104 protein-coding genes, 2 tRNA genes and 1 pseudogene (1 of these 107 cut by a window edge) are annotated in these 114,610 nt (G+C 63.1%); 58 read left to right on the forward strand and 49 right to left on the reverse strand.

Features of this window, described 5'->3' with window-relative positions; all coding sequences use genetic code 11:
* Positions 1–293: transposase (locus DL899_RS07895; RefSeq protein WP_204355272.1), on the forward strand; the 293-nt coding region annotated here is incomplete at its 5' end.
* Between the two features lie 197 nt (positions 294–490).
* On the opposite strand, the gene DL899_RS07900 is transcribed toward DL899_RS07895, so the two are convergent.
* The 7 genes from DL899_RS07900 to DL899_RS07930 all read right to left on the reverse strand — a co-directional run bounded on the left by DL899_RS07900 (position 491) and on the right by DL899_RS07930 (position 8,911).
* Positions 491–1,657, reverse strand: coding sequence for an acyl-CoA dehydrogenase family protein (locus DL899_RS07900; RefSeq protein ID WP_111733607.1), 1,167 nt, complete (start codon positions 1,655–1,657; stop codon positions 491–493).
* 2 nt (positions 1,658–1,659) lie between these two features.
* The gene (locus tag DL899_RS07905; protein WP_239494642.1) at positions 1,660–3,657 is read right to left on the reverse strand and encodes an acetyl/propionyl/methylcrotonyl-CoA carboxylase subunit alpha; all 1,998 of its coding nucleotides are present in this window, start codon (positions 3,655–3,657) and stop codon (positions 1,660–1,662) included.
* A complete protein-coding gene (locus tag DL899_RS07910; RefSeq protein ID WP_111733611.1) occupies positions 3,654–4,448 on the reverse strand; it encodes a crotonase/enoyl-CoA hydratase family protein in 795 nt (264 codons plus the stop codon). The genes DL899_RS07905 and DL899_RS07910 overlap by 4 nt, the downstream gene beginning before the upstream one ends.
* A gap of 10 nt (positions 4,449–4,458) precedes the next feature.
* Entirely contained in the window at positions 4,459–6,057 is a 1,599-nt protein-coding gene (locus DL899_RS07915; protein ID WP_111733613.1) for an acyl-CoA carboxylase subunit beta, read from the reverse strand.
* A gap of 3 nt (positions 6,058–6,060) precedes the next feature.
* A complete protein-coding gene (locus DL899_RS07920; protein ID WP_111733615.1) occupies positions 6,061–6,690 on the reverse strand; it encodes a TetR/AcrR family transcriptional regulator in 630 nt (209 codons plus the stop codon).
* Positions 6,691–6,871: 181 nt separating this feature from the next.
* On the reverse strand, positions 6,872–7,702 hold the full coding sequence (locus DL899_RS07925; RefSeq protein ID WP_111733617.1) for an SDR family NAD(P)-dependent oxidoreductase: 831 nt from the start codon (positions 7,700–7,702) through the stop codon (positions 6,872–6,874).
* Between the two features lie 24 nt (positions 7,703–7,726).
* Positions 7,727–8,911, reverse strand: a complete 1,185-nt coding sequence (locus DL899_RS07930; protein ID WP_111733619.1) for a lipid-transfer protein — start codon at positions 8,909–8,911, stop codon at positions 7,727–7,729.
* 31 nt (positions 8,912–8,942) lie between these two features.
* Here DL899_RS07930 and DL899_RS07935 point away from each other — a divergent pair, with 31 nt between their 5' ends.
* Positions 8,943–9,809, forward strand: a complete 867-nt coding sequence (locus tag DL899_RS07935; RefSeq protein ID WP_338049649.1) for an acyltransferase — start codon at positions 8,943–8,945, stop codon at positions 9,807–9,809.
* Between the two features lie 54 nt (positions 9,810–9,863).
* Here DL899_RS07935 and DL899_RS07940 read toward each other — a convergent pair whose 3' ends face one another.
* The 5 genes from DL899_RS07940 to DL899_RS07960 are packed head-to-tail and all read right to left on the reverse strand — an operon-like array spanning position 9,864 to position 16,168.
* Positions 9,864–11,471 carry an acyl-CoA carboxylase subunit beta gene (locus DL899_RS07940; protein ID WP_111733623.1) on the reverse strand — a complete coding sequence of 536 codons (1,608 nt, stop codon included), beginning with the start codon at positions 11,469–11,471 and terminating at the stop codon, positions 9,864–9,866.
* 3 nt (positions 11,472–11,474) lie between these two features.
* The gene (locus DL899_RS07945) at positions 11,475–11,978 is read right to left on the reverse strand and encodes an acyl-CoA carboxylase biotin carboxyl carrier protein subunit (protein WP_239494643.1); all 504 of its coding nucleotides are present in this window, start codon (positions 11,976–11,978) and stop codon (positions 11,475–11,477) included.
* On the reverse strand, positions 11,978–13,447 hold the full coding sequence (locus DL899_RS07950) for an acetyl-CoA carboxylase biotin carboxylase subunit (RefSeq protein ID WP_111733626.1): 1,470 nt from the start codon (positions 13,445–13,447) through the stop codon (positions 11,978–11,980). The genes DL899_RS07945 and DL899_RS07950 overlap by 1 nt, the downstream gene beginning before the upstream one ends.
* A gap of 12 nt (positions 13,448–13,459) precedes the next feature.
* Positions 13,460–15,259: an acyclic terpene utilization AtuA family protein gene (locus DL899_RS07955; protein ID WP_111733628.1), complete on the reverse strand. Its 1,800-nt coding sequence runs from the start codon at positions 15,257–15,259 to the stop codon at positions 13,460–13,462.
* Positions 15,260–15,280: 21 nt separating this feature from the next.
* A complete protein-coding gene (locus DL899_RS07960) occupies positions 15,281–16,168 on the reverse strand; it encodes an enoyl-CoA hydratase/isomerase family protein (RefSeq protein ID WP_239494644.1) in 888 nt (295 codons plus the stop codon).
* Between the two features lie 35 nt (positions 16,169–16,203).
* Between DL899_RS07960 and DL899_RS07965 the strand changes: the two genes are divergently transcribed.
* From DL899_RS07965 to DL899_RS07990, 6 genes are read left to right on the forward strand one after another with little or no spacing between them, the layout of a single operon-like run.
* The gene (locus DL899_RS07965; protein WP_111733632.1) at positions 16,204–17,418 is read left to right on the forward strand and encodes an acyl-CoA dehydrogenase family protein; all 1,215 of its coding nucleotides are present in this window, start codon (positions 16,204–16,206) and stop codon (positions 17,416–17,418) included.
* Positions 17,419–17,432: 14 nt separating this feature from the next.
* The gene (locus tag DL899_RS07970; protein WP_111733868.1) at positions 17,433–18,632 is read left to right on the forward strand and encodes an acyl-CoA dehydrogenase family protein; all 1,200 of its coding nucleotides are present in this window, start codon (positions 17,433–17,435) and stop codon (positions 18,630–18,632) included.
* A gap of 10 nt (positions 18,633–18,642) precedes the next feature.
* Positions 18,643–19,497, forward strand: coding sequence for an SDR family NAD(P)-dependent oxidoreductase (locus tag DL899_RS07975; RefSeq protein WP_111733634.1), 855 nt, complete (start codon positions 18,643–18,645; stop codon positions 19,495–19,497).
* Positions 19,490–20,293 (forward strand): enoyl-CoA hydratase-related protein, encoded by an 804-nt coding sequence (locus tag DL899_RS07980; RefSeq protein ID WP_111733636.1) that lies wholly within the window; start codon positions 19,490–19,492, stop codon positions 20,291–20,293. The genes DL899_RS07975 and DL899_RS07980 overlap by 8 nt, the downstream gene beginning before the upstream one ends.
* 12 nt (positions 20,294–20,305) lie before the next feature.
* Positions 20,306–20,788, forward strand: a complete 483-nt coding sequence (locus tag DL899_RS07985) for a PaaI family thioesterase (protein WP_111733638.1) — start codon at positions 20,306–20,308, stop codon at positions 20,786–20,788.
* On the forward strand, positions 20,788–21,189 hold the full coding sequence (locus DL899_RS07990; protein ID WP_111733640.1) for a PaaI family thioesterase: 402 nt from the start codon (positions 20,788–20,790) through the stop codon (positions 21,187–21,189). Before DL899_RS07985 ends, DL899_RS07990 begins: the two co-directional genes overlap by 1 nt.
* Before the next feature lie 18 nt (positions 21,190–21,207).
* Here DL899_RS07990 and DL899_RS07995 read toward each other — a convergent pair whose 3' ends face one another.
* The gene (locus DL899_RS07995) at positions 21,208–22,566 is read right to left on the reverse strand and encodes a TetR/AcrR family transcriptional regulator (protein ID WP_239494645.1); all 1,359 of its coding nucleotides are present in this window, start codon (positions 22,564–22,566) and stop codon (positions 21,208–21,210) included.
* A 103-nt stretch (positions 22,567–22,669) separates the two neighbouring features.
* Between DL899_RS07995 and DL899_RS08000 the strand changes: the two genes are divergently transcribed.
* The 5 genes from DL899_RS08000 to DL899_RS08020 all read left to right on the forward strand — a co-directional run bounded on the left by DL899_RS08000 (position 22,670) and on the right by DL899_RS08020 (position 27,516).
* Complete coding sequence (locus DL899_RS08000; RefSeq protein ID WP_111733643.1) at positions 22,670–23,431, forward strand: glucose 1-dehydrogenase; 762 nt, start codon at positions 22,670–22,672, stop codon at positions 23,429–23,431.
* Between the two features lie 113 nt (positions 23,432–23,544).
* Complete coding sequence (locus tag DL899_RS08005) at positions 23,545–25,482, forward strand: AMP-binding protein (protein WP_111733646.1); 1,938 nt, start codon at positions 23,545–23,547, stop codon at positions 25,480–25,482.
* Positions 25,479–26,333: an SDR family oxidoreductase gene (locus DL899_RS08010; protein ID WP_111733648.1), complete on the forward strand. Its 855-nt coding sequence runs from the start codon at positions 25,479–25,481 to the stop codon at positions 26,331–26,333. The genes DL899_RS08005 and DL899_RS08010 overlap by 4 nt, the downstream gene beginning before the upstream one ends.
* Positions 26,317–27,051, forward strand: coding sequence for a helix-turn-helix domain-containing protein (locus tag DL899_RS08015; RefSeq protein ID WP_111733650.1), 735 nt, complete (start codon positions 26,317–26,319; stop codon positions 27,049–27,051). The genes DL899_RS08010 and DL899_RS08015 overlap by 17 nt, the downstream gene beginning before the upstream one ends.
* Positions 27,052–27,060: 9 nt before the next feature.
* The gene (locus DL899_RS08020; protein ID WP_111733652.1) at positions 27,061–27,516 is read left to right on the forward strand and encodes a PaaI family thioesterase; all 456 of its coding nucleotides are present in this window, start codon (positions 27,061–27,063) and stop codon (positions 27,514–27,516) included.
* A gap of 106 nt (positions 27,517–27,622) precedes the next feature.
* On the opposite strand, the gene DL899_RS08025 is transcribed toward DL899_RS08020, so the two are convergent.
* On the reverse strand, positions 27,623–28,198 hold the full coding sequence (locus DL899_RS08025; protein ID WP_111733654.1) for a flavodoxin family protein: 576 nt from the start codon (positions 28,196–28,198) through the stop codon (positions 27,623–27,625).
* A gap of 72 nt (positions 28,199–28,270) precedes the next feature.
* Here DL899_RS08025 and DL899_RS19355 point away from each other — a divergent pair, with 72 nt between their 5' ends.
* Positions 28,271–28,759, forward strand: coding sequence for a hypothetical protein (locus DL899_RS19355; RefSeq protein WP_162685528.1), 489 nt, complete (start codon positions 28,271–28,273; stop codon positions 28,757–28,759).
* 106 nt (positions 28,760–28,865) lie between these two features.
* Here the strand turns inward: DL899_RS19355 and DL899_RS08035 are convergent, their stop codons facing one another.
* Positions 28,866–30,899, reverse strand: coding sequence for an FAD-dependent oxidoreductase (locus DL899_RS08035; protein WP_204355273.1), 2,034 nt, complete (start codon positions 30,897–30,899; stop codon positions 28,866–28,868).
* Positions 30,900–30,994: 95 nt separating this feature from the next.
* On the opposite strand from DL899_RS08035, the gene DL899_RS08040 reads away from it, so the two are divergent.
* From DL899_RS08040 to DL899_RS08085, 10 genes are read left to right on the forward strand one after another with little or no spacing between them, the layout of a single operon-like run.
* Positions 30,995–32,176 carry an acyl-CoA dehydrogenase family protein gene (locus DL899_RS08040; protein WP_111733658.1) on the forward strand — a complete coding sequence of 394 codons (1,182 nt, stop codon included), beginning with the start codon at positions 30,995–30,997 and terminating at the stop codon, positions 32,174–32,176.
* Complete coding sequence (locus DL899_RS08045) at positions 32,173–32,952, forward strand: enoyl-CoA hydratase/isomerase family protein (protein WP_111733660.1); 780 nt, start codon at positions 32,173–32,175, stop codon at positions 32,950–32,952. Before DL899_RS08040 ends, DL899_RS08045 begins: the two co-directional genes overlap by 4 nt.
* Before the next feature lie 9 nt (positions 32,953–32,961).
* On the forward strand, positions 32,962–34,122 hold the full coding sequence (locus tag DL899_RS08050) for an acyl-CoA dehydrogenase family protein (RefSeq protein WP_111733662.1): 1,161 nt from the start codon (positions 32,962–32,964) through the stop codon (positions 34,120–34,122).
* Positions 34,123–34,149: 27 nt separating this feature from the next.
* Positions 34,150–35,541: a phenylacetate--CoA ligase family protein gene (locus DL899_RS08055; protein ID WP_111733872.1), complete on the forward strand. Its 1,392-nt coding sequence runs from the start codon at positions 34,150–34,152 to the stop codon at positions 35,539–35,541.
* Positions 35,538–37,145 (forward strand): acyl-CoA carboxylase subunit beta, encoded by a 1,608-nt coding sequence (locus DL899_RS08060; RefSeq protein WP_111733664.1) that lies wholly within the window; start codon positions 35,538–35,540, stop codon positions 37,143–37,145. The genes DL899_RS08055 and DL899_RS08060 overlap by 4 nt, the downstream gene beginning before the upstream one ends.
* Positions 37,146–37,155: 10 nt before the next feature.
* Positions 37,156–39,162, forward strand: a complete 2,007-nt coding sequence (locus DL899_RS08065; RefSeq protein WP_111733665.1) for an acetyl/propionyl/methylcrotonyl-CoA carboxylase subunit alpha — start codon at positions 37,156–37,158, stop codon at positions 39,160–39,162.
* A 4-nt stretch (positions 39,163–39,166) separates the two neighbouring features.
* Positions 39,167–40,126 (forward strand): hydroxymethylglutaryl-CoA lyase, encoded by a 960-nt coding sequence (locus tag DL899_RS08070; protein ID WP_111733668.1) that lies wholly within the window; start codon positions 39,167–39,169, stop codon positions 40,124–40,126.
* 12 nt (positions 40,127–40,138) lie between these two features.
* On the forward strand, positions 40,139–41,053 hold the full coding sequence (locus DL899_RS08075) for an SDR family NAD(P)-dependent oxidoreductase (protein ID WP_111733874.1): 915 nt from the start codon (positions 40,139–40,141) through the stop codon (positions 41,051–41,053).
* Positions 41,053–41,847, forward strand: coding sequence for a citryl-CoA lyase (locus tag DL899_RS08080; protein ID WP_111733670.1), 795 nt, complete (start codon positions 41,053–41,055; stop codon positions 41,845–41,847). The genes DL899_RS08075 and DL899_RS08080 overlap by 1 nt, the downstream gene beginning before the upstream one ends.
* 3 nt (positions 41,848–41,850) lie before the next feature.
* A complete protein-coding gene (locus DL899_RS08085; RefSeq protein WP_111733672.1) occupies positions 41,851–43,014 on the forward strand; it encodes an acyl-CoA dehydrogenase family protein in 1,164 nt (387 codons plus the stop codon).
* Between the two features lie 483 nt (positions 43,015–43,497).
* Here DL899_RS08085 and rpoD read toward each other — a convergent pair whose 3' ends face one another.
* From rpoD to DL899_RS08125, 8 genes are all read right to left on the reverse strand, one after another.
* Positions 43,498–45,510 (reverse strand): RNA polymerase sigma factor RpoD, encoded by a 2,013-nt coding sequence (gene rpoD, locus DL899_RS08090; protein WP_111733674.1) that lies wholly within the window; start codon positions 45,508–45,510, stop codon positions 43,498–43,500.
* 109 nt (positions 45,511–45,619) lie between these two features.
* A complete protein-coding gene (gene dnaG / locus DL899_RS08095; RefSeq protein ID WP_111733676.1) occupies positions 45,620–47,593 on the reverse strand; it encodes a DNA primase in 1,974 nt (657 codons plus the stop codon).
* A gap of 39 nt (positions 47,594–47,632) precedes the next feature.
* A complete protein-coding gene (locus DL899_RS08100) occupies positions 47,633–47,977 on the reverse strand; it encodes a hypothetical protein (protein WP_162685529.1) in 345 nt (114 codons plus the stop codon).
* A gap of 12 nt (positions 47,978–47,989) precedes the next feature.
* Complete coding sequence (locus tag DL899_RS08105) at positions 47,990–48,565, reverse strand: sarcosine oxidase subunit gamma (protein WP_111733680.1); 576 nt, start codon at positions 48,563–48,565, stop codon at positions 47,990–47,992.
* A complete protein-coding gene (locus tag DL899_RS08110) occupies positions 48,558–51,488 on the reverse strand; it encodes a sarcosine oxidase subunit alpha family protein (protein ID WP_111733682.1) in 2,931 nt (976 codons plus the stop codon). Before DL899_RS08110 ends, DL899_RS08105 begins: the two co-directional genes overlap by 8 nt.
* Positions 51,485–51,757: a sarcosine oxidase subunit delta gene (locus tag DL899_RS08115; RefSeq protein ID WP_111733684.1), complete on the reverse strand. Its 273-nt coding sequence runs from the start codon at positions 51,755–51,757 to the stop codon at positions 51,485–51,487. Before DL899_RS08115 ends, DL899_RS08110 begins: the two co-directional genes overlap by 4 nt.
* A gap of 72 nt (positions 51,758–51,829) precedes the next feature.
* Entirely contained in the window at positions 51,830–53,083 is a 1,254-nt protein-coding gene (locus DL899_RS08120; RefSeq protein WP_111733686.1) for a sarcosine oxidase subunit beta family protein, read from the reverse strand.
* Positions 53,084–53,218: 135 nt separating this feature from the next.
* Positions 53,219–54,652, reverse strand: a complete 1,434-nt coding sequence (locus DL899_RS08125) for a Glu/Leu/Phe/Val family dehydrogenase (protein WP_111733688.1) — start codon at positions 54,650–54,652, stop codon at positions 53,219–53,221.
* 390 nt (positions 54,653–55,042) lie between these two features.
* Here DL899_RS08125 and DL899_RS08130 point away from each other — a divergent pair, with 390 nt between their 5' ends.
* From DL899_RS08130 to DL899_RS08140, 3 genes are read left to right on the forward strand one after another with little or no spacing between them, the layout of a single operon-like run.
* On the forward strand, positions 55,043–56,734 hold the full coding sequence (locus DL899_RS08130) for a TadE/TadG family type IV pilus assembly protein (protein WP_111733690.1): 1,692 nt from the start codon (positions 55,043–55,045) through the stop codon (positions 56,732–56,734).
* Entirely contained in the window at positions 56,731–57,267 is a 537-nt protein-coding gene (locus DL899_RS08135) for a TadE/TadG family type IV pilus assembly protein (RefSeq protein ID WP_111733691.1), read from the forward strand. The genes DL899_RS08130 and DL899_RS08135 overlap by 4 nt, the downstream gene beginning before the upstream one ends.
* A gap of 1 nt (position 57,268) precedes the next feature.
* On the forward strand, positions 57,269–57,838 hold the full coding sequence (locus DL899_RS08140) for a TadE/TadG family type IV pilus assembly protein (protein WP_111733693.1): 570 nt from the start codon (positions 57,269–57,271) through the stop codon (positions 57,836–57,838).
* Here the strand turns inward: DL899_RS08140 and DL899_RS08145 are convergent.
* On the reverse strand, positions 57,833–58,333 hold the full coding sequence (locus DL899_RS08145; RefSeq protein WP_111733695.1) for a hypothetical protein: 501 nt from the start codon (positions 58,331–58,333) through the stop codon (positions 57,833–57,835). The genes DL899_RS08140 and DL899_RS08145 overlap by 6 nt on opposite strands.
* Positions 58,334–58,428: 95 nt before the next feature.
* Entirely contained in the window at positions 58,429–59,016 is a 588-nt protein-coding gene (locus DL899_RS08150; protein ID WP_111733698.1) for a TetR/AcrR family transcriptional regulator, read from the reverse strand.
* 101 nt (positions 59,017–59,117) lie between these two features.
* Here DL899_RS08150 and DL899_RS08155 point away from each other — a divergent pair, with 101 nt between their 5' ends.
* The 5 genes from DL899_RS08155 to DL899_RS08175 all read left to right on the forward strand — a co-directional run bounded on the left by DL899_RS08155 (position 59,118) and on the right by DL899_RS08175 (position 63,888).
* Positions 59,118–59,453 carry a hypothetical protein gene (locus DL899_RS08155; protein ID WP_111733700.1) on the forward strand — a complete coding sequence of 112 codons (336 nt, stop codon included), beginning with the start codon at positions 59,118–59,120 and terminating at the stop codon, positions 59,451–59,453.
* A gap of 127 nt (positions 59,454–59,580) precedes the next feature.
* A complete protein-coding gene (locus DL899_RS08160; protein WP_111733702.1) occupies positions 59,581–60,867 on the forward strand; it encodes a homoserine dehydrogenase in 1,287 nt (428 codons plus the stop codon).
* A 102-nt stretch (positions 60,868–60,969) separates the two neighbouring features.
* Positions 60,970–61,935: a class II fructose-bisphosphatase gene (gene glpX, locus DL899_RS08165; RefSeq protein WP_111733704.1), complete on the forward strand. Its 966-nt coding sequence runs from the start codon at positions 60,970–60,972 to the stop codon at positions 61,933–61,935.
* Positions 61,932–63,677 carry a single-stranded-DNA-specific exonuclease RecJ gene (gene recJ / locus DL899_RS08170; RefSeq protein ID WP_111733706.1) on the forward strand — a complete coding sequence of 582 codons (1,746 nt, stop codon included), beginning with the start codon at positions 61,932–61,934 and terminating at the stop codon, positions 63,675–63,677. The genes glpX and recJ overlap by 4 nt, the downstream gene beginning before the upstream one ends.
* A gap of 136 nt (positions 63,678–63,813) precedes the next feature.
* Positions 63,814–63,888, forward strand: a tRNA-Glu gene (locus tag DL899_RS08175).
* Positions 63,889–64,093: 205 nt separating this feature from the next.
* Here the strand turns inward: DL899_RS08175 and DL899_RS08180 are convergent.
* Genes DL899_RS08180 through DL899_RS08190 form a run of 3 tightly spaced genes read right to left on the reverse strand, consistent with a single transcriptional unit; the run spans position 64,094 to position 67,621 of the window.
* A complete protein-coding gene (locus DL899_RS08180) occupies positions 64,094–64,672 on the reverse strand; it encodes a hypothetical protein (RefSeq protein WP_111733708.1) in 579 nt (192 codons plus the stop codon).
* A complete protein-coding gene (locus tag DL899_RS08185; protein WP_111733710.1) occupies positions 64,656–66,674 on the reverse strand; it encodes a glycosyltransferase in 2,019 nt (672 codons plus the stop codon). The genes DL899_RS08180 and DL899_RS08185 overlap by 17 nt, the downstream gene beginning before the upstream one ends.
* Positions 66,674–67,621 (reverse strand): HlyD family secretion protein, encoded by a 948-nt coding sequence (locus DL899_RS08190; RefSeq protein ID WP_162685530.1) that lies wholly within the window; start codon positions 67,619–67,621, stop codon positions 66,674–66,676. Before DL899_RS08190 ends, DL899_RS08185 begins: the two co-directional genes overlap by 1 nt.
* Positions 67,622–68,058: 437 nt before the next feature.
* Between DL899_RS08190 and DL899_RS08195 the strand changes: the two genes are divergently transcribed.
* Entirely contained in the window at positions 68,059–69,153 is a 1,095-nt protein-coding gene (locus DL899_RS08195) for a cache domain-containing protein (RefSeq protein WP_111733714.1), read from the forward strand.
* 111 nt (positions 69,154–69,264) lie between these two features.
* Here the strand turns inward: DL899_RS08195 and DL899_RS19360 are convergent, their stop codons facing one another.
* The 4 genes from DL899_RS19360 to DL899_RS08210 all read right to left on the reverse strand — a co-directional run bounded on the left by DL899_RS19360 (position 69,265) and on the right by DL899_RS08210 (position 71,905).
* Complete coding sequence (locus DL899_RS19360; protein ID WP_162685527.1) at positions 69,265–69,429, reverse strand: hypothetical protein; 165 nt, start codon at positions 69,427–69,429, stop codon at positions 69,265–69,267.
* On the reverse strand, positions 69,426–70,559 hold the full coding sequence (locus DL899_RS08200) for a YeeE/YedE thiosulfate transporter family protein (RefSeq protein ID WP_111733716.1): 1,134 nt from the start codon (positions 70,557–70,559) through the stop codon (positions 69,426–69,428). Before DL899_RS08200 ends, DL899_RS19360 begins: the two co-directional genes overlap by 4 nt.
* Positions 70,559–71,491, reverse strand: coding sequence for a sulfurtransferase (locus tag DL899_RS08205; protein WP_111733718.1), 933 nt, complete (start codon positions 71,489–71,491; stop codon positions 70,559–70,561). Before DL899_RS08205 ends, DL899_RS08200 begins: the two co-directional genes overlap by 1 nt.
* Before the next feature lie 195 nt (positions 71,492–71,686).
* Positions 71,687–71,905 (reverse strand): hypothetical protein, encoded by a 219-nt coding sequence (locus DL899_RS08210; RefSeq protein ID WP_111733720.1) that lies wholly within the window; start codon positions 71,903–71,905, stop codon positions 71,687–71,689.
* A 336-nt stretch (positions 71,906–72,241) separates the two neighbouring features.
* Between DL899_RS08210 and DL899_RS08215 the strand changes: the two genes are divergently transcribed.
* The 12 genes from DL899_RS08215 (at position 72,242) to phoB (ending at position 84,717) form a co-directional block, all read left to right on the forward strand.
* A complete protein-coding gene (locus DL899_RS08215) occupies positions 72,242–72,880 on the forward strand; it encodes a helix-turn-helix domain-containing protein (protein WP_204355281.1) in 639 nt (212 codons plus the stop codon).
* A 115-nt stretch (positions 72,881–72,995) separates the two neighbouring features.
* Positions 72,996–73,889, forward strand: coding sequence for a class II glutamine amidotransferase (locus tag DL899_RS08220; RefSeq protein ID WP_111733722.1), 894 nt, complete (start codon positions 72,996–72,998; stop codon positions 73,887–73,889).
* Position 73,890: 1 nt separating this feature from the next.
* Positions 73,891–74,568: a GXGXG domain-containing protein gene (locus tag DL899_RS08225; protein ID WP_111733724.1), complete on the forward strand. Its 678-nt coding sequence runs from the start codon at positions 73,891–73,893 to the stop codon at positions 74,566–74,568.
* Between the two features lie 11 nt (positions 74,569–74,579).
* A complete protein-coding gene (locus DL899_RS08230) occupies positions 74,580–75,923 on the forward strand; it encodes an FMN-binding glutamate synthase family protein (protein ID WP_111733726.1) in 1,344 nt (447 codons plus the stop codon).
* A gap of 47 nt (positions 75,924–75,970) precedes the next feature.
* The gene (gene glnT / locus DL899_RS08235) at positions 75,971–77,299 is read left to right on the forward strand and encodes a type III glutamate--ammonia ligase (protein ID WP_111733728.1); all 1,329 of its coding nucleotides are present in this window, start codon (positions 75,971–75,973) and stop codon (positions 77,297–77,299) included.
* Positions 77,300–77,531: 232 nt separating this feature from the next.
* A complete protein-coding gene (locus tag DL899_RS08240) occupies positions 77,532–78,551 on the forward strand; it encodes an ATP-binding protein (protein ID WP_111733730.1) in 1,020 nt (339 codons plus the stop codon).
* 121 nt (positions 78,552–78,672) lie between these two features.
* Positions 78,673–79,710 (forward strand): substrate-binding domain-containing protein, encoded by a 1,038-nt coding sequence (locus tag DL899_RS08245; protein ID WP_111733732.1) that lies wholly within the window; start codon positions 78,673–78,675, stop codon positions 79,708–79,710.
* Between the two features lie 76 nt (positions 79,711–79,786).
* Positions 79,787–81,163 (forward strand): phosphate ABC transporter permease subunit PstC, encoded by a 1,377-nt coding sequence (pstC, locus tag DL899_RS08250; protein ID WP_111733734.1) that lies wholly within the window; start codon positions 79,787–79,789, stop codon positions 81,161–81,163.
* 10 nt (positions 81,164–81,173) lie between these two features.
* Positions 81,174–82,469, forward strand: a complete 1,296-nt coding sequence (pstA, locus tag DL899_RS08255; protein WP_111733736.1) for a phosphate ABC transporter permease PstA — start codon at positions 81,174–81,176, stop codon at positions 82,467–82,469.
* Between the two features lie 24 nt (positions 82,470–82,493).
* On the forward strand, positions 82,494–83,291 hold the full coding sequence (pstB, locus tag DL899_RS08260) for a phosphate ABC transporter ATP-binding protein PstB (RefSeq protein WP_111733738.1): 798 nt from the start codon (positions 82,494–82,496) through the stop codon (positions 83,289–83,291).
* 9 nt (positions 83,292–83,300) lie between these two features.
* On the forward strand, positions 83,301–84,017 hold the full coding sequence (gene phoU, locus DL899_RS08265) for a phosphate signaling complex protein PhoU (RefSeq protein WP_111733740.1): 717 nt from the start codon (positions 83,301–83,303) through the stop codon (positions 84,015–84,017).
* Positions 84,018–84,024: 7 nt separating this feature from the next.
* Positions 84,025–84,717, forward strand: a complete 693-nt coding sequence (phoB, locus tag DL899_RS08270; RefSeq protein WP_111733741.1) for a phosphate regulon transcriptional regulator PhoB — start codon at positions 84,025–84,027, stop codon at positions 84,715–84,717.
* 232 nt (positions 84,718–84,949) lie between these two features.
* Here the strand turns inward: phoB and DL899_RS19605 are convergent, their stop codons facing one another.
* Together DL899_RS19605 and DL899_RS08280 are read right to left on the reverse strand one after the other, a co-directional pair.
* The gene (locus tag DL899_RS19605; protein ID WP_204355274.1) at positions 84,950–86,584 is read right to left on the reverse strand and encodes a YecA family protein; all 1,635 of its coding nucleotides are present in this window, start codon (positions 86,582–86,584) and stop codon (positions 84,950–84,952) included.
* Positions 86,585–86,775: 191 nt separating this feature from the next.
* Positions 86,776–87,768 (reverse strand): zinc ABC transporter substrate-binding protein, encoded by a 993-nt coding sequence (locus DL899_RS08280; RefSeq protein ID WP_111733743.1) that lies wholly within the window; start codon positions 87,766–87,768, stop codon positions 86,776–86,778.
* 131 nt (positions 87,769–87,899) lie between these two features.
* On the opposite strand from DL899_RS08280, the gene DL899_RS08285 reads away from it, so the two are divergent.
* Genes DL899_RS08285 through DL899_RS08295 form a run of 3 tightly spaced genes read left to right on the forward strand, consistent with a single transcriptional unit; the run spans position 87,900 to position 89,918 of the window.
* Complete coding sequence (locus DL899_RS08285; RefSeq protein ID WP_111733745.1) at positions 87,900–88,370, forward strand: Fur family transcriptional regulator; 471 nt, start codon at positions 87,900–87,902, stop codon at positions 88,368–88,370.
* Positions 88,367–89,131 (forward strand): ATP-binding cassette domain-containing protein, encoded by a 765-nt coding sequence (locus tag DL899_RS08290; protein ID WP_111733747.1) that lies wholly within the window; start codon positions 88,367–88,369, stop codon positions 89,129–89,131. Before DL899_RS08285 ends, DL899_RS08290 begins: the two co-directional genes overlap by 4 nt.
* Positions 89,118–89,918, forward strand: a complete 801-nt coding sequence (locus tag DL899_RS08295; protein ID WP_111733878.1) for a metal ABC transporter permease — start codon at positions 89,118–89,120, stop codon at positions 89,916–89,918. The genes DL899_RS08290 and DL899_RS08295 overlap by 14 nt, the downstream gene beginning before the upstream one ends.
* 9 nt (positions 89,919–89,927) lie before the next feature.
* Here DL899_RS08295 and DL899_RS08300 read toward each other — a convergent pair whose 3' ends face one another.
* Positions 89,928–90,581: a hypothetical protein gene (locus DL899_RS08300; RefSeq protein WP_162685531.1), complete on the reverse strand. Its 654-nt coding sequence runs from the start codon at positions 90,579–90,581 to the stop codon at positions 89,928–89,930.
* A gap of 208 nt (positions 90,582–90,789) precedes the next feature.
* Between DL899_RS08300 and DL899_RS08305 the strand changes: the two genes are divergently transcribed.
* On the forward strand, positions 90,790–93,207 hold the full coding sequence (locus tag DL899_RS08305) for a GcvT family protein (protein ID WP_111733750.1): 2,418 nt from the start codon (positions 90,790–90,792) through the stop codon (positions 93,205–93,207).
* Positions 93,208–93,265: 58 nt separating this feature from the next.
* Positions 93,266–93,877 carry a nucleotidyltransferase family protein gene (locus tag DL899_RS08310; RefSeq protein ID WP_111733752.1) on the forward strand — a complete coding sequence of 204 codons (612 nt, stop codon included), beginning with the start codon at positions 93,266–93,268 and terminating at the stop codon, positions 93,875–93,877.
* Positions 93,878–93,992: 115 nt separating this feature from the next.
* On the opposite strand, the gene DL899_RS08315 is transcribed toward DL899_RS08310, so the two are convergent.
* Positions 93,993–94,685: a Hint domain-containing protein gene (locus DL899_RS08315; protein WP_239494646.1), complete on the reverse strand. Its 693-nt coding sequence runs from the start codon at positions 94,683–94,685 to the stop codon at positions 93,993–93,995.
* Between the two features lie 917 nt (positions 94,686–95,602).
* On the opposite strand from DL899_RS08315, the gene DL899_RS08320 reads away from it, so the two are divergent.
* Positions 95,603–95,986 carry an Arm DNA-binding domain-containing protein gene (locus DL899_RS08320; RefSeq protein WP_338049650.1) on the forward strand — a complete coding sequence of 128 codons (384 nt, stop codon included), beginning with the start codon at positions 95,603–95,605 and terminating at the stop codon, positions 95,984–95,986.
* A gap of 7 nt (positions 95,987–95,993) precedes the next feature.
* Positions 95,994–96,176 carry a hypothetical protein gene (locus DL899_RS20160; RefSeq protein WP_338049651.1) on the forward strand — a complete coding sequence of 61 codons (183 nt, stop codon included), beginning with the start codon at positions 95,994–95,996 and terminating at the stop codon, positions 96,174–96,176.
* A 55-nt stretch (positions 96,177–96,231) separates the two neighbouring features.
* Here the strand turns inward: DL899_RS20160 and DL899_RS08325 are convergent, their stop codons facing one another.
* The 7 genes from DL899_RS08325 to DL899_RS20075 form a co-directional block, all read right to left on the reverse strand.
* On the reverse strand, positions 96,232–97,653 hold the full coding sequence (locus tag DL899_RS08325; protein WP_162685532.1) for a hypothetical protein: 1,422 nt from the start codon (positions 97,651–97,653) through the stop codon (positions 96,232–96,234).
* Between the two features lie 101 nt (positions 97,654–97,754).
* The gene (locus tag DL899_RS08330) at positions 97,755–98,210 is read right to left on the reverse strand and encodes a hypothetical protein (RefSeq protein ID WP_162685533.1); all 456 of its coding nucleotides are present in this window, start codon (positions 98,208–98,210) and stop codon (positions 97,755–97,757) included.
* Between the two features lie 99 nt (positions 98,211–98,309).
* On the reverse strand, positions 98,310–99,878 hold the full coding sequence (locus DL899_RS08335) for a hypothetical protein (RefSeq protein ID WP_111733757.1): 1,569 nt from the start codon (positions 99,876–99,878) through the stop codon (positions 98,310–98,312).
* A gap of 173 nt (positions 99,879–100,051) precedes the next feature.
* A complete protein-coding gene (locus DL899_RS19365; RefSeq protein ID WP_162685534.1) occupies positions 100,052–100,249 on the reverse strand; it encodes a hypothetical protein in 198 nt (65 codons plus the stop codon).
* A 263-nt stretch (positions 100,250–100,512) separates the two neighbouring features.
* Positions 100,513–101,712, reverse strand: coding sequence for an ankyrin repeat domain-containing protein (locus DL899_RS08340; protein WP_162685537.1), 1,200 nt, complete (start codon positions 101,710–101,712; stop codon positions 100,513–100,515).
* 300 nt (positions 101,713–102,012) lie between these two features.
* The gene (locus DL899_RS19610) at positions 102,013–103,140 is read right to left on the reverse strand and encodes a helix-turn-helix transcriptional regulator (RefSeq protein WP_204355276.1); all 1,128 of its coding nucleotides are present in this window, start codon (positions 103,138–103,140) and stop codon (positions 102,013–102,015) included.
* A gap of 267 nt (positions 103,141–103,407) precedes the next feature.
* On the reverse strand, positions 103,408–103,536 hold the full coding sequence (locus tag DL899_RS20075) for a hypothetical protein (RefSeq protein WP_275426789.1): 129 nt from the start codon (positions 103,534–103,536) through the stop codon (positions 103,408–103,410).
* A 169-nt stretch (positions 103,537–103,705) separates the two neighbouring features.
* Here DL899_RS20075 and DL899_RS08350 point away from each other — a divergent pair.
* Positions 103,706–104,026, forward strand: a pseudogene (locus DL899_RS08350) (integrase core domain-containing protein); the annotation flags it as partial.
* Positions 104,027–104,100: 74 nt separating this feature from the next.
* Here the strand turns inward: DL899_RS08350 and DL899_RS08355 are convergent.
* Positions 104,101–104,186 (reverse strand) — tRNA-Leu (locus tag DL899_RS08355).
* 139 nt (positions 104,187–104,325) lie between these two features.
* Between DL899_RS08355 and DL899_RS08360 the strand changes: the two genes are divergently transcribed.
* Both DL899_RS08360 and DL899_RS08365 read left to right on the forward strand, forming a co-directional pair.
* Complete coding sequence (locus DL899_RS08360) at positions 104,326–104,904, forward strand: YqaA family protein (protein WP_111733884.1); 579 nt, start codon at positions 104,326–104,328, stop codon at positions 104,902–104,904.
* Positions 104,901–105,368, forward strand: a complete 468-nt coding sequence (locus DL899_RS08365; RefSeq protein WP_111733761.1) for a disulfide bond formation protein B — start codon at positions 104,901–104,903, stop codon at positions 105,366–105,368. The genes DL899_RS08360 and DL899_RS08365 overlap by 4 nt, the downstream gene beginning before the upstream one ends.
* Positions 105,369–105,383: 15 nt before the next feature.
* Here the strand turns inward: DL899_RS08365 and DL899_RS08370 are convergent, their stop codons facing one another.
* Entirely contained in the window at positions 105,384–105,812 is a 429-nt protein-coding gene (locus tag DL899_RS08370) for an Lrp/AsnC family transcriptional regulator (RefSeq protein WP_111733763.1), read from the reverse strand.
* A 121-nt stretch (positions 105,813–105,933) separates the two neighbouring features.
* Here DL899_RS08370 and rocF point away from each other — a divergent pair, with 121 nt between their 5' ends.
* Together rocF and DL899_RS08380 are read left to right on the forward strand one after the other, a co-directional pair.
* Positions 105,934–106,881 (forward strand): arginase, encoded by a 948-nt coding sequence (rocF, locus tag DL899_RS08375; protein ID WP_111733765.1) that lies wholly within the window; start codon positions 105,934–105,936, stop codon positions 106,879–106,881.
* Positions 106,878–107,933: an ornithine cyclodeaminase gene (locus tag DL899_RS08380; protein ID WP_111733766.1), complete on the forward strand. Its 1,056-nt coding sequence runs from the start codon at positions 106,878–106,880 to the stop codon at positions 107,931–107,933. The genes rocF and DL899_RS08380 overlap by 4 nt, the downstream gene beginning before the upstream one ends.
* Before the next feature lie 40 nt (positions 107,934–107,973).
* On the opposite strand, the gene DL899_RS08385 is transcribed toward DL899_RS08380, so the two are convergent.
* Positions 107,974–108,909 carry a glycosyltransferase gene (locus DL899_RS08385; protein WP_162685535.1) on the reverse strand — a complete coding sequence of 312 codons (936 nt, stop codon included), beginning with the start codon at positions 108,907–108,909 and terminating at the stop codon, positions 107,974–107,976.
* A 334-nt stretch (positions 108,910–109,243) separates the two neighbouring features.
* Here DL899_RS08385 and DL899_RS08390 point away from each other — a divergent pair, with 334 nt between their 5' ends.
* Complete coding sequence (locus DL899_RS08390) at positions 109,244–109,960, forward strand: sulfotransferase family 2 domain-containing protein (protein ID WP_111733770.1); 717 nt, start codon at positions 109,244–109,246, stop codon at positions 109,958–109,960.
* A 4-nt stretch (positions 109,961–109,964) separates the two neighbouring features.
* On the opposite strand, the gene DL899_RS08395 is transcribed toward DL899_RS08390, so the two are convergent.
* The 3 genes from DL899_RS08395 to DL899_RS08405 all read right to left on the reverse strand — a co-directional run.
* A complete protein-coding gene (locus tag DL899_RS08395) occupies positions 109,965–110,723 on the reverse strand; it encodes a glycosyltransferase family 2 protein (protein ID WP_111733772.1) in 759 nt (252 codons plus the stop codon).
* A gap of 359 nt (positions 110,724–111,082) precedes the next feature.
* Complete coding sequence (locus DL899_RS08400) at positions 111,083–111,685, reverse strand: hypothetical protein (protein WP_162685536.1); 603 nt, start codon at positions 111,683–111,685, stop codon at positions 111,083–111,085.
* Between the two features lie 13 nt (positions 111,686–111,698).
* Positions 111,699–114,610, reverse strand: partial view of a vitamin B12-dependent ribonucleotide reductase gene (locus DL899_RS08405; protein WP_111733776.1) — the 3' portion only. It continues 757 nt past the right edge of the window; the window shows 2,912 of its 3,669 coding nt (coding positions 758–3,669); its start codon lies beyond the right edge, outside the window; its stop codon occupies positions 111,699–111,701.

Here is a 114,610-nt window from a genome sequence, read left to right on the forward strand (position 1 = left end):
CGGTCATGCCGTCCGAGGCCGAGCATGACGTACTGGCCTACATGGCCTTCGACGAGAGCCTGCGCTCGAAGCTGCACAGCACCAACCCGCTCGAGCGCGTCAACAAGGAGGTCAAGCGGCGCACCAATGTGGTCGGGATCTTCCCCAATCGCGAGGCCGCCATCTGGCTGGTCGGCGCGCTCATGCTGGAGCAGAACGACGAATGGGCCGTCTCGCGCCGTTACACGCCAGTGGAAAAGCTGACCGCCATGTGCAACGATACCGATGCGGCGACGATGATCGCCGCGCAGTGAACGAGCAACACCAGCTATGAAGAAGCAGGTGGACCCCAGTTCCTACACCACTCATCGGGGCACTACCCCGAAGAACTGTGCCGACGAGAATTACCGGCAAACCTTCGGGTCAGTCTTGCGATTGATCGCCGTTGCGTCGTTTCATGTTCACGTGGCCGCCCCGTTGTTCAGCCGATCGTTGGTTTTTGGCTGATGGTTCACATACGTTTCGCGACCTCTTCCAGCATGACCTCGCTGGCGCCGCCGCCAATGGCCTGCACGCGGGCGTCGCGCGACATCCGTTCAACAGGTGTTTCGCGCATATAGCCCATGCCACCGTGGAACTGCACACAGTCATAAAGCACCGAATTCACCAGCTCGCCGCAATATGCCTTGACCATCGAGACCTCTTTTACGCAATCGTGGCCCGCAGCATCCAGCCTTGCGGCATGATAGACAAGCTGGCGACCTGCCTCGATCCGGGTCTGGCAATCGGCGAGGCGCTGGCGGATCGCCTGTTTGTCCCACAAAACACCGCCAAAGGCCTTGCGCTGCTTGACATAGTCCAGGGTCATGTCCAGTGCAGTTTGCGCCTCGGCGCAGGCCATCGCACCCAGAACAATGCGCTCGTTCTGGAAGTTCTTCATGACCGAGTAGAAGCCCTTGTTGACCTCGCCCAGTATGTTTTCCGCCGGGACGCGGACATCCTCGAAAATCAGTTCAGCGGTATCCGAGCACAGCCAGCCGGTCTTGTTCAGCGCCCGACCGACCGAGAAGCCCGGCGTGCCCTTTTCGACCGTGAACATGGTGATCCCGCGCGAGCCCTTGGCATCGGGATTGGTCTTGGCGCCGACGAAATAGATATCGCCATGCACGCCGTTGGTGATGAACATCTTGGTGCCGTTCAGCACCCAGTCGGACCCGTCCTGCACGGCACGGGTGCGCATGCCGGCAACGTCCGATCCGGCACCCGGTTCGGTCACTGCAACGGCGGCTATCTTTTCGCCCGAGGTGATCGAGGGCATCCAGCGCGCCTTCTGTTCCGGGCTGCCCGCGTTTTCAAGGTGCGGCGAGGCCATGTCGGTATGCACCAGCACCGTGGCCGAGAAACCGCCAAAGGTGGACCGCCCGACCTCTTCGGCCAGAACCACGCTGGACATCACATCCAGCCCCGCGCCGCCATATTCCTCGTCATAGCGCATGCCCAGCACGCCCAGATCGCCCATACGGCGCAGCACGTCGCGGGGCACCATGCCCTCCTCTTCCCATGCGTCGGCCTTGGCCGTCACCTCGGTTTCGATGAACCGGCGCAACTGGTCACGGATCATGTCGAGGTCTTCGTTGAACGGCCCAGTGGCCGCGGCAGTGGTGTCCTGTCTGGTCATGTCTATTCCTCCGGGTCGAGTTTGACGAGTGGGGCGTGTCCGGCGACCGTATCGCCCGGAGCACAATAGATTTCCGTTACCACGCCCGCGACCGGCGCGGGCAGGCTTTGCAGCAGTTTCATGGCTTCCAGCACCACCAGCGTGTCCCCGGCGGCGACGGTATCGCCGGGGGCGACGCGCACCTCGGCAACGGCGCCCGGCATGGGGGCCGACAACAGGTCAGCGCCGCCAGATCCGCCGGCGGCCCGGGTAAGGTGTTGATCTTCCAGAGTGCACAGGTCCGTCACGATCATCCCGGCAGAGGTCTGCAAATGCACCCTCCAATGATTGCCGGCGCGCTCGACATGCGCGATGCGCGAGAACGGAATGCCGTCGATACGTCCGCTCAGATGACCGCCGGTCAGGGCGGTGGTCTCGGCTGTGATGGTCTGACCGTCCGGCAGAACGGCGGCAAGCACTGCCGGGGCGCCGGATATGCGGATCGGTTCATCCTCGGATGTGGTCCAGTACGATGCCGTGCCGGGCCGTCCCGCAGGGGCGGTAAGCCGCCATGACCCAAGGCTTTCCCAAGGCGATGCGCCCGCCGGGGCGAGATGCAGATGGAGCACCATGGCGGCAAGGGCCATGTCGCCGGCGTCGGGCGTCGGTTGCGTCCAGCCATCGGGGAACATTTCAGGCAATCCCGAGGTGTGGTGCCGGAACGCCTGAAAGTCCGCATGCGTCAGCAGCGCCCGCTGATAGGACAGGTTCAGGCCGACGCCACCAACGGCGAAGCCATCAATCGCGGCAACCGCCTGACGGATCGCCCCGGCCCGGTCCGGCGCATGGACGATCAGCTTTGCCAACATGGAATCGTAATGGTGGCCGACGACCGACCCCGCCGCGACGCCGCTATCCAGCCGCACGCCTGCTGGCGGTGCCCAAAGGGTTATCTGGCCGGTTTCGGGGCGGAAATTTTCCGCCGGGTTCTCGGCGGCGATGCGGATCTCGATGGCGTGTCCGTCGAACTGCACATCGGTTTGCGCGAACGACAGCGCCTCGCCCCGGCCAATGCGCAACTGCCATTCGACCAGGTCGATCCCGGTGATGGCCTCGGTCACGGGGTGTTCAACCTGCAGGCGGGTGTTCATTTCGAGAAAGTAGTATTCGCCGCGCGCCGGGTCGTAGAGGTATTCCACCGTCCCCAACGAGCGATAGCCGATGGATTGGGCCAGCCGTACCGCCGCCGACAGCATGTCATCGCGCATGGCGTCGGGCAGATCGGCGGCGGGGGCCTCTTCGATCAGCTTCTGGTGGTTGCGCTGGAGCGAACAGTCGCGGTCGCCCAGATGCAGCACGGTGCCGTGGGTGTCGCCCAGCACCTGCACCTCTACGTGACGGGCACGGGGTGCGTAGCGTTCAAGGAACACAGCAGGATCGCCGAACGCGCCCTGCGCCTCGGCGCGGGCGGATGCAATCGCCTCGGGCGCGTCGGCCAGATCGGTGACAAGGCGCATCCCGCGCCCGCCGCCACCGGCGCTGGCCTTGACCAGGAAAGGCGTGCCAAGCGTCCGTGCCTCGTCCAGCAGTCGGGCATCGGACTGATCTTCGCCACGATAGCCGGGCAAGACGGGTACGCCCGCGGCCTCGGCTGCGGCCTTGGCCTCGATTTTTGACCCCATCATTGCGATGGCGTCGGCCTCGGGCCCGATGAACACAAGGCCCGCCGCCTCGACCGCAGCGGCGAAACCGGCGTTTTCGGACAGGAAACCATAGCCGGGATGCACCGCGCCGGCGCCGGTCGCGCGGGCGGCGTCCAGAATGGCGTCGATGTTGAGATAGCTTTCCGAGGGCGCGGCACCGCCGATGCAGACGGCGTGATCGGCCTCGGCCACAAAGGGCGCGTCGCGGTCGGCCTCGGAAAAGACCGCCACACTTTCCAGCCCCAGCTTGCGGCAACCGCGCTGGATACGCCGGGCGATTTCGCCACGGTTGGCGATCAGGACACGGGTGAAGCTCATTTCACCCGCCATGACGGAATGCTCTTGTTGAGGAAGCTGTTGATGCCTTCGATGCCTTCCCTGGTTTCCCATGCGTCGGCCAGTCGGTCGGCGGTGTAGATCATGTTGGTTTCCAGATCATGGGCCGCCACATAGGCAATCAGCGCCTTGGTGTCGGCCACCGCGCCGGGCGCGGCCTGAAGGTGAGCGTGGACGACACGCTCGACCGCTTGGTCCAGTTCGTCCGAAGCGACGACCTCGGTCAAGAGACCGATCCGTTCAGCCCGTGCGCTGTCGAACAGCGCCCCCGACAGCATGGTTTCGCGCGAATGCACCTTGCCAATGCGGGCCACGACGTAAGGCGAGATATTGGCCGGTAACAGGCCCAGCTTCACCTCGGTCAGGCCAAAGCGGGACCCTTCGGCGCCAATCGTGTAGTCGCAGACCGATATCATGCCGACCCCCCCGCCATAGGCCGGGCCGTTGATCCGCCCGATCAGCGGCTTGGGCAGAGAATCGAGGCGCCGCAGCAAGTGCGCCAGAGTAGCGCTTTGTTCGACCCGTTCGGCGCGGGACTTGTCGACGTTGGAGGAGAACCAGTTGAAATCACCCCCTGCGCAAAAACTCTTGCCGTTGCCGGTCAGGACCACGATGCGCACTTTGTCATCGGCGGCCAGTTTTTCGGCCGCATCCGAAAGCTCGGCGATCAGCGTGCCGTTCAGGGCATTGTGTTTGTCCGGCCGGTTCAGGGTTACGGTGGCAACACCGCGCGCGTCGGTCTCGACCAGGATGGTTTCGTAAGTCGTCGTCATATCTAGGGCCTCACATTCTGAATACGGGCGTGTGGCGCTCTGCCTCGGGCACCGAAGAGACAATAGCCAGGCACAGGCCGAGAATATCTCGGGTCTGGCCGGGGTCGATCAGCCCGTCATCCCAGAGCCGCGAAGTGGCGTAATAGGGATCGGACTGTTCGCCGTACTGGGCGCGCACCTGCGCCTCGATCTGCGCCAGGTCGGCGTCCAGCCTGGCAGGCTCGCCGCCCTTCTGGCGGCGCAGTTCCAGCATCACATTGGTGGCGATGTCGGCGGACATGGTGGCCAATTCTGCGGTTGGCCAGGCAAAGAGAAAATTCGGAGCGAAACCGCGCCCGCACATGCCATAGTTGCCCGCCCCGTAAGAGCCCCCCAGCAAAACCGACAGGCGCGGCACCTTGGCCACCGACATCGCATAGACCAGCTTGGCGCTGTCCTTGGCGATGCCGCCGCGCTCGGCTTCGGTGCCGACCATGAAGCCCGATATGTTGTGCAGGAACAAAAGCGGGATGTTCCTCTGATCGCACATCGAGACGAACTGCGCCCCCTTCAACGAGCTGTCGGAAAGAAGCGCGCCGTTATTGGCCAGGACACCCACGCGATAGCCATGGATGCGTGCCGTACCGCAGACCAGCGTTTCGCCCCAGCCGGGCTTGAATTCGCGGAATTCGCCGGCGTCGATCATGCGCAGCAAAACCTCGCGCATGTCATATGGTTCCTTGCGGTCGGCGCTGATGACGCCAAGCAACTCGGACGGATCATGCGCGGGCGGCGCGGGGGCTGCGTCGGGCTGCATCGGGCGCGATTGGCCAAGCTCGGCCACGATGTCGCGCATCAGAGCGAGCGCATGGTATTCGTCCTCGGCCAGGTGGTCGCATACACCGGAGACGCGCGCGTGCATTTCGGCGCCACCCAGCGTTTCGCCATCGACCTCTTCGTTGATAGCAACCTTGACGATCGAGGGTCCGCCCAGATGGATACGTGCGTTACCGCGCACCATGATGACCTCGTCCGACAGCGCGGGAATATAGGCCCCGCCCGCTGTGCAGCCGCCGAACACGGCTGATATCTGAGGCAACCCGCTGGCCGACATGTTGGTCTGGCGATAGAAGGAATTGCCGAAATGGCGGGCGTCGGGAAAGACCCGGTCCTGTTCCGGCAGATAGGCCCCGCCGCAATCCACCAGATACAAGCAGGGCAGCCGGTTTTCGGCCGCGATTTCCTGGGCGCGGATGTGTTTTTGCACCGTCTCGTGGTAGAAGGATCCACCCTTTACCGTGGCATCATTGGCGATCACCACACAGGGCAGCCCATGGACGATGCCGATGCCGGTCACGATCCCGGATCCAGGAACCTCGCCCCCATATTGGCCATAAGCCGCGAGCGACGACAGTTCAAGAAACGAGGTGCCCGGGTCCACCAGCAGGTCGATCCGTTCGCGGACCAATAGCTTGCCGCGCTTGCGGTGGCGTTCAACCATATCGGGGCGTCCGCCCGACGTCGCCTCGGCAATCCGCGCGCGCAGGGTCTCGACGCGTTCGCTTTGCGCCGCGTGGTTGCGGGCGTAGGTCTCGGATGCGGTCAGTACCGCTGATTTAAGACGAGCCATGGATCAGGTATCCTGTCTTTCAAGTATTCCGTCGAGAAACACATCGGCATAGGTGCGCGACAGCGCCTCGACGCTGCCCCGGTCCGGATCGAACCAATCGAGCGTCGCGTTCAGCGCGCCGATCAACATCAGGCGCAGGCGGCGGATGTCCACGTCGCGCTTCAATGCGCCGTCGTCCTGAAGCCGGGACAACAGAGCGTCCCATTCGGCCTCATAAGCGCGGCGTGTGGGCAGGTTGGCATCTTTGACGGATTGCGGCACTTGCCCGAAAATACGCACATTGGCGGAGGTGTAATCGCTGACGTCAAGAAGCGCGCGCAGATGCGCCCCGATCGCGGCGCGCAAGGTCGCTTCGGGGCTGGTGCCTTCCGGCAACTCGGAAACCGCCTGGCGCATGCTCTCGTGAACGACTTGAATGCCGGCATCCAAGACGGCCGCAACGATTTCGTCCTTGGAGCCGAAATGGTAATATATGCTGCCCGCCTTGATCCCTGCTGTCTCGGCGATTTTTCTCAGCGACACCGACCCATAGCCTTGTTCGCGAAAGAGCCGCGCCGCGACGTTCAGCACGCCGTCACGCCCGACCGCGTTGCGCCGCGCCTCGCTGACCTTTCCCGCCGTGTCATCCGCCATGGAATCTCTTTTCAGTATGCTGCCTAACTAACACTTGGTAGGTGCATGGCGACAATGAGTCAACCGTTCCAAACGTGTTCGATAGAATTTTTTGGCAAATGCCATCCGGGCAATCATCATACGGCCGCGCGGAAAGGCGCGTGCCTGCCAAGGCCCGACTACAGGACCCTGGCAGGCGATCCTAGATCACGAAGCCGCCGCCGCAAATGACGTGCTGGCCCGAGATGAAGTTCGACTCAGGCGCACAGAACAGATAGACCGCGCCCGCCGCCTCTTCCGGTGTGCCGACCCGGCCCAACGGAATCATGCGTTCCATCTGGGACAGAAGATCGGGGTTCACGCCGACCTTGATCTCTTTTTCCTCGACCTTGATCGTGCTGTCACCATCGGCGCTGCCCTCGGTCAGGCGGGTGCGGATCGGACCGAAGGCCACCGCATTGACGTTGACCTTGTAGCGGCCCCATTCCTTGGCCATTGTCCGGGTGACCCCCAGGATACCGGCCTTGGCGGCGGAATAGTTGATCTGGCCGGCATTGCCGCCGGTGCCCGCAATGGACGAAATGTTCACCACCTTGCGGAATATCTCTTGCCCGGCTGCGGCTTCTTCCTTGGCCTTGGCGCTGATCACCGGCTGGGCCGCGCGCAGTATCTTGAAGGGCGCGGTCATGTGGACGTCGATGATCGCCTGCCACTGCTCGTCCGTCATCTTCTGAACGACGCTGTCCCAGGTATAGCCGGCGTTGTTCACGATGATGTCCAGCCCGCCAAAGCTGTCGACGCCCGTTTTGATGAACCGCTCGGCAAAACCGTCTTCGGTCACACTGCCGGCGCAGACCACCGCTTCGCCGCCGGCGGCGCGGATTGCCTCGGCGGTTTCATTGGCCGGGTCGGCATCCAGATCGTTGATCACCAGCCGGGCCCCTTCCGAGGCCAGCTTGAGCGCGATTTCACGTCCGATGCCCCGGCCGGAACCGGATACCAGCGCCACGCGCCCGTCGAGTTTGTCAGTCATGCTCTGTCCTTCCGAAGGGCGCTGTCAGGCTTTTTCATAAAGCGTGGTCACACAGGCCCCGCCGAGGCCCAGATTATGCTGGAGCGCCAGACGCGCACCGTCGACCTGGCGCGCATCGGCCTGGCCGCGGAGTTGCTGAACAAGCTCGAAGCACTGCGCGAGGCCGGTCGCCCCAAGCGGATGACCCTTGGACAACAGACCGCCCGACGGGTTGGTCACGTATTTGCCGCCATAGGTGTTGTCGCCATCGTCAACGAACTTTGCCGCATCGCCGCGTGCGCATAGACCCAGCGCCTCGTAAGTGATCAGCTCGTTATGGGCAAAACAATCGTGCAGTTCGACCACGTCGACGTCGTCCGGCCCGATGCCCGCAGCCTCGTAGACCTGATCGGCAGCGCGTTTGGCCATCGAAAAGCCGACAACCTCGCGCATGTCATGCGCATTAAAGGTTTCCGGCCCGTCCGTTGTCATGGCCTGCGCCGAAATCCGGACTGAACCGTCAAGGCCGTGCTTGTCGGCAAACGCTTTGGAACAGACGATCGCCGCCGCCGCGCCGCAGGTCGGCGGACAGGCCATCAGCTTGGTCATGACGCCGGGCCAGATGACTTGCGCCGCCATGACATCTTCGGGCGTTACTTCTTGCCGGAAAAGGGCCACCGGGTTTTTGGCCGCATGCCGGCTGGACTTGGCGCGGATCTTGGCAAAGGTTTCCAGCGGTGTGCCGAACTCCTCCATATGTGCCTTGCCGGCGCCGCCGAAATACCGAAGCGCCAGCGGGATTTCCGAATTGCCCACCAGATCGTCGGTTTCATCGTCGAATGCCGCAAACGGGCTGACCCGATCCTTATACATCGCACCGATTGCGCCGGGCTGCATCTGTTCGAACCCAAGCGCCAGAGCGCAGTCCACCGCGCCGCTTTCGACGGCCTGGCGCGCCAGGAACAGGGCGGACGACCCGGTCGAGCAGTTGTTGTTCACGTTCACAACCGGGATACCGGTCATGCCGACATGGTACAGGGCCCGCTGGCCGCAGGTGCTGTCGCCGTAGACATACCCCACATAGGCTTGCTGGACCTTGTCATAATCCAGCCCCGCGTCCGCCAGGGCGGAACGGGTGGCCGTCGTGGCCATTACATCATAGCTTTCGGATTTTCCCGGCTTCTGGAACGGGATCATCCCGACGCCGACGACACAGGCTTTGTCTTTCATTTCTGTCTCTCTCAGGTTTGAGCCGGACGCCATGAGTCGAACGCCACTGGATTTTCTACCAATTGTTAGAATTTACATCCCGCCACAAGGCACTGTCAACAACGACACGGCGCGGCGATGCTTGCCGATATTTCTAACATATGTTTGGATAAAGACGCCGCGCGACCTGAAATGGCAGCACATTTACGGCCTGCGGGACTGGCGTGAATTGACGTGGCGGCTGTTGAGCATCGGACGCCTGATTTCGGCATCGAGAGATGTCCAGCCTATGAAAGGAAGAAACAGAGTGGCCAATTGCTATGAATTCAAGGGATTTATTCCCGTTATTCCCGAGGGAACATTCGTTCACCCTCAGGCTGTGCTGATCGGAAATGTCATACTCGGTCAGGGGTGCTATATCGGACCCGGAGCAAGCCTGCGGGGCGATTTCGGCAGGATCGTGATTGGCGACGGGGCCAATGTTCAGGACAATTGCATCATCCATTCCTTTCCCGGCCGTGATGCGGTGGTCGAAACCGACGGTCATATCGGGCATGGCGCAATTCTGCATGGGTGCACTGTCGGCCGGAATGCGCTGGTCGGGATGAATGCGGTCATCATGGACGGCGTTGAGTTGGGTGCGGAATCAATCGTCGGCGCGCAGGCCTTTGTGCGGGGCGAAACGGTAATTCCGCCGCGTTCGATGGTGGTCGGTGCGCCGGCAAAGGTAATCCGCGAGGTCACCGAAAAGGAAGTTGCGTGGAAGACCCGCGGAACGGCGGAATATCAACAACTGGCGCGCGACTGCCTGGCCGGACTGAGACCCGTCGAACCTCTGAAAGCGGTCGAGGCCGACCGGCCCGAGATGGCGACCTCTGATGTCGGGTCGATACAAGAGGCGCGACAGAAGACGAGCTGATGCGCTGCTTACTCGGGCTCCGGACACCAGAGCGGCGCGCCGGAGCCTAAACCGTCACAGTCGGAAGATACCGTAGTGCGGATCTTCGATCGGGGCATTCAGAGACGCGGAAATCGACATGCCAAGTGCATTGCGCGTATCCACCGGATCAAGGATGCCGTCGTCCCACATTTCCGAGGTCGAGGTATAGGCTTCGACGTCGCGCCGGAATTTCTCCAGCACCGGTTCCCGGATCGCGGCGATTTCCTCTTCGCTCAGTTCCTTGCCCTCGCGTTCAAGCTGCCGGATCTTGACGTCGGCCATGGTGTTGGCGGCCTGATCCGCCCCCATAACGCCGATTTCGGCCTGTGGCCACATGAACAGCGTGCGCGCATCCCAGGCCCGTCCGCACATGCCGTAATTGCCCGCCCCGTACGAGGCATTGGCGATCACGGTGAACTTTGGCACGACTGATCCGCCCTGCGCCATCAGCATCTTTGCGCCGTCCTTGGCAATGCCGCGTTCTTCGTATTCGCGCCCCACCATGTAGCCGGTGATGTTCTGGAAAAAGACCAGCGGCGTGCGGTTCTGGTTGCACAGCTGCATGAAATGCGCGGCCTTGAGAGAACTGTCGTTGAACAGCACCCCGTTGTTGGCAAGGATGCCAACCTTGTAACCCCAGATATGGGCAAAACCGCAGATCATCGTGGTGCCGTAATCGGGTTGGTATTCGTGAAAGCGTGATCCGTCCACGATCCGCGCCAGAACCTCGCGCATGTCGAACTGGGTCTTCCGATCCTTGGGGATGATCCCATAAAGCTCTTTGGGGTCGTAGTAGGGTTCCTCAAAGGCGGCGGTTTCGATGATCGTTTTCGGCGTGCGCTTCCACTGGCTGACAATCTCGCGTGCCAGCGAAAAGGCGTGCTGTTCGGTAGCGGCGCGATAATCGCCGGTGCCCGAGACCGAGGTGTGCATGACCGCCCCGCCCAGTTCCTGAACGCCGACCTCTTCGCCGGTGGCCGCCTTGACCAGCGGCGGACCGCCAAGGAAAATGGCCCCGGTGCCTTCGATGATGATGTTGTAGTCGCTCAGCGTCGGTACATAGGCACCGCCCGCCGTGCAGTGCCCACCGACGATGGCGACCTGCGGGATGTTGGCCTGGCTCAGCTTGACCTGATTGCGAAAGACCCGCCCACCCAGATAGCGGTCGGGAAAGACGCCGTGCTGCAGCGGCAGAAAGCCGCCGGCGCTGTCACAGATGTGGATGACCGGCAGGCGGTTTTCCAGCGCGACATCCAGAAGCCGCACGATCTTTTTCACGGTATGCGGATACCAGGCGCCGCCCTTGACGCTGGCGTCATTGGCGTGAATGGCGACCTCGCGGCCCTGTACGATGCCGATACCGGTCACCACGGCGGCGCCGGGCACCGCGCCGTCATATTCGCGGCAGGCGGCCAGGGTGGAAAACTCCAGGAACGGCGTGCCGGGGTCCAGCAGCAGTTCCAGCCGTTCGCGCACACCCAGTTTGTTCTGCCGGGCCAGGCGGTCGATGTCGCGTTGCGGGCGCTCGAAACGCGCCGCGTGCTGACGGGCGTGAAACTCTTTCAGCCGCTCGGTCATGGCCGCATGATTGGCCTTGAAGTCGGGGGCGTTGGTGTCGATCTGGCTTTCGATCCGGCGCATTGCTCAGTCCTCCTCCGGAGCCAGCTGGGCGAGCGTGGCCTTCAGCCCGAAACTGTCACCTGCGGCAAATGGAATTTCGGCGACCACCCCGTCGCGCAGCGCGGTCAGGCTGGTTTCGAGTTTCATGCTTTCAATGACAAGCAACGGCTGGCCTTCCTTGACATGATCGCCGGGCCTGGCGTTCACGGACACGACCACCCCCGGCATCGGCGCGACGATGCGGTCATCGGCGGCGGCGCCATCGCTTCCGGCCAGACGCTCGGCGGGATCGACCCGCCCGATCGCATAAGTCCGGCCATTCATATGCACGAAGGTGGCATCGGGTCCGACGGCCAGACGCACATCCTGCACACGCCCCCGCGCCCGCAGCACATGGCCACCCGGCACCCCGGTGGGGTCCAACCGGCAGGGCACCGCGCCATCATCTGTGTTCAGCATGAAATGGCTGCCGTCATGGGACAGCCAGCATTCGGTCTCTTCGCCGTCGATCTGAAATATCCGCCGCATCAGTTTCTCCACCCGCCCATTTTGCGGTGCATCTGGGGTATTTGCATCACGTCGCGCACCAGCCGTTCGTCCGACAGGGCCGCGACCGCCATCAGCAGGTCGGTCACATCCTCGCCCGGTGCGGTCAGCGCATCGGCCTGCTCGGCCAGAAATCCGGTCGAGACATCGCCCGAAGCAAAATCGGGATGCGCAAGGATCGCGTCCAGATAGCCGGTGTTGGTCGTCACCCCGAGGACCACATAATTCTGCACCGCCTGACGCGCGCGGGCGATGGCCCCTGCCCTGTCCGGTCCGTGCACGATCAGCTTGGACAGCATCGGGTCGAAATCGGTCGTCACCTTGCCGCCGTCCAGAATGCCGCTGTCCACACGCACGCCCTCGCCCTGCGGCTCATCCAGCAGCAGGATATCCCCGATCGCGGGGCGGAAATCTTCGGTTGCGTCCTCGGCGCAGATACGCAGTTCGATCGAATGACCGATCTGCGGAATGTCTGCCTGGGCGGCGCTCAGTCCCTCGCCCGCCGCGACGCGCAGTTGCTCGGCGACAAGGTCGAAGCCGGTCACCATCTCGGTCACCGGGTGTTCAACCTGAATCCGGGTGTTCATTTCCAGGAAATAAAAGGCGCCGTCCTGAGCATAGATGAACTCGACCGTCCCGGCACCGCGATAGTTGACGGCGCGGGCAATCCCGGCGGCGGTTTCGCAGATGTCCAGACGTTGCTGGGGCGAGAGCGCCGGAGACGGCGTTTCTTCGATGATCTTCTGGAACCGGCGCTGGATCGAACATTCCCGTTCCCAGAAATGGACCACATTGCCCTGCCCGTCCCCCATCACCTGCACCTCGATATGGCGCGGACGCTCGATATAACGTTCAACAAAAAGCCGACCGTCACCGAAATAACGCTCGCCCTCGCGGCGTGCGGTCTCGATCTCGGTCTCCAGTGCGCTGTCTTCGCGCACAACGCGCATCCCCTTGCCGCCGCCGCCCGCCGATGGCTTGATCAGCAGCGGATAGCCAACAGCGTGGGACCGTTCGACAAAGGTCGCGGGGTCGTCATCCTCGATGGCCGAAGGCGCAACCGGAAAGCCGCGCTCCTCGACAAAGGCGCGGGCGCGGATCTTGTCGCCCATCAGGTCGATGACCTCGGATGTGGGGCCGACAAAGGTCACACCGGCCTTGTCCAGCGCGGCCACAAAGCCCGCGTTTTCCGACAGAAAGCCATAACCCGGATGCACCGCATCCGCGCCGATCCGCTTTGCCGCCTCGACGATCTGCGGGATGTCGAGATAGGCGGCAACGGGCGTGGGCCCCTCGATGGTCACAACCTCGTCGGCAATCAGATGGGCCGGCCCCTCCTGCTCGGACGTATGCCGCAAAACGGCGGTCGCGAGCCCGCGCGCCCTGGCGGTGCGCAAGACCCGCGCCGCAATCTCACCCCGGTTAGCGACCAGCAGTTTCGAAATGGTCATGAAATTGTCCTCTCAGCCCGGGTCCGAGGCGTTCAGCCCCTCGCGCGCCGCCAGATCGGCCGGCACCGGAATTTCAATGTCGAGCAGCATCTGCGCAAAGCCCTTGCCCTGCGGGTCGATGCGGACCGAGGCGATGCCGCCGCCGCCCAGCGATTCATGCAGCAGGAAGTTCAGGGAATGGGTTCCGGGCAGGTCAAAGCGTTCGACCGCGCCTTCGCACAGATGGGCGAAATAGGCCTTCACCGTCTGCTCAGTCAGGGCCGACCGGATATAAGGCAGGTAGTCGGGCTTGCGCGCCAGAATGCCGATATTGGCGATGTCACCCTTGTCGCCAGAGCGCCCCCAGGCCAGGTCGACCAGCCGCACCTTGACCGCGTCGGCCCCGGCCTCGCGGCTTTCCACCGGTGGCGCGGCGGGCGGATCGAGCCGCACCGCCTCATTGGCGATGGTGAGGGGCACATCCTTGCCGTCGACCTCGACCGCGACAGGGGTCTTGGCCTTGTCCTGCAGAAAGGAAAAGAGGCGGACCACCGGCTGCACCTTGGGCCGCCCGGCAAAGAACCCGGTCAGGCCCTGCGCGGTGGAAATAGCCATGGGCGCGATCTCTCCGGCGAAGATGTTCAGCGCGCCCCGGTCGTCATGCACCGCACCGATCTTGAGCACCACCTCGCGGGTCCGGGCGCGGGCGTTGGCGCCATAGGCGGCTTCGGCGCCCAGCACCTCGACGCTGACCTGTCGAAAGTCGGCAAGGTTGCGGTTGCGGAAAATCCGGCGGCAGCGGGTCAGGATCGCATCGGCGACGCGCTCGGCCTTGGCCGGCGCGTCGATGGCGGCCAGCGTCAGCGTGGTGATTGCGCGCCAGCCGTCGGCATGGGTCGCCGAAACCTTGTAGCTGTCGGTGCGCCCCAGGCCCTTGCCGCCCTTTACCAGCACCCGATCCGGGCCGACCTGTTCCAGCGTGACCCCGGACCAGTCGCAGATCACGTCCGGCAGCAGATAGGCGCGCGGATCGCCGATCTCGTAAAGCATCTGTTCACCGACCGAGCCGGGCACAACCAGCCCGCCGGTGTCGGGCGTCTTGGTGATGACAAAGCTGCCATCCTCGGAGACTTCGACGATGGGCATACCCATGTTGTCCCAGCCCGGGACGTCCTGCCAGTCGGTAAAGTTGCCACCCGTTCCCTGCGGGCCGCATTCGATCAGGTGGCCCGCCAGAGACCCCTGGCTGAGCTTGTCCCAATCGTCATCGCCCCATCCGAATTCGTGCATCAGGGGGCCAAGCGCCACAGCGCTGTCGGCGCAGCGCCCGGTGATCACGATCTCGGCCCCGGCATCCAGCGCCGTGGCGATGGGGCGGGCGCCCAGATAGGCGTTCATGCTCCAGATATCGTCCGGAAAACCGACGCCGGAGAACATTTCCGCCTGGCCGCTGGCGCGAATAGCGTCGGCCTGCGCCGACAGATCGTCGCCCAGCACGACACCGATGGACAGGTCGATCCCGGCCAAGGCGGCCGCCTTGGCAAGAGCATCGCGGCAGCCGCGCGGGTTTACGCCGCCGGCATTGGCCACAACCTTGATCCCCTTGGCCTTGATGTCCTCCAACCAGGGCACCAGCGCCTTGACGAAATCCGGCGCAAAGCCCGCGTCAGGCGTCTTGGCGCGCGCGCGCGCCATCAGTGACATCGTCACCTCGGCCAGATAATCGAACACCAGATAGTCGATCTCGCCCCTGGACACCAATTGACCGACGGCTTCGGGCGTATCGCCCCAGAAACCGGAGGCGCATCCAATGCGCAGTTTTCGATCTGTCATAGTCTTCTCCTCCCCGGTTTATCAGCGGCCCGTCCATTCAGGTTTGCGTTTTGCCATGAAGGCGGCAAAGCCCTCTCGTGCGTCTTCTGTCTGCGCAACCCGGGGCAAAAGTATTTCTGCAAACCGCATTTGCTGCGGATAGGTCATGTCCTCCATCGCGTGGCAGGCGTATTTTCCCAGCCGGATGGCACTTGGCGACTGCGCGGCAATTTGCGCGACCAGTTCCGCGACCTTGTCGTCAAGCCGCGCAATATCATCTGTCACATAGTTGACCAGATCATAGCGCAAGGCTTCGTCAGCCGTCAGCGGAACGCCGGTGATGAACATCTCCATCAGCCTCCGCCGGGGCAGCACGCGCATCATTGGCGGAATAATGGTCATGGGAAACAGACCCACCTTTACCTCCGGCGTGCCGATTTTGGCGTGATCCGCCATCACCGCCAGATCGCAGGCACAGATGATGCCCGCGCCCGCCCCCACGGCCACACCGTTGACGCGGGCGATGGTCGGCTTTCGGCAGGCCTGTATCGTATCGAACAGCTTTCCGGCAAAATGTTCCGGATCAGCCGGGTCCTGAACAAACGGGCCACCGTCTGCCCCCGCCTTGAGATCGCCGCCGGCGCAGAAAGCTTGCTCGCCTGCGCCTGTAAACACGATCACCCGGCACTCGGGGTCGGCCTCGGCCACCTGGATTGCGGCCATGACACCCTGTGCCACGTCGCGGTTCAGGGCATTGAGCCTGTCGGGACGGCATATCGTAATGCGCGTTTCATGCCCCCGCGCCTGCGACTGTACGACGTTCTCGACCATCTCCAAGACCTCCCCGCATCGGCTTTGCCTTGCTTGCAACGCCAGGTCGCGAAAAGCTTGCCTTGATCTATTTTCTAACATGTGTTTGATTTTGGTCAACACTACAGATCACATTCTGTTCGGGAGGATTAGTGATGACCAGCCAGAACGAACCTGACACGGCCGCCTTGGAGGCCATCAGGGCCAATTACTCGTTGACCGATGAGCAGCGTCAGATCGTCGATCATGTGGATCGGGTGTCGCGCGAGGTGCTGCACCCGCTGCAGGCGCGCATGGATGCAGAAGACTGGTGGCCCGACGATTTATTCAAACAAATGGGCGAGCTGGGCCTTTTGGGCATCACCGCGCCCGAGGAGCTGGGCGGCTCGGGGCAGAACGAATTCACCCAGGCGCTGGTGTCCGAAGTGATCTCGAAATGGAACCCGGCGGTGGGCCTGTCGCACGGGGCGCATGACAATTTGTGTCTGAACAACCTGCTGCGCAACGGCTCGGAAGAACAGGTTAAGAAATACGTGCCGGGCCTGTGTTCCGGTGACCTGGTCGGGGCACTGGGGCTGACCGAACCCGGCGCGGGGTCGGATGCGCTTGGGTCGATGGCCACCACCGCGCGCCGCGATGGCGACGACTACGTCATCAACGGTTCAAAAATCTACATCACCAATGGCCCGATCGCCGATGTGATCCTGCTCTACGCAAAGACAGACAAATCCAAAGGCGCCAAGGGCATTTCAGCCTTTATCATCGAAACCGACAATCCCGGTTTCAAGGTGGCGCAGAAGCTGGACAAGATGGGCTTTCGCGGCTCGCCCACTGGCGAACTGGTGTTCGAAGATTGCCGGGTGCCGGCCTCGGCCATGTTGGGCGCCGAAAACAGCGGCGTTTCGGTGGTGATGAGCGGCCTGGATCTGGAACGCGCGATGGTCGCCTCGGTCTGCGTCGGCATGGCCGACCGCGCGCTGGAGCTGGGTCTGGAATACGCCAAGATCCGCGAACAGTTCGGCAAACCGATCGCAAGTTTTCAGATGGTACAGTCAAAACTGGCCGAGATCTACACCGAGGTCGAAACCGCACGCGCCTTTAGTTATCGCGCGCTGGCCGCCTGTGTCGGCCTGCCCAAGGGCGCCGGGGGCCGCGGTGAGATCCACAAGCTGACGGCGGCGGCCTGCCTTTATGCGGGCGAGGCGTTCAACAAGGCCGTGACCGAGGCCTGCCACATTCACGGCGGATCCGGCTACATGCAGGACACCGAGATCAACCGGTTGTTCCGCGCCAACAAGCTGTTGGAGATCGGCGCGGGCACCAGCGAAGTCCGCAAGATCATCATCGCCGAAGAACTGCTGCGCGCCTGAGGGAGGACGTGACCATGAACAAGCAACTGCGTAACGACATCGACCTTCCGACACATTTCATGACGGATGAACAACAGGCGCTGGCCGATCAGGCCGGCAAGTTCTTCATGTCCGAGTTTCACCATCTGAACGCGGAAATGGACGACACCGATGACCTGCCGTCTTCGGTCTTTCCCAAGCTGGGCGAGATGGGCTATCTGGGCCTGAACGTGCCGCCGGAATTCGGCGGTGCCGGGCTGGATTTCACCTCGGCCTGCATCATCACCGAAGAGCTGTCGCGCGCCTCTGCCGCGATTGGCCTGACCCACGTGGCGCATGACAACCTGTGCGTCAACAACATCTACCGCAACGCCAATGACGATCTGCGCCGGAAGTATCTGCCGGGGCTTTGCGATGGCACGTTGATCGGCGCATTGGGTCTGACCGAACCCGGCGCGGGGTCCGATGCGCTCGGCTCGATGCGGACCACGGCGAAAAAGGACGGCGACGACTACATCCTGAACGGCGCCAAGATCTATATCACCAACGGTCCGATTGCCGACCTGGTGCTGGTCTACGCCAAGACCTCGCCCGAAAAGGGGGCCAAGGGCATTTCCGCCTTTATCGTGGAAACCGACACGCCCGGTTTCAAGGTGGCGCAGAAGCTCAACAAGATGGGCTTTCGCGGCTCGCCGACGGGCGAGCTGGTGTTCGAGGATTGCCGGGTGCCGGCCAGGAACATGGTCGGCAAGCTGGATGGCGGCGTTGCGGTGACGATGTCGGGGCTGGACCTTGAGCGCGCCATCGTCTGTTTCAATGCCCTGGGCATCGCGCAGCGGGCGCTGGATATTTCAGTCGACTACGCCAAGACCCGCCAGCAATTCGGCAAACCGATCGCCAGTTTTCAGATGGTGCAGGCGATGCTGGCCGACATGTACACGCGGATCGAGGCGGCGCGCAGCCTGTCCCTGAAAACCGTCGCCATGTGCGAGGGTCTGGAAGAGGGCGAAGGCGGACGCGGCGAAATTCACAAATTGACGGCGGCGGCGATATTCAAGGCTGCCGAGGTAACGTCATTCGTGCTGGACAAGGCCGTGCAGATCCACGGTGGTTCAGGCTACATGCGCGATACGGAGGTGAACCGGCTTTACCGGACTGGTCGCGTTCTCGAGGTTGGCGCAGGCACTCAGGAAGTGCGCAAGCTGATCATCTCGGGAGAACTTCTGAAAGACTGAAAGGAAAGACATGAGCAATCAAAATACTCGGCGTTACGCCTCTGATCTCATGGCGGGCCAAGTGGCTCTGGTCACCGGTTCCGGGTCGGGAATGGGCCGGGCCACCGCGCTTGAGATGGCCTCTTGCGGGGCCAAACTGGCGCTGTTTGCGCGCCGCGAAGAGCCGCTGGAAGAAACTGCCGAAATGATCCGCGCGGCGGGCGGCGAGGCATTCGTCGTGCCCGGCGATACCCGCGACGAAGACAGTATCGAAACCGCGATGGGGCGCATCAAGGACCATTATGGGCAGCTTGACGTTCTGGTGAACAATGCAGGCGGTCAGTATATTGCCGCTGCCCGCGACATTACCAACAAGGGCTTCGAGGCGGTCATTCGCAACAACCTGATCGGGTCCTGGCAAATGACCCGCGCGGCGGCAGATCATTTCATGTACGACAACGGCGGTTCCATCGTCTTTGTCACCGCAATTTCGGCGCGTACCGCGTTGACCGGCTTTACCCATACCGTGGCCGCCCGTGCAGGGGTGACCGGCATGATGAAGACGCTGGCCGCCGAATGGGGTGAATATGGCATCCGTTTGAACTGTGTCGCACCGGGAACGATCAAGACCGAGGCGCTCGGTCGTTATCCCATTCCACCGGAACGGTGGAAGCAGCTGAACCGCTCGGTCCTGAACCGCATGGGCGCGGCAGAGGACATCGCCGGCACGATTATTTTCCTCGCGTCCAAGCTGGGAGGCTTTATCACCGGCGAAGACATTTATATAGATGGAGGCGAAACTCTACACATGGGCCATGATGCCCGTGACATGATCAATCCCGAATTGTTCGAAAAGCGAGAACGAGGAGATGGAAAAAATGAGTGATCCGCTCGTCCGTCTGGATATCAAGGACCGCATCGCCACAGTTACGCTGAACGATCCGGAACGCCGCAATCCAATCACCGGCAATGCTATGATCAACTCCCTGCTTGACACATTCACGCAGGTGCAGGCTGATCCGGAGATCAGCGTCATGATCCTGACAGGCGCCGACCCGGCGTTTTGCGCCGGCGGCGACATAAAGGAGATGCACGACCCCGAAAGCATCTTCCGCAAAGAGCCGCTTGCGGCGGCGCAAAGCTATGTCGACGGGGTACAGCGCCTGCCGCTGGCGCTTTACAACATGGACATACCGACAATCGCGGCGGTCAATGGTGCGGCGGTCGGCGCAGGATGCGATCTGACAATGATGTGCGACATGCGCATCGCCTCGGAAAAGGCGAAGTTCGGCGAGGTGTTCCTGAACCTCGGCATCATTCCCGGCGATGCGGGCAGCTGGTTCATGTTGCGTCGCCTGGGTCATCAGAAGGCCGCCGACCTGACCTTCTCGGGACGCATGGTCGAGGCCGACGAGGCGCTGGAACTTGGGATGGTGCTTGAAGTCGTGTCTCACGACAAGCTGATGGAACGGGCGCGCGAACGCGCCGCAGTCATTGCCTCGAAACCACCGCGCGCGGTGCGCGTCGCCAAGCGTCTGATGCGTAATGCCGAGCGAATGGACCTGCCGGATTTCCTGAATTCCGCGGCGGCCTATCAGGCTCTGATGCATCAGACCGAAGACCACCACGAGGCGGTCTCTGCGTTCATCGAGAAACGAAAGCCCAACTTTACGGGGCGCTGAAGGAAAGAACGCATGGCAGAAATCACCAAACAGAAGATGGAGCAGATCGCGCAGATATGGAATGCGCGCGGCGACGGTCTGATTACCCACATGGCGCTCGATATCGAAGATGTATCGAACGAAGGCGTTCAGGTCCGGATGCCGTTCAATCCGGACTTCTGCGTCGACAGCGATCAAACCCTGCTTCATGGTGGCATCCTCACCGCCCTTCTGGACAGTGTTTTTGGCCTTGCAAACTTTGTATCCATCGAAGGCGTCAGCGCCATGGTGACCCTTGACCTCAGAGTTGACTATCTGCGCGCGGCGCGCTCCCGCTCGGATGTGATTGTTCGGGCGCATTGCTTTCGGAAAACCCGCCATATTGCCTTTAATGCAGGCAGCATCTGGTTCGATGGCCATGAGGACGCGGAAATCGCCCGTGGAACCGCCTCGTTTGCATTGACGCGCGGCGACGCCGACCTGTTTGAAGTGATGACAGAAGGAAAAGCCTCGTGATGGACTTGCAAACCGTCAATGCCAACGTATCACGGGTGCCGTTTTTCCGATTTCTCAACTTTGAGGTCCAGAGCCTGGACAGCCTCCATGCCGAGGCAGAGATGACCTTTGAAACACGCCTTATCGGAAACCCGGTCATGGTGCTTTACCATGGCGGCATAATCGCAAGCTTCATGGAAGCCACGGCCGCCATCGCGGTCCACCCTGAATTTGCGGAAGTCCCGGCCAAGCCGATCAATCTTACCGTGGATTATCTCAGACCTGCCACGAAAGGCCCCCTGTTTGCCCGCGCAAATGTTACCCGCAAGGGAAAGCGGATCGCGAGCGTCAGTGTGATTTCCTGGCAAACAACCCGGGAAAAACCTGTAGCGGAAGGGCTGTATCACTTCCTTTTGGTTTGATCGCGGCGGTGGCTGCGATCAGCGAGCCCCTTTTCGTTCGCCGCAAGTGGCATTCTCTCTGTCGCAAATCCCTTCAAGAAGCAGTTTGACAAGCATTTCGGAGAACTCAGGCAGGGAAAGGTTCCCATCTATTCCTGCCCTGCTGGGATCAAACCATTCCACCGTCCAGTTCAAGGCTCCCAACATCACCTGACGCAGGGGGACGATCTTGATATCCGACCTGATGGCACCGTCTTTCTGCGCTTCTTTGAGGACTCTGTCCCAGAGTTTTCCATAGTCATGCCGGATCTTGCCGTGTCTTTGCCTGAAGTGGTTGGGCAGCATCCCATAGCTTCTGATGTTTGCAGACGTAAAATCGCTTGCCTCGAAAAGATATTGCAGATGCGTCCAGATCACAGTCGCTATCCTGGTCTGATGATCATATGGCGCTTGAAATTCCTGCACGGCAGCGCGGACACCCGATAACAGGTCGCTCAACCCGGCGTTCAGAACCTCGTCCACGATCTCTTCTTTGGACTTGAAATGGTAATAGACGCTGCCGGCCTTCATATCCGCTTCTTCCGCGATCTGCCTGAGCGTGGTCGCCTTGTAGCCATTGTCCCTAAGCGTGCGCGCCGCGGCCCGCAGGATTTCGGCGCGGGTTTTTTCAGCCTTGCCGGTGGATTCAGGGACTTTGACGGAAACGGCGATGCTTGTCTTCAGGCCTTCCATATCAACCCTGCGATACGAACACATGCCGTTGAGAATCAGGTTGCTCATGCGTTCTGCGAGCACATGCACCGGATACCGATCCACATCATACCATTCTACCGTCCAGTTCATGGCACTCAATACGAACTGGCGGATCGCAGTCACGGAAATGTCGCTTCTCAGGTGGCCGGCACGTTTCGCGTCTGTCAGAAAACTGTTCCAGACCTCTGCATAGGACGCACGCAACTCACGGTGCGGGGCGCGTGCTTCATCCGTCAACATCGGATAGTTCCGGATATTGGCCGAGGTGAAATCGCTTGCGGTCAACAGAAAGGTCAGGTGCGTTTCGATGAGCACGGCGAAGGTATCGCGGAACTTTTTTGAACTGCCCTTCGTCGACCGGACAATCTCACTGACCTTTTCGTAGAGTTGCCGCACACCAAGATCGAGAACCTCGCTCAGAATCTGGTCCTTGGACTGGAAATGGTAATAGATGGATCCGGCTTCTATTCCGGCTTCCTGCGCGATGTCACGCATCGTTGTAGCGTAATAGCCTTCATATCGGAAAAGATGAGCAGCCGCAGAAAGAATACCCTCTCGGGTCCTCTCTGATTTGCTCAGATCGTCTTCCGTTCTCTTGGCTGCATCAATCCGTCGCACCATCACTCGTCGATACTTGTCAGTCACGAGACTGTCCATTGCATTAAATCTAACGAGTGTTAGAATACACCAAAGCCCACTACGAATCAAGTTTTTTGCCAAAGAGTTAGCGGAAGAGGAGGACCTACACATGCGAGGACTGAGCGGAAAACGCGTAATCATAACCGGCGGTGGCAGTGGCATCGGGCGCGCGGTATGCGAACGGTTCGGCGAAGAGGGCGCCGAGGTTGCCGTTTTCGATCTGAACGAAGACGGGGCGAAGGAAACGGTTCGCCTGATCACAGAGGCCGGCGGCAAGGCGCACGCCTTCAAGGTGGACATCACCGACCGCGCCCAGGTCGATAAGGCTGTCGCCGGGTTCGAGGCCGGGGGTCCGATTGACGTGCTGGTGAACAACGCTGGCTGGGACGTGATCAAACCGTTCCTCGATACCGATGCCGCTCTCTGGAAAAAGGTCATCGACATCAATCTTTATGGCCCGCTGAACATGCATCACGCCGTGCTTCCGGGCATGGTCAAGAACGGCGGGGGCCGTGTGGTCAACATTGCCTCTGACGCTGGGCGTGTCGGGTCATCGGGCGAAGCGGTCTATTCGGCCTGCAAGGGTGGCATCATCTCGTTCACCAAGACCGTGGCGCGGGAACTGGCGCGTAAAGGCGTTCAGTTGAACGCTGTCGCCCCCGGGCCGACCGATACGCCGCTGTTCGCCCAGGTTGCCGAGGGCGAGGCCGGTCAAAAGATCGCCGAGGGCCTCAAGCGGGCCATCCCGATGAAACGCCTGGCACAACCGACGGACTACCCCGGGATCATTTGCTTCCTTTCGTCCGAAGACGCCGGCTTTATCACCGGCCAGGTGATTTCGGTTTCCGGCGGCTTGTCGATGCACGGTTGATCGCTGGCGGCGGTGCCTGTCACAAGGCGCTGCCGCCAAGCCATGCCCAGAGTTACCTCCCTAACTGGCCGCGTCAATGATGCGACCTTTTTTGCGGTAAAGAAAGGTGACAGATGTTTCAGCCCGACTCTGATATTCAGCGTTCAAGTACTCTGGCCGCTTTCCTGGATGACTGTGGCACTGACAGCTACGAGGAACTCGCCCGCCGGGCCAACGACGAACCAGACTGGTTCTGGAGCCGGATAATCGACCATGCCGGCATACAGTTCGCTCGCCCCTACACAGTACTGCGGGATATGTCCGAAGGGCCGGAATCGATCCGATGGGCAGTTGGCGGTGCCCTGAATTTGACAGAGACCTGTCTTGATGCCCGCATCAGGGACGGTCTGGGTGACAAAGTTGCAATCGACTGGGTTGGCGAGGACGGAAGCCGCTGTCGCTGGACCTATGCCGAGTTTGCCGCCGAGGCCGCGCGTATAGCCTCTGCCCTGGCCCGGCGCGGGGTAAAACCCGGCCAGTCCGTTGGCATTTACATGCCGATGATTCCCGAAATCGAAGCCGCGCTGCTGGGGATCGCCCGGCTGGGCGCCGTGGCAGTGCCGCTGTTTTCGGGCTTCGCACCGCATGCCATCGTCAGCCGGCTTAACGATGCCGGCGCCGTGGCGGTGCTGACGGCGGATGCCACGCCACGGCGGGGCAATCCCGTCTGGATGGAGGCCACGCTGGCCGAAGCGTTGGAAAAGGTGCCTTCGGTTCATACCGTGTTCAGCCTGCGGCGGTTCGGCGGCGCAGTGGCCGATCCCGCCCGTGATCTCGACTGGCAAGAGACTGTCGGAAAGGCGGACCCGACGTTTCCCGCACATCCGGTAGAAGCGGACGCGCCGCTGCTCATCGCCTATACTTCCGGCACCACCGGACGACCCAAGGGCGTGATTCACACCCATCTCGGCGTGCAGGCCAAGGCCACGGCGGATTTCCTGCTGGGCCTCGACATGAAGCGCGACGACCGGCACATGTGGATGACCGACATGGGCTGGGTGATGGGGCCGCTTACCCTATTGTCGGTACTGCTTTCCGGCGCAACGCTGGTGCTGGCCGAGGGCGCACCTTCGATGCCTGACGATCCCTTCAGGCTGTTGCGTCTTGCCTCAGAGATGGAGGTGACCCACATGGGCATCGCCCCTACCCTCGTGCGGCAGTTCATGACACAGGATCCTGCGCCTCTTTCCGGCTACGATCTTTCGCATCTGCGCATCGTCGCCTCGACCGGCGAGCCCTGGACCGACGACGCCTGGCTCTGGCAACTTAACCATATCTGCCGCCGACGCGCCGTGCCACTGAACATTTCCGGCGGAACCGAGCTTTTCGGCGCAATCCTGACCTCGACCGTGCTTCACGAAATCAAACCCGGCGGGTTTTCCGCACAGGCGCTGGGTGTCGGTGCGAAAGTGCTGCGTGAGGACGGCAGCGAAGCCGCGCCGGGCGAGGTGGGCGAACTGGTCGTGACCCAGCCGCCCATGGGTCTGACCCCGGCCATCCGGGGCGACCGCGAGCGGTATATTGATACCTACTGGTCCACTTTCCCCGGCTTCTGGCGGCATGGCGACTGGGTGCGGCGCGATCCGGACGGCACATGGTATATCCTCGGCCGGTCGGACGACACGCTGAACATCGCCGGCAAACGCATCGGCCCGCCGGAGATAGAGGCGGCCCTGACCGAAACCGGAAAGGTGGTGGATGCCGCTGCCATCGCGGCGCCCGACGATATCAAGGGCGTGGCTGTGGTCTGCATCTGCGTGGCGGCACCGGGGGTGTCGCCCGATGACGCCCTAGTGGAACAGCTCAGGAACCGGGTGGGCGAAGTCGTGTCGAAACCCTTCCGCCCGCGCGAGATCCATTTTGTAAAGGCGCTGCCCAAGACCCGCACCATGAAGACGATGCGCCGGATCGTGCGCGCGGCCTTCCTCGGTCTGGATCCCGGAGACCTGTCATCGGTTAGCAACCCCGAAACCATGCAACCCATTGCAGAGCTGAACAAGGACACACCATGATTACCGTTTTCGGAGCCACCGGCACCACCGGCGCACCGCTTGTCGATGCACTTCTGGCCAAGGGCGCGCAGGTCCGCGCCGTTACCAGCGATCCGGCCAAGGCCACAGACCTTACTACGCGGGGCTGCGAGGCTGTCACCGCGAACTTCAATGACGCGGCCTCGCTGGGCCAGGCCTGTGCGGGGGCCGAAAGGATCTATCTGGTCACACCAGCGCACCTGAACATGCGCCGCTGGAAAGCCGATGCGATCAAGGCGGCCAAGACCGCGGGCGTGCGCCATGTCGTTCTGGCCACCGGGCTGGGCGCATCACCCAAGGCGGGACTGACCTTTGGCAAGTGGCACTCGGAAACCCAGGAATTGCTGAAGGAAAGCGGCCTTGACTGGACCTTCGTTCAGCCAACCTATTTCATGCAGAACCTTTTGTGGCAGGCCGACAGCATCGTAAAGAACGGGGTCTATTACGACGATCTGGGTGGGCCTGTGTCCTGGATCGATGCCCGTGACATTGCCGACGTCGCCGCCGAGGCGCTGACCGGCGCGGACCACGCGGGCAAGGCCTATGGCTTGACCGGCCCCGAAGCCCTTACCGGCGAGGATATCGCTGCACTTCTATCCGAAGTGACAGGCCGATCCATCACCTCTGCGCCTCTCGCGCCTGAGGACGCCAAAGCAGCGATGGTCGCGAACGGAATGCAGGACGAGGTCGCCGCGGCCATGGTCGAGCTGGCCTCCATCGCGCCCAAGGGCTATCTCGGAGGTATCGAGACCACGGTCAGCGACGTGCTCGGACGCCCGGCCCGCCGATTCCGCGATTTCGTTGCCGAGAACCGGGATGCCTTCGTCAAGTGACCTGACGGCTGCGCCGCTCTATTTCGAACTGACGCCGACAGCAGATGCTGCGGCGGAGGTTGACCATATTTTCGTGTTCCGCGACACCGGCGCATTGAGCCATCGCGGCAGCGGGCGTTTCGCGACCGATCTGTTCTCCCTTTCAGTGGCGGGCGGTTGTGGCGGGCCGCGAATATCGCTTGCGCCACCCCGGCCGGATTTCGTGCCCCGCCCGTCATCCTTTTGCGGAATCGTGGCCGGGCTGCGGCTGTCGGTGCGACCGGAGCGTTTGCCCGGGACCGGGGCGCTGGAGCCGCTGGCCACCGCGCTTGAAAGGGTCCGGCAGAGCGATGAGGGCCTGCCGTCGCTGGTTGCCGAGCTGGACGCTCTTGCAAGGGCGCTGACTTTCGCTGCGCCCCCGCTGGCGTTCAGCGACCGGACCGAACGCCGCAGGGCACGGGAAGAAACCGGCGTATCAAGGCGGCGGCTTGCGGCAGTCCGGCGGTTTCGCCTGCTGCTTGGGCGTTTCGCCGACCCTGCCCTGCCGTTAAGCGATCTGGCGCTGGACGCGGGCTACTACGATCAATCGCATATGTCGGCGGCCTGCCGGGCCTTCGCCGACAGACCGCCCGGCGCGCTACGCCTTCAGGTCACAGCGCGCGCTTTTGGCCCTTCGTTACAAGATGGGAAGATCAAGGACCGGATAAGATTGGTCATCATGGATGACGGCAAGGAGTGAAATCACGCAATGGCGAATTTTGAACCAAAGAACCCTGACTTTGAAGCGCGCGTGCGCGACAGTTTCAACCTTCAGAAGGTGATGCACACCCTGGGGATCGGCATTGCCGACCTGTCGCCCGGCCATATCGTTCTGGAGATGGCGCATAGTGACGCGCTGACCCAGCAGCACGGGTTCCTGCATGCCGGAATCGTATCGACCGCGCTGGACAGCGCCTGCGGATACGCGGCCTTTTCGCTGATGCCCGCAGACGCGGCGGTGCTGACGGCGGAGTTCAAGATCAACCTGCTCAATCCCGCCGATGGCGAACGGTTTCGGTTCGTCGCTGACGTGGTGAAACCGGGCAGGACGCTGACGATCTGCGAGGCGCGCGCCTATGCCTTGAAAGGACAGGATGAAAAGCTTGTCGCCACGATGACCGGCACGCTGATGGCGCTGGTGGGGCGGACGGGCGTTGCCGGATGACCGGACGCCGGGCAAAGACCGGGGCGCATCCCCCGACCTGACGCCAGAAAGGGTGAACCGGCCGCCGCAAATCCAGGCGGCCGGGACGTGGTATCGGACAGCGAGATCAGCTGTTCCAGCGTTTCGCGACTTCCACCAGCCGTTGGCCGTAGGCGCGCGCCGTGTCCAGATCGCCGCCTGCCGGGTATTCCTCGGGTGCGCTGTCAGACGGGGCAATCGCCAAAAGGCCGGAATATCCGCCCGTCCAGTTCAGCTTTTCGGGGCCGTCTGCCTTGGCGTTTGACGGCTTGAGACCAACACCGCACCAGAGCTGGCCGTGCTGCTGCGACAGCGTGATGAAGTACTGGATGGTCGAGAACTTGTCGCCGTTGACCGTGGCCGAGGTGGTAAAACCGCCGGCGATCTTGTCCTTCCAGTTCTGCGTGAACCACGGCTTGGAACTGGCGTCGGCGAATTTCTTGAACTGCCAGGCGGGGGCCCCCATGTAGGTCGGGCTGCCGTAAACGATGACATCGGCAGCATCGAGCGCCGCCCAGGCCGCGTCGTCCAGGTCTCCGCCGTCAGACAGTTTCAGCAGGTCAACCTGGGTGCCGTCGACACCTTTGGCCCCTTCGGCAACGGCCTTGGCCTGGACCTCCGTGTGGCCGTATCCGCTGTAATAGACAATCGCTACTTTCGTCATGGCTCGAAACACCTTTTGTTGGATCGCAATAGCTCCGCACTAGAAAGGATGGCCGCAAAAAGGAAGCTGATTATGCTTCCATACATCGGCCGCTGCACGAATGACCGGCAACGGGCGGCTTTTGATTTCCGCACGCAAGCCTTTGTTTTAAAAACTATTCCGTCACGTCCTGAACATGTCGGGCGGGCTGTTATGAGCGCAGCCGCACAGGTATTGTGCGCCGGACAGGGCATCGGCTGCGCGGTTTTTGATCCGCAATCCGGATTTCGGCACGCGGCGCTGGACCTTGCCGATGGCCGATTGCGGGGATTATCCAAACGGAACAAGACGCAGTTCGCGCGGTCGCCTTTATCCGGCCAGGTGGTTCTGGCAAGGTTGGCTCAGTTCTTGCGCATCGACCGCACGCGGATACCCCAGACGCAGGCGCACGGCTTTCACCGGTTCAACTTTCTCTCGGCCTGTCCCGATCGGGTAGTTCGCCAGCACCGTCCCACCACGCAAGAGCGTCGCCAGCGCATAATCGGCGGCGGCCATGGCAGACATCGACACCACAGGCTATGAACCCGTCACCGGGATCATCGCCCGTTGCGCGACAATAGTCAGCCACCGCCTGATATGTGCGCGGTGGCTGATCCGGGCGGCATCGTGCCTCTGTCGCTCTGGAGCGTCAGAGGCTTTGCGCCAGACGCACCCCTTCATCGATGGCGCGCAGCGCGTCGAGTTCGGCAGCCTCTTTCGCCCCGCCAATCAAGGTGACGGTGACGCCGCGGGCGGTGAGGTCCTGGGCCAGGGTCCGTTCCGATTCCTGACCGGTGCAGAGCACGATTGTGTCGGCGGCGATGACCTTTGGCTTTCCGTCCATGAGGATATGCAGCCCCGCGTCGTCGATGCGCTCATAGACCACACCGCCCAGGGCCTCGACTCCGTGCTTTCGCAGTGCGTTGCGCAGGATCCAGCCCGTCGAAACGCCGAGCCCTGCGCCCGGTTTCGAGGTTTTTCGCTGAAGCATGACAACCTTGCGGCGCGATGATTTCGGCGCAAGCGGATCGCCAGCCAACGCGCCCGACGACGCAAAGTCGGGGTCCACGCCCCATGTCTCGCAGAACGCGTCGGCGTTATGGGCCTCGGCCGGTTCGGTCACCAGGAACTCGGCCACGTCATGGCCGATGCCCCCTGCCCCCATCACCGCGACGGTGTCGCCCGCCACGCGGTCACCGGACAGGATTTCGGCGTAAGTCGCGACACTGGGATGATCGACGCCCGGCAGGTCGGGAATGCGCGGCGTGACCCCGGTAGAGATGACCACGTGGTCGAACCCGTCCAGATCGTCCGGACCGGCCCGCTGCCCCAGACGCAGTTTGACCCCATGCTTTTGCAGCTGGCCGCTATAATACCGCAGGGTTTCGTCGAATTCATCCTTGCCCGGTGCGGCGCGCGCCAGATTCAACTGACCGCCCAGCTTGTCCTGGGCTTCGAAAAGGGTGACGTCATGGCCCAGACGAGATGCCTCGGCTGCCGTGGCCATGCCTGCGGCGCCGCCGCCGACAACAGCCACCTTCCGTGGCGAGTCTGTCGGCGTATCCCGGAATTCGGTTTCGCGCCCGGCCCGTGGATTGACCAGACATCCGACAGTCCGATTCGAAAAGATGAAATCGAGGCAGGCCTGGTTGCAGGCAATACAGGTGTTGATCTCGTCGGCGCGGCCCTCATGCGCCTTCTTGACGAAATGCGGGTCGGCCAGAAAGGGCCGGGCCATCGAGATCATGTCGGCATCGCCAGAGGCAAGGATGCCCTCAGCAAGTGCGGGCGTGTTGATTCGGTTGGAGGCGACGACCGGGATCGATACCGCAGCCTTGACGTTGGCCGCCGCCTGGCGCCAGGCGCCGCGCGGAACCGGATAGGCGATCGTCGGCACGCGCGCCTCGTGCCAGCCGATGCCGGTGTTCAGAATATCGGCACCCGCTGTCTCGATCTTGCGCGCCAGTGCTGCGATTTCATCGGCAGGCGCACCGCCTTCGACCAGATCGGCTGCCGAAATCCGATAGATGACAAGGAAATCGGGCCCACAGCGGTCACGCACCGCGCGCACGATCTCGACCGGAAAACGGTGGCGATTCTCGACGCTGCCGCCCCATTCGTCTTCGCGCTGATTGGTATGGGTGACGGTGAATTCGTTGATAAGGTATCCTTCGGACCCCATGATTTCGACGCCATCGAACCCTGCTGCCTGCGCATTTTCGGCGGCTTTGGCAAAATCCTCGATGGTCCGGCGGATGTCGGCGTCGGTCATTTCACGCGGAACGAAACGGTTGATCGGTGCCCGGATCGGACTGGGGGCAACGCACCCTTCGATCTTTGCGTAGCGCCCGGCATGAAGAATCTGCGCGCAGATCAGGCTGCCTTCGGCCTGAACCGCCTCGCAGATCGGGCGCAGGCTGCGCGCCTCCTTCGGGTCATCGATACGCGGACCTTCGGGATCGAATACCCCCTCGGCATTGGGGGAAAACCCGCCCGTGACCAGAATCGCCGCCTCCCCCCGCGCCCTTTCGGCGTAAAAGGCGATCTGTTTGGCGATGCTGTCCGGCTCGGATTCCAGCCGGGTGTGCATCGACCCCATGATGACACGGTTTCGCAACATGCGCTGACCTGCCTGGATCGGCGAGAGCATGGTTTCGAAGCTTCCTTTTTGCATACTTGTCATTGTGAACATCCTCCTCAAAACTACCCTTGATCTGTATTCTAACATTCGTTAGATTTTTGGGAAGGATATATTTTCGGTCATGGGGAGTAGCACCGATGCATTTCCAGCCAACAGAAGATCAAAAGGCGTTTCGCGAAACCGCAAAGCGATTCGCCACGGAAAAGCTGGCACCCAGCTATCAGGAGCGCGCCAGCGGCCATACCTTTGATCGCGCGCTGATCAAGGAAATGGGCGCACTGGGTCTGATCGGTGCCGATCTGCCCGAGGAATTCGGTGGACTTGGCGAAAGCTCGGTCACGTCGGGACTTATCGTCGAAGAGATCGCCTATGCCGATTTCAACGCAAGCTATGTCCAGCTTTTGGGCTCGCTCATGGGGGGGATGGTTGCCAAGCACGCCTCCAGGGATATCGCTTCGGAATGGGTGCCCAAGGTTGTTTCGGGTGATGCCGTCATTGGCCTGGGCCTGACCGAGCCACGCGGCGGGTCAGATGCGGCGAACCTGATCCTGAAGGCTGAAAAATCCGGTAACGAATGGCGGTTGAACGGCGAAAAGACGTCAATGAGCTTTGCCAGCCAAGCCGATGCGGCGGTGGTCTTTGCCCGCACCGGCGATCCGGACGGGGGCTCGCGCGGGGTCAGCGCGTTTTTTGTCGATCTCAATCAGGACGGCATCAAGCGCACCCATTTCGACGACATCGGCACCAAGCCTGTCGGACGTGGGTCGGTGTTCTTTGACGATGTTTTCGTGCCGGCTGAAAACATGATGGCCGAACAGGACCGCGCCTTCGGCACGATCATGGCGGGGTTTGACTATTCCCGCGCGCTGATCGGGCTGGAATGCCTGGGTGCGGCCCAGGCGTCGGTGGATGAGACCTGGGCCTATGTTCAGGAACGTGAGGCCTTCGGGGCCCCCATCGTACAGTATCAGGGCGTCAGCTTTCCGCTGGCCGAGGCCGAAACCCAACTGACCATGATGCGCCAGCTTTGTTATTATACGCTGGACCTGCGCGACCGTGGCCTGCCCCACACCTCGCAGGCGGCGATGTGCAAATGGTACCTGCCCAAGACCGCCTGCGAGATCCTGCATCAGTGCCTGATCCTGCACGGGCATTATGGCTATACCACCGACCTGCCGCACCATCAGCGTTACAATGACGTTCTCGGCCTGCAGATCGGCGATGGCACCGCGCAGATCCAGAAGCTGGTGATCGCCCGCGAAAAGGCCGGGCGGCTGGCGCTTCAATATGACAAGAAAGCAAAGGGGACCCCGAAATGAGCGACCCGATTGTCGTGAGCACCGAGGGAGGTGTCGGCATCATCGAGCTGGCCCGTCCCGAGAAATTTAATTGCCTTTCATTGCAAGTGCATGAGTGCATTTTTGCCGCGCGCGCGGAGTTCGAGGCCAACCGGAACATCCGGTCGATCCTCATTCGGGCGCAGGGCAAGCACTTTTGCACCGGTGCCGATCTGACCGAAGTGAAAGGTAAATTGAACGATCCCGCCGCGCTGGACCATTTCATCGCTTTTGGCATGAATAACCTGCGTGCGCTCGAAACCTCCTCCCTCCCTGTCGTCGTGGCCGTGCAGGGGTTGTGTCTGGCCGGCGGGATCGAACTGATGTTGGCATGCGACGTGTGCTTTGGGGCCGAGACCGCGCAATTCGGCGATCAGCACGCGCAATTCGGTCTGATCCCCGGCTGGGGCGGCTCGCAGCGGCTGACCCGGTTGATGGGTCAGCGCCGCGCGCTTGATCTGATGTTCTCGGCCCGCTGGCTCTCGGCGGACGAGGCCAGAGAGGCCGGCCTTGTCAACTACATCGTGCCGGATGCGGATCTGCACAAGGCAGCGCTGGAATATTGCCAGACGATCGCCACCCGCTCGCGCCCCGGTATCGCCGAGATGAAGCGTCTGGCGCGGGAAGGCGCCGACCTTGGCATCGACCAGCAGATGCGGCTTGAGCGCGACGCCGCCGTTCGCGCGCTCCCAAGCGAAGACGTAGCCGAAGGGCTGGATGCTTTCGAAAACCGTCGCAAACCCGCTTTCAAGGGCTGAGAAGACACCATGGATTTCACTTTGAACGACGAACAGCGCCAGATCTACGAATACGGCGGACAGTTGGCGCAAAAGTACGATAATGCCTATTGGCGGGAGCATGCCCGCAAGCATGAATTCCCGCACGAGATGTTCAAACAGATCGCCGATGACGGCTTTCTGGGCGTCATGGTGCCCGAGGAATACGGCGGGGCCGGTCTTGGCATGACCGAAATGGCCCTGTTCATGGAAGGCACCGCCAATCACGGCATACCGCTTTTGATGATGGTGGTCGGCCCGACCATGTCGCTGGCCCACATCGCCAGCCACGGGTCCGAATTCCACAAGAAAGAGCTTCTGCCGGCCGCCTGCCGGGGTGATATTCAGTTCTGCTTCGCGATCACCGAACCGGGGGCCGGATCCAACACGATGAAGGCCAACACGCTGGCCAAGCGCAGGGGAAACCGGTTCAGCCTGTCAGGCGAAAAGACCTTTATCACCGGCGCCGAGGTGTCGGATTATTGCCTGGTGGTGGCACGGACCAAGCCGCATACCGAGGTCAGCCGCAAGACCGACGGCTTTACCCTCTTTGCGGTCGATCTGAAGAAAAAGGGCGTGGACAAACAGCGGGTGAAGATCTCGATCCCCCTGCCCGAGGAACAGTGGACCCTGTTCTTCGACGACGTCGACCTTGGCCCAGAGGATGTCGTCGGCGAAGTGGACAAAGGTTTTTCGATCCTGTTCGACAGCCTCAACCCCGAGCGCATCATTCTGGGGGCCCTGTGCTGCGGCATCGGCCGGTTCGCCCTGAACAAGGGCGTCGCCTATGCGTCTGAGCGCAGTGTCTTTGATCAACCCATCGGTGCGCATCAGGGCGTGCAGCACCCGATGGCCAAGGCGCATACAGCGGTCGAGATGGCCAGCCTGATGACGCGTCGCGCGGCATGGGAGTTCGACAACAAGCTGCCTGCCGGCGCCTCGTCGAACATGGCCAAATACGCGGCCGCAGAGGCCGGGATCGAAGCAGTGGACGCCGCGCTTCAGGCACATGGCGGATCGGGCTTTACCGAAGATACGGGGCTTTATGAAATGTACCCGCTGGTGCGCCTGCTGCGCACGGCCCCCGTGAACCGCGAACTGTGCCTCAGCTTTATCGGAGAAAAGGTCATGGGCCTGCCGCGATCCTATTGATCGCTCGGCCCGGAACGGATGGACGACATGCAATTTGGAATGCGCTTCCGGCGGCAGGATGCCGCCAGCAAGGTAAATAATCGCTTCTGGCACGAGATCGAGGGCACGCCTCTCGACGAGGTGCGCCGTATCCAGGAACAGCGGCTGCGCGATCAGATGGCCTATCTCAAGGCGAACTCGACCTTCTATCAGGAGAAGTTCGCCGAGGCCGGTGTGGATTTCGACGAGATCCGCACCATTGAAGACCTGCAGAAACTGCCCTTCACCTACAAGACCGAGATCCGTGAAAGCCTTGCGGCAGAGCCGCCCTTCGGCAAGCACCGGACCGCGCCGATGGCGGACATCATCCAGATGCAGGCCTCATCGGGCACCACCGGCAGCCCGTCCTACGTGGCGCTGACCGAAGCCGATACCGAGATGTGGCACGAGATGACGGCGCGCTGTTTCTTCGCCAACGGTGTGCGGCCCGGCGACCTGGTGTTGCATGCGTTTTCGCTGGCAAAGGGCTTTGTCGGTGGCATCCCGGTGATGCAGGGTCTGCAGTACATGGGCGCAATCGACGTGCCGGTGGGGGCGGATGGCGGCGCGGAACGGCTGCTCAGGGCCTGCGCCGATACGCGTCCGCGCTGCATCGTGGGCGCACCGAACTTCGTTCTGCACCTGGCCGATAAGGCACCAGAGGTGCTTGGCTGCGAGGCCAGAGAACTGGGTGTCGAACAGATAGTCGTCGGAGGAGAGCCCGGCGGCGGCATCCCGGCAATCCGGGCCAAGATCGAGGCGGCCTGGGGTGCGAAATGCACCGAGATGATGGGCGGCACCGATCTGGGCGTGACCTACTGGGCCGAATGCGATGCCCAGTCGGGCATGCACATGGTCAACATGGACTATATCATCACCGAACTGCTCGAGCCCGAAAGCGGCAGGATCATTCCCTGGGAAAAGGGTGCCGAGGGCGAGATGGTCTATACCGCGATCGGCCGGCAGGCGAGCCCGGTCGTGCGGTTCCGGTCGGGCGACTATATCGAGGTCATCGACACCGAATGCACTTGCGGGCGCACCGGCCCCAAGATCCGCTGCACCGGGCGCACCGATGACATGCTGATCGTGCGCGGGGCAAATGTCTTTCCCTCTGCGATCAACAGCGTGATCACCGAAATGGTGCCGGATACCAACGGCGTGATGCGCATCGTTGCCGATTTCGAAGGCCATACCACGCAGGGCGCGCTGAAGGTGATCGTCGAACGCGGTCCCGACCGCGACGCCGCGGATGACGCGGCCCTCAAAAAGAAGATCGAACAGCGCCTGCGCGACACCCTTGTCTTCAAGGCCGACATTCGCCTTGTGGCGCCCGACACATTTGAAAAACCCGGCGCCGCCAAGGTTGCCTTTGTCCTGAGAGAACACCCCGACCTGCCATGACAAAACTCAAATCCTTGCTCGACACCGGGTCCGACGACTTCCGGGAAAACGAGACGTATTACCGCAAGAAAATTGACGAACTGCACGCCCTTCGCCTGCAGCAACGTGTCGGCGGGCCAGAAAAGGCACGGGATCGGCACGTATCGAAATGCAAGATCCTGCCGCGCGAACGGGTCGAACGGCTGATTGACCCGGGCACGCCCTTTCTGGAACTCGGCGAACTGGCGGGGCTGAACAAATATGACGGTGTTCCCCCCGGCGCGGGCATCATCACCGGCATCGGCGTGATCGAGGGCCGTCAGTGCATGATCATTGCCAATGATGCCACTGTGAAGGGCGGCACCTATTTCGGCATGACCTCGCGCAAGCACGTGCGCGCCCAGAAAGTCGCCTGGAAGAACCGCCTTCCGGTGATCACGCTGGTCGATTCCGGCGGCGCGTTTCTGCCGGATCAGGAGAACATCTTTCCCGACGAAGGCCAGTTCGGTTCGATCTTTCACCAGCAGGTCGGCATGTCGGGTGACGGCGTGCCGCAGATCGCTGTGGTCATGGGCCCCTGCACCGCAGGCGGCGCCTATATTCCCGCGCTTTGCGACGAGGTGGTGATCGTGCGCGGTCAGGGCTTTATGTATCTGGGTGGACCGGAACTGACCTTTGCGGCCACAGGTGAAAAGGTCGATGCCGAGTCGCTGGGCGGCGGCAAGATGCATTCGTCCGTGTCCGGCGTGACCGACCATCTGGCCGAGGATGACGCGCACGCCCTGGCCATCACCCGCGATATCGTCAGCCATCTGGGCGAAAAGCCCCTGCCCCGCAAGACACCCACCACGCCACGCGCGCCTGCCTACCCGATCGAGGAAATCTACGGCATCGTCAGCCGCGACCCCAAGGTGCCGACCGACAACCGCGAGATCATAGCGCGTCTGGTGGACGACAGTGATTTTCACGAATTCAAACCGCTTTATGGCGACACCATCATGACTGGTTGGGGCCGCATTCACGGCCACGAAGTCGGCATTCTCGCCAATACCGGTGTGCTTTTCGTCGAGGCCGCGTTGAAGGCCACCCATTTCATCAATCTCTGCGTCCAGCGCGATATACCGTTGCTGTTCCTCGCGGATGTAAATGGCTTCATGGTCGGCCGCGAGGTCGAGCAGATGGGCATCGCCAAGGCGGGCGCCAAGATGATCACCGCCATGTCCTCGGCCCGGGTGCCAAAGTTCACGATCATCACCGGCGGGTCCTACGGGGCGGGTTATCTGGCGATGCTGGGCCGCCCGTTCCAGCCGGACGCGACGTTCGCCTGGCCCACGGGCCGGGCCGCCATCATGGGGCCCGAGCAGGCCGCCAGCGTTCTGGCCCAGGTCCGCGCCCAGATCAACGAGCGCGATGGCAATAGCTGGACGCCCGAAGAGGAAGAGGCCTTCAAGGCCCCGATCCGCAAGGAATACGAGGATTTCCAGGGCGCTTACAATTTCGCTGCGAACCTCTGGATCGACAGCGTGATCGAGCCTTGTGAAACCCGCGAGGTCATGGCGCTGATGCTGGATGTGGCTTCGCGCAGACCCAAGGTCGAAACCAATTTCGGCGTGTTCAGGATGTGAGGAGCGAATCATGAAAATCAAAACGCTTCTTATCGCCAATCGCGGCGAAATTGCCTGTCGGATCGCGCGTACCGCGCGGGCCAGCGGCATCACCCCTGTCGGTGTGCATTCCGAAGCCGACGCCAATGCCCTTCATGTCCGCGAGATCGGAAAATCCGTCTGTATCGGTGCCGGGCCGGCATCCGAAAGCTATCTAAAGATCGACGCGGTGATCGACGCTGCGCAGTCGGTCGGCGCGGATGCAATCCATCCCGGCTATGGCTTTCTGGCCGAAAACTCCGAATTCGCCCGTGCGGTCGAGGCCGCCGGCATGGTCTTTATGGGGCCGACGGCGGAAACGCTTGAACGTTTCGGCGACAAGGCCAGCGCCAAAGAGGCCGCCGTGGCCGCCGGCGTGCCGGTTATCTCGGGCGCGGAAGGCGCGCGATCCGACCCGAAAGAGATTGCCGCCGAAGTGCGCGAGATGGGCCTGCCCGTCCTGCTCAAGGCGGTCGGCGGTGGCGGCGGTCGCGGCCAGCGGCTCGTGACCGACGAGACCACGCTTGAGGAAGACATCGAAGGCGCGCTGCGCGAGGCAAAATCCACGTTCGGCTCCGAAGGGTTGCTGCTGGAGCGTTTCCTGCCCGAGGCGCGCCATGTCGAAGTGCAGATCGCCGGCGACGGCAAGGGGCATGTGGTGCACCTGTTCGAACGCGACTGCACGCTTCAGCGCCGCCACCAGAAGGTCATCGAAGAGGCCCCGGCCTGGGGCCTGCCCCGCACGCTGCTGGACAAGGTCGCGCAGGACGCGGTGCGCCTGGGCGAAACGCTCGACTATCGCGGCCTGGGCACGGTGGAGTTCCTGGTCGCGGGCGACGAGTACTTCTTTCTTGAGGTGAACCCCCGCATTCAGGTGGAGCACCCCGTCACCGAGGCGATCACCGGGCTGGATCTGGTTGCACTTCACCTGCGCATTGCCGAAGGCGCGGGCCTTGGCCTGGTGCAGGATGATTTGGCGATCAACGGCCACGCGGTCGAGGCGCGGCTTTACGCCGAAGACCCGGCGATGCAGTTCGCCCCCTCGACGGGCACTCTGACCACACTCAGCCTGCCCGAGGGTCTGCGCATCGACAGCGGTGTCGAAGAGGGCGACGCGGTCACACCCTTCTATGACCCCATGATCGCCAAGCTGGTCGTTCACGCAGCCGACCGGGAAACCGCGTTGGCGCGGCTGGCGACGGCCCTGGACCATGTCGCGGTGGAGGGCGTGCAAACCAACCGCGCCTTTCTGACGGCGCTGGCCCGCAACCCCGAATTCGAGCGGATGCAGGTTCATACGCGCTGGATCGACGGCAGGCTCGACGAGCTGACGCAGGCCTGCGTCCTGTCCCGCCCCGAGTTGTGGAAGGCCGCGGCCGCCATTCTTTTTGTGGCAACGTCACGCCGCGATGCAGATGCCGATCCCTGGACCAACCGTGACACCTTTACCGGCTGGCGGCTTGGCCTGGGCGGCGATGCGATCGAGGCGGGGCAGCGTGTGACGCTCACGGATGCCGCCGGCGCATCCGAAGAACTGCGCGTCGGACCGATCAAAGCCGGGGCCAGATACACTGTCCTGTCGGAAAACGGCGATGCGGCGACACTGGCAATGCGTGAAATCACGCCGGGCCGCTGGCGTGTGAGCGAGGGCGATACAGTCCATCTGATCGACGCACGGTTGCACGCCGGCGTGATCGAGCTGGACACGCCCGAAGGGCGCCTTGTCTTCCGCCCGGCCGCGCCTCTGGACTTTGCAGGCGGCGATGTTGCGGGGGATCGCGCCGTGGCCTCACCGCTGACCGGAATGATCGTCGAGATCAAGGTGACCGACGGTCAGCCCGTGGCCGAAGGAGACGTGGTGGCGGTCATGGAATCCATGAAACTCGAAATCTCGATCCGCGCTACCGCAGCCGGAACCGCCAGCAACATATCCGTCTCGAATGGGGACATGGTCGATCGGGGCCAGGTCATCGCCGAGATACTGCCATCCGAGGAGTGATGAGATGAGCGACTTTCCAAAATTCGTCGAGTTTCGTGAAGAAGGTCCGCGCGAGGGTTTTCAGATCGAAAAGAAGATCTATCCGATCGAACAGCGGATCGAGCTGATCGACATGCTCAGTGAAACCGGCTTGAAACGCATTCAGGTGGGCAGTTTTGTCAGCCAGCAATACGTGCCGCAAATGGCCGACACCGGCGAGCTGTTTCAGCGCATCAAGCGCAAGCCCGGCGTGAACTACACGTCGCTCTGGTTGAACGACAAGGGTTTTCGCAAGGCCCTGACCGCGCACGAGGTCGATATCGACCCGCGTCTGCTGTTCTACCCGTCCGAGGCGTTCGCGCAATCGAACAACAATTGCTCCTCTGCCGAAATGCGCGAGAGGCAACGCGACTGGGTTCGGCTTTACAAGGAAGAAGGCTATACGGTCGACGCCGCCTATGTGATGACGGCCTTTGGCTGCAACTTCGAAGGCGCGATCCCGCAAGAACGCATCCTGGACGATTTCCGCTTTATCCTGCAGCTTTGCGAGGAAGAGCAGATCCCCGTTCCGATCCTCGTGATCGCCGATACAATGGGTTGGGGTAACCCGGAAACGGTCAAGCGGATGATCGGCGCGCTGCGCGAGATGGCGCCGGATGCGCGCATCGGCATGCACATCCATGACACGCGCGGGCTTGGCATCGCCAATGTCCATGCCGCCCTGTCGATGGGGGTAGACATGTTCGAAAGCTCTGTCGCGGGTCTTGGCGGGTGTCCTTTCGCGGGTCACGGCCATGCGCGCGCCGCCGGCAATGTCTGTACCGAGGACGCGGTTTTCCTGTGCCATGAACTTGGTATTGAAACCGGAATTGATCTGGACAAGCTGGTCGCTGCTGCGGTTAAAGCGGAAGAGATCATTGGTGCACAGCTGATGGGTCGGGTCATGCACACGGGCGGACTGGACAAATATCGCAAAACAATCTGAGGAGGAATGAACATGTCAAAAGCACTTGATGGAAAAGTAATTCTGGTCACCGGAGCGGGTGGCGGGATCGGGCGCGATATCGCTCTGATGGCCGCGTCCGAAGGCGCCGCCGTGGTGGTCAACGATCTGGGCGCGTCGCTGAAAGGCACCGGCCAGACCGAAACCGCGGCGCAAAAGGTGGTTGAGGAAATCAAGGCCGCTGGCGGCGATGCGATTGCCGATGGTGGCAACGTCACCGATCCCGACGCCGCGCGCGCGATGATCGAGGCCGGTGTCAAGGAATTCGGCCGCATCGACGCGGTGGTGAACAACGCCGGTATCCTGCGCGACGGTTTCTTTCACAAGATGAGTTATGAGGATTTCGACGCGGTGGTGAAGGTCCACCTTTATGGCGCCTTCAACACCAGCCGCGCCGCCGCCGACTATTTCCGCGAACAAGAAAGCGGCGCGCTGGTGCACATGACCTCGACCTCGGGGCTGATCGGCAACTTTGCCCAGGCGAACTATTCCGCCGCAAAGCTGGGCATCGCCGCCTTTTCGAAATCGGTCGCGCTCGACCTTAAACGCTGGAACGTCCGTTCCAACTGCATCGCGCCTTTCGCCTGGAGCCGGATGATCTCGTCGATCAAGACCGACACGCCAGAACAGAAGGCACGGGTCGAGAAACTCAAGCAGATGACACCCGCCAAGGTGGCACCAATGGCCTGTTTTCTGATGTCTGACCGGGCTGAGGGCGTCAGCGGGCAGATCTTTGGCGTGCGCAACAATGAGATCTTTCTGTTCAACCAGCCCCGCCCGGTGCGCTCCGTTCATTCCGGCGAGGGCTGGACCGCAGATGAAATCGCCGAGCGCGCCATTCCCGCGCTCAAGTCGCAATTCACTCCACTCGAAGTTTCGGCGGACGTCTTTTCGTGGGATCCGGTCTAATGGGCAAACGCAAGGAAAAAATCAGCTCGAACATCGGTTGGAGCACCCCCGACAAAATCTGTGTGCGCGGGCTGGACCTGCCGAACGAGGTGCTCGGCAAGATGAACCTTGGCGACTTCGCCTTTCTGCAGCTGACCGGACGCCCGGCCACGCCAGAGGAAAGCCGCGTCTTCAACGCCATCATCATCACCCTGGTCGAACATGGCATCACGCCTTCGGCCCTGGCCGCGCGGATGACCTATATGGGCGCGCCGGAATCGCTTCAGGCGGCCGTCGCGGCCGGGCTGTGCGGGCTGGGCACGGTGTTTGTCGGCTCGATGGAAGGCGCATCGAAGATGCTTTACGAGGCGCTGCCACAGGACAAGCTGGGCAGCGGCGCCGACCTGGACGCCATCGCATTGGAAACGGTCGAGAAATTCCGCGCCAAAAAGGCCATCGTGCCCGGCCTGGGCCATCCGGTGCACAAGCCGGTTGACCCGCGCGCCCCGCGCCTGTTCGCGATCGCGGCCGAAAATGGCAAGTCAGGGGAATACATCGAGCTGATCCAGAAGATTCAGGCCGTCGCCGAAGAGAAGTCGGGCAAGATGCTGCCGATCAACGCCACCGGCGCCATTGGCGCGATCTGCTGCGAATTCGGCTTTCCGTGGAAGATCGTCCGTGGTTTCGGCGTGATGGCACGCGCCATCGGGCTGGTCGGTCATATCCTTGAGGAAAGCGAAAACCCGATCTCTTATGAACTGTGGCAGCGCGCCGAAGAGGAGATCCTCGAAACTTCGGGCCCCGGAGCGAACTGAGCGATGCAAACCTCGGCACCTGACACCCATAACGATCTGCGCGACGCGCTGCGCGCGCTCTGCGCGCAGTTCCCGCCGGAATACCATCGCAAGTACGGCGAGGACGGAGCCTATCCCGAGGAATTCGTCGATGCGCTGACCCGCGAAGGCTGGCTGGCAGCAATGATCCCCGAGGAATACGGCGGCTCGGGCCTTGGCCTGACCGAAGCCTCGATCATCATGGAAGAGGCGAACCGTTGTGGTGCCAATGCCGGTCACTTTCACGGACAAATGTACAACATGGGCACGCTTCTGCGGCACGGCTCGGACGAGCAAAAGCAGAAATACCTGCCCGGCATCGCCAGCGGCGAGTTGCGCCTGCAATCCATGGCCGTGACCGAACCGACGACCGGGACGGACACCACCAAGCTCAAGACCACGGCGGTCAGAAAAGGCGACCGCTATGTGATCAACGGTCAGAAGGTCTGGATCAGCCGTATCCAGCATTCTGACCTTATGATCCTGCTGGCGCGCACCACGCCGCTGAAAGAGGTCAAGAAGAAATCTCAGGGCCTGTCGGTCTTCATGGTCGATCTGAAAGAGGCAATCGGCAATGGGATGGAGGTCCGCCCCATCGCCAACATGCCCGGCCACGAGACCAACGAAGTGTTCTTTGACAGCCTCGAAATCCCTGCCGAAAACCTGATCGGCACCGAGGGGCGCGGCTTTTATCATATCCTTGACGGCCTGAACGCAGAGCGGACCCTGATTGCGGCGGAATGTATCGGCGACGGCTATTGGTTCGTGGACAAGGCCCGCGCCTATGCCGGCGAGCGCATTGTCTTCGACCGTCCCATCGGGCAGAACCAGGGCGTGCAGTTTCCCATCGCAAAGGCATTCGTGAATGTGGAGGCCGCTAACCTGATGCGCTTTGAGGCCTGCAAACGCTATGATGCGGGGCAGGATTGCGGGGCGCAGGCGAATATGGCCAAGCTTCTCGCCTCCGAGGCCAGTTGGGAAGCGGCGAATGCCTGTATCCAGACCCATGGCGGCTTTGGCTTCGCGCGCGAATACGATGTCGAGCGCAAGTTCCGCGAGTCCCGCCTGTATCAGGTGGCACCGATCTCGACCAACCTGATCCTGTCCTATGTCGGCGAACACATCCTGGGTATGCCGCGTTCGTTCTGAGGCACGAACATATCTCGACGCGCTTGAGCCCTGGCTGGGACGGACCGAAACCTGACGCAGGCCGCGACGCCTGAAACCGCCCAGTTGCCGGGCGGGGGCGTATCAGCCCCCTTCCGTGCGGCCCGTGGTTCAAGACGGTCTGCTCATGATGCGTTGGTACGGCCTGCTCGGCCCTCAGACACCTGGCTTTTCTGAGCGATTCCGCAACCGTCGTGTCAGCGTCGCCCCGCAGATCGGCCCGGATCATGCGGGGGGTTTTCACCTCGTCGCCCACCTTCTTTTCGCTCCGCGGCGCTGCGCCGCTGGCTGCCATCGCTGATCTGTTCGGAGTGGATGTCGCAACCCTGCTAATGCTTGGGCTGGGCTTGCGGCCCCGGCCTGGCCGGCAAGCAGCGACCGAACAGGCGTGAAAAGAATAGCGTCGGTGCTGGTCCGGCTTGCTGTCGCGCGCCGCACAGGGCGGCGCGCCGTTCGGCCCCGCCGTTACTGATCCAGGAAACTGCGCAGCTTGCGGCTGCGGCTGGGGTGCTTGAGCTTGCGCAGCGCCTTGGCCTCGATCTGGCGGATACGTTCGCGCGTCACGCTGAACTGCTGGCCCACTTCCTCGAGCGTGTGATCGGTGTTCATGCCGATGCCGAAACGCATCCTGAGCACCCGTTCCTCGCGCGGGGTGAGACTGGACAGGACCCGCGTGGTAGTTTCCTTGAGGTTGTCCTGAATGGCGCTGTCGAGCGGCAGGATGACGTTCTTGTCCTCGATGAAATCGCCAAGCTGGCTGTCCTCTTCGTCGCCGATGGGGGTCTCGAGGCTGATCGGCTCCTTGGCGATCTTCATCACCTTGCGGACCTTGTCGAGCGGCATCTGCAGCTTTTCGGCCAGTTCCTCGGGCGTGGGTTCGCGGCCGATCTCGTGCAGCATCTGGCGGCCCGTGCGCACCAGCTTGTTGATCGTTTCGATCATGTGCACCGGGATGCGGATGGTGCGCGCCTGGTCGGCGATCGAGCGGGTGATCGCCTGACGGATCCACCATGTCGCATAAGTCGAGAACTTGTAGCCGCGGCGGTATTCGAACTTGTCCACCGCCTTCATCAGGCCGATGTTGCCCTCCTGGATGAGGTCCAGGAACTGCAGACCGCGGTTGGTGTATTTCTTGGCGATCGAGATCACCAGCCGCAGGTTGGCCTCGACCATTTCCTTCTTGGCCTGTCGGGCCTCTTTCTCGCCCTTCTGGACCTGGTTCACGATGCGGCGGAATTCGGAAATGTCCAGCCCGACATACTGCCCCACCTGTGCCATGTCGGCACGCAGTTCGGCCACCTGCTTGGGGGCGCGTTCCATGAACATCTGCCAGCCGCGCCCGGGCTTCGCGGCCATGTCATCCAGCCAGGTCGGGTCCAGTTCGCGGCCGCGGTATTCCTCGATGAACTCGCGGCGGTTGATGCGGGCCTGGTCGGCCAGCTTTACCATCGCGGAATCGATCTGCATGATCCGTCGGTTGATGCCGTACAGCTGATCGACCAGCGCCTCGATCCGGTTGTTGTGGAGGTGCAGCGAATTAACCTGCTCGACGATCTCGGAGCGCAGCTTTTGATAGACCGCCTCCTGCTTGTTCGAGAACTTGCTGTCCTCGTTCAGCGTCGCCGAGATGCGGCTGTCCTGCAGTTCGGACAGCTTTTCGTAATCAGCCGCGATCTCGTCGAGCGTTTCCAGAACCCGTGGCTTGAGCGCCGCCTCCATCGCGGCGAGGCTCATATTGGCCTGTTCGTCGTCGTCGTCGTCATCCTCGCTTGCGATGGGGTTGCCGTCGGCGTCCAGCTCGGGCTCGGTTTTCTGTTTGGCCGCCGTGCCGTCGCCGCCCTCGCCGCCATCGGGGGCCGAGGTCAGGTTGGCCGCCCCGACAAGGGGCTCTTCGTCGGACTCTGCGTCGCCCATCTGGCCTGAAAAGGTGGTTTCCAGGTCGATGACATCGCGCAGCAGAATGTCCTCGCTCAGCAATTCGTCCCGCCAGATCGTGATCGCCTGGAATGTCAGCGGGCTTTCGCACAGGCCCGCGATCATGGTGTTGCGGCCGGCCTCGATGCGCTTGGCGATGGCAATCTCGCCCTCGCGGCTGAGCAGTTCGACAGACCCCATTTCGCGCAGGTACATGCGCACCGGGTCATCGGTGCGGTCCAGCTTTTCATCCTTGCCGGAGCCCAGCGTCAGCTCGCCCTTGCGGCCGATCTCGGCCACGGCGGTGACGCGCTGTTCCTCTTCCTCGGCTTCTTCTTCCTCGATGATGTTGATGCCCATCTCGGACAGCATCGACATCACGTCCTCGATCTGCTCGGAATTCACCTGGTCGGGCGGCAGAACGCGGTTGAGCTGGTCGTAGGTGATGAAGCCGCGTTCACGGGCCTCGGCGATCATCTTCTTGACCGCCGCCTGGCTCATGTCGAGGGAAATCTCGGATTCCTGCTCTTCGGGCTTCTGCTCTTCTGTGTCCTTGGCGGCCATGCACGTCTCCTGAACGGTGGCGGTGATTCGGTTTGGAGCGAATCATTAGCGCGATCTTCTGATTCGCACACCCTTGCCACGGATTTCTTTAGCGAATCGTACTCTATTGTCACTTTTTAGGGCTGTCTGATTCCAACAGCGAATCGAAAAGCGCGCGGGCATCGCGTCTCTCGTCGGCATCCAGCCGCACCCCGTTGTCGGCAACCTCGTATTCGGCCTGATCCTCGCTGAAAACCTGCGAGGCGTTGCGCCGCAGGCGCGCGGCCTCGCTCAGCCGGTAGGTGACGCTCTCGTCCGAGAGGCCGACAATATCCTGTTCGGCCTCTGCCACTTCGGCCCTCAACCCGTTTTCGGCGTCGATCCAGTTCAGCGCGGCGGTGATCGTCTGGCGCGCTACAGCCTCATCTCCCGGGCGGCGCACGCCGGGGCTCTGGCTGACATGGGGTCGCGCGCACAGCCTGTCAACGGCATCCGCGCCCAGTTCCTGCCCAATCCGCGCGCGCAGCGCCTCCGCCCCCTCGGCACCATGATGCAGGATCAGGCTGCGCAGCCGGGCGTGATCGGGCGCGGTGCAGGGCAGCCGTTCAAGCCGGGCCTCGAATTCATCGGCCAGCGACGGCGTCAGGATCAGCGTGGCGAGCACCACCGCCTCGCGCAGCTCGATCTGAACCTCGTCACCGGCGGCCGCCAGCAGGGATGCCTTGGATTCATTCCGCGTCGGTGCCCCGGACGCCCATGCAGGCTGTTGCCCGCGCGCGCCACCGCCGCGTTTTTCCTTGCCGCCCGAACGGGCGCGCCGCGGATTGAAGAACTTCCAGCGCAGGTCCTTGACCGCCTGCTCGTAATGGTAGCGGATCGATTGGTCGCGGATGCGCGCGACCGCCTCGTTCAGCGCCTTGTCCAGCGCGGCGCGCCGTTCGGGACTATCGAAACTACGCCCCTCGGTTTCGCGCCGCCACAGCAGCTCGACCATCGGCAGCGCCGCGTCCAGCACCGCCTGCAACGCCTTCGGCCCCTGCCGGCGCAACAGGTCGTCAGGGTCCAGCCCCTGTGGCATCAGCGCGAAACGCAGCGATTTGCCGGCCTCCAGCAGCGGCAGCGACAGGTCGATCACCCGCCACGCGGCGCGCAGCCCGGCTTTATCGCCATCCAGCGCGATCACCGGCTCGTCGGCCATGCGCCATAGCATCTGAAGCTGCTCTTCCGTCACCGCCGTGCCCAGCGGCGCCACCGCTGCACCAAATCCCGCCTGCGCAAGGGCGATCACGTCCATGTACCCCTCGGCCACAATCAGCGGCGCGCCCTTGCCTGCGGCCTCGCGCGCAGGCGCGATGTTGTAAAGCGTGCGTGACTTGTCGAAAAGCTCGGTATCGGGCGAGTTCAGGTACTTGGCGCTGTCATCCGGGTCCATCGCGCGACCGCCAAAGGCGATGCAGCGCCCGCGCGCGTCGCGGATGGGAAAGATGATGCGATTGCGGAAGGTGTCATAGGGGTTGCCGCCCTTGCGCGATGGCCGCGCCAGCCCGCAATCAAGGATCTTCTGCGCATCCACCCCGCGGCCTGTCAGGTAATCCCACAGCCCTTGCCAACTGTCGGGGGCAAAGCCCAACTCGAACCGGTCGCGGGTCTCGTCGTCGATGCCCCGCCCCGCCAGATATTCGCGCGCCCCTGCCCCAGCGCCGGTCTGCAGCCCCATGCGGAAATGACGCACCGCCATTTCCATCACCTCGAACAGCTCGGACCGGCGATCAGACTTTTCCTGCGCCTGCGGGTCGCGTTCGGGCATGGTCATCCCGGCCTCGCCGGCAAGGATGCGCACCGCCTCGATGAAATCGACGTTCTCGGTCTCGCGCACAAAGCTGATGGCGTCGCCCTTGGCATGGCAGCCGAAGCAATAGTAATAGCCCTTGCGGTCATCGACGTGAAAGCTGGCGGTCTTTTCCTGGTGGAACGGGCACGGCGCCCACATGTCGCCCCGACCCTGGTTCGACTTGCGCATGTCCCACATGACCTTGCGCCCGACGACCTGCGCCAGCGAAGTGCGTGTTCTCAGTTCGTCAAGGAAACCCGGGGGCAGACTCATGCCCTGAATATGGGGCAAAGCCCGCCCCGCGCCAAGGGCTCACTCCCCCTGGCGGGACAGGCAGATGGATTCAAATTGATCCGCCGTCGCCTCGGACAACAGGGACGGATCCAGCTTGTAGACCAGATCGACCAGCGGCGGCACCGTCGGGCGATAGCGCGCATCGACGCCCCCCTCGTCCGACCCCAGCCGCGCACCGATGGCCTGGGGCGTCGCACCCGCCTTGCGCCCCTTGATGGCGGCCGAAACGATTGCCCGCGTGGCGCGACAGCTTTCGGCATCCAGTCCCTGCGCCGCCGCCGGCGGGGCCATGCCCCCGGCGCCAAGCCCGATGCACAGCGCGAAACAAAGCTGCCTCATCCCGATTTCGAACCTTCTTGCCATGCCGCCAGCCTGTCAGCCGCCGCCGCGTGCCGCAACCCCCTGCATGGCCTGACGCACGTCCTGCACCAGCGTTCCGGCGAGCGCGCGAAAGACCAGGATCAGGTAATCATCCTCGCCCAGCCGGGTGATGGATGCCGCCATATGCTGCAGCTCGGTGCGCGCGGTATGCCCGCGACGAAAAGCGGCGGGGCGCAGGTCGATGGGCGTCAGCCGCGCCAGCACCTGTGTCGCGCCCCGCCCCTGGATGCGCGCGCAGGCCCAGCCATCGCTCTGATCGCTCAGCGCGGCATATTGCGCCAGCGCCGGGTCGGGATCGGCCCCGGCCAGCAGGAACATCCGCTGGCCGAACCAGATCGCGCAAGCCTCGTCACGCCCACTGGCGCGCGCGGCCACGCGCCCCGTCACCCGGCCCGGCTCCGGCGCGGCGATGCCATGCGCGGCCTTCAGCGCCTCTGACAACCCCTCGTCCCGCCCCCGATAGGGCGCGACCGAGGTCAGCCGGCCAAGGTCGACCTCGGTCAGCGTCATCCGGCCCACGGTGACCGGCACCAGCCCCGCCAGCGGGGATTTCGGGGCAAGCTCAACCACGCATCCGCCCTCCGTCCCTGTCATACTGCACCGGGTCCTGCACCTCGCAGATCGCCACCACCCCCTTCAGGTGATCGACCATCCTGACCCGCTGCCCGTGCCGGGCCCGCCCGTTTCTGAGGAACCCCAGCCCCAGAAAATGCCCCAGCGTGGGCGAGAACGCCGCCGAGGTGATATAGCCCTGACTGTTGTCGCTGACGGCCTCTGCCCCCTCTTCGAACAGATGCGCGCCGGGGACCAGCATCTTGACCGTGCCCACGGGTTTGAGCCCGACCAGTTGCTCGCGCTCTTCGCCCGAAAGGCCCGGGCGGGCGGCGGCGGCCTTGCCGATACAATCCTTGGCCTTGCTCACCATGCCGCCCATGCCGATGTCGAACGCGGTTGTGCGACCGTGAATTTCGGCGTGGGTGATAAAGCCCTTCTCGATGCGCAGCACGTTGAGCGCCTCCATCCCGTAGGGCCCGCCGCCCAGCGGCTCGGCCCGCGCCACCAGTTCCCTGAACAGCGCCTCGCCATAGCGCGCGGGCACCGCCAGTTCGTACCCCCGCTCGCCCGAGAACGAGATGCGGAACAGCCGCGCCCCGACCCCGCCGACGCTGACCGGCCCGCATGACATGAAGGGCCAGTCCGCATCCGCCACCGGCGCATCCAGCAGCCCGTTCAGCAGCTCTGCCGATTTCGGCCCGGCGATGGCGAACTGCGCCCAGTTTTCCGTGACCGACACCATCCGCACGTCCCAGTCGGGGCGCAGGCACTGGTGCACGAATTCCAGATGCCGCATCACCAGCCCGGCGGCGGCGGTGGTGGTGGTCATCAGGTACTGGTTTTCGCCCAATCGCGCGGTGGTGCCGTCATCCATGACATGGCCATCCTCGCGCAGCATCAGCCCATAGCGCACCCGCCCCGGCTTGAGCGTCGAAAAGGTGTTGGCATAGACAAGGTCGAGCAGCGCCGCCGCGTCAGGCCCCTGTATGTCGATCTTGCCCAAGGTCGAGACATCCGTCACCCCGACCGCGTTGCGCACCATCAGCACCTCGCGGTCGCAGGACTGCCGCCAGTGGCTTTCGCCCGGCGCCGGGAAATAGCTGGGCCGGTACCAGAGCCCCGCTTCGATCATCGGCGCACCGCGCGCGACGCTCAGCTCGTGCGAGGTGGTCAGCCGCTGCGGCGCAAACCCCTTGCCACGCCCGCCCACGCCCATCGCGGCGATGCTGACCGGCACATAGGGCGGGCGAAAGGTGGTAGTGCCGGTCTCGGCAATGGCGCGTCCGGTGGCATCCGCCAGCACCGCCAGCGCGTTGACGTTGGAATTCTTGCCCTGGTCGGGCGCCATCCCCTGCGTGGTATAGCGCTTCATGTGCTCGACCGAGCGGAAGTTTTCCTGCGCCGCCAGACGGACATCCTTGACGGTGACGTCGTTCTGGAAATCCAGCCAAGCGCGCCCCCGTCCCGGCACCGACCATATCGGCGTTATGTCATAGCGGCTGTCCTCGGCGCCGGGAATGTCGATCTCGGGCGCGGTGCGGCCCAGCGCCGTCAGCGCCTCGCGCGCTGCCGCCACGCCGCCCTGCAGGCAGGCACGGGTCGAGAAATCGCCACGCGCGACCCCCGCCGCCACTAGCCCCGGCACCGCGCCCGGGCGCGGCACGAAGGCGGCAATGTCTTCGCGCCAGTCAGGACGGCCGTTCATGTGGCAGGTCAGGTGGACGCTGGGGTTCCAGCCTCCCGACATGGCCAGGCATTCGGCCTCGATCTTTTCCTCGCCGGACGGGGTGAGGATGCTCACCGCCTCCAGCCCACACCGCCCATGCGCGTTGCTGACCTGCGCGCCGGGATAGAACGGCACGTCCAGCGAACAGGTGGCGTCATGGCGCGCGTCGATCAGCGCGCTGACATGCACCCCGGCGGCCAGCAGGTCGGCCACCGTGCGGTGCGCGTCAGAGTTGTTGCCGAAGACCGCCACGCTGCGCCCCGGGCTGACGCACCAGCGGTTGACATAGGCCCGCACCGCACCGGCCATCATCACGCCCGGCCGGTCGTTGTTGGCAAAAGCGATGGGGCGTTCCAGTGCGCCGGCGGCCAGCACCGCGCGCCGCGCCACGATCCGCCAGAAACATTCGCGCGGGGCGCCGGGGCGCGCAGCCACCTCGGGCGCCAGCCGTTCCAGCGCGCCATAGGTGCCGCCGTCATAGGCCCCGGTGACGGTGGTGCGGGTCATCACGCGCACGTTGTCCATCCCCGACAGTTCCGCCGTGATCTCTGCCGCCCAGTCGCGGCCCGGCACACCGTCGACCTCGATCGTCTCGGCGTTCAGCCGCCCGCCCGGGCGGGTGTCCTCGTCGGCAATGATCACATCGGCGCCCGCGCGCGCCGCCGTCAGCGCCGCCATCAGCCCCGCCGGCCCGGCCCCGATCACCAACAGGTCGCAATGCGCCCATGCCTTTTCGACGCGCAGATCACTGGGCGCGCCCGACAGCGCCCCCAACCCCGCCGCGCGCCGGATCATGGGTTCATAAACCCGTTCCCAGAACGCACGCGGCCACATGAAGGTCTTGTAATAGAACCCCGCGCCAAAGAACGGCGACGCCAGGTCATTAAGCGCCAGGATATCGAAAGTCAGGCTGGGCCAGCGGTTCTGGCTGCGCGCGGCCAGCCCCTCGTGCAGCTCCAGCTGGGTGGCGCGCAGGTTTGGCTCCTGCAGGCCGCCCCGCCCTACTGTCACCAGGGCGTTGGGTTCCTCGCTGCCCGCCGTCATCACACCGCGCGGGCGGTGATACTTGAACGACCGCCCCATCACCCGCACGCCGTTGGCCAGCAGCGCCGAGGCCAGCGTATCGCCCGCCAGCCCCTGATAGGCGCGCCCGTCGAAGGTAAAGCCGATGCGCCGGCCGCGACCGATCGGCCCCTCGCCCCCAATCCTCATCGCGCCTCCCCCTTTTCGTCAGAGGCCAGCGCCACGCCCAGCACCTCGTGGGTGGCGGTGTTGCGGGTGACCACCAGCCAGGCCGCGCAACCCTGTTCGTGATACCACAGGTCGCGCGTCACCCCGCAGGGGTTGTCGCGCAGGTGGATGTAGCCGTGCCATGCCTCGGGCGGCGCGTCGGCATCAGGCCGCTCCAGCGCCACCGCGTCGCCAACATAATAGAATTCGCGCCGGTCGCGCTCCCCGCAGATCGGACAGGTGATCCTCATCTTGCGCGCCCTGCCTTTCCAGCTTCTTTCTGGTCGAAAATACCCAATGTTCCGCCCTCTGCCGCCGGCGCCTCAGTGCAGGTTGTGCTGCGCGCCGGTGCCTTCCTCGTCCATCAGCCCGCGCCCGGTCTCGAACCGGTCGAGCCGGTACCGCGCCGCCGCCTTGTGCGGCTCGCCGGTCGCCACCAGGTGCGCCATCGACCATCCCGACCCCGGCACCGCCTTGAAGCCGCCATAGCACCAGCCGCAATTGAGATAGAGCCCCTCGATATGGGTGCGGTCGATGACGGGCGACCCGTCCGGCGACATGTCCATGATCCCGCCCCAGCTGCGCAGCACCCGCGCATTGCCGATCATCGGCATCAGCGCCATGCCCGCCTCCATCACGTGTTCGACCATGGGCAGGTTGCCGCGCGCGGCATAGGAGGCATGGAAATCCAGGTCGCCGCCAAAGACCAGCCCGCCCTTGTCGGACTGGCTGATATAGAAATGCCCCATGCCAAAGCTGACGACATGGTTGATGCAGGGTTTCAGCCCCTCGGTGACGAAGGCCTGCAGCACGTGGCTTTCGATCGGCAGGCGCATCCCCGCCATCGCCGCCACCTGGCTGGAGCGGCCCGCGACCACGATTGCCACCTTTCCGGCCTTGATCGCGCCGCGTGTCGTCTGCACGCCGGTGACCTTGCCCCGGTCGATATCGATGCCGGTGACCTCGCAATTCTGGATGATGTCGACGCCGCGTTCGCTGGCGCCGCGGGCATAGCCCCAGGCGACGGCATCGTGCCGGGCGGTGCCGGCCCGCGGCTGCAAAAGCCCGCCATAGATCGGAAAGCGCGCATTGTCGAAATCGAGATAGGGCAGATGCCGGCGCACGCCCTCGCGGTCCAGCAAGATGGCGTCGTCACCCTGGTTGCGCATGGCGTTGCCGCGCCGAACGGCGGCGTCGCGCTGGGCATCGGAATGAAAGAGGCTGATCTGCCCACGCTGCGAGTGCATCACGTTGTAGTTCAGATCGGCCTCAAGCCCTTCCCACAGCTTCAGGGAATGGCTGTAGAATTCGGAATTGCCGGGCAGGAAATAGTTGGCGCGCACGATGGTGGTGTTGCGCCCGACATTGCCGCCACCGATCCAGCCCTTTTCCAGCACCGCGACGTTGGTCAGGCCATGGTTCTTTGCCAAGTAATACGCGGTTGAAAGGCCGTGCCCGCCTCCACCGATGATGATGACGTCATATTCCGGCCTTGGCGTGGCGTCGCGCCAATGCGCCTGCCAGCCGCGGTTGCCGGTCAACCCCTCGCGCAGGACGCGCAGGCCCGAAAAGCGCATCTTTATTCCCCCGGCTCCAATCTCTGTTCATGTCTGTCCAGATCGCTTAACAAACACCCGCCAACGCGGCCAAGACGTTTTCGACAAATATCTGCCTGCCGGCGACCCGGTCGCCGGCAGGCGCGCACACGGCGCTCAAAGCCCCAACGCACGATAGCTTGCCGCGACCTTGCCGATCGACACCAGGTAGGCGGCGGTGCGCAGGTCCTCGACGTCCTGACGCGCATGCCAGACTTCGCGGATCTGCTGGTAAGAGCCGCACATGGTGTCGTCGAGACCAGAGCGCACCAGCTCCAGCTCGCCCGCGCCGCGCAGATACTTGCGCTTGAAATCGGGCGATATCACCCAGGCATCGCCCAGGTGACGGTCAAGGCGCTCCAGCTCATTCACGATCAGCTGGTGGCGCATTTCCTCCTGCCGCCGGCCCATTCGGCCAAAGCGGATATGGCTGAGGTTCTTGACCCATTCGAAATACGACACCGTAACGCCGCCGGCGTTGGCAAACATGTCAGGGATGATCACGGTGCCCTTGGCGCGCAGGATCTCATCAGCGCCGGCGGTGACGGGGCCGTTGGCGGCCTCGATGATCAGCGAGGCCTTGATGCGTTCGGCATTGCCCAGATTGATGACCCCCTCCATCGCGGCGGGGATCAGGATGTCGCACGCCTCTTCCAGGTATTTGGAGCCTTCACGCACGTATTTCCCCGATGGGTAGCCATCGACACCGCCATGCTTGGCGATCCAGGCGCGGACCTCTTCGACATTGAGACCCTTTTCGTCATAGAGCCCGCCATCGTGTTCGATGATGGCGGTGATGATACAGCCATCCTCTTCGGCCAGGAACTTGGCGGCGTGATAGCCAACATTGCCCAGGCCCTGCACGATCACCCGCTTGCCTTCCAGCCCGCCGGACAGCCCGGCTTTCTTTACATCCTCGGGGTGGCGAAAGAACTCCTGCAGCGCGTACTGCACGCCGCGGCCCGTGGCCTCTGTCCGGCCCTGGATGCCGCCAGCATTGACCGGCTTGCCGGTGACGCAGGCGCGGGCGTTGATGTCGGTGGTGTTCATCCGCCGGTACTGGTCGGCGATCCAGGCCATCTCGCGCTCGCCGGTGCCCATGTCGGGGGCCGGCACGTTCTGCGAAGGATGGATCAGGTCGCGCTTGGCCAGCTCATAGGCAAAACGGCGGGTGATCATTTCCAGCTCGTATTCGTCCCACTCGCGCGGGTCGATCCGCAGCCCGCCCTTGGACCCGCCAAAGGGCGCATCGACCAGCGCGCATTTATAGGTCATCAGCGCCGCCAGCGCCTCGACCTCGTCCTGGTTCACGCCCATCCCGTAGCGGATGCCGCCCTTGACCGGCTCCATATGTTCGGAATGCACGCTGCGATAGCCGGTAAAGGTATGTATCTGCCCGCGCAGACGCACGCCAAAGCGCACCGTGTAGGTGGCGTTGCAGACACGGATCTTTTCCTCCAGCCCCGGCGGAAGGTCCATCAGCGCCACGGCGCGGTTGAACATCAGGTCCACGCTTTCGCGGAACGTAGGCTCTTTCCGGGGCGTCGCCATATCAAATCCCTCCCTTGCACAAGTGCGCCCGACACGGCAGGCAAAGGTCACGTTACCCCCTTGGGCGGCTTTGTCCAGCCGGGCGCGTCCCAAGGACCGAATTTCCCCCACTGGCGCAGCACAGGAAACAATCGGCTGGATGTCCAAAAACCGTTTCCCATAGGCCATTGAATAGCTGCGACAATTCGACAAAATGCCACAATTTTGCCTATCTTTTCGGGCATTGGCAGCCCGTTAAGCCAGCGACAGCAGATGCGTGTCGCGGCATTGTCAGCGAGGTCAGTTGAGATGAAAGTGCTAGTTGAGGGGCTGATGCAAGCAAATCCAGTTTCGGCCGGGGCGATACAGCCTGCGGCCGAAATTCACGCGCCCCCACATGCGGCGCCCTTCATGGCCCGGCTCGGCCGATTTGCCCGTGACGAAGAAGGTTCGGGTATCATCCTGACGCTCTTCATCTTCATGTTCATGCTGGTGATGGCCGGTCTGGGCATCGACACCATGCGACAAGAGATGGAACGTACCCGCCTGCAGGCGACGCTGGATGCGGCCGTGCTGGCGGGCGCCGGCGCGCCGGTCGGCACCGAGGTGACCGAGATCAAGGCGATCGTCGAAGACTATTTCGAAAAGAGCGACATGGCGAGTTACCTGCACGAGATCAACACCGACGGCGAAGGCGAAGACGAAGGCGATATCGTGACCTCGCTCAACCACACCCGCGTCTATGCCGAGGCCAGCATGAACATCGACACCTACCTGATGAAGCTGTCGGGCGTCGATACGCTGGGCGCCGCGGGCGCCGCGGCGGCAGAGGTGCGCACGCCCAAGCTGGAGGTATCGCTGGTGCTTGACGTCTCGGGCTCGATGGCCGGCACCAAGCTGACCAAGTTGCAGAGCGCGGCCAGGAGTTTTGTCACCACCATCCTCAACGGCTCTGACCCCGGCGACACGGTGATTTCGGTCGTTCCCTTCGCCTGGACGGTCACGCCCGGCGAAGACATCTACAACGCGCTGACGGTGAACGAGACCCACGACTATTCCACCTGCCTGCGGTTCAGCGGATCCGACTACAACGATGCCGGCATCGACCCTGATAGCCCCGTCGATCAGCAGATTTTCACCGCGCTTTACGGCGATTTCGACGATCTCGACGAAGACTGGCGGTCCTGCTATCCCGAGTCGCGCGCAGAGATTCTGCCGTTCTCGATGAACGAGGCCGACCTGCACGCGCACATCAACGCACTGGACGCCGATGGCAACACCTCCGCCCATATTGGGATGAAATGGGGCGCGGCGATGCTCGACCCCGATTTCGAGGACGTGTTCGAAGACCTCAAGACCGCCGGCGTGGTCGATGCCTCGCTGAGCAATCTGCCGACGGGATATACTGAACCTGAATCGCTGAAGATCATCGTGCTGATGGCCGATGGCCAGAACACGACGTCGTACTATTTCGACGCAAACAGCGAATACCGCGGCCCCAATTCCGACCTCTACCTGATGAAGTACCAGGAGATGGAGTTCCAGTACGCCTACAAGAAGCACCGCAAAGGCGGGCTGCAGTATTCGTATAACGAAAGCAAATGTAACACCAACGACTGGACCTGCGTCTATGAGGCCACCGGCGAAGAGGTGTCCGCCTATTATCTGCGGGACGGGAACGACTATTACGATATCGAGGAACGCGACTGGATCGACGACGACGACTATGACGACATCAAGGAATCGGATGGTTTCATCAGCGAAACCCGCCTGAGCTGGGAACAGGCCTGGGGCCTGATGTCGCCGCGCTACTATAGCGAAATCACCGGTAACTGGAACGCCTGGAACGACTACGTCGGGTCGGAATATGAAAACGGTTCGACCAAGGACGCGCGCATGCAGGCGATCTGTTCGGCCACCAAGGCCCGGAACGTGATCGTCTATACCATCGGCTATTCCATCTCTTCGGGTGGCAACGCCGAGACCCAGCTGCGCAACTGCGCATCATCGACCAACCACTATTATCCGACCAATGGTGAAAACATCGCCGCGGCGTTCAACTCGATCGCCTCGAACGTGCAGAACCTGAGGCTGACGCAATGACCCGGCTGGCCATGCCCCGGCTGCGCCGCTTCCTGAGTGACGAAGACGGCAACGCCTCGGTCGAGTTCGTGATCGTCTTTCCGCTCTACCTGGCGCTGATGATCATGTCGATCGAGCTGGGTTTCGTGACCCTGCGGCACACCCTGCTGGAACGCGGGCTGGATATCGCCGTGCGCGAAGTCCGGCTGGGCACCGGCACCGTGCCCGAGCATGACGATATCAAGCAGATCATCTGCGACAACGCGCTGATGGTGGTCGACTGCGAACAGAACCTGCGGCTTGAAATGCAGCCGGCCGACCTGCGGGCGTTCAACTCGCTCGACGATTCGGTCGACTGCACCGACGCCTCGGAGCCCAGCAAGCCGGTGCGCGGCTTTACTCCTGGCCAGCAGAACCAGTTGATGCTGCTCAGGGCCTGTCTGCGCTTTGACCCGCTTTTCCCCGACGCAGCCCTTGGCAGTGCACTTGAAACCGACACCAGCGGCCAGTCGGCCATCGTTTCGATGACCGCCTTCGTGCAGGAGCCGATCTGATATGTTCTGGCATGACCTCAAACTCCGCCTGCGGGACTTTCGCAACGACGAGCGTGGCTCGTTCATGGTCGAATCGGTGATCGCCCTGCCGCTGCTGTTCTGGACCGTCGCGGCGACCTTCGAATTCTTCGAGGTACACCGCTACAAGAGTGTGCGTGAAAAGGCGACCTATACCATCGCCGACATGATCTCGCGCGAGCAGGCCGCCGTGACCAATACCTACATGGACAACGCTAAGGCGCTATACGACATCATCACCAACGATGACGGCACCAACCAGTTGCGCGTCAGCATCATCCGCTACGACGCCGGCGACGACGAATACGAGGTCTTCTGGTCCAAGGTTCGCGGCACCGGGCCGATGGGCGAACTGGACGACAACGACGTCGCCGACGATCACGACCGCCTGCCGATCATGGCGGACGGAGAAGACGTGATCGTGGTCGAAGCGGTATCGACCTATGATTCGCTCTTTGATCTGGTGTTCAGCGACGCGTTCGAAATCGAAACCCGCGTCTTTACCAGCATCCGGTTTGCGCCGCAGATTTGCTTTGAAGCCTGCGGATCATAGGCTGTCCTGACGCGCTGCCCGGTCGCTTTGCAGCCGCAGCCCGATGATGTCGGCCATTGCCTTGGTCTGGGTGCTCGGTGTCACCCCGCCGACGCCCACGCGCCGGCCCCATCGCCACCACAGCCCCGGCCGCCAGCGCAGCGGCGCCCTTGATACGAGCCGCAGGATGAAACCGTTCGACGGCTTGAAGGCAAAAGCGCCGCGGTCGACGCTGGCGATCTGGTCCCACGGCACGATCACCTCGCCGTCGCTCGTGCGCAGTCCCTCTTGCGTCAGCTCGATGGCCTGCGTCGTGGCCCGGCGCAGCATCTCACCCACCCAGAGCGCCCCCAGGCCGATGGCGATCAACATCACCTGAAAACCGGCATTGGCGGGCGAACGGGTCAGCGCCAGCCACAGCAGCAGCGCCCCCAGGCACCAAATAACCAACAGCCCCACCCCGCGGCGCATCGGTGATGCCCGCACCTCTGCCAGTATGTCATCATGCTCGGCCATGTCTGCCCTCCCGTTCGCACCAGCGGCTTAGCCCGGACGCGCGCCCGGCGCGAGAGGGTATCGGCAAAACCGTGTGGATCGGGAATGGCGGGCGCTCACACCGCCACGGACTTGCGGACCATTTCCCAATACAGGTCCTGCACCTCGGGCAGCGACAGCCGCCCGCCGGCACGATACCAGGTGTTGACCCCGTTCAGCATGGCAATCAGCGCCATCGCCGCGATGCGCGGGTCCGCGACGGCAAGGATGCCGCGCTCGACCCCTTTGCGCAGAATGTCCTCGAGCCGCTGTTCATATGCACGGCGCAGCGTTTCTATGCGGGTGAAATTTTCGGGCTCCAGGCTGCGCAGCTCCATGTAGGCGATGAACACCTCTTCGGGGCGTTCGGCGTGAAAGCGTATATGGAATCGGGTGAACGCCTTGAGCGCGGGATAGGGCATCTCGCGGTCGGGCAGCGCGTCATAGGCGGCCAGCAGCTCATCCATGTGGGTTTTCATCAGATCGAACAGCAGCGTCTGCTTGTCGGGTGTGTAATTGTAAAGCGCCCCCGCCTGCACCCCGACCTCGGCCGCGATTTGACGCATGGAAACAGCGGCATAGCCGTGCCGGGCGAAAAGCTGTAGCGCCGCTTGCCGCACCCGCGGGCCGGTGATACCTGAATGGGAACCTTGTGTTCTGGCCATACCGGCAGAATAATTGAACAGTTGTTCAAATCAATGCCCGACTTGCCCCGCCCCACCCGAAAGTGGCAAGAGAGAGACAGTGGCACACGGAGAAAGCGCCGATGACCATCCGCCCCCTTGCCGCACTGGCCACCGCTGCCGTGGTGGCGGGATGCAGTTCCTTTCCGCAGCTTGACACGGCGGTCACCCCCGGCGCGCTGGATCCGGGCTTTCCCGCGCTGATGCCGGTCGATGACCTGCGGGTGGCGGCGGATGCGCGCGCGCCCTCGCCGGGGGCGACGACGCTGGTGGCCGATGCCGGCCCCGCGCCCGAGATCGACGCCCGAGCCACCCGGCTGCAGGCTCGCGCGGATCGCCTGCGCCGAGAGGCGGTGATCGACGCCGCCGCCCGCGAGCGGCTGAACCAGGACGTCGAGATCGAAGAACAGGACATCTGACCGCCCCACCGCCGGCCAACCCGGTGGGCGCGTCACGTCCAGCCGCCGCGAAACCCGCGTTGCACAGCCCGGCCTGAGGGGGTACATGGCGGCAGAACCCCGTCCGCCATCCTATCGGAGCGTGCCCATGACCACCCCCCTGCGCCTTGGCATCGCCGGGCTTGGCACCGTCGGTGCCGGAGTCGTCAAGATCGTCCGCCAAAAGGCCAACCTGCTGGCCGACCGCGCCGGCCGCCCGGTGACGATCACGGCCGTGTCGGCCCGCAGCCGCGACAAGGATCGCGGCGTCAACATCTCTGCCTACGCGTGGGAGGACGACCCCGTCGCCCTGGCCACCCGCGACGATGTGGACGTGCTGGTCGAACTGATGGGCGGCAGCGACGGCCCCGCCAAGGCCGCGACCGAGGCCGCGCTGGCAGCCGGCAAACACGTCGTCACCGCCAACAAGGCGATGTTGGCCTATCACGGCCAGGCGCTGGCCGAGGCGGCAGAGGCCGCCGGCGCCGCCCTGCGCTTCGAGGCGGCCGTTGCCGGCGGCATCCCGGTGATCAAGGCGCTGGCCGAGGGGTTGGCGGGCAACGACATCACCCGCGTCATGGGGGTGATGAACGGCACCTGCAACTATATCCTCACCCGGATGCAATCGGCCGGCCTGCCCTATGAAGACGTGTTCGAAGAGGCCCGCAAGCTGGGCTATCTCGAGGCCGACCCCAGCCTCGACGTGGGTGGCATCGACGCCGGGCACAAGCTGGCGCTGCTGGCCGCGATCGCCTTCGGCACCCGCGTCAATTTTGGCGCCGTCGCGCTGGAAGGGATCGAGCGCATCACCATCGACGACATCCGCCACGCCGACCACCTGGGCTATCGCATCAAGCTGCTGGGCGTGGCGCAGATGACCGGGCGCGGGCTGGAACAGCGCATGTCGCCCTGCCTGGTGCCCAAGCACAGCCCGCTGGGCCAGCTTGAGGGCGGCACCAACATGGTGGTGCTCGAAGGCGACCAGGTGGAACAGATCGTGCTGCGTGGCCCCGGCGCCGGCGAAGGCCCGACCGCCAGCGCGGTGATGGGCGACATCATCGACATCGCCCGCGGCGCGCGCATGCCCGTCTTTGGCGTACCGGCGGCGGATCTGACACAGGCCACATCGGCGCGCACGACGGCGCCGGCGCCCTATTACCTGCGCATGGCGCTCGAGGACAAGCCGGGCGCCCTGGCCAAGGTGGCCACCGTTCTGGGCGATGCCGGCATCTCGATCGACCGGATGCGCCAGACCCGTCACGAGGCCCGCACCGCGCCGGTGCTGATCGTCACCCACTCCACCACCCGCGCCGCCCTGGACGAGGCGCTGGCGGCGATGACGGGGCTGGACGTGATCGCACAGCCCCCCGTCGCACTGAGGATCGAAACCGCCTGACCGAATTCGCCCGGCGACCGGGGGCGGTGCTTGTGCCGCGTCCCGCCCGCCGCTAATGGTGTTGCCCGACCGCCCGGGCCATTCTCGCGCAAGGAGTTCCGCATGACCGCCGCCACGGATTTCAACGACGACATGCTTTCGCTGGCGCTTGCCCGCGTCACAGAGGCCGCCGCGCTGGCCTGCCGCCCGCTGATCGGGCGAGGCAACGAAAAGGCCGCCGACCAGGCGGCGGTGAACGCCATGCGCCTTGAGCTGGGCAAGCTCGACATTGCCGGCACCGTGGTGATCGGCGAGGGCGAACGCGACGAGGCGCCGATGCTGTATATCGGCGAGGAAGTGGGCACGGGAAACGGCCCCGCGGTCGATATCGCGCTTGATCCGCTCGAAGGCACCACCATCACCGCCAAGGCGATGCCGAATTCGCTGACGGTGATCTCGGTCGCGCCGCGCGGCACCATGCTGCACGCGCCGGATGTCTACATGGACAAGCTCGCCATCGGGCCGGGCTATCCCGAGAACGTGGTCAACCTGGACATGACGCCCACGCAACGGGTCGAGGCACTGGCCAAAGCCAAGGGCTGTCAGCCCTCGGACATCACGGTTTGCGTGCTCGAACGTCCCCGCCATCAGGAAATGATCACCGAGCTGCGCGCCACCGGCGCCGCGATCTATCTGATCGGGGATGGCGATGTGGCCGGGGTGATGCACTGCTCTGACCCCGACACCACCGGCATCGACATGTACATGGGCACCGGTGGTGCCCCCGAGGGGGTGCTTGCGGCCGGTGCGCTCAAGGCGCTTGGCGGCCAGATCTGGGGCCGCCTGCTGTTTCGCAACGACGATGAAAGGGGCCGCGCCGAAAAGGCCGGCATCACCGATTTCGACCGCGTCTATTCGCTGAACGAGATGGTGCGCGCCGACGTCGTCTTTGCCGCCACCGGGGTGACCCAGGGCTCACTGGTGGCGGGGCTGCGCCCGCGCGGCGACTTCATCGAGACCGAAACCCTGCTCCTGCGGTCGAAGACCGGCGAGCGCCGCCGGATGAGCTGCCGCCACCCCCTGACGTGAGCGCCTTTCTCGGCGTCGAATGCTCGCTGACCGGGCGGCGCTGGCAAGGCCCCGGAGCAGAGGCAGAGCGCCTGGCCGAGACCATCGCCCAGACCGCCGCCCTACCCCGCCCTATCTGCCAGACCCTGGCGCGGCTGGGCATTCCGGCATCCGAGGCTGCCGCATACCTGGAACCGCGCCTGCGCGACCTGATGCCAGACCCGCACCGGCTGAAGGACATGCAGGCGGCGGCGGAACGGTTCCTGTCCGAGGTCGCGCGCAGCGGGCGCATCGCGATCTTTGCCGATTACGATGTCGATGGCGGCGCCTCGGCCGCGCTGCTGATCGACTGGCTGCGCCAGATGGGGCGCAAGGCGACGCTCTATATCCCCGACCGCATCGACGAGGGCTATGGCCCCAACCCGCCGGCGATGGCGCAGCTTGCCGCTGATCATGACCTGATTGTCTGCGTCGATTGCGGCACGCTCAGCCACGAGGCGGTGGCGGCGGCGCAGGGTGCCGATGTCGTCATCCTCGACCACCACCTGGGCGGCGACACCCTGCCCGACGCGGTGGCGGTGGTGAACCCCAACCGACAGGACGAAACCGGCGATCTGAGCCACCTGTGCGCCGCCGCGGTGGTGTTCCTGATGCTGGTCGAGGCCGGGCGTCAACTGCGCGCCAAGGGCCAGAAAGGCCCCGACCTGATGGAGCTGCTCGACCTGGTGGCGTTGGCGACGGTGGCGGACGTGGCGCCGCTGGTGGGCGTCAACCGCGCCTTCGTGCGCGCGGGGCTGCAGGTCATGGCCCGGCGCGGCCGGCCCGGCCTGGCGGCGCTGGCCGATATCGCCAGGCTGGACGCGCCGCCCGACGCGCATCACCTGGGCTTTGTCCTGGGGCCACGGATCAACGCCGGCGGTCGGGTCGGCCGGGCCGACCTGGGCGCGCGCCTGCTGGCCTGCCCCGACCGGGCCGAGGCCGAGGCGCTGGCCGAGCGGCTGCACCAGCTCAACGCCGAACGTCAGGAGATCGAGCGCGCAGTGCGCGACGCCGCCCTTGCCCAGGCCGAGGAGCGCGGCCTCGACGCACCGCTGGTCTGGGCGGCGGGCGAAGGCTGGCATCCCGGCGTCGTCGGCATCGTCGCCTCGCGCCTCAAGGAGGTCACGAACCGCCCCGCCGTGGTGATCGGGCTGGACGGGGACGAGGGCAAGGGCTCTGGCCGGTCGGTGGCGGGCGTCGACCTTGGCCACGCGATACAGCGGCTGGCGGCCGAGGGGCTGCTGATCAAGGGCGGCGGGCACAAGATGGCCGCCGGGCTGACCGTGGCGCGAGAGCGGCTGGAGGCCGCCATGGAGCGGCTGTCGGAGTTGCTGGCGCGTCAGGGCGCGGGCGCGGCCGGGCCGCGTGTGCTGGCGCTGGACGGGCTGCTGATGCCGGGTGCGGCCACGCCCGAGCTGATCGAACAGATCGCCACCGCCGGCCCCTTTGGCGCCGGGGCGCCCGCGCCGCGCTATGCCTTTGCCGACATGGGGCTGCGGTTCGCCAAGCGCGTCGGGGAAAGCCACCTGAAACTGCGGGTCGGAGACGGGTCAGGCGGACAGATCGACGTCATCGCCTTCGGCGCGTTCGAGGGCCCGCTCGGCCCGGCGCTGGAACGTCATGACGGCGCGCGTTTTCATCTGGCCGGGCGGCTGGAGATCAACCGCTGGGGCGGGCGCAGCACCGTGCAGATGCGCCTCGAAGACGCCGCACCCGCCGGCTGATCGGGCACCCCTGCCCCCTGATACCCCCTGCCCCGCCGTTGCCCTGCAAAGACACGTGCCGCAGGCGCAAGATTCTGCATTTTGCCTCTTGCGCGGAGCCCCCCGTTTTAATAGGAACCGCCTCACGTCACGGCATGGCCCGTTCGTCTATCGGTTAGGACGCCAGGTTTTCAACCTGGAAAGAGGGGTTCGACTCCCCTACGGGCTGCCACTTCATCTAAATTGCTATTACTTTACATGGCCTTATAGCTGAAGGCACCCTCCTGTCAGCCAAGCTGTTGGCCCATAAGAGGCCAAGACCGCCCGTGCCTGTGTGCAACCCCGCCCCCGGCACGGCAGAGGTTGAAGAGATATCCCCTGCCGTTTCCGTCGCACTGCCTTGACTACGTTCTGCGCGGCTTTTTCAAACTTGCCCCTCAGAAAGTGTTGATGGAAATCCCCACAAAGCTTTCCTCGGAATCGAACTTGTAGCCGGCCCGGAAACTCGCCTTGGTGTTCGGGATGCCAAAGGCGACAGTCGCAACCTTGTCGCGAAAGCCGTCATCATCGCCGAGATAGCTGAACTCGAATGTCACATCCGGCTTGTTGAAGCTGATCGCCGCCAGGGTAAAGTAACCACGATCAATAGTCGTTGCCTCCCCCAGCAGGTAGATGCTGCCGAAACTCGTCGGCTGGTAATGCTCGGCCACGAGCCGTATCCCACCCTTGAGCCTATCGAGCCCCTCAAGCTGGATGGCCGGACCGGCACGGAAGGTGATCGGTGTCCCTAGGGAAAACTTGTAGCTGACCATCAGGTTGAGATCCTCCGGCCCGGTATAATCGCTGAACACTATGCCGTAAGACATGCGGCCACGTTCGACGGAAACCACGGCCGTGGTGGTGTCTTCGCCGAGGTCCAGTTGGTAGAATTCCCCATCGGCCTGCGCTGTCGCGGCTATCAGAACGACCGGCAGCGCCCATGCAGCGCGTTGAAAGAGCTTAGTCCCTGCGGTCAAGTCGTGCCCCCTTGTTCCGCGATCTGTCCCGACTGATCAGCGAGATTCGCCGCGCCATGTCGCTCAGCATACCCCAGGTGTTCACGACGCTGATACCGGGCGCATTGTCTTCGGTATAAAAGCGCATGAACAGGGCGTCGCGTTGTTCTTCGTTCGGCAGCAGCTCCACGCGCATGCCGTCGGGCGTTTCTGCCAGCACGAAGACAGGCAGCTCACCCACGTCCGGCAAGTCGACCGTGCCATAGGTGCCGATATCGAAATGGCCGCCCCGCAGTCGGGCGGTGTCCTGTGTCAGGCTGGTGATCCACATGCGCTGTACCTGGTCGCCGGCGGTAAAGGTGACGCGCTCGGGGGTGTCGGCGACATGGCGTTCGCGCCGCGGCAGCTCGACACAGGCAAGGATCGTCAGCGTCAGCACGATCATGTTGTAGATCGTCCAGAACAGGATGACCCACTTGCCTTCTCCTGCGTCATTGAATGCGAAACGGTCGGTCACGATGCCCAGCAGAAGACCGACAATGGTGAGTGCGAGCAGAATGGCAAAGGGTGCAAGCATACGCCATTGCACGACGATCCGGCTGCGGTCCCCGCCCTTGGCGGTCACGCTGAAAGGGTGGCCCTTCGGCTGCACCAGGCCGACGAACGCCGCGCGGGTGATGGGCAGGGCACCAAGCAACTGGCTGACATCGGTCAGGATCGGCACCACGTTGCCTCGGGACAGCAGGTTGATGGACATCAGGTTCCAGAAGAAGAAGCACCCGAAGAAAGTGATGACATCGGACGGGGTGGCATCCACCACGGTGACATTGCCGTACCAGTAGAGCAATGGGAACACCATTGCCGCGATGCGGAAAGGAAACGTCGTGATCCAGTACAGGCTGGCGTCGATGACGCTCCAGCGGTCGCGCACGCGCAGCCCGTTATTGCGGAACGGGCCCAGATTGCTGCGCGCGATCTGCATCATGCCCAGGCACCAACGCGAGCGTTGCGTGACGTACTCCTTCAACCCCTCCGGTGCGAGGCCTTCGGTCAGCGGCTCATTCAGGTAGGCGGTGTGCCAGCCGGCGTTCTGCAGGCAGAGCGTGATCATGTAATCCTCGGTCACGCTGTCGGTGGGAAATCCACCGATATCCTTCAGCGCATCCAGGCGCATTATCGAGGAAGTTCCACAGCAGAAGGCCACGCCCCAGCCATCGCGCGAGGGCTGCATGTCGTCAAAGAAAAAGCGCTGCTCATCCGGGTAGGAGCGGCTAATACCGAGGTTGTGCTGGATCGGGTCGGCGTTGAAGAAGTGTTGTGGCGTCTGGACGAGACCCAGCGTCGGATCGTGAAAGAGCGCCAGCGTACGCGACAGGAACCCGCGGTGAGGCACGAAATCGGCATCCAGCACGGCAACGTAATCCGGCGGGACGTCGCGCCCCCAAAGAATCTGAAGCGCATGGTTTATGTTGCCGGCCTTCGCATGCTTGTTGTCGGGCCGTCGTATGTAGGTAACGCCTTGCCCCTCGCAATAGTCCCGCAGCCAGTCGCGACGTCCGTCGTCGAGAACAATGACCTCTTTTTCCGGGTGGCGCAGAACCTTGGCGCCAATGATGGTGCGCTCAAGCACTTCGAGTTCTTCGTTGTAAGTGGTGATGAGCAGCGCGACGCTTGGCGGGGTCTCTCCCCACCATCCGGCGTGACGGTCGGCATCGGGGCTCCGGTCACGATGACGCATCAGGATGACGAAGGCGCTGATAGAGCTGATGATTGCCATGAGTTCGAGACCAAGCAACAGCCCGCTTCCGATGAAATCCACCGTCCAGCCCACCGGGGCAATCGTTTCGGTCGCACGCCACCACGCATATCTGACCGCGAAAATGATCGCGATCACGAACAGAAAGACACGGTGATGTGTATCGTTCCGGTCGACGACATGCGGAAGGATCAATGCCGCGCCGAAGATCGGCACCAGATGCATCAGGCTCGACCCCACGTCGCCCAGGTAGACGTTCGGCAGCATTACTCCCAGAACTTCCAAAAGATATCGAGCGGACGTTCATCAAAGAAGACCCGGCCCGTTCTGCCGATGCTGCAACCACCAGCCGGATCCGCTCTCAATTCCGGAACGACAAGCGCGACGTCATACCGTTCCAGGTGCTCCTTGCTCGGGGCCACGGCCAGGTTCTCATAGACCGAGGCCGCGCCAGCACCAGCCAGGCGGGCCACCGTACCGTGCATCACCCCGTCGCCCCCAAGCGGGCGAAAGGTCGCCTCGTCGCCGGTGGAAAGCGAATTGAAAATCGTCTCGGACACCGAAAGCGTGACGAGCACCGAGTCGCAGTCGACCAGGCGCACAACGGGATCGCCGCGCTGGACGTTGACGCCGTTGGCCGTCAGTTCCTGCCACAGAACACCGTTCACCGGCGACAAGAGTGTGTCACCGCGCAGCTCGACGAGGCGCGAAAGTTCCCGCTCGATCCGGGTGTCATAGGCATCCAGTTGTGTCCGGGCGCGGGCAATATCCGCCTCGACAAGCGCGAGCGATGTCTCAGCTTCGCGATACCGCAGTGCCATGTTCCAGGCCGCGCCCCCGGAATCGTCAAGGTAGATGGCGTGTCGCGCGGCCTCCAGTTGCAGCGCCCTTACATCGGTGAAGCCGTCGTCCGGAAATTCGTTGAACAGTTCCGGATCGCGCCCCGGGTCGTTTTCGTCCGGTGTCAGCTTGTCCTCGTCAACCGTACCGGTGCCTGTTCCCGCAGGAAACTGTCCCGATCCTGGCGACGTCTCAGAATCCAAATCTATGCCGCCCGCCAGCAATTCTAGCTCGTGCGTGCGCGCAACGCCGTAATTCCTGGCCGTTTTCTCAAGCCAGTTCAGGCCATCTTGCAGCGCGTCGCTTTGGGCTTCGAGCCGCTGGAGATCGGCGGTCAGAAGATCCCTTTCAAGGCGCAAGTCATCCAGGCGCATCTGGTCCGCCCTGACATCCTCGATCGCGAAAAGCGTCGTGCCTTTGGTGATTACGGCCCCGGGCGCCCGCACCGGCAACGACACATCCCCCGCAACCGGGGCGCGCACTGTTGAAAGCGGTGCGTTGACGAATGCATTCGAACTGGCGCCCGTCATCTGTTCCACGACGATGACGTATAGCGCCCCGAAAAAAAGAAAAATGCCGATAAACAGACGCAAATACCGCAATGCAGCCCCTCACAACCATAGGTATATATAAGTAAGGCTAACATTACCAAATTGGCGATAGTATGGCCGAGAAAAATTATCCGGTCATTCGTGGCCTGAACGCCCCACGGGCCAGCGAGCAGCCAAGGGGATTTTGAAAGTCACCATACAATCGCCAGAATTAGCCACTATTCTTCGGTAGCGAGGAGAATGAAGGGGCGCTCGTCAAAATGACTTCTGCGGAGATCAGAACAGTGCGCGGTTCCAAACAACTAAATGCTCCCCGCCTTGCGACGTCCATTGTCGGCTTTGCCATGATATGCGGCCTGCTCGGGATGCTCACGATCTGGTGGCCGATTCACCAGCACGCGCGCGACTTCGAGACCCGTGTGGAGTCCAGTCACGCCATCCGCGGCGTAAGGGCGCTGCGGCTCGCGGTGTCACGCGCGCTCGAACGTGAATGGGAAAGTCTTCAAGCTGTCGCAGGACAGATTGCAGACAAGGACGACGACGAGATTCGCGCCTTTGCCGACGCCGCGACCGTCGCTGGCGGGCGTGTCGCCTGGGCGGGACTGGCCGACCTTTCAGGAACGATCCGCGTCGGATCGAACGGCCTCGGGGAAGGCACTCTCGTCTCAGACGCGAACTGGTACCGACAGGGCCTTCGAGGTCCCTTCTTCGGGGCACTGACATCTTCCTTCGCAGAAGAGGGCAGTGAGCGGCGGGATGTGCTCAACATCTCGGTGCCGGTCAAGTCCCGAGACGGCGAGATTACCGGCGTCTATGTTTATAGCCTCAAGGCGAGTTGGCTGAAGGAATATGTGCGCGCCGCCGCCGATGACCTCGACCTGCTCGCCCATATGGTCGACCGGCGCGGCCGTTCCATCTTCGGAGCGGACCAGAAAGCGCGGGTGGATCTCACACCGGCCAGTCTCGGTTCCCTGTCGCTTAATATTGGTTCCGCCCAGATCGTCGAGGATGCAAACGGCGCAAGAAACATCTATGCGGTGGCGCCGGAACTCACCGTCGGCAATGCGCCGCCGACCGGCCTGTCCGTCGTCGTGCATGTTCCCCCGGCATCTTTTGGAAACGACGCGACCGAGCTGTCTGTTGCGATGTGGATCAGCCTGCTGAGCCTGTTCGGCATCCTGAGCGTCTTTTTGATATTGTTCACGCGGCATTTCATACGTCCGCTGGAACGCCTGACGGACATCGCGCACCAGATTGCCGAGGGCAAGGAGCCCTATCCGGAGGAGTACCACTCCAGCCGAGAAAGCGAACAGCTTTCGCAGGCACTGAGCCGTATCCAGAGCCGTTACTACTAAGGCACGAATGCCCCCGTTCACAGCGAGAGTGTGCTTGTTGTGATCTGGTCTGCTGCGCCCCGCCCGACGTGCCGCCGGGCGGGGTGTTGTCTGGTCGCCCTCTCCCGCGCCCTAGTCGGGCAGCGCGGCGCAGAAACCGCCGCTCTGCGCGAGACCAGAACCCAGGGCCAGCAGCGGCGGCGCGGCATAGGGGTTGGGCTGCGTCAGCCCCATGTCGAAGCCAATCAGCGCCAGCAGCAGCACCATCGCAACCGATGCGGTAAAACGGCGGGTCATGTGCGTGTCTCCAGCCCCAGACGCGGCCTGAGGCCGACGCCGACCCACGACCCGGCAAAGGCCGCCGCGAACCAGGCCCAGCCATGCAGGCTGCCCGTCGAGATGCCGGAAAAGAACGCCCCGACGTTGCAGCCAAAGGCCAGCCGCGACGAATAGCCCAGCAGCAGCCCCGCCACCACCGTCGCCACCCAGGCCCTTGCCGGCAGGCGCGGCAGCGGCGCGGACAACCCGCCCTCGCGCCAGGAGGCAACCACGAAGGCCCCCGCGATCAGGCCGAAATTCGTCAGCGACGTGTAATCCGTCAGGATGCTTTCCCCCAGCCGCCCGGCATTGCCCGGCGCGGACCAGAACCCCGACCCCGACAGATCAGCCCCCGCGGCGACAGCGCCCTTGGCCACCCACAGGCCCAGGCCATAGACCACGCCCCAGGGTTGGCCCGCGACCAGCAGATTGCCGATGGCCAGCGCGGCGACGATCAACGCCGCCGCGATCAGCCGTGGCGGTATCCGCCACGCGCCCGGCGCCGCGCGCCACAGCAGGAATGCCGCAACCGCCGCCAACAGGACAAGTGTGATTGCCAGACCGCTGGCACCCTCCAGCACCATGATCGGCAGCGTGCCAATATCTGTCCACCACAGCAGGTGATAGGCCCCGAAAAAGCTGCCGATGGCGAAGAAGGGCAACGCCACCAGTCCCACGGGGTTGCCGCTGCCCGCGTTGACCAGCGTGCCCGACCCGCAGCCCAGCACCACCTGCATCGCCGCGCCAAAGATAAACGCCCCGCCGACCATCGCCCAGCCTATCGGCGCGACCGCGCCGACCAGCTCGTCGGAATGGCTTTGCAGCAGCGGCAGGGCAACGACGGCCACCAGCGCGATGGCCAGCAACTGTGCAAGGATGCCTGCCGGCTCTCGCCGCAGGATCATCGCGCGCCACGGCCCGGCAAAGCCGAACCGCAGCCCTTCGAGCGCGACACCGATGCCTAGGCCGATGGCCAGCATCAGCCCATAGCGCGCCCCGGCCAGGACGGCGACCGCACCAACCGCCGCCAGCCCGGCGGCGATCAGGCCGCCGCGCCGGAACACGCGCCCAGCCCCGCGCCTGTCGCGCGCTTCGACCGTCACGGTCATCAGTCGGCCCGCACCTGGTTGATCAGGTTCTGCAGCAGACCGGGCGTGTTGGCCATCTCGTGATCGGTCTTGGAATACTCGACCATGGATTCGGGGTAGAGCTTCACGTTCTCGATCCCGGCCAGCTCGGACAGGGCGAACCAGTCGGTCGCGGCCCAGTGCCCGGTGTTGCAGAAGGAAACGACCTCCTGCCCCGGCGCAAGGTCAAGCACGCGCGCGGTTGCAGAGGCGGTATCGCTGTCGATGGCCGTTTGGCCGTCGCCGAAAAAGCTTGCATGGCTGACATTCACCGCACCTGGCAGCGTTCCGGGCCGCGCGGCGGCGCCGTGGGCCTTTTTGCCGTCATAGAAATCGGCCGGGCGTGCATCGATCAGGACTGCCTCGCGCCGGCCCTCCACCACGTCGGCAACCGTCTCGGTATCGGCCAGCCACTGGGTCGAAAAGGTGATGTCGATGTCCGATGGCGTCGGTTCGGTGACGGCCAGATCGACCGGCAGGTCAGCCGACGACCAGGCGCTCATGCCGCCGTTGAGGATGGCAAGCTGCGACACGCCCGAGGATTTCAGCGTCCAGTACACCCGCGCGGCGGCGCCGAAATCGGTATCGGTGTTTCCCTGGTGCACCACGACGACGGGCCGATCCAAGGTCACGCCAAGGCCCTGCAGCAGCGTCTCCAGCTTGTCCTCGGGGATCAGCTGGCCGGGGTTGTCCTTGGGACCGCGGAATTCAGCATAGGGTGCGGAAACCGCACCGGGAATGTGCCCCTCGTCATAGGCCCCGCCCCGGATGTCCAGAACCAGGGGCGGATTGCTATCCAGTTTCTGGGAAAGCGTGGCGGGATCGATCAGCGGACCGAACGTTTCAGCCGCAGATGCGGTAACGCCGAAGGCGCTGCCGACCAGCGCCGCGAATGCGAAAATCTCGAGTTTCATGCGAACCCCCTTTGTGCGCGTCTGGGCGACAGGTCGGCCCAATCAACGCTGCGTTCAAGGCGTGCGCCCGCCGCCCCGGCCCCGTTGCGGAGATCGGGAATCCGGTGCGGCGTGCACAGGGCGAACCGCGTCTTGTTTCTGCCATGGCTGGTGGAAAATTCGACGGACGTCAGGTGCGGCGCGAGAACATCATTCTTATTTTGATCTTTTACGCACAGCGGCACGCCGTGCCCAGTGCGCCTGCTGCTGCCAGGCCTCCATCAGTGCGATCGCGTGGATCATGAATCCGCCGGCGTAACGCCCGACAAAACTGTGTTCGGGCGTGGTCAGGTGGTAACTGACCCAGGCCAGCAACAGCCCCGAACCACTGCAGCATGTCGTGGTGCCCATCATCCGCGCGACGTCATGCGGCATTATTTGGTGGCACAGTGGCTTGACCGAGATATCTCCACGGCAACAGGCCCGAACAGATACACCAGGTCAGCATCGCGGCGATCAGCAACATATTTTCATCTTATCCAGTTTACTTTAATTAGTTATTCCAAAGATCGCATTCAGACGGCTCGCGCACCTGCTGCCTTTGGGACATCAACGCCCATTTCATTTTGGTTGACGGATCGTGTAATGACGGGAAACATCGGCAGGCTCACCGTTCATGATCTGCCAGACAACGATAAACCGCAGTTCATGCGGCTGATCTCATCGGCGTATGTTCGGGCCGGTAACGCCGATTTCGAGGGGGGAATGCCAATGAATGCAGCCGATCAACCCAAACTGACCCAGGACCCCCACAAGGTCCGCGACACCCGCGAAAAGGTGCTGGAGATCGCGCTGGGACGCGAGGTGCGCGCCTATCGCCAGCAGCAGAACTTTACCGTCGCGGAGCTGGCCACCCGGACTGGTCTTTCCATCGGGATGCTGTCCAAGATCGAGAACGGCGTCACATCGCCGTCGCTGACGACGCTGCAGACCCTGGCACATGCGCTGAGCGTGCCTCTGACGGCGTTCTTCCGCAGCTTTGAGGAAAACCGCGGCGTGATGCATGTAAAGGCAGGCGGCGCCGCCGAGGTCGAACGCTCGGGCACGCGGTCGGGGCATCAATACCATTTGCTCGGGCATATCGGTTCAAACGCCAGCGGCGTGGTGGTCGAGCCCTACCTGATCGTCCTGACCGAGGAATCGGACACGTTTCCGACCTTCCAGCATGACGGGATCGAACTGCTCTATTTCCTCGAGGGCGAGGTCGAATACCGCCATGGTGACCAGCTGTTCCTGATGCAGCCCGGCGACAGCCTGTTTTTCGATGCCGACGCGCCGCATGGCCCGGAAAAGCTGAACAAGCTGCCCGCCCGCTATCTGTCTGTGATCTCTTATCCGCAGGCGAGGTGACCGGGTTTCCGCCTTCTTGATTTTCTTACAGGTCAAATTTGTTTCTTGCCAGTTGAGTGCCGCGCAGTTCGGTGCTACGCTCCGAGTCGACCATCCAAGATCGGAGTGACATCCCATGTGCGGTATCGTCGGGCTTTTCCTGAAGAACCGGTCGCTCGAACCCAGGCTGGGTGCGATGCTGACCGATATGCTTGTCACCATGACCGACCGCGGTCCCGACAGTGCGGGAATCGCGATCTATGGGGCGGATGACGGGCGGGGCAAGATCACCCTGCAATCCCCTGATCCCGATCAGGATTTTGCCGCGCTTGATGCCGAACTCGGCCGGGTGCTCGGCTGTGACGTGGACATGCAGGTCAAGGATAGCCATGCCGTCCTCGGCCTGCCGCCCGAACGCCTGTCAGAGGCGCGCGCAAAGCTGGCCGAGCTGCGCCCCGGCGCCCGGGTGATGAGCGCGGGTGAGGCGATCGAGATCTATAAGGAGGTCGGCCTGCCCAAGGATGTTGCGGCGCGGTTTGACCTGCCGGGGATGAGCGGCAGCCACGGCATCGGCCACACCCGTATGGCGACGGAATCGGCCGTCACCACCCTGGGCGCGCACCCTTTTTCGACCGGGGCCGACCAGTGTCTGGTGCATAACGGGTCCCTTTCCAACCATAACAGCCTGCGCCGGCAGCTGGCGCGCGACGGCATGACCTTCGAGACCGAGAACGACACCGAGGTCGCGGCGGCCTATCTCAGCAACAAGCTGCAGAACGGCAGCAACCTGGGCGAGGCGCTCGAAGCCAGCCTGAACGATCTCGACGGGTTCTTTACCTTCGTCGTCGGCACCAAGTACGGGTTTGGCGTCGTGCGCGACCCGATCGCCTGCAAACCCGCGGTGATGGCCGAGACCGATCAATATGTCGCCTTTGGCTCGGAATACCGCGCATTGGTGAACCTGCCGGGCATCGACACGGCCCGCGTCTGGGAACCTGAACCCGCAACCGTCTATTTCTGGAACCATTGACATGCAGACATTCGATCTGGCCGCGCGCGGCCTGCGCGATCTGAACGCCAAGCTGCACGCGCACAACAGCAACCAGACAGCCTGGGAAATCGACAACCCCAAGGGCAGCCATGCCATTGCCGTTGGTCTGGATGCCCCGCTCGAGGTCGTGGTGAACGGCTCGACCGGCTATTACTGCGCCGGGATGAACAAGCAGGCGACCGTTGTCGTCAAAGGCTCTGCCGGGCCCGGCGTGGCAGAAAACATGATGTCGGGCACCGTCATCGTCGAGGGCGACGCCAGCCAGTATGCCGGCGCCACCGGGCGTGGCGGCCTGCTGGTGATCAAGGGCAACGCGGCGTCGCGCTGCGGCATCTCGATGAAGGGCATCGACATCGTCGTGCACGGCAATATCGGTCACATGTCCGCCTTCATGGCACAGAGCGGCAACCTTGTGGTGCTGGGCGATGCCGGCGCCGCGCTGGGTGACTCGCTTTACGAGGCGCGGCTGTTCGTGCGTGGCGAGGTCAAAAGCCTGGGCGCCGACTGCGTCGAAAAGGAAATGCGCCCCGAACACATCGAGATCCTGCGCGACCTGCTGGAACGCGCCGGTGCAGACGCCAGGCCCGAGGACTTCAGGCGCTATGGCTCTGCCCGCACCCTGTACAATTTCCACGTCGACAACGTTTCGGCGTACTGAGGAGACATCAGATGAAAGACGCCGCCTCGACCAACAACATCCCGCGCACAGCGCCCCGCCAGTCGGCGACGTTCAACGAAAGCGTCAACTCGGAAATCAGGCGCGCCGCGGCCACCGGCATCTATGACATTCGCGGCGGCGGCGCCAAACGGCGGGTTCCGCATTTCGACGACCTGCTCTTTCTCGGCGCGTCGATTTCGCGTTACCCGCTCGAAGGGTACCGGGAAAAATGCGATACCACCGTCGTTCTGGGCACCCGTTTCGCCAAGAAACCCATCACCATCACGACGCCCGTCACCATCGCCGGGATGAGTTTCGGCTCGCTTTCCGCGAACGCGAAAGAGGCGCTTGGGCGCGGTGCCACGCTGGCCGGCACCTCGACCACCACCGGCGACGGCGGCATGACCGAAGAGGAACGTGGCCATTCCGAAAAGCTGGTCTACCAGGTGCTGCCCTCGCGCTATGGCATGAACCCCGACGACCTGCGCCGTGCTGACGCCATCGAGGTGGTGGTCGGCCAGGGGGCCAAGCCCGGCGGCGGCGGCATGCTGCTGGGGCAGAAGATCACCGAGCGCGTGGCCGAGATGCGCACCCTGCCCGTCGGCATCGACCAGCGGTCCGCCTGCCGTCACCCCGACTGGACCGGCCCCGACGACCTGGAAATCAAGCTGCTGGAGCTCCGCGAGATCACCGACTGGGAAAAACCGATCTACGTCAAGATCGGCGGCGCCCGGCCCTATTACGACACGACGCTTGCGGTCAAGGCAGGCGCCGATGTCGTGGTGCTGGACGGCATGCAGGGCGGGACCGCCGCCACCCAGGAGGTATTCATCGAACATATCGGCCAGCCGACCCTGGCCTGCATCCGCCCCGCCGTGCAGGCGCTGCAGGACATGGGCATGCACCGTAAGGTGCAACTGATCGTGTCGGGCGGCATCCGCACCGGGGCCGATGTGGCCAAGGCGCTGGCGCTGGGCGCGGATGCGGTGTCGATCGGCACCGCGGCGCTGGTGGCCCTGGGCGACAACGACCCGGCGCTGGAAGAGGAATATCAAAAGCTCGGCACCACCGCCGGCGCCTATGACGACTGGCACGAAGGCCAGGACCCCGCCGGCATCACCACCCAGGACCCAGATCTGATGAAGCGGCTCGACCCGATCGCGGGTGGGCGGCGGCTGCACAACTACCTGTCGGTCCTGACGCTCGAAACCCAGACCATCGCGCGGGCCTGCGGCCACAACCACGTGCACAACCTCGAACCCGAGGATCTGTGCGCGCTGACGGTCGAGGCTGCCGCAATGGCCGGTGTGCCGCTGGCGGGCACCGACTGGATCCCCGGACGCGGCGGGTACTGAAAACAATAAAACCAGCAGGGAGAGAAAGTGACGCAATGACCCTGGATATGACAATTCCACCTGGTGAAAGGGCCCAGGACCTCGCAACATGGGCGGCCGAGCGGGGCGTCAAGTATTTCATGATCTCCTACACGGATCTCTTTGGCGGCCAACGCGCCAAGCTGGTTCCAACGCAGGCGATTGCCGAGATGCAGGCCGAAGGCGCCGGCTTCGCGGGCTTTGCCACCTGGCTGGACCTGACCCCGGCCCACCCAGACATGCTGGGCGTGCCCGACCCGCGTTCGGCCATCCAGCTGTCCTGGAAACCAGACGTCGCCTGGGTCCCCGCCAACTGCGTGATGGAGGGCGAGCCCGTCGCGCAGGCGCCGCGCAACGTGCTGCGGCGGCTGATCGACGAGGCGGCCGAACTCGGCATGCACGTCAAGACCGGCATCGAGGCCGAGTTCTTTCTGCTGACCCCGGACGGCGAAAAGATCGCGGACGTCTACGATGTCGCGGCCAAGCCCTGCTATGACCAGCAGGCAATCATGCGCCGCTATGACGTGGTGGCCGAAATCTGCGACTACATGCTGCAGCTCGGCTGGGAGCCTTACCAGAACGACCACGAGGACGCGAACGGCCAGTTCGAGATGAACTGGAGCTTTGACGACGTGCTGATCACCGCCGACAGGCATTCGTTCTTCAAGTTCATGACCAAGTCGATCGCCGAAAAGCACGGGCTGCGCGCGACCTTCATGCCCAAGCCCATCGAGGGGCTGACCGGCAACGGGTGTCACGCCCATATCTCGGTCTGGGACAGCGACGGAAAGACCAACGTCTTTGCCGACACATCAAAGGAGCTGGGCCTGTCCGACGAGGGCCGGCACTTCCTCGGCGGGATCATGAGGCACGGCAGCGCGATGACCGCGATCACCAACCCCACGGTCAATTCCTACAAGCGCATCAACGCGCCGCGCACCACCTCGGGCGCGACTTGGGCGCCCAACTCGATCACCTGGACGGGCAACAACCGCACCCACATGGTGCGCGTCCCGGGCCCGGGCCGGTTCGAGCTGCGCCTGCCCGACGGGGCCGCCAACCCCTATCTGATGCAGGCCGTGATCATCGCGGCAGGTATTGACGGTGTGCGCACCAAGGCCGACCCTGGCAAACGCTGGGATATCGACATGTACAAGGACGGCCACAAGGTGAAAGGCGCGCCCAAGCTGCCGCTCAACCTGCTCGACGCGCTGCGCGCCTATGACAAGGACAAGGTGCTCAGGGGGCTGATGGGAAAGGAATTTTCCGACGCCTTTCTCAAGCTCAAGATGCAGGAGTGGGATTCTTTCGTGTCGCACTTTTCCCGGTGGGAAAAGGAACACACGCTGGACATCTGACCGGCTGGACGGACCCGCGACAACGCCAGGGGCTGCATCGCCCCCGGGCGCGGATGTGCGCCTTGAACCTGAACCTGCCCATGGTCAGGCCTTGGGCATGGGCCGCCTGATGAACGGTCGATAGCCCCCTTTCCCCGCTGGACCTTGGCCGACCCGATCGGGCATATGTCAGGGGCATTTCGCCGGGGCGGGTCGTTTCATCTCGGGGAAACCACGCATGCGGGGGGTCGGGATGGACAGGGACTGGCTTGACGGGATGCTCGGCGCTGTGCCGCTGCCGCTGATCCTGATCGGCGAGGATGACCGCATCCTTGCCGCCAACACCGCCGCCGATGACATCATCGGCGCGGCCCAGGTCGGCCGGCATCACGCCATCGCCCTGCGCCAGCCGGCCCTGCTGTCGGCCATCGAGACGGCGCTGCGCGACCGCGTCGGCGGGCAGGCGCGTCATGTCATCCTCGGCCCCTCGCACGAGGTGACATATCTTGTCACGGTGACACCCATGCACGGCAATGGCGGGGTGCTGTGCGCCTTTCAGGACATCACCGAACGAGAGCTCGTCACCCGCTTTCGCCGCGATTTCGTCGCCAATGTCACGCATGAGCTGCGCACGCCGCTCACCACGCTGATCGGTTTTATCGAGACCCTCAAGGGCGCGGCCCGGGATGACCCCGCCGCGCGCGACCGTTTTCTGACCATCATGGAGCAGGAGGCCGGGCGGATGAACCGGCTGGTGGACAACCTGCTGTCGCTTTCGCGGGTCGAGGCCCAGGAACGCCAGCGCCCGGCCGCATCGGTGGACGTGTCGGCGCTGATCAATGCGGTCACGGCCACCCTCGCCCCGGTCGCACAGGAGGCTGATGTCGTGATCGAGGTCACCGGCGGCGATACCACCCTGCCCGTCCCGGGCGATGCCGACCAGTTGACGCAGGTGTTCCAGAACCTGATCGAGAACGCGATCAAGTACGGGGCTTCGGGCGGCAAGGTAACGGTGGTGATCCATCCCCCCGGCGACGACGCCCGCATCCGCATCGACGTGATCGACCGGGGCGAAGGGATCGGCGCGCGCCACCTGCCGCGTCTGACCGAACGGTTCTACCGCGTCGATGACCACCGTTCGCGCGAAAAGGGCGGCACCGGGCTGGGGCTGGCCATCGTCAAGCACATCCTCAACCGTCACCGCGGCCGGCTGGAAATGACCAGCGAGCGCGGCAAGGGGTCCTGTTTTTCGGTTTTTCTGCCTAGGGCCTGAACTTTCCGGGTCGATGTCATCAAACCGTTACACACCTGTCACAAAAGCATAGCCGCGCGAGCCTAGTTCGGCGCCGAGGCCATTCTTGCGATGGCCTGCTGCAAAGTAACAGGAGAAGTCCATGTCCCGCACGAAACTCACGGCCTCTGCCATCGCCATCCTGGCGGTTTCCGCCACCGCCGCCGCCGCGCGCGACGAGATCCGCATTGTCGGCTCGTCGACCGTGTTCCCCTATACCCAGGCGGTTTCCGAACAGTTCGCCAACAACACCGGCGCCCCCTCGCCCATCGTCGAATCGACCGGCACCGGCGGCGGCATGAAGATCTTCTGCGCCGGCATCGGCGAGGATCACCCCGACCTGACCGGCGCATCGCGCGCGATGAAAGCATCGGAATACGAGCTGTGCCAGTCGAACGGCGTGACCGACATCACCGAGGCGATGATCGGCTATGACGGCCTGTCCATCGCCGTTTCGCGCGACTCCGACCTGGAATGGGACCTGACGCTTGAACAGGTCTACCTGGCGCTGGCCGCACAGGTTCCCGGCCCCGACGGGCTGGTCGACAACCCCTATCAGAAATGGTCGGACATCGACCCCAGCCTGCCCGACCTGGACATCCTCGCCTATGGCCCGCCGCCGACCTCCGGCACGCGCGACGCCTTTGTCGAGCTGGCGATGCATGCCGGCTGCAAGGCCAACGAATGGGTCAAGGCGCAGGGCGCCGACAAGAAATGGGTCAAGGAAAACTGCTCGCGCATGCGCCAGGACGGCCCCTTTGTCGAAGCCGGCGAGAACGACAACCTGATCGTTCAGCGCCTGCAGGCCGACGCGCACGCGGTGGGCATCTTTGGCTATTCATTCCTGTATGAGAACGCCGATACCCTCAAGCCGGTGCTGATCAACGGCGTCGAACCCTCGGCCGAAACCATCGGCGATTTCTCCTATCCGATCTCGCGGCCGCTCTATTTCTACGTCAAGAACGCGCATCGCGGCGTGATCCCGAACCTGCAGGAGTTCGTCGAGGAGTACATGTCCGAAGACGCCATGGCGCCCGGTGGCTACCTCGAAGAGCGCGGCATGGTCACCCTGCCCGACGATGTGCGCTCCAAAACACAAGACGCCGTGATCGGCGGCGACAACATGGAACCGAAGGCCTGACAGGCCCCTGGTCCGATACCGCCCGGCCCCTGCGGCCGGGCGGCCCACCCCCACATTTCGAATTCAGGCGCGCCCCATGACCAGCATTGCCTTTCTCGCGCTCTTCGCGATCTCGATCATCGGCTACGTCTGGAACATCACGGCCGTGAATGCGATCCGCAAGGGCGGGAACAGGCTGCATTCGCTGGGCTATTTCCACGGGATGTACGCCTTTCTGGTCTCATTCATCCCGGTTTTCGTCGTCATCCTGCTTTGGCTGCTGCTACAGGGGCCGGTCATTGAATGGATCGTGGCCGGCGGGCTGCCGGCGGGCGAATATGACGGCCTCGGCACCGGCGAACAGCAACTCGTCATGGCCGAGATCAAGTCGATCGCGCGCGGCACCATCTTCGGCGAGCCCGAAGAGTGGAAGATCGCCGCAGCCGAGCGGCTGACCCGCCTCTACACCCTCTCGTCCCGGGCGATGCTGATCGCCGTGGTGGCCCTCGGGCTGGGGCTGATGTTCCTGTCGCGCAGCAAGGTTTCCGCCGAGTTTCGCGCCCGCCACGGGGTGGAGCATATCGTTTCGGGGCTGATGATCTTTTGCGCCACGACGGCAGTCTTTGTCACCATCGGCATCGTCGCCTCGCTGCTGTTCGAAACCTTAAAGTTCTTCGACAAGGTTTCGGTTTCCGAGTTCCTGTTCGGCACCAACTGGGAGCCGCAGATCCCCCTGCGCGAAGACCAGGTCGCAGCCGAAGGCGCCTTTGGCTGGCTGCCGGTGATCCTGGGCACGCTGGTCATCACCGCGGTTGCGTTGTTCATCGCGGTGCCGGTCGGGCTGATGTCGGCGATCTATCTGAACGAATTCGCGCCCTGCCGCCTGCGCGCCGTGGTCAAGCCTGCACTGGAAATCCTCGCCGGTGTGCCGACGGTGGTCTACGGCTTCTTCGCCGTGCTGACGGTGGCGCCGGCGATCCGCGCCTTTGGCGCCCAGATCGGCATCGACGTCGCCCCCAATACAGCGCTGGCGGCAGGCGGGGTGATGGGGATCATGCTGATCCCGTTCATTTCCTCCTTTACCGATGACGCCCTGTCTGCCGTTCCCAGGACGCTCAGCGACGGGGCGCTCGGGCTGGGCGCAACGCGCGCCGAGATGGTGACCACGGTGCTGTTTCCGGCCGCCATTCCCGGCATCGTTGGCGGTGTCCTGCTGGCCGTCAGCCGCGCCATCGGGGAAACCATGATCGTGGTGATGGCCGCCGGGCTGATCGCCAAGATGACACTCAACCCGCTGGACAGCGTGACCACGGTGACGGTGCAGATCGTCACTCTGCTGATCGGTGACACGTCATTCGACAACCCCAAGACGCTGGCCGCCTTTGCGCTGGGGATGATGCTGTTCATCGTCACGCTGATCATCAACATCTTCGCCATCCGCATCGTGCGCAAATACCGCGAAGCCTATGACTGAGGCCACTGACATGACCGATATGACCGCCTCCCCCTCCGGCGCCCTGGCGACCGATGCACGCCTGCGCGCCCGGCTGCGCCAGCGCAAACGCAAACAGGTAATCCTGCAGGGCCTCGGGCTGGGCGCGATTTCCTTTGCCGGGCTGATGCTCTTCATCCTGGTCGCCTCGCTGGTCTCGACCGGCTACAAGGCGGTGACCCAGACCCACCTGACGGTCGAGGTCTTTGTCGACCCGCAGGAAATATCCGTCGACAAGCTGCCGCGCGGGGGCTTCCGCGACGTGCTGGCCGCGGCGCTGATCAAGGAATTCCCCGACATGGCCGAGGCGGGCCGCAAGGATCTGCGCGCGCTGACCGGGGTCTATTCCAACGGCGCCCAGTTCCGGCTGCGCGACATGATCGTGGCCGACCCCGGCCTGATCGGGCAGACGGTCACGCTGACGGTGCCGGTATCGGACCCCTTTGACCAGCTGCAAAAGGACCTGATCAAGCGCGAAACACCCCAGGCGCAGCGCCGGGTCGATGACCGCCAGATCGCATGGTTCGACACGCTGGCCGAGCGCGGGATGATATCGGAGCCGATCAACTGGGGCCTGCTGACCAACGCCGACTCGCGCTTTCCCGAACTTGCCGGGCTCAAGGGCGCATTGGTGGGGTCGTTCTGGGCGCTGCTGGTCTGCTTCGCTATCTCGTTTCCCGTCGGCATCGGAGCGGCGATCTATCTGGAAGAGTTCGCGCCCAAAAACCGCATGAGCGACATCATCGAGGTCAACATCAACAACCTCGCCGCCGTGCCATCGGTCGTGTTCGGCCTGCTGGCGCTGGCGGTGTTTCTGGGCTGGTTCGGGCTGCCGCGTTCAGCGCCGCTGGTGGGGGGGATGACGCTGGCGCTGATGACCATGCCGACGATCATCATCTCCACCCGCGCCGCGCTGAAGGCGGTGCCGCCCTCGATCCGCGAGGCCGCGCTTGGCGTGGGCGCGTCCAGACACCAGGTGGTGTTCGGCCATGTCCTGCCGCTGGCAATGCCGGGCGTCATGACCGGCACCATCATCGGTCTGGCGCAGGCGCTGGGCGAAACCGCGCCGCTGCTGCTGATCGGGATGAACGCCTTTATCACCTCGGCCCCCGGCACCCCGCTGGACAGCGCCACCGCCCTGCCCACCCAGATCTTCATCTGGGCCGACAGCCCCGAACGCGGTTTTGTCTCGCGCACCTCGGCGGCGATCCTGGTGTTGCTGGGCTTTCTGGTGATGATGAACGGTATCGCGATCTATCTGCGCAACAAGTTCGAGCGGTCGTGGTAACAGATGACCCGGGAGACCAACCTCATGTACGACACGTCCATTTCGGAGAAAACCGTGACCCAGAACAGTATCAAGTTCTCCGCCCGCAACGTGCAGGTCCATTACGGGGACACGCACGCCATCAAGGATGTGAGCGTCGACATCGAGGACAAGACCGTGACCGCCTTTATCGGCCCCTCAGGCTGTGGCAAGTCGACCTTTCTGCGCTGTCTCAACCGGATGAACGACACCATCGACATCTGCCGGGTCGAGGGCGATATCCGCCTGGACGGCCAGGACATCTATGACAAGCGGGTGGACCCGGTGCAGCTGCGCGCCAAGGTTGGCATGGTGTTCCAGAAACCGAACCCGTTTCCGAAATCCATCTATGACAACGTCGCCTACGGGCCGAAAATTCACGGTCTGGCCCGCAACAAGGCCGATCTGGACGAAATCGTCGAACGCGCCCTGCGCCGCGGCGCCATCTGGGACGAGGTCAAGGACCGGCTCAACGAGCCGGGCACCGGGCTGTCGGGCGGCCAGCAGCAGCGGCTGTGCATCGCCCGTGCCGTGGCCACCGAACCCGAGGTCCTGCTGATGGACGAGCCGTGCTCGGCGCTGGACCCGATCGCCACCAGCCAGGTCGAGGAACTGATGGACGAGCTGCGCAAGAACTATTCGCTGGTGATCGTCACCCACTCGATGCAGCAGGCCGCGCGCGTCAGCCAGAAAACGGCGTTCTTTCACCTCGGCAACCTGGTGGAATTCGGCGAGACGGGGCAGATCTTCACCAACCCGCAGGACGAACGCACGGAAAGCTATATCACCGGCCGGATCGGCTAAGGAGCGGACATGAAGCAGGATGAACATATCGCCTCGGCCTTCGACCGGGACCTGGAAGGGCTGCAGGCGCAGATCATGAAAATGGGCGGGCTGGTCGAGGATGCGATCCTCAAGGCCGCCACCGCGCTGGAGATGCGTGACGAGGAACTGGCCAAACAGGTGCGCGCGGACGACCGCGCCATCGACGGGCTGGAGGAACACATCAACGAAGAGGCCGCGCGCATCATCGCCATGCGCCAGCCCATCGCCGTGGACCTGCGCATCATCCTGACGGTGATGAAGATCGCCGCCAACCTCGAACGTATCGGCGACTATGCCAAGAACATGGCCAAGCGCACCACCGTCCTGTCGCAGATGCAGCAGATCGAGGGCGCCCCGGCCGCGGTGCGACGCATGGCGCGCGAGGTGCAGCGCATGCTCAAGGACGCGCTGGATGCCTTCGTGCAGCGCAACGCCGACCTGGCGGCCGAGGTGGTGGCGCGCGACACCGATGTCGATCAGATGTATAATGCTCTTTTCCGCGAGTTTCTGACCTTCATGATGGAGGACCCGCGCAACATCACCAGCTGCATGCACCTGCATTTCATCGCCAAGAACACCGAACGGATGGGCGATCATGTCACCAACATTGCCGAACAGGTGATCTATCTGGCCACCGGCGAGTTGCCCGACAGCGACCGCCCCAAGGTCGACAACACCGCCCTGACGGCGGACGCCGAGGACTAGCCCGCCCATGGTCGCCGCAAACAGCCCCCTTATCCTGCTGGTCGATGACGAGGCCGCCCAGCGCGGGATGATCGCCTACAACCTCGCCACCGAGGGCTATCGCGTGAACGAGGCCCGCGACGGCGAAGAAGCGATGCTGCTGGTGGCAGAGGACCCGCCGGACCTGATTGTGCTGGATTGGATGATGCCCAACCTGTCGGGGATAGAGGTCTGCCGCCGGCTCAAGGCCCGCCCCAAGACCCGGCAGATCCCGGTGATCATGCTTTCGGCCCGGTCAGAGGAACCCGACCGCATCCGCGGGCTGGAAACCGGCGCCGACGATTATGTGACCAAACCCTATTCCGTGGCCGAGCTGCTGGCCCGCATCCGCGCCAACCTGCGGCGCGCGCGCCCCTCGACCGTCGGCGTGGTGCTGGAATACGACGATATCCGCCTGGACGCGGAAACCCACCGCGTCACCCGCTCGGGCAAGGAACTGTCGCTCGGCCCGACCGAGTTCCGCCTGCTGGCCACGCTGATGGAAAGGCCCGGCCGGGTGCTGAGCCGCGAACAATTGCTTGACCGGGTCTGGGGCCGCGACATCCATGTCGAGACCCGCACCGTCGATGTGCATATCGGCCGCCTGCGCAAGGCCCTGTGCCACCATGGCGGCGACGATCCCCTGCGCACCGTACGCGGCGCCGGTTACGCCCTGGGCTGAACCGGCCCTTGCCGCGAAAAAGGGCGCGGACATTGCGCCCGGCCCTTTGCATTTCGTCGTGCGGGTGAGTGTTTCGGGGGCTCGAATAGCAATGGCCGCTTTGAGGCCAAATTTCCAAGTTTCCGCGCAATGGCGAAAGTCAGCTCTCGTGATTTCAAGAATTCAAATGTAGGTGCTCTGTGTGCGCAGCAGGGCATTGAGTGCAATCCGGTGGCTTTTGCATAGATACCGCTTATTCAGCATCGAGTGCAGAGGTCTGTTTGTTAGCAATTTGAAGCGCCATTTGTTCGCAGATGTGTTCTCTCAGTTGTTGATCTGACATACCTGCTATGCGAGCATCGTCTGGTTTCATACTGACTTGAATCGCGAGTTGGGTTCGGTCGTAATCGGCATAGATCTCCATCATTCGGCAGAAGAATTCGTATGGTGTCTTTAATGTCTTGCTGACGTTCTGTATTTCGCCGAAATAGGCTTCCTTGTTTTCCAAATAGTCCGCGAATGCGGCATCGCTCAGTTGCTCAGTAAGTATGTGTCCTTGTCCATCCGGCGTGTTGACGACGATGTGCGCTGTCTTGGTGCTTTCCATGACTACAGCGGATCGGACAGTTCCGATCAAACCTCCGGCGATCTCATCCGTGAAGTTATATGTCTGGCCAATCTGCAACCGTTCTGGCTCACCCGGCGTGTTGTCCGAGGGCAAGGAGCCGTCAAAGGTCGACGGAAAACTGCCGATTTTTCCAAGGGCGTCCGCGATGTCGAAAAGCCGCTGATATTTTTGGTCCAGTGCATACTTCTCAGCGAAACTGTAATGTCCAGGTCTGTTAAAGTCTGCGATCCTAAATCCAATAGGGGACGCGGCAAATACGGGACGCTCGTATAGATGCCGGTGCATCGCAATGTTTGTTATAAAAACAAAGGCTTCAGCTTTGGGAGCCTGCGGGTTTCTTTCGCAGTCGATTATTTTCTTGGTTGCAGCGTCCAGAATTTCTGGACGGTTCTCTTCACTAATGTTGGCATCCATAGGAGCGTTAATATCGATAAAAACAAGTCGCTCTGCTTCAGACGGTTTCTTGAGGGCTCCATGAAGGTGAGTTATAATCTTGCCTAGTGGTTTTTGATCGGTACCGCCGTCTTTTTCGGTTTTCCCAAGTAACCCATTGACTGACCGCATCTTGGCCTCGACGGAATAGCGCTTGCCGCTGGCCTTGTGGATCGCTGCGAACTCGCAGTGCTTTGTTTTCCGGTCTGTCTCGTCTTCCAGGATTAGTTCATAACCAGCCCGAATGAGTGCTCCGGCAACCATGAGTTCATAGAAAGCACCTTGGAAGTTCGACCGATCCTTTAGTCTGACAACCATAAGCGCCTGCAGTTCGACGTTGTGCGCCAGTAGGTAGAGGTTGTACGCCAATCCAAGATAACAGGTTACAAGCCCGTTCACTTCAGTGCTGCGCACTTTCCCGTCCGGAACGTTGGATTCCTTCTGGTACAGGCAAAAGCTCTGGTACCATTGAATAATTTGGTGACGCTCGCTTTCGGGCTTTGCAATTTCCGAATTGCCCCACTCCGAGCCCAGTACTTCCTTTATGTAGAACATCAAGAAGTCGGGAAACGTCTTCCAACCCTTTGAGAAGTGGAGGCGGTTCTTGACGGCAACGAACTGATGGTCTTTGTGCTTTGCCGCAATTATCGGTTTGCCCAATCCTTGCTGGTTCTGGCGTATCCGTTCGTCCGCTTTGGCTTTATTGATTAGGGCGGCAGGAATCTTGGGGGGCGTTAGTTGTTCCTCCGGGCGATACCGACCGCAGCAGCGCTTGTATTTTCGTCCGCTTCCACACGGGCAAGGTTGGTTTCGACCGATCTTTGTCAAGTTGTCCGCCTTCGCAGTGTGCGCCTCAAGTGCTGTGAAGTTAGTCTTTCACAACTGGCAGTAACTTTCCAACCAGGATCCGTTATTGAACCTGACGTCACGCCCGCAAGGCGCTCAACCACGCACTGCACCACAAACGAAAAGGGGCGCGGACCTTGCCCGCGCCCCTGCCGTGCCCTGTCAGGCAGACCTCAGAGACATTCGCCGATCGCCCCGGCGACATGGTTGATCAGCTGGATATAGAAATCCGGCCCCGGGGGGATATCGGCGCCCATCGGGTCGATCACCCCCGAATTGGTGCCGCCGGCGGTCACTGCCTCGATCAGGCCGGGGTCGAACTGGGGTTCTGCCAGAACGCAGGTAACACCGCTATCGGCCAGCGCGTCGCGCAGTTCGGCCAGCCGCCCCGGCCCCGGGTCGCTGGCATCGCCTTCCGCTATGGAGCCGAACGCATGCAGGCCGAAACGGTTTTCGAAATACTGGTAGGCGTCGTGAAAGACCACGAAACGCTGTTCGCGCAGCGGGGCGATGAAATGCGCCACGCGGATCGCGGCCGCGCCGATTTCATCCTGTGCCCTTTCGGCGTTGGCGCGGTAGAGGTCGGCATTGGCCGGGTCGGCCTCGGCCAGAACCTCTGCCATGGCGCGCACCCAGACCCTGGCATTCTCGGGGTCGAGCCAGGCATGGGGATCGAGCCCCGAATGGTCATGCGCGTGGTCATCATGGCCGTCATCGTGGTCATGGTCGTCATGGTCGTGCGCTTCTTCGTGACCATGCTCATCCTCGTGGTCATGGTCGTGATCATCCTCCAACTGGGCGAAAACCGCACCTTCGCGGTACTCCAGGCGGGTGGTTCCCGGCACCTCGATCAGTTCCACCACGCGGGCATCCGCTGCCAGCGTCTCTATCGCGCCGTCCAGCCAGGGCGTCAGCCCCCCGCCCTGCACGAACACCACATCGGCCCGGTCCAGCGCCGCCGCCTCGCTGGGGCGCAGCGAATACCCGTGCGGCGAGGCGCCCGGCGGCAGGATCAGCTCGGGCGTGCCCACCCCTTCCATCACCTTGGCGGCAAGCGAATGTATCGGGGCAATATCCGTGGCAACACTGGGTGCGTCGGCCATCGCGGCGGCCGGCGCCAGGGCCAGCCAGAGAGAGGCAGCGCGAACTGAGGCGCGTATCTGCATCGGGAGTTCCTTTCCGTGGGGTGTCGTTTCCGGAGGGTTGATACCTGTTACATTATAACATATCAAGAGGCCGATTGACGCTGCACGACCTCACGGTTACGTACATCGCCTCAGGGATCGGAGGGCCGCCCATGCTGGGTTTCCATTCACATGATCACACCGCCTGCATCCAGACCGCCGTCGCGGCCGCCGATGCCCATTGCCGCGCCGAAAAGCTGCAATTCACGCCGGTGCGCCGCCGGGTGCTGGAAATCCTGCTGGAAAACCACCGGGCAAAGGGTGCCTATGAGATCCTCGACCAGTTGCGGGACGAGGGCTTTGGCTCGCAACCACCGGTGGCCTATAGGGCGCTGGATTTCCTTGTCGCGCACGGGTTCGCCCACAAGATCGAGCGTCTGAACGCCTTTGTCGCCTGCGCCCATGCCGGGGCCGACCATACCCCCGCCTTCCTGATCTGCCGGGAATGCAGCGCCGTGGCCGAGGCAGAGGCCGGGCCGGGCCGCGCCGCCATCGCCGCCGCCGCCCGCGCCGAGGGCTTTACCGTCGAGCGCGTGGTGATCGAGGCGATGGGCCTTTGCCCGCGCTGCGCCAAAGCTGCATGAACGCGCCTGCCACCCCCTTGGTCACGCTGTCGGGGCTCGACGTGACCCTTGGCCGCCAGCGCGTGCTGCGCGGTGTCGATTTCGCCATTTCGCCGGGCGAGATCGTCACCATTGTCGGGCCCAACGGGTCGGGGAAATCGACGCTGCTGCGTGCAATCATCGGCGCGATCCGCCCCTCGGCGGGATCGGTCCGGCACAAGCCCGGCCTGCGGCTGGGATATGCGCCGCAGCGGCTGCATATCGACCCTACCCTGCCGCTGACGGTGCGCCGCTTTCTGGGCCTGCCCAAGCGCGTCACCGATGCCGCTGCGCGCGAGGCGCTGGACGAGGCCGGCGCCGGCGATCTGCGCACACGGCAGATGTCGGACCTGTCCGGCGGGCAGTTCCAGCGCGTGCTGCTGGCCCGCGCCCTGCTGGGCAAGCCCGACCTGCTGCTGCTGGACGAACCTACACAGGGCCTCGACCAGCCCGGCTCTGCCGCGTTCTACCGCCTCATCGCCGATGTGCGCCGCCGCTATGGGTGCGCGGTGCTGATGGTCAGCCACGAATTGCACGTCGTCATGGCCGCCTCTGACCGGGTGATCTGTCTCAACGGTCATGTCTGTTGCGAGGGCGCGCCGGAGCACGTGGCCTCGGCCCCCGAATACCGTGCGCTTTTCGGCACCGGCACCGGCGGGGCGCTGGCGCTCTACCGGCATGAACATGACCACGCCCACGACCACAGCCCAAAGGAACATACCCATGATGATGGCTGTGCTTGACGATTTCCTTGTCCGCGCCGCGCTGGCCGGGGTCGGCGTGGGGCTGGCCGCTGGGCCGCTGGGTGCCTTCGTCGTGTGGCGCCGCATGGCCTATTTCGGTGACGCCACCGCCCATGCCGCGATTTTGGGCGTGGCACTGTCGCTGGCCTTTTCGCTGTCGATCTTCACCGGCACACTGGCAGTTGCGCTGGCAATGGCCTGGGTGGTTGCATTGCTGTCGGGCCGCGGTCTGGCGATGGACACGCTTCTGGGCGTTCTGGCACATTCGGCACTGGCCTTTGGCCTGGTGGCGGTGTCATTCGTGCAGGGGGTGCGGATCGACCTGATGGCCTATCTCTTTGGTGACATCCTGGCAGTGGGACGTATCGACCTGGTGGTGATCTGGGGCGGAGCGGCAATGGTGCTGGGCCTGCTGGCCTGGCGCTGGAATGCGCTGCTGACCTCGACGCTGAGCGACGAGTTGGCCTGCGCCGCCGGCATCGACCCGAGGCGTGAACGCCTGGTCCTGACACTGGCGCTGGCGGTTGTCGTGGCGGTGGCAATCAAGGTGGTGGGCGCGCTCTTGATCACCGCGATGCTGATCATTCCGGCCGCCGCATCCCGCCCCTTTGCCACCACGCCCGAACGCATGGCAGTGGCCGCAGCGGCAATCGGCGCATTGTCGGCCCTGGGCGGGTTGCGACTGGCCTATCTTGCCGACACACCGGCAGGACCCACGATTGTGTGTGTCGCCGCGCTGTTCTTCACGGTCTCGACCGTGCTTGGCTTATTGCCACGGCGCGGCTGACCCCTGCTCTCAGCCGGCGCGCAACCGGCGATAGGCCGTGGCGCACAGGTATACACACCACAGGAGAATACCCATGAACTTCGCTCCATCCTCCAGAAGCGACGGCAGCGGCTTGAGTTCGTGGTTCGCCAGGTCGGTCACGATGGACACCGCGAAAGCCGCCGCGGTGAGCACGAGAATGCCGTGCGGCGACAGCGCCATCTCGGCCCGCCAGTGCCAGAACAGCGCCAGGGCAGCCAGGCCATAGACCGAAAAGACCGCAAGCTCGGGGATGTGCAGATAGCCCGGCGCGACGACTTCGTGAAACATGAAGAGATCGTCAAGCCCCAGCACCGCGCTTAGCCACCCCGCGGCCAATAAAAAGCCAGGCCAGTCCGGCGATGCCGGTCCGTCGACGCGCAGCACCGCCCCCGCCAGCAGCGCCGCAGTTGCCGCGCCCGCCCATAGCAGGATGCCCAGGTTCGAGAGTGCTCCGTAGTAAACCGGCGACTCGCTGACCGCCAGCGGATCGCGCAGCAGATCGTTGATGGTGATCGCGTCAGTGAGCTTGGAGGCGACCGCCATCGCCATGACAACCGCCGCACCGGCCACTACTATCAGGACGGTCAGTCCCGTAACACCCGGTAAAATCCCGAAGATGTCTCGCGAACGCGGATGTGTCATTGCCGGTCTCCCCCATGCCAGGCCCCTGGCCGGTCCGGTGCCGCGCCTGTCATGGCACCATAAGGTAGCGGATGGCCCGTTGTAAATTTCTCATGTCGGGCCACGACAGCATCCCTCGCCAATCCGGCTGCGACATACCATGTCGCAAACGGGCATGCGCGGATAGGCGGGCGCGTCACGTTGCGGTCAGTCAACAAGGAGCGGAACAATGAAAACCACCACCCGGGTCTGCGTCATCGGCGGCGGAGTCGTCGGGTGCAGCGTGCTGTATCACCTGACCAAGCTTGGCTGGTCGGACGTGATGCTGGTCGAACGCTCCGATCTGACCTCGGGCAGCACCTGGCACGCGGCGGGGGGCTTTCACACCCTGAACGGCGACACCAACATGGCGGCACTGCAGGGCTATACCATCCGGCTTTACCGTGAGCTGGAGGAACTGACCGGCCTTTCCTGCGGGCTGCACCATGTCGGAGGGGTCACGCTGGCCGACAACCGCGACCGGTTCGACATGCTGCTCGCCGAGCGCGCCAAGCACCGATACATGGGTCTTGAGACCGAGATCATCGGCCCCGAGGAAATCGCGCGCCTTGCCCCGGTCACCAACACCGATGGCATCATCGGCGCGCTTTACGACCCGCTTGATGGCCACCTCGACCCGTCCGGCACCACCCACGCCTATGCCCGCGCCGCGCGGCTGGGCGGGGCCACCATCGAAACCCATTGCCATGTCAAGGAAACCACCCCCCGCGCCGACGGCAGCTGGGACGTGGTCACCGACAAGGGCACCATCCATGCCGAGCACGTCGTCAACGCCGCCGGGCTGTGGGCGCGCGAGGTTGGCGCGATGGCGGGCGCCTACCTGCCGCTGCACCCGATGGAACATCAGTACCTCGTCACCGACGAGGTGCCCGAGATCGCCGCCATCATCGACGCGGGCGGCGAACACCCCCACGTCATGGACCCCGCCGGCGAAAGCTATCTGCGGCAAGAGGGGCGCGGGCTGTGCATCGGATTCTACGAACAGCCCTGTCGCCCTTGGGCGGTCGACGGCACCCCCTGGACCTTTGGGCACGAGCTGCTGCCCGACGATTTCGACAAGATCGAGGATTCCATCGCCTTTGCCTATCGCCGCTTTCCCGCGCTGGAACGCGCCGGGGTCAAGACGGTGATCCACGGCCCCTTTACCTTTGCCCCCGACGGCAACCCGCTGGTCGGCCCGGTGCCGGGGCTGCGCAACTATTGGTCGGCCTGCGGCGTGATGGCCGGGTTCAGCCAGGGCGGCGGTGTCGGGCTGATGCTGGCGCAATGGATGACGACGGGCGAATGCGAACGCGACGTCACCGCGATGGACGTGGCGCGTTTCGGCGATTGGATCGGGCCGGGCTATACCCTGCCGAAGGTGATCGAGAACTATCAGAAACGGTTTTCGGTCTCCTATCCCAACGAGGAACTGCCGGCGGCGCGCCCGCTCAACACGACACCGATGTACGACATCTTTGATGCCATGGGCGCGGTCTGGGGTCAGCAATACGGGCTGGAGGTGGTGAACTGGTTCGCCGAAGGGGACGAGCCGCGTTACGAGACGCCAAGCTTTCGCCGCTCGAACGCGTGGGACGCCACCCGGCGCGAGGTCAGGGCCGTGCGCGAGGGCGTGGGCATCAACGAGGTGCACAATTTCGGCAAATACCTGGTCACCGGCCCCGGCGCGCGCGCCTGGCTGGACCGGATCATGGCCGGGCGCATCCCGACGCCGGGGCGCGTGTCGCTGACGCCCATGCTCAGCCCCGCCGGGCGGCTCTGGGGGGATTTCACGATCTCGTGCCTGAACGACGAGACCTTTCAGCTGACCGCGTCCTACGGCGCGCAGGCGTTCCACATGCGCTGGTTCCAGATGAACGAGGCAGAGGGCGTGCAGGTGGAAAACATCTCGGACCGGCTGAACGGGTTCCAGATCGCCGGCCCCAAGGCGCGTGATGTGCTGGCCGCGTGCACCCGCGATGACGTTTCCGGCATGCGGTTCATGGATGTGCGCCGCGTCACGCTGGGCATGGTCGACTGCCTTGTGCAGCGCCTCAGCTATACCGGCGACCTGGGGTATGAGATCTATTGCGACCCGATGGCGCAGCGCGCGCTGTGGTCGGTGCTGTGGCAAGAGGGCCAGCAGCACGGCATGCGACCCTTCGGGATGCGGGCGATGATGTCGCTCAGGCTTGACCGGTTCTTCGGCTCGTGGCTGAACGAGTTCTCGCCAGATTATACCCCCGGCGAAACCGGCATGGACCGCTTCATCGCCTGGAAAAAGAACACCGACTTCATCGGGCGCACCGCCGCCGAGGCCGAGCGCGCCAAGGGCGCCGCACGCAAGCTGGTCGCCTTTGCGGTAGAGGCCGAAGATGCCGATGTGCACGGCTATGAACCGGTCTGGATCGGCGACAAGGTGCAGGGTTTCTGCACTTCGGGGGGCTATTCGCACCATACCGACACCTCAGTCGCGCTGGCGCTGATCCCGGCCGGGGCCGCGCAGCCCGGGCAGACGGCCAAGATCGAGATCCTGGGCGACCGGCGCAAGGCGACCATGCTGAGCGAGCCGCTCTTCGACCCCAAAGGCAGCCGGATGCGCGACTGACCCCGCCGCGCGTCGGGGGCACTGGCGCGCGGCCCCCGGCAGGGATAGGTTCGCCGGTATGAATTCGGTTGCAATCCTGATCCCGGCCGCCGGGCGCTCTGCCCGGATGCGCGGGCGCGACAAGCTGTTAGAGCCGGTGGAGGGCGTGCCGCTGTTGCGTCGGCAGGCGGACATCGCGCGGCGCACGGGCGCGCCGGTGATGGTCACGCTGCCCCCCGCCCACGCGGCACGGCTGGCGGTGCTGGCGGGGCTGGACGGAGTGCGCATCACGCCGCTGCCCGAGGCGCCCGAAGGCATCGCCGCCTCGATCCGCGCCGGTGCCGGTTGGGCGCGCGAGATTGGCGCGCAGGGGTTGATGGTGCTGCTGGCGGACCTGCCCGAGATCGGCACCGACGATCTGCACGCCATGATGCGGGGTTTTGCCGCCGCCCCCGGCACGCCACTGCGCGCCACCGACGCCAGCGGGTTGCCGGGGCATCCGGTGATCCTGCCTGCACGGCTTTACCCCGCGCTGGCCGGCCTGTCGGGCGACCGGGGCGCCGGCGTTCTGCTAAAGCGCGAACGCCCGGCCGAGATCGCCCTGCCCGGCCGGCGGGCGACCACCGACCTGGACACGCCAGAGGACTGGGCCGCCTGGCGCGCACGCGGGCAGGAAGACGACGAGGCATAAAAAAACGGCAATCCCGGCGCATGCCGGAATTGCCGTCCTTGAAATCGGTATCAGCCCCCGAACCGACCTCATTCATCCGGGCGGGACCAGCCCGCCCGGATCACTGCAACACTCGTTACGACTTGATCAACAACTGGCACTCGTCAGCATTGAGGGCCTTGCGCGCGGACTGGTAGGCCTTGCGGCCCGGCGCGTCGCGCAGGTTGGGAAAGAGATCGAGGATCTCGCGGCGCTGGACGGCGCCGAGGCCTTGCATCACCCGATCATCGGGGCGAAAGCTTTCGGTCCACATGCCGTTGGACAGCACCACTTGGTGCTGATCGAACATGAAATGGATATAGGTGACCGACGCGACATCGGCCGTATCGACCCCATCGAGCCCGGTCAGGTGCCCGGCGGCGGCCAGCACCTCGCTATCCTCAAAGAACTCGGCGGCGCGGTCGCTCTGGATCAGGATATTGTGCCAGGGGCTGACCATGATGTCGGCTTCGGGCAGGCCATGATCCAGCGCGCCCGAACGGATCAGCACCGGGCGCAGCGTTGGCGCCTTGCGCAGATCCTCGGCGCGCAGTCGGCACGACCCGATCCAGCGGATCGCCTGCAGACCGTTGTCACGGGTCAGGACACGGTCGCCGACGCGCAGGCCCTCGACCCGGCGTTCGCCCATCGGGGTGGCAATAACGGTGCCCGGCGTAAAGCACGGAACGACGTTTTCCACTGGCATTTCAATTTGCTGCGACGGGTTTCTCGTCCTTTCCCCGGCGTCCATCGGCCCGGTACGGTTCACGGAGTTCTCGATCGGCAGCATGGTGTTCCCTTCCAAACCAGCGCGGTTGTGCGCATTCTCTACTCGCGTCATTTGGCCTGACGATCCGCGCGCCCTTGCCGTTCCGGCACCGTTGAGCCCGTTGTCATGAACCGAGACACCGCTTCGCCCAGACAGGCAAAACAGACACGGTTCCGGGCCGGGCGCAGGCATCTTTACCCGCCTCCCCGGTGCGCCACACAGCATGTGCGGTGCGCGGCATTCGCATTGCGCGTGATCGGCCGCCCCACGGCCGGTTATCCCCCCAGTCGGGATATCCTGACGCTACTGAACGGCGCGGGGTGAATAAAGGCATTTCTGCCTCAATTCGCCGCGGGCAGGCATCAATCGCGGCAGGAAGATGGCAATTTGGCCAGCCCTATTGTTCTGAATTTGAGATCAATACCCAACCACTCGTTAGAGCAGCCCAACCGGCAAAAATGGTATATCTATTTGTAATAACTCATTTTATTGGACATTTTGCCATCACAGCCCCAATGATTTGGGGTAGTATTGTTTTTATATTCAAAACGATCAGGGTGAAGCTGGCCCTCGCTTACCAAGTGCCCGCATAGATCTTTGCCACATTCATATTTATTTCTGTGCGGTCATCAGTCCGGCCGATTGCGCCGGATTGTTGACGTATCCAGCCAGATTTCAGGCGTCGGTGGCGCGAATCGCTGGGCAACCCGACGCCACCCGCCCCGTCGCGGCGGCGCGCGCCGGATCTGCCGGGGCAGGATGCACGGATAATTCGGATGATCTGGCGCCCAAGGCGGGCTGGGCACTGCCATTCCACCACAACCCACTGTGTTTCAATGGTTCTCTATATCCCTATTTATAAAGAATTTTAGTGCTCCGTCCCGCTCCACTCTGTGTCAGGGGATACCAGATATAGAGGTGTATAAATAGGTGGGTATGTGGAACGAACTCTGCGGCGTTTGACTGCTGCCAAACTCAAGGGGACGGCGCCAGGGAAATATGCGGATGGCGGTGGCCTCTGGCTGCACAAGCGGACCAACAGCGCGGGGCTGTGGTTTCTCAGGGTGACGGTTCACGGACGGCGCAGGGAGATGGGCCTTGGTGGTTGGCCCGGTGTCTCGCTCAAGGAGGCGCGCGACAATGCCGATCATTGGCGGCCTTACGTTCGGCAAGGGATCGACCCCATCAAGGAACGCCAACGCCAACATCGGGAAGCCGTTAAGAACCTCCATTGTCTGAACGAGATCGCGCTGGATGCGTTCGAAAGCCGAAAGGCAGGCCTCAAGGGCGATGGAAAGGCCGGTCGCCGGATGTCCCCTTGAGCTTCATGTGCTTCCGAAACTCGGCAAGGTGCCGGTCGCGGAGATCGACCAGATCGACATTCGCGATACGCTGCGCCCCCTTCGGTTCATGCGCCACGAGCAGGTTGATGGCGATGTCTGGACCATCCCTGCCGACATGATGAAAGCTCCGCGCGTCGGGCGATTGCTCAACCTGCGCCAATCGGCGTAAACACCAACCGGGCTCCGGCCGTAGCTGGATGAAAGTTCAGTGGCAGGTCACCGGCTCACGACAACTCAAAGACACAAGAAACCGGTGTTGATTGACTTTCTATGTTCCAAACAGTCGTTTCCGTCCCGGAAATGACGAGGGACTCAGAGATCGTGACATCCACAGTTGCAGGAAGATGTTCTGCATCTTCTGCGCCAGCGAAGCTCAATCTTGCATTCAGAGGCAGAGCGAGTTCTTCGCTCCGGATCAGCAAGTTAGCTGTGCCAATATTGTCATAATGGAGTCTATCCGTCCGTGTCGAATCTATAGCGAAACGGGCGTGCATTCCACTCGGATTTGTATCAATAACATCGAATGCCAATTGCCAAGATTTGTCGATCCGGCCATCAGCGTCCCGGCAGCGTACTCCACCACGATACTTGGATGGCAGCATCTGCAGCAGGCTGACACGTCGGGCCATGGCTGTTTCCATAGCGTCGCGAAGTGCGGCCGCCGTTTGGCTACGGGCTTCGATGCTCTCAAGGTAGGCAGACTGCAACCTCTGCGCTTCCTGAGAACTTGCAAGCCGCGTTTCGAGACGCTCGATCTCGGCAGCCAATTCAACCTCAAGCGCGGCGACTTTGGCCTCGAGCTCTTGTCTCATGGCGCTACGTTGCCGCGCGAATTCCACCTGAATATCCTCGAGCTCCGCCGTTTGCTCTTTACGCAGGGATGCGATGGAAGTGGCATGACCAGCCCGCAGCTTCTTGAGCTCCTGTTTCAGTTTTTTCTCTTCGGCGGCGATCCTCGGATCATAGTTTTCGCGCAAGGTCTCCAGCCTGGCGTTATACTGGGCCTCCGTGTCCGCCAGCGCCTTCTCGTGCTCGGCCTTCGTCTCTTCGATCTCCGCGGTCAGCGTGTCCCGTTCGCGGGCCAGCCTGCTACGCAAGCTAGACATCTTCACCTCATGCTCTCCGCGGAGTTCGGCCAGTTCCTTCGCCAGTTTCTGTTTTTCGGCCGCAACCGCGTTGTTGTGGATTTTCGCAAGGGTGGCGTTCTGTTCCTCCGATCCAAGGACGAGTGTCGGGTCAACAAACATGTCACGCGGTTGGCCGAGACTGCCAACCGGGTTTTCCAGTTCCACCCCGCCGGACCATCCGCCTGCCTTGTAGTAAAGCTGCATCGTGCCATAAAGCGTTCGATTCGTTTCCGCCCCGACAGTCGGGATGATAAGTGCGAAGGGGCCGGCGTAGTCATTGGTGGCCGTGTAAAGGGGGGCGCCCGGCGATACGTCTGCCTCGAAACGTATCAATGCGACCGGTTCGATCGCATCGCCCTTGAGCTGCGCAGCGATCAAGCGGAAATCGCTCATCTCCCAGTAAGGAGGGAGCGCCGCGCCCACTCTTGGTTCCAGGTCTTCTGCCTTCGGAAGCTCCTGCGCTGTCAGAGGAAAGGCGACCGTCATCAACAGCCCTGCAATTAATCCTGTCTTACGCATTGAATGGTCTCCTTGATGCGTGGGTAAAGTTTCCACAAGTTGAACTCATTGCGCCCTATAAGACGCCACAGCACAACAAGCGGCGGGCTCCGCAAGACTTCCTAGTCATATTTCTGGTACGCCCAACTTCGGCCCGCTTTCTCCAGGGCATCGCAATAATGCGTTTGCGCCTGAAAGTCGGGCCGGTAGCGGCGCTGTCCGGTCTTGATTTCATCCACCCAGCCATTCGGGCCCCAATCGAGGGAATGCTCCTTTGGGCCGCGGCCGTTGTAGCGCGTGTAGATCAAGGCCGAGGTGCCGTTGAGCAGCATCAGTTCCAGCGTATGCGCCACGGCCCCGCGCTGGGTATGGTTGACGAACACGCCGTCAGCGAGCCTGGGGAACACGGATGGCCCGCCAAGCTGGCCGAGGAGCTGTTCGATCAGCTCCGGCATCCGCGCCTTGGGATCGATGTAGCAGGCATCGCTGATGCGCGCGCTTGCCGACTGGACAAAGGCCATGCTCACCCAGAGTACGCCCATCGAAAGGGCGATGGTGTAATACCGTGTCAGTCGCATTCCCCCGCGTTCCTCCATGTTCTCCGCCCGGAATCCGCCAGCCCGGATGGCCCGCCTCGACACCTGTTTCCGGGCCACAAGGCGCCCTGCCTGCCGGGTTCAAGGCATGACGGCCGCCTTGCTTTCGGCGCTGAAGCAGAACTCCGCCTTGCGTTTCTTGCTGGTGGCGCATTTCGGGTCCCGTCCGGGCCACCATTGCGCGAGCCCTTCAACACCGCTTGCGTCAATCATTCCAACGATGTCTTCGCCCGTGGAGGCCGTCGTCACCCGCCCGTCGCGCCATTCGAATCTGTACTCGCATCCGCCGCTTCCGGGCGGGCATCCCCGCGTGAGCGTGCATTCCGCCACATCCACTTCGCCGCTTGGAAACCGCCACGCGCACCACCCTTGCCGCGTGATAGGTTTGTCGGGCTGTTGCAAAAGAATCGGGTGCACATCCGGGTCGAAAGCGGTTTTCGAGTAACAGAAGGTGCTCAACGTTTCGTTCTCGAACACGCAGCCATCCCATGTGTCCGAGACCAGTTTGCCATCAATGAAGTGTGTCGTTTCAAACTTGGTCACATGCGTGGTCCGGTTGCTCTCCCAGACGTAGAAATGCTCGCAGGTTTCCTCGCCCGATGCTTCGCCCACCGAACATTTTCCTGTGCGGCGACAGCGCCCGTGGTCGAGCAGGGCCTCGTCAGGGCCGGAAATTTGCTTGAGGAGGCACCAGCCTGCCTCATCGCCGACGGGTTCTGTGACAGCCTCTTCCGTATCACCCGCAGTATCACCCGCAGAGGCAAAGCAGAAAAACCGGCTCGTGGCGAAATTCATGGCGCAGTCATGCTGCCGCGACTCTCCTTGAGCTGGTCTGGGGGCCGGGATGTTCGGATGGCCTGCGTTTTGTCCATTTATTCGAAAGGCATTGTAGACACTCTCGTCCTGGCTCTCGACAGCCGTACGCGCACCGGATGGCCAGAGGAAATCAATGATGAAATGGCCTTCCCGGCTTTGCCGGACACTGCGGACGCAGGCCTCTTCGTCCAGCAGTTTCGGCACTCCGCCATAGAGCACATCGTAGACACGGCACAGCGATTGCCCGGCAGCAACCTGTTTGGGCTCGTGTCCATCGCTGGTCTTGTCGACCGGTATGGCGCAAAACGTCTCGCCCGTCCCGGTAACCTTGTAGCATTCATCGCCTTGCATGGTGTGAAAGCTCGTGGCGGGATGCTCATTGACATTGTATTTCATGGGTTCCCCGGGGTCTTCGATCCTTTCCAGAATGAACCCGTTGCCGTTCTTGACCTGAACGCGAAGCGAGATCGTGGCGAAGGCGCTGATCCGCAGATCGCTGGTGAAAAAGCAGTCCTCGTCGAAATCCCAATCGGGTCGCCGCGGGTGGCGGTAGATACACCGGGCCAGCCGCGGCGCGGGCGTCGATGCCGGCCACTGATCCACTTGGCCGCTGCCATCCACGTCCATGTTCGAAGCCTGGCCGCTGGTCTTGCCAAGCAGTTCCGACAGCTTCAGGGAGGCGCGGCAGGCAGCCTCGTTGGCATACGTCTTGCAGTAGCGATCGGCGATCCAGCCGGGGTATTCCTCCTGGGCTTCGGCGGCCGGCGCCGAAAGAAGGCCGAGCATGCAGACGGTGACAATGAACCGGCCTGTCCCGTTACGTTTGCTGTCCATCCACAAACCTTTCCGAAATGCGATTGCGACCTCGGGGACCGAAGGCCCGCCGATGCCGAATGTGTCGCTCGCTCGCCAATCACGACGAGGCTGTTTTGTTCTTCACTTCTTCAATAGCTCGCGCAACGTATCCGCCTGATCGAGAACCGCAAATGACACCTCGGTCAGTACCATCAGAACCAGCCCGAAAACGATCCCGGAAACTCCGGAGGCAATCGATACCAGCAAAAGAAAACCATCGCCTCCCGGGGTCTTGCCAAATGCACCAAACCATAGGTTGAAATGATGGCACCGGCCACGACGACAGCCCACCCCTCAAAGGCCATGAACCCGAACAGCGAACGAGCCGTCTGATATTGTCTTTTGTACATCTTGCGTCCATCTTTTGACTTGTGGTCTCGGGATGCCGAACGGAGTCAGAAACCCCCTTACCGCCCTAACGTCGAGATCAGAACGAACGAGTGAGCGGTACTTACAGAACGCAAGGCAGATTGACTGCGGCTTTAACCTCCTTGGCTAGCCTTAACCAGCATCAGCATGCTCACATCCTGCCCGATACGCCCCCCAAAAATTGTCAAAAGTAAAGTTGATCAGCGACTAAATCGCAACGATCCAAGCGTCTAAAAATAGGTGTTTATTCAAACCTTGCCTCGTTCAAAGTCCAGTAAGCATCAGTCTCATAAATGTTTTCGCTCCATAATCTTGCTAAATCCGCAGGGTAAAGGCCGCGGCGGTTCTTGGTGCGCGCAGGTCGCGTATTAAACGCAAGAAACCTCATTATAACCTCAGAAGATTTGCCGTATCTAGCGGCGACATGAAGTGGCGTATTGCCATCTCTATTCCTTGCCGCATCACTAACACCCAATGTAATAAAATACTGCACAACGTCAGCGTTGGAAGTCAACGCAGCATAATGTAGCGCGTTGTTACCATTAAAATCAATCGCCTTCCAGTCTGCCCCGTTCTTAACGAGCGATATGCGGATATCTCTTGGACTCATTGTTTGGACAGCAAAATGAACCGCCTGTCTGCCTTTTTCGTCTTTCGCGAAAACGTCAGCGCCTGCATCAATACGAATCTGTATGTTTTCCGGTCGGTCAGCAAGAACCGCCAAATGAAGCGGCGTCATTCCATCATCGTCCGTTGAATCCGTGGATACGCCATTTTCAATCATGTATTTCAGTGGTTCCGAAGAGCGGTTCCTTGCCGCCAGGTGCATTGGGGTGCGACCTAACTCTCCTGATCGAACAGAAAGTGACCGATTGTCATGCTCGTAGAAAAGTCGTAAAAGGTCGGCGTTTAGTGCATACCGAGCCGCCAAATGAACCGGCGTTAATTGGTGTTTCGTCTCTGTGGTCTGCCGATAGTCTCCGCCGTGTTTCAGCATAGCCTCCATCAACGCAGGGCTCATGTCATACTTGGCGATCAGGTGAAGAGAGCTATAACCATCCGCATCAAGTTCATTCGCATCAAGCCCGTTATCCATGCACTCTCTGACAGTAGCAGGTTCCGTACTGGCAAAAAACTCCCTCAGTCCCCATCCTGCGCATCCAAGCTTTGCCGACCGAAGGTATCTTGCTGCTGTCGCACTTCGTGCCCCATTTAGCTCCAGCGGGTTATAACTACCCTTTTGCGGAAGACGATCAAAATCCAAGCCTGCCTCAACCATCATCTTGGCGAGTTTAAGGGCATTCTCCCCACTTCCGGCAGACCGCAACATAAGATAGATAGCGGATTCGCGGCCAAAGGCGGCATTTACATCGGCTCCGTAGTCAATAAGCAGTTTAATAACCTCAGGGTCTCCGCCATTTGCCGCCAATAAAAAGACCGTCATTCTACTAGTCGGTTCGGCGTTTGGACTAATACCTTGATCGAGGCATGCTTTCATTTCAGCGTAATCTGCGTCCCTCCAATAACCTGCTAGGGCACCAGTCTTCTCCGTACAATCCACCCCTGCCTCTGCTGTAGACGCAATGAAAGACGCGAATAGGAACAGCGCAACAACAATGCGACGGGTTACCATAATGGGACCTTCATAATTCGTGTTTCAAGGGGATCGAGATTTCCAGCCTTTTTGGTTCTGATCCTGAGTGTGGCCCATTGTGAGGACTGAAGAAACCCACACCTGTTGGGTTCACCGCATCGCTCGATGCAGGCGAGCGATCAGCGCGGCCAGTTCGTGGCGGTTGGCGCCTCCGAGCTTGGCGTAGATTTCGCTGAGCGTCTTGCGCACATGGACGTCCGACAGACCCAGCGCCCGCGCTATCCCCTTGTTGTCCCGGCCCCTGTCGGCCTCGTGCAGGATCGCGGTTTCGGTCGCGTTCAGGGCGTGGGCGCGGGCGAGCGGGGCAACCAGCGGCGCCGGATGGTCACGGGCAATGAAAGTCACCAGCACACATGTGCAGGGCGCGTGCAGGGGGTCGTTGGCGCCATGTCCGGGCGTCAGCAGAACCTCCGCAATGCCCCGGCCTTCGGGCCACGGCACGGCGAGGATTTCCGGCTGGCCGGCGGCGATCACTGCTGCCAGCGCCGCGCGAAAGCGCCGGTTCACGCTCGCCGCGTTGAAGGCGAGCACACCGTTGCGGCGCAACAGCCCGGGATCGCCGGCCGCCAGCGCCTCGGCGGGGATGTTGCACCGCTTGATGCGCCCGTCCGGCGCGAGCAGGAACTGCGGGTGCGCGCACACTGACATCCGGCTTTCGGGACCGGATCGCGGGGCACTCCTCACTCCCGAAAACGCCGCGCGGACATGTTTGGCCAGAGGCCGCTGGATCAGGCGCAGAAAGTCATGAACCCGGGTGGTATCGGTGGTACGGCGCTGAAAATGGATGTTGACACCGACCCATCCCGTGGACGTGTCGAAAAGCTTGAGATAGGTGTATTCGTCGATGTCCAGCGGGCGCAGCCAGTCGTGGGATTCCGAGCTATCCGGCACGATATGTCCGGGCGTGTGCGACACCAGCACCGGCCCCTCGCAGCGACCGCCGGCGGCAAATCCGCCCCATGCATCGAACGGCCAGTAATGCCCGATGTATCGTCGCCCGCCTGTCTCGCCATCTTGTCCGCTCAAAAACGGCTGCTCCCAAGGGCGCTCGCCCAGGATCAGCCTGCCGGTTGCGTCGCGCTCCGCGATCAGCATATGCGACGCCGAGACCGCCTGCTTGATTTCGTCCAGAACGTCCGGCCAGGCTGCCGGATCGTCCCGTGTCTCCGCCATTCGGGTCAGGACGCGGTTGACCGATTTCAGAATTCGTACATCCACAAAACTGCCGTTACCGTTTCAATAGTGGCTGTCAGCCGATCCAGATGGATGGTATTGGAGATTTCGGTGTTGATAAAGCTTACCGATGACTCATTAAAACGCGGGCAAACTGCACACAAAGGCCAGCTCCGTGGTGAAGCTCGCGAGATTGTCGAAATCCACGCTCAGCGCCCCCGCGGGTGAACCGCCCCCTGAAGAAGGAGCCGCCGCGAACGGCCTTGCAGTGCGGCTTGAGGATGGCCGGGGCCTGACTGACCGGTGGCGGTTTTAATAGCCACGATCAAAGATGTCGGTGTCCAGAACGCCGCCCGGGCCAGATTTTTTGGTGTCTCTCTTGCGCAGCTTCTTGATCTCGGTCGGCTTGCGCACAATGGCATCCATTGGTGCCAGGACCAATTACTCCGTCAGGCTCACCTGCTGAAAAGCCATGTGACCTAGTGGGATGAACTGCCGTCCCACCAACCCGCTGCTATTGTTGCGGGCATAGGTGGAGAGAGGAGCATCTGATGGACATCAAGGTTCTGGGTATTGATCTGGGCAAGACGGTTTGCAGTCTTGCCGGGCGCATCACTCGGATCGCGGTTCGCAATACCTGTCGATAAAGTACACTGAACGGCTGGCAGAGGCCAAGATCGCGCCATGGGTCGGCAGCGTCGGAGACTCGTATGACAACGCGATGGCCGAAACGATCAACGGATTGTTCAAAGCCGAGGTCATTCACAGACGCGGACCTTGGCGCAGCTTCGAGGCCGTGGAATATGCAAAGCTGGAATGGGTGGACTGGTTCAACAACCGCCGCCTGCTGGAGCCTATCGGGAATATCCCGCCCGCAGAAGCCGAGGCCAACTTCTTCGCCGCTCTGGAAAAACCAGACATGGCCGCGTAACTAAGACAAATCAGCTTCCGACAAACCCGGCGCGGTTCAAAGTTGCGAAAATAAAATACATTTTGTTATTATAGTGGTGCCCAAGGCGAGACTCGAACTCGCACGGTATTGCTACCGGGGGATTTTGAATCCCCTGCGTCTACCATTCCGCCACTTGGGCACGGGCCAAGGGTCTAACGCCTGCTTTGCCGCTCGTCCAGAGGGCAATGACACCGGCATCCACGCCCATCCGCCGGGGCTTGACCGCCCCGCCGCCACATGGTCTGAGACTGCGGGAAAACCGCGACAGGACCATCACCATGCTCAGACGGCTCTACGATCTGACCATTCGCCTGGCCGATCACCCGCAGGCGCTGTGGTGGCTGGCGGCGGTTTCGTTCATCGAAAGCTCGGTTTTCCCGATCCCGCCGGATGTGCTGATGATCCCGATGATCCTGGCCAATCCGCGCAAGGCATGGATCATCGCGACCGTGTCGCTGGTGGCCTCGGTGCTGGGCGGGCTGCTGGGCTATGCCATCGGCGCGCTGGCCTATGAACAGCTTGGCCGCCCCATACTGGAGACACTGGGCAAGGCCGACGCGATGCAGGCCTTCAGCACCCGGTTCAACGATTTCGGGTTCTGGGCCGTACTGACCGCGGGGGTCACGCCCTTTCCCTACAAGGTCATCACCATCATGTCGGGCTGGACCGGCATGCCGCTGGCAACATTCATGGCGACCTCGGTGCTGGCGCGGGGCATTCGCTTTTTCCTGGTCGCGGCGCTGCTGTGGAAATTCGGCGCGCCGGTTCGGGACTTTATCGAACGCCGGCTGGGGCTGATGGCGCTCTTGTTCATCATCCTGCTGTTTGGCGGGTTCTACCTGGTCAAGCATATATGAGGCTTACGCACACATCCCTGGTCCTGATCGCCGCCGGCGGTTCGGCGGTGCTGTTGCTGGGGGCCTTCGGGTTTCAGCACCTTGGCGGGCTTGCGCCGTGCAAGCTGTGCCTGTGGCAGCGCTGGCCACATGCCGTGGCGGTGGTGATCGGGGTTCTGGCGCTGATGCTACCGGGGCGCGTGCTGCCGCTGGCGGGGGCACTGGTGGCACTCTGCTCTGGCGCGCTGGGGCTTTATCACATGGGCGTCGAACAGGGCTGGTGGCTGGGCCCGGCAACGTGCAGCTCGGCACAGCCGGGCAACCTGTCCGCTGATGCCCTCTTTGAACAGATCATGGCCGCGCCCGTCGTGCGCTGCGATGAGATCCCCTGGCAGATGCTGGGCCTGTCGATGGCCGGCTGGAACATGGTGTTGTCGGTGGCGCTGGCAGCGGTCTGGGTGATGGCGGCGCGCAAGGCGGGCTGACCTTACCCGCCCGGCTCAGCGCGACGCCTTGCGCGTGCGCAGCAGCAGGTTGGTCTCTGACGTGGTCACCCCGTCAAAGCGGCGGATGCGCGCCAGCACGTCGTCAAAATCCTCCAGCGTGGGGGTGCCGATCTCGACGATCAGATCCCAGCGGCCGTTGGTGCTGTGAATTGCGCGCACCGCGCTCAGGCCCGAAAGCTGGCGCAGGATGCGGTCGGTGCCGCGCCCCTCGATCCCGATCATCATCAGCCCGCGCACCGGGTCGTCGGCCACGTCGCCGCGCAGCACCACGGTAAAGCCCACGATCTCGCCCGACCGGCGCAGGCGCTCGATCCGTCCGCGCACGGTGGTGCGCGAAACCCCCAGTTCGACCGCCAGATCGGACAGAGAGGCGCGCGCATCGTGCCTGAGCGCAGAAATCAGCCGCCGGTCGATGTCGTCCATTCCGAAACTCCCAGGCTTCGTTTTGCGCATATTGCCCCCGATCAGAGCAAAACAGCCGCTTCAGATCAACCCGTTTCGGAGCCATCCTTGCACCATCCGGGGATTGGGGAACGAGCCAGAGATGAAAGACACCACCTGCATCCTGATCGGCGCGCCGGTCGACAGCGGCAAGGCGCGGGCCGGCTGCCTGATGGGGCCCGACGCGCTGCGCGTGGCCGGGATCGTGCCGGCGCTGACGGGGCTGGGCCACACCCCACGCGACGCGGGCAACCTGTCGCCCCGCCCGGGCAGCACACCGGCCGCCCTGCCCGCCCATATCCACGCCCCGGCCGAGACCATCGGCTGGACAGAGGCGCTGATGGACGCGGCCGTGGCGGCGCTGGACGAGGGCTTGCCGATCTTCCTGGGCGGCGATCACAGCCTGTCGCTGGGCACGGTCGCCGGGGCCGCACGCCATGCGGCGGGGTGCGGGCGGCGGCAATTCGTGCTGTGGCTCGATGCGCACAGCGATTTTCACACCCCGCAAAGCACCGCCTCGGGCAACCTGCACGGCACGCCCCTGGGCTATGTCACCGGGCGCGCGGGCTTTTACGGCTTTCCGACGGTCACGCACCCGGTCGCCGAACAGGATATCTGCATCCTCGGCCTGCGCTCGGTCGACCGGCCCGAACGCGAGGCGCTGCAGCAAAGCGCCATCCGCCATGTCGACATGCGCATGATCGACGAGGGCGGCATCGCCCGGCCGCTGGCGGCGTTCCTCGACGATGTCGCGCGCGCGGGCGGGGCGCTGCATGTCAGCCTTGATGTCGATTTCCTCGACCCGTCATTCGCGCCGGCGGTGGACACCACCGTACCCGGCGGCGCCACCATCCGCGAGGCGCATCTGGTGATGGAGATGATCTGCGACAGCGGGCTGATGACGTCGCTCGACCTGGTCGAACTGAACCCCTTTCTCGATGATCGCGGCCGCACCGCGCAGGTGATGGTCGATCTTGCGGCCTCGGCGCTGGGGCGGCGCGTCTTTGACCGCCCGACACAGGCGTTTTCCCATGAAAGGAGCGTCACATGACCCCGATTCCACCCTCGGAAAAGGCGCTGGTGCCCTTTGTCAGCGTCGAGAACATGATGCGTCTCATCCACCATATCGGCATCGAGGCGATGCTGAAGGGACTGGCGGGCTATATCAAGGCCGATTTCAAGCGGTGGGAGCTGTTCGACAAGACCCCGCGCATCGCCAGCCATTCAACCGAAGGCGTGATCGAGCTGATGCCGACCTCGGATGGCGAGGTTTACGGTTTCAAATACGTCAACGGCCACCCGAAGAACACCAGCGAGGGGTTGCAGACGGTCACCGCCTTCGGCCTGCTGGCGGATGTGCGCAGCGGTTATCCGGTACTGCTGAGCGAGATGACGGTGCTGACGGCGATGCGCACGGCGGCCACCTCGGGCCTTGTCACGCGCTACCTGGCCCCGAAAGGCGCCGACACCATGGCAATGATTGGCGCCGGCGCGCAGTCGGAATTCCAGAGCCTGGCGATGAAGGCGCTGGCGGGCATCACCTCGGTGCGCCTGTACGACATCGACCCGGGCGCGGTGGCCAAGGCGGCGCGCAATCTGGCGGGGACCGGGCTGAACGTGACGGCCTGCAACAGCGCCGAGGCGGCGATGGAGGGCGCGCAGATCATCACCACCTGCACCGCCGACAAGCAATACGCGACCATCCTGACCGACAACATGGTCGGCCCGGGCGTGCACATCAACGCCATCGGCGGCGACTGCCCCGGCAAGACGGAACTGGCGCCCGGTGTGCTGCGCCGCGCCTCGATCTTTGTCGAATATCCCGAACAGACCCGGATCGAGGGTGAGATCCAGCAATTGCCGCCCGACCACCCGGTGACGGAGCTTTGGCAGGTGATGAACGGCACCGCGCCGGGGCGCACGGATGCGCGTCAGATCACGCTTTTCGACAGCGTCGGTTTCGCGATCGAGGATTTCAGCGCCCTGCGCTATGTGCGCGACCATATCGGCGGCACAGGGTTCGATTTCGATCTCGACCTGCTGGCCGACCCGGACGACCCGCGCGACCTTTTTGGAATGCTGATGCGGGCGGGAACGGGCTGATTACGCGGATCCGCCCCGCGCCCAGGGCCTGACCCGGGCGCTATCGGTTGCGAAGGTTGCGCAGCGCCTCACCTGCGAGCGCCACCAACCCGGCGCCGGGGCGGCGTGCGACGTGGCGCAACAGCGCGCCTCGGTCCTCGTGCCAGGCCAGCCGCGCGGCGGCGCGAAAACGCGCCTCTTCCAGCGCACGCAGCACCGCGTCCCCCTCGGTCAGTCCGAAGCGGCGCGCGTCCTGCGCCCGCTCTTCATAGATTGCCACCGCCTGGCGCAGGATCTTCAGCCGCCGCGCGCGATTGGCGGCGCGGCTCTGATCGGCGCGCCGCAGGTTCGAGATGCCGATGCCCTCGCGGTAATAAAGCAGCGGCTCGTCGATCAGCCGCACCCGCCCTTCGAGCGCGGCACGAAATCCCAGGATGTGATCGTCGTAAACCAGCGGGCTGCGGATCGGGCCGTACTTGTCAAAAAGCGCCCTGTGCCACGCCCCCGAGGCGCCCAGGTAATGCGCCCGCGACGTCGCCACCGCCAGCGGATCGGTGCTGGTGAAAAACGCCGCCCTGCCATAGCCTGAGGGCACTTGCATGCCGCTCTCGTCTATGGCCACGGCATGGGAATGGGTCAGCAGCGGCGCGTGGCGGGCGAAGGTTTCGACAATGCGCGCGGCGCGGGTCGGAAAGGCGATATCGTCACCATAGCACGGGATCAGAATGTCGGTGCTTGCCATCGCCACCACCTTGTTGGTGTGCGCGATAACGCCCATGTTGACCTCGTTGCGGTTCAGCACCACCCGGTGTGGGCCAGCATAGTCCGCCAGCCTGTCCTGCGCGATGTCGAACGTGGCGTCGTCAGAGGCATCGTCGGAAACGATGATCTCGGCGACCACACCGATCTGCGCCAGCGCGGCATCGATTGCGTCAGCCACGAAAGCCGCTTGGTTGTAGGTCAGCACCAGCAGGCTGCAATCAGGACGGTCCGACACGGCGTTAGCTTCCTGCAGCCTGTGCTTGCTCAGGGTTTGTGGCGCTCTGACAGGACGAGAGCACAGCGGAAAAAGACGTCTGCCAGCTTAGCCCGAGTCTGTTAACCACTTGTACCCCGTTTCGTCGCCTGACTAGTCCTTACTGCGGAAACAAAGCAGCGGCAACGACCTTGAATTCCCGAGCGCTGGGCCGCGCCATCAGGCACAGCATCAGGACGGGCAAATGGATTTAGTTTCAAAAGGCAGGTGGCCTGATCGTGGGTGGGGGCCGACCGGCCACACCGCGCAGGAAACGACACTTTACCAAGCCTTACTGCGCTGGTAGTTGGATTCCATGCCCCTATTCCGCATCAACGGCCACCTTCATTATTTCGCCCATGTGCCCAAATGTGCGGGCACGTCAGTCGAAAGCTATCTGAAGGATCGTTTCGGGCAGCTTGGCTTTGTGGACATGCAGTATATGCAAAAGCCGGAGCCTCAGCGCTGGACCCGGTCTTCGCCCCAGCATGCGGACTGGCAGTCAGTGACCCGTCTTGTCCCCCCCGACTGGATCAGGTCGAGTTTCGGCGTCGTCCGGCACCCCGTCTCTCGGCTACGAAGCGACTACGAATACCAGCGCCTGTACGAGCGGACAGTGCCCGAAGGAATGGACATTAACGATTGGTTCAGGGACTGGGTTGATGGACGGGAAGAAACTCCTTTCCGCTATGACAATCACCTTCGCCCGGCAAGCGAGCTGATCCCCGAACATGCGACGGTGTTCCGGTTGGAGGACGGCCTGCAGCCGATCGTCGCTTACCTTGACGAGTTGGCGGGAAATCAGGATGGCCCGCGCGACCTGGCGCACCAGAACAAGAGCCAGGGCGGCGATAACTACGCCGCCGGGCAGACCCCGCTTTCTGATGAAACACTCGACCTGATCGCCCGCGTCTATGCGCGGGACTTTGAACGTTTTGGTTATGCCTGCAAGGACACGATCGGAGACGGGCCTGCACGCCCCCTTCCAAGCCCAAAGAAACCCCTGCTGAAGCGGCTGTTCAGACGGGGATAACCCCCTAGCCCAGCGCCTTGAGGTACTGGTAGAGAAACGCCCCCAGATCGCCGCGCTTGCGGATCAGCCCCCCCTTGCGCGCGGTATATAGCAGTTCATGCCGGCGCAGTTTGCGGGATACACTGGCGCTGACCTGTCCCTCGTGCAGGCGATTGGCGAGCAGCGTGTCGGGCAGGATTGCCGGCGCACCAAAGGCGGCGTGGCAGCTTTGGTACATGTCGGCGTCCATCAGCCAGATAAGGTTTTCGTCAAACCAGATGTTGTGCCCGGCTTCCAGCGCCAGAACCGAGGGGCTTGAAATGGTGTTGCGGCCATAGCGGATCTGATCGTGCCAATGCGGCACCATCGGCCGTTCCAGCACCTCGCCGTCGCGGGTGACGGCCGAGCCCATCAGCACCCATTTGTGATCCGGCGGCTGGAGCGTGTCAAAGACCTGCCGCAAGGCACTGTCATCACACAGGAAATCATCCTGAAAAAGTATCTTCAGGATGCGCCCGCGCGCATGACGCATCGCGTTGTTGGAATTGGCAGAGCCCTGCCGCTTGCCGGCACGATTGTCCACGCGGCGGATGTCGAGGCGGCCCTCAAAGGCGGCGCAGGCCTCGGCCACGCCGGTCGTGTCGGACTGGTCCGAGACCACGACCTCGAAATCGGTGAAATCCTGCGTCGCCAGCCGCTCCAGCGAAAGGGACAGGAAATGCCCGCCCTGCCCGCCCATGTCATAGGCGGGAATGCAGACGCTTATGGCGGGACGGTCGCTCATGCCCGGGTCTGTGCCCCGGCCCGGCGGGTTTCGCAACAAAAAAACGGGGGGCACATGGCCCCCCGATGACGAGTTTCGCCGCTCAGGCTCGGTTAAAAGATACCGCTCGGTTGTCTCGCCTGCGGCCTGAGCGCCGTCAGGGGGCGAGCGCACCCGCCCCGTGTGGCTTTGGGGGTGTCACCCCCGGTATTCGGCGGGGTGCGGGCCGGTCGGCCACGGCCCTGCCACCCCTGCGCGCCCTTTTGCGGGGCACGATTCCTTGTCTCAGCTACACCCGCTGGTCGAACCGCAGGTGTTGCACTTCATGCAGGTGCCGTTGCGCACCAGCGTGTAGTTTCTTGTTACTTCAAAACCACTCATCAGAGCACCACTCTCATGTATTTGGGCTTCGGTCGCTTCAAGTGGTTTTGAAAAGCCTCTAGTTTCACCGCCGCTTGGGCTTTCTTAACGTACAACGGATCCGAAAAGGCACGACGAGCCAATTCCACGGGTCCCCAACGCGGGTCTTCCAAGGCAACGCCACACTGCAGGAATACTGCTGCGTAGTTAGCCTCTTCTTCTTCCAAGGTCGGCGGAATATTTGCCAAACCGCTTGAGCCTCGAAATACTTGGAAGTGTTTTGTTATCGCATCTTTTTCATGGTGTCGCAGTGCAATGTGGCCAAGTTCGTGTGCAAGTACGAAGTTCTCCATCCAACCTCCACGCACTGCCTTCTCCCAGAGAAGCTCATCAACAGTCATCATTACTCGAAGCTCAAACGCGACCACAGATGCCTTAAGCTTGTATTCTTTTGGATTTCGGTAGGTGCGTTTCGTCCACAAGTCATCGACGCGGAAAAGCTCTTCCCAAAATTCTGTTGCCTTGAAGAATTCCTGATCTCCATACAGTTGACGGCGGCACGAGACCATCTCCGCATATATTTCAGCGGCCCTAGAAATGGTAAGATGCTCTTTCCGCTTCATAGCGCGCCCCCCCTCAGCTACACCCGCTGGTCGAACCGCAGGTGTTGCACTTCATGCAGGTGCCGTTGCGCACCAGCGTGTAGTTTCCGCAATCGTTGCAGGCCTCGCCCTCATAGCCCTGCATCCGCGCCTTGGTGGCGGCGGTCACGGTCACGCTGCTGGCGGTCACGCTGCCGGCGGCGGTGCTCAGCGTCGCGGTCTCGGCCGCCACCGCCTGCATCGCCACTTCGCCCCCGGTCACACCGCCCATCGCCACGGCGCCCCGGTTCTGACCGCCATTCAGCACCACCAGTTCCTGCGGCAGACGCTTGCGCAGATACCCGGTCGAGCTGATCTGCTTGAGCACCTCGAGCGAGCGGCTGGCGGCATCCTCGCCGATCTCGGTCAGGTTGCCGAGACCGTCCTCTTCGCCACGGCCAAGATCGTCAAAGCTGGCGCCCTCGGGTTTGACATGGGCCAGGTCGGTCCGATCCAGGTAACTGACCGCCAGTTCGCGGAAGATGTAGTCGAGGATCGAAGTGGCGTTCTTGATCGAATCGTTGCCCTGCACCATTCCCGCCGGTTCAAACTTGGTAAAGGTGAAGGCGTCGACGAATTCCTCAAGCGGCACACCGTATTGCAGCCCGACGGACACGGCGATGGCAAAGTTGTTCATCATCGCGCGGAAACCGGCGCCTTCCTTGTGCATGTCGATGAATATCTCGCCCAGGCTGCCATCGGCATATTCGCCGGTGCGCAGATACACCTTGTGGCCGCCGACGATCGCCTTTTGGGTATAGCCCTTGCGCCGCTCGGGCATCTTGTCGCGCTGGTGCTTGATCACCTCCTTGATCACGATCTTTTCGACGATCTTTTCGGCCAGGACCTGCGCGCGTTCCTGCGGCGTGCCGGTTTCCAGCGTCTCGGCGGCGTCGTCGTCATCCTCGACCAGGCTGGCGGCCAGCGGCTGGCTGAGCTTGGATCCGTCACGATAAAGCGCGTTCGCCTTGACCCCCTTGCGCCAGCTGCGTTCATACGCGGCCTGGCAATCCTCGATGCTGGCGTCGTTGGGCATGTTGATGGTTTTCGAGATCGCGCCGGAGATAAAGCTCTGCGCTGCTGCCATCATGTCGATATGCGAATTGACCGACAGGAACCGCCGCCCCTTCTTGCCGCAGGGGTTGGCGCAGTCGAACACGTGGTAATGTTCGGTGCGCAGGTGCGGCGCGCCTTCCAGCGTCATGGTCCCGCAGACATGGTCATTAGCGGCCTCGACATCGGCCTTGGTAAAGCCGAGATGCTCCAGCAGGTCGAAGGTCGGGTCGTTCAGACGTTCGACCGGGATGCCCAGCACCTCGCGGCAGAACGGCTCGCCCAGCGTCCACTGGTTGAAGACGAACCGGATATCAAAGGCCTGCGCCACCGCCGCCTCGAGCTTTTCCAGCTCGGCCGCGCCAAAGCCGTGGCCCGCCAGCGTCGTGTGGTTGATCGCCGGCGCCCCGGCCAGGCTGCCGCTGCCCTCGGCATAGGTCGCGATCTCGGCGATCTGTTCGGGGCTGTAACCCAGCTTTTTCAGCGCCGCGGGAACCGACTGGTTGATGATCTTGAAGTAGCCGCCGCCGGCCAGCTTCTTGAACTTGACCAGGGCGAAATCGGGCTCGATCCCGGTGGTGTCGCAGTCCATCACCAGACCGATAGTGCCGGTGGGCGCGATGACCGTGGCCTGCGCGTTGCGGAAACCGTGCTTTTCGCCAAGGGCGACCGCCTCGTCCCAGCTGGCCATCGCCAGGTCGACAAGACGCGCATCGGGGCAGTTGGCGTGATCGAGCGGCACAGGCGGGATCGCCAGCCCCTCGTACCCGTCCGTGCGCCCCTGTGCGGCGGTACGGTGGTTGCGGATCACCCGCAGCATGTGGTCGCGGTTGCGCTCATAGGCAGGGAACGGTCCCAGCTCGCCCGCCATCTCGGCCGAGGTGGCATAGGCCACACCGGTCATGATCGCGCTCAGCGCGCCGCACAGTGCACGGCCCTCATCCGAGTCGTAGCCCAGCCCCATGTTCATCAAGAGGCCGCCGATATTGGCATATCCCAGCCCCAGCGTGCGGGTGTCATAGGAATTGCGTGCGATTTCCTTGGACGGGAACTGCGCCATCAGCACCGAGATTTCCAGTGTCACCGTCCACAGCCGGGTGGCGTGAATATAGGCCTCGGCGTCGAAGGCCCCATCGCGGAAAAAGGCCAGCAGGTTCATCGACGCCAGATTGCAGGCGGTATCGTCGAGGAACATGTATTCCGAACACGGGTTCGAGCCGCGGATTGCGCCGTCTTCGGGGCAGGTGTGCCAGGCGTTGACGGTGTCGTGGAACTGGATGCCCGGATCGGCGCAGGACCATGCCGCGTGCCCGACCTGTTCCCACAGGTCGCGGGCCTTGATCGTCTTGGCGGTGGTGCCGTCGGTACGGTTGATCAGCGCCCAGTCGTCATCGGCCTCGACCGCCCGCAAAAAGGCGTCCGTGACCCGGATCGAGTTGTTCGAGTTCTGGCCCGATACGGTGGAATAGGCTTCGCTGTCCCAGTCGGTGTCATAGGTCGGAAACTCGATGCTGTCATAGCCCTGGCGGGCGTAATCCAGCACGCGCTTGATATAGGTCTCGGGGATCGCGTCCTTTTTGGCGGCGCGGATCGCGGATTTGAGCGACGGGTTCACCGTCGGGTCGGCGGCATCCTCGGCCGTGCCGTCCCAGGCGCGAATGGCGCCGAAGATGTCGTTGAGCCGGCGTTCGTGCATCTTGGAGCCGGCGACGATGCTCGCCACCTTCTGTTCCTCACGCACCTTCCAGTTGACGAATTCCTCGATATCGGGGTGATCGGCGTCGCAGATCACCATCTTGGCGGCGCGGCGCGTGGTGCCGCCCGACTTGATGGCGCCGGCGGCACGGTCGCCGA

It is taken from the genome of Roseovarius amoyensis (assembly GCF_003260265.1).
GTDB lineage: Bacteria > Pseudomonadota > Alphaproteobacteria > Rhodobacterales > Rhodobacteraceae > Roseovarius > Roseovarius amoyensis.

What these genes read in the sequence shown, in the direction of transcription:
- DL899_RS07970 (WP_111733868.1), top strand. Translation starts at nt 17,433, where the DNA reads ATGAACAAGCAACTGCGTAACGACATCGACCTTCCGACACATTTCATG.
- DL899_RS08050 (WP_111733662.1), top strand. Translation starts at nt 32,962, where the DNA reads ATGGATTTCACTTTGAACGACGAACAGCGCCAGATCTACGAATACGGC.
- DL899_RS08055 (WP_111733872.1), top strand. Translation starts at nt 34,150, where the DNA reads ATGCAATTTGGAATGCGCTTCCGGCGGCAGGATGCCGCCAGCAAGGTA.
- DL899_RS08215 (WP_204355281.1), top strand. Translation starts at nt 72,242, where the DNA reads ATGAATGCAGCCGATCAACCCAAACTGACCCAGGACCCCCACAAGGTC.
- DL899_RS08085 (WP_111733672.1), top strand. Translation starts at nt 41,851, where the DNA reads ATGCAAACCTCGGCACCTGACACCCATAACGATCTGCGCGACGCGCTG.
- DL899_RS08110 (WP_111733682.1), bottom strand. Translation starts at nt 51,488, where the DNA reads ATGAGGATTGGGGGCGAGGGGCCGATCGGTCGCGGCCGGCGCATCGGC.
- DL899_RS07945 (WP_239494643.1), bottom strand. Translation starts at nt 11,978, where the DNA reads ATGCGGCGGATATTTCAGATCGACGGCGAAGAGACCGAATGCTGGCTG.
- DL899_RS08210 (WP_111733720.1), bottom strand. Translation starts at nt 71,905, where the DNA reads ATGCCGCATGACGTCGCGCGGATGATGGGCACCACGACATGCTGCAGT.
- DL899_RS08185 (WP_111733710.1), bottom strand. Translation starts at nt 66,674, where the DNA reads ATGCTGCCGAACGTCTACCTGGGCGACGTGGGGTCGAGCCTGATGCAT.
- DL899_RS08360 (WP_111733884.1), top strand. Translation starts at nt 104,326, where the DNA reads ATGCTCAGACGGCTCTACGATCTGACCATTCGCCTGGCCGATCACCCG.
- DL899_RS07990 (WP_111733640.1), top strand. Translation starts at nt 20,788, where the DNA reads ATGGACTTGCAAACCGTCAATGCCAACGTATCACGGGTGCCGTTTTTC.
- DL899_RS08400 (WP_162685536.1), bottom strand. Translation starts at nt 111,685, where the DNA reads ATGAAGCGGAAAGAGCATCTTACCATTTCTAGGGCCGCTGAAATATAT.
- DL899_RS08230 (WP_111733726.1), top strand. Translation starts at nt 74,580, where the DNA reads ATGAAAGACGCCGCCTCGACCAACAACATCCCGCGCACAGCGCCCCGC.
- DL899_RS07955 (WP_111733628.1), bottom strand. Translation starts at nt 15,259, where the DNA reads ATGACAGATCGAAAACTGCGCATTGGATGCGCCTCCGGTTTCTGGGGC.
- DL899_RS08190 (WP_162685530.1), bottom strand. Translation starts at nt 67,621, where the DNA reads ATGCGCCTGGATGACTTGCGCCTTGAAAGGGATCTTCTGACCGCCGAT.
- DL899_RS08380 (WP_111733766.1), top strand. Translation starts at nt 106,878, where the DNA reads ATGACCCCGATTCCACCCTCGGAAAAGGCGCTGGTGCCCTTTGTCAGC.
- DL899_RS08395 (WP_111733772.1), bottom strand. Translation starts at nt 110,723, where the DNA reads ATGAGCGACCGTCCCGCCATAAGCGTCTGCATTCCCGCCTATGACATG.
- rpoD (WP_111733674.1), bottom strand. Translation starts at nt 45,510, where the DNA reads ATGGCCGCCAAGGACACAGAAGAGCAGAAGCCCGAAGAGCAGGAATCC.
- DL899_RS08040 (WP_111733658.1), top strand. Translation starts at nt 30,995, where the DNA reads ATGCATTTCCAGCCAACAGAAGATCAAAAGGCGTTTCGCGAAACCGCA.
- DL899_RS08145 (WP_111733695.1), bottom strand. Translation starts at nt 58,333, where the DNA reads ATGGCCGAGCATGATGACATACTGGCAGAGGTGCGGGCATCACCGATG.
- DL899_RS08020 (WP_111733652.1), top strand. Translation starts at nt 27,061, where the DNA reads ATGGCGAATTTTGAACCAAAGAACCCTGACTTTGAAGCGCGCGTGCGC.
- DL899_RS08035 (WP_204355273.1), bottom strand. Translation starts at nt 30,899, where the DNA reads ATGACAAGTATGCAAAAAGGAAGCTTCGAAACCATGCTCTCGCCGATC.
- DL899_RS08195 (WP_111733714.1), top strand. Translation starts at nt 68,059, where the DNA reads ATGACTTCTGCGGAGATCAGAACAGTGCGCGGTTCCAAACAACTAAAT.
- pstB (WP_111733738.1), top strand. Translation starts at nt 82,494, where the DNA reads ATGTACGACACGTCCATTTCGGAGAAAACCGTGACCCAGAACAGTATC.
- phoU (WP_111733740.1), top strand. Translation starts at nt 83,301, where the DNA reads ATGAAGCAGGATGAACATATCGCCTCGGCCTTCGACCGGGACCTGGAA.
- DL899_RS08140 (WP_111733693.1), top strand. Translation starts at nt 57,269, where the DNA reads ATGTTCTGGCATGACCTCAAACTCCGCCTGCGGGACTTTCGCAACGAC.
- DL899_RS08075 (WP_111733874.1), top strand. Translation starts at nt 40,139, where the DNA reads ATGTCAAAAGCACTTGATGGAAAAGTAATTCTGGTCACCGGAGCGGGT.
- DL899_RS07910 (WP_111733611.1), bottom strand. Translation starts at nt 4,448, where the DNA reads ATGACGACGACTTACGAAACCATCCTGGTCGAGACCGACGCGCGCGGT.
- DL899_RS08000 (WP_111733643.1), top strand. Translation starts at nt 22,670, where the DNA reads ATGCGAGGACTGAGCGGAAAACGCGTAATCATAACCGGCGGTGGCAGT.
- DL899_RS07940 (WP_111733623.1), bottom strand. Translation starts at nt 11,471, where the DNA reads ATGCGCCGGATCGAAAGCCAGATCGACACCAACGCCCCCGACTTCAAG.
- DL899_RS08290 (WP_111733747.1), top strand. Translation starts at nt 88,367, where the DNA reads ATGAACGCGCCTGCCACCCCCTTGGTCACGCTGTCGGGGCTCGACGTG.
- pstA (WP_111733736.1), top strand. Translation starts at nt 81,174, where the DNA reads ATGACCGATATGACCGCCTCCCCCTCCGGCGCCCTGGCGACCGATGCA.
- glnT (WP_111733728.1), top strand. Translation starts at nt 75,971, where the DNA reads ATGACAATTCCACCTGGTGAAAGGGCCCAGGACCTCGCAACATGGGCG.
- DL899_RS08285 (WP_111733745.1), top strand. Translation starts at nt 87,900, where the DNA reads ATGCTGGGTTTCCATTCACATGATCACACCGCCTGCATCCAGACCGCC.
- dnaG (WP_111733676.1), bottom strand. Translation starts at nt 47,593, where the DNA reads ATGAGTCTGCCCCCGGGTTTCCTTGACGAACTGAGAACACGCACTTCG.
- DL899_RS08150 (WP_111733698.1), bottom strand. Translation starts at nt 59,016, where the DNA reads ATGGCCAGAACACAAGGTTCCCATTCAGGTATCACCGGCCCGCGGGTG.
- DL899_RS08060 (WP_111733664.1), top strand. Translation starts at nt 35,538, where the DNA reads ATGACAAAACTCAAATCCTTGCTCGACACCGGGTCCGACGACTTCCGG.
- DL899_RS08155 (WP_111733700.1), top strand. Translation starts at nt 59,118, where the DNA reads ATGACCATCCGCCCCCTTGCCGCACTGGCCACCGCTGCCGTGGTGGCG.
- DL899_RS08330 (WP_162685533.1), bottom strand. Translation starts at nt 98,210, where the DNA reads ATGCGACTGACACGGTATTACACCATCGCCCTTTCGATGGGCGTACTC.
- DL899_RS08300 (WP_162685531.1), bottom strand. Translation starts at nt 90,581, where the DNA reads ATGACACATCCGCGTTCGCGAGACATCTTCGGGATTTTACCGGGTGTT.
- DL899_RS08305 (WP_111733750.1), top strand. Translation starts at nt 90,790, where the DNA reads ATGAAAACCACCACCCGGGTCTGCGTCATCGGCGGCGGAGTCGTCGGG.
- DL899_RS08295 (WP_111733878.1), top strand. Translation starts at nt 89,118, where the DNA reads ATGGCTGTGCTTGACGATTTCCTTGTCCGCGCCGCGCTGGCCGGGGTC.
- DL899_RS08015 (WP_111733650.1), top strand. Translation starts at nt 26,317, where the DNA reads ATGCCTTCGTCAAGTGACCTGACGGCTGCGCCGCTCTATTTCGAACTG.
- rocF (WP_111733765.1), top strand. Translation starts at nt 105,934, where the DNA reads ATGAAAGACACCACCTGCATCCTGATCGGCGCGCCGGTCGACAGCGGC.
- DL899_RS08245 (WP_111733732.1), top strand. Translation starts at nt 78,673, where the DNA reads ATGTCCCGCACGAAACTCACGGCCTCTGCCATCGCCATCCTGGCGGTT.
- DL899_RS08130 (WP_111733690.1), top strand. Translation starts at nt 55,043, where the DNA reads ATGGCCCGGCTCGGCCGATTTGCCCGTGACGAAGAAGGTTCGGGTATC.
- DL899_RS08120 (WP_111733686.1), bottom strand. Translation starts at nt 53,083, where the DNA reads ATGCGCTTTTCGGGCCTGCGCGTCCTGCGCGAGGGGTTGACCGGCAAC.
- DL899_RS08025 (WP_111733654.1), bottom strand. Translation starts at nt 28,198, where the DNA reads ATGACGAAAGTAGCGATTGTCTATTACAGCGGATACGGCCACACGGAG.
- DL899_RS08125 (WP_111733688.1), bottom strand. Translation starts at nt 54,652, where the DNA reads ATGGCGACGCCCCGGAAAGAGCCTACGTTCCGCGAAAGCGTGGACCTG.
- DL899_RS08070 (WP_111733668.1), top strand. Translation starts at nt 39,167, where the DNA reads ATGAGCGACTTTCCAAAATTCGTCGAGTTTCGTGAAGAAGGTCCGCGC.
- DL899_RS08045 (WP_111733660.1), top strand. Translation starts at nt 32,173, where the DNA reads ATGAGCGACCCGATTGTCGTGAGCACCGAGGGAGGTGTCGGCATCATC.
- DL899_RS19355 (WP_162685528.1), top strand. Translation starts at nt 28,271, where the DNA reads ATGCTTCCATACATCGGCCGCTGCACGAATGACCGGCAACGGGCGGCT.
- DL899_RS08240 (WP_111733730.1), top strand. Translation starts at nt 77,532, where the DNA reads ATGGACAGGGACTGGCTTGACGGGATGCTCGGCGCTGTGCCGCTGCCG.
- DL899_RS07985 (WP_111733638.1), top strand. Translation starts at nt 20,306, where the DNA reads ATGGCAGAAATCACCAAACAGAAGATGGAGCAGATCGCGCAGATATGG.
- DL899_RS07950 (WP_111733626.1), bottom strand. Translation starts at nt 13,447, where the DNA reads ATGACCATTTCGAAACTGCTGGTCGCTAACCGGGGTGAGATTGCGGCG.
- DL899_RS08160 (WP_111733702.1), top strand. Translation starts at nt 59,581, where the DNA reads ATGACCACCCCCCTGCGCCTTGGCATCGCCGGGCTTGGCACCGTCGGT.
- DL899_RS08100 (WP_162685529.1), bottom strand. Translation starts at nt 47,977, where the DNA reads ATGGCAAGAAGGTTCGAAATCGGGATGAGGCAGCTTTGTTTCGCGCTG.
- DL899_RS08135 (WP_111733691.1), top strand. Translation starts at nt 56,731, where the DNA reads ATGACCCGGCTGGCCATGCCCCGGCTGCGCCGCTTCCTGAGTGACGAA.
- DL899_RS08325 (WP_162685532.1), bottom strand. Translation starts at nt 97,653, where the DNA reads ATGCGTAAGACAGGATTAATTGCAGGGCTGTTGATGACGGTCGCCTTT.
- DL899_RS08310 (WP_111733752.1), top strand. Translation starts at nt 93,266, where the DNA reads ATGAATTCGGTTGCAATCCTGATCCCGGCCGCCGGGCGCTCTGCCCGG.
- DL899_RS19365 (WP_162685534.1), bottom strand. Translation starts at nt 100,249, where the DNA reads ATGTACAAAAGACAATATCAGACGGCTCGTTCGCTGTTCGGGTTCATG.
- DL899_RS19360 (WP_162685527.1), bottom strand. Translation starts at nt 69,429, where the DNA reads ATGACCCGCCGTTTTACCGCATCGGTTGCGATGGTGCTGCTGCTGGCG.
- phoB (WP_111733741.1), top strand. Translation starts at nt 84,025, where the DNA reads ATGGTCGCCGCAAACAGCCCCCTTATCCTGCTGGTCGATGACGAGGCC.
- DL899_RS08080 (WP_111733670.1), top strand. Translation starts at nt 41,053, where the DNA reads ATGGGCAAACGCAAGGAAAAAATCAGCTCGAACATCGGTTGGAGCACC.
- DL899_RS08335 (WP_111733757.1), bottom strand. Translation starts at nt 99,878, where the DNA reads ATGGACAGCAAACGTAACGGGACAGGCCGGTTCATTGTCACCGTCTGC.
- DL899_RS08065 (WP_111733665.1), top strand. Translation starts at nt 37,156, where the DNA reads ATGAAAATCAAAACGCTTCTTATCGCCAATCGCGGCGAAATTGCCTGT.
- DL899_RS07930 (WP_111733619.1), bottom strand. Translation starts at nt 8,911, where the DNA reads ATGAAAGACAAAGCCTGTGTCGTCGGCGTCGGGATGATCCCGTTCCAG.
- DL899_RS08340 (WP_162685537.1), bottom strand. Translation starts at nt 101,712, where the DNA reads ATGACGGTCTTTTTATTGGCGGCAAATGGCGGAGACCCTGAGGTTATT.
- DL899_RS08115 (WP_111733684.1), bottom strand. Translation starts at nt 51,757, where the DNA reads ATGAGGATCACCTGTCCGATCTGCGGGGAGCGCGACCGGCGCGAATTC.
- DL899_RS08315 (WP_239494646.1), bottom strand. Translation starts at nt 94,685, where the DNA reads ATGCTGCCGATCGAGAACTCCGTGAACCGTACCGGGCCGATGGACGCC.
- DL899_RS08220 (WP_111733722.1), top strand. Translation starts at nt 72,996, where the DNA reads ATGTGCGGTATCGTCGGGCTTTTCCTGAAGAACCGGTCGCTCGAACCC.
- DL899_RS07975 (WP_111733634.1), top strand. Translation starts at nt 18,643, where the DNA reads ATGAGCAATCAAAATACTCGGCGTTACGCCTCTGATCTCATGGCGGGC.
- DL899_RS08005 (WP_111733646.1), top strand. Translation starts at nt 23,545, where the DNA reads ATGTTTCAGCCCGACTCTGATATTCAGCGTTCAAGTACTCTGGCCGCT.
- DL899_RS07925 (WP_111733617.1), bottom strand. Translation starts at nt 7,702, where the DNA reads ATGACTGACAAACTCGACGGGCGCGTGGCGCTGGTATCCGGTTCCGGC.
- DL899_RS07935 (WP_338049649.1), top strand. Translation starts at nt 8,943, where the DNA reads ATGAGTCGAACGCCACTGGATTTTCTACCAATTGTTAGAATTTACATC.
- pstC (WP_111733734.1), top strand. Translation starts at nt 79,787, where the DNA reads ATGACCAGCATTGCCTTTCTCGCGCTCTTCGCGATCTCGATCATCGGC.
- DL899_RS07915 (WP_111733613.1), bottom strand. Translation starts at nt 6,057, where the DNA reads ATGGCTCGTCTTAAATCAGCGGTACTGACCGCATCCGAGACCTACGCC.
- DL899_RS07965 (WP_111733632.1), top strand. Translation starts at nt 16,204, where the DNA reads ATGACCAGCCAGAACGAACCTGACACGGCCGCCTTGGAGGCCATCAGG.
- DL899_RS07980 (WP_111733636.1), top strand. Translation starts at nt 19,490, where the DNA reads ATGAGTGATCCGCTCGTCCGTCTGGATATCAAGGACCGCATCGCCACA.
- DL899_RS07900 (WP_111733607.1), bottom strand. Translation starts at nt 1,657, where the DNA reads ATGACCAGACAGGACACCACTGCCGCGGCCACTGGGCCGTTCAACGAA.
- DL899_RS07920 (WP_111733615.1), bottom strand. Translation starts at nt 6,690, where the DNA reads ATGGCGGATGACACGGCGGGAAAGGTCAGCGAGGCGCGGCGCAACGCG.
- DL899_RS08200 (WP_111733716.1), bottom strand. Translation starts at nt 70,559, where the DNA reads ATGACCGTGACGGTCGAAGCGCGCGACAGGCGCGGGGCTGGGCGCGTG.
- DL899_RS08365 (WP_111733761.1), top strand. Translation starts at nt 104,901, where the DNA reads ATGAGGCTTACGCACACATCCCTGGTCCTGATCGCCGCCGGCGGTTCG.
- DL899_RS08280 (WP_111733743.1), bottom strand. Translation starts at nt 87,768, where the DNA reads ATGCAGATACGCGCCTCAGTTCGCGCTGCCTCTCTCTGGCTGGCCCTG.
- DL899_RS08390 (WP_111733770.1), top strand. Translation starts at nt 109,244, where the DNA reads ATGCCCCTATTCCGCATCAACGGCCACCTTCATTATTTCGCCCATGTG.
- glpX (WP_111733704.1), top strand. Translation starts at nt 60,970, where the DNA reads ATGACCGCCGCCACGGATTTCAACGACGACATGCTTTCGCTGGCGCTT.
- DL899_RS08205 (WP_111733718.1), bottom strand. Translation starts at nt 71,491, where the DNA reads ATGAAACTCGAGATTTTCGCATTCGCGGCGCTGGTCGGCAGCGCCTTC.
- DL899_RS08225 (WP_111733724.1), top strand. Translation starts at nt 73,891, where the DNA reads ATGCAGACATTCGATCTGGCCGCGCGCGGCCTGCGCGATCTGAACGCC.
- DL899_RS08370 (WP_111733763.1), bottom strand. Translation starts at nt 105,812, where the DNA reads ATGGACGACATCGACCGGCGGCTGATTTCTGCGCTCAGGCACGATGCG.
- DL899_RS07905 (WP_239494642.1), bottom strand. Translation starts at nt 3,657, where the DNA reads ATGAGCTTCACCCGTGTCCTGATCGCCAACCGTGGCGAAATCGCCCGG.
- DL899_RS08010 (WP_111733648.1), top strand. Translation starts at nt 25,479, where the DNA reads ATGATTACCGTTTTCGGAGCCACCGGCACCACCGGCGCACCGCTTGTC.